This is a genomic window from Formosa agariphila KMM 3901 (assembly GCF_000723205.1).
In the GTDB taxonomy this organism is placed as follows: Bacteria; Bacteroidota; Bacteroidia; order Flavobacteriales; family Flavobacteriaceae; genus Formosa; species Formosa agariphila.
Genome location: NZ_HG315671.1, coordinates 602,550 through 717,892, shown reverse-complemented (window position 1 = coordinate 717,892; position 115,343 = coordinate 602,550). Strand labels below are relative to the sequence as shown.

Sequence of the window (115,343 nt, the reverse complement as noted above, 5' to 3'; positions counted from 1 at the left end):
GTTGTTAATAGATTGACCATCTATAGAGAACAATTGACTACCAGAAATTAAATCGGTAACGACATTATCGTTCACATTATATACCAATTCTTTACTCTCGGTTTTTCGCATATTTTGTCCGAAAATATCTTTTGTATTCTCTTTAAACATCCCCAATTGTGCCATAAAAATAACGATGGCCAAACCGTTAACAAACCCTAGCATTACGGGATGCGGAATTAAACGCACAAATTTTCCAAGCTTAAAAATTCCTGATAATATCTGAATAACTCCCATTAACACAACAGCGGCCAGCAAATAGAAGTATCCCATATTTTCTACGGGCGTATCAAACAAGAGGCCTTTAGCATGTCCCTCCTGAATCATATGCACAAAAATAACAGCAACTGCTCCGGCTGCACCAGAAATTAAACCAGGTCGCCCACCAAAAAGTGCAGAAACTATTCCTATTATAAAGGCACCAAAAAGGGCTACAATTGGACTAATTTGAGCAACAAAGGCGAAAGCCACAACCTCAGGAATCATGGCTAACGACACCGTTATACCTGCCAACACATCATCCTTGGCATTTGGCGTTATTTTTCTTATAAAATCTGTCATGTTTCTATTTTTTAAAGGCGCAAAAGTACAGTTAAAATAAGTATACGCAAGTTCTTGCAATGATAATTTCATTAAGTTTGGCGCAAAACTATTAAGAATGAAATATTTCGCTTACGCTTTCCTTACCCTTCTACTAACGAATACGTTACATGCGCAAACCCAAAATAACTTCCTGACGCATTTCGAAAAAAGTAATGGTTTAGAAACCGCTACCTACGATGAAGTTATTCAATTTTATAAAAATTTAGCCTCAACTTATCCTCAGATTTCTATAAAAACCATGGGTAAAACGGACTCAGGACAGCCCTTACATATGGTGACTTTAAACTCTGATGCCATTTTTAATTTTTCTGAAATTCGAAAAGAGAAACGCATTCTACTCGTTAATAACGGTATTCATCCTGGAGAAAGCGACGGTATAGACGCCACAATGATGCTGTATCGCGATATTGTTCAAGGCAAAGTAAACATGCCAAAACATACAGTCTTAGTTACTATTCCAGTGTTTAACATTGGCGGAAGCTTAAACCGAAATTCGACAACAAGAACCAACCAAAACGGACCCAAAGCCTATGGCTTTAGAGGAAATGCAAGGAATTATGATTTGAATCGCGATTTTATAAAAAGCGACACTAGAAACGCTAAAGCCTTTGCCGAAATTTTTCATACCGTTCAACCCGATGTGTTTATAGATAATCACGTAAGTAATGGTGCCGATTATCAGTACACCTTAACGCATTTATTTACGCAACACAACAAACTTGGTGGTCATTTAGGGAACTATTTACATACTAAAATGATGCCTGAACTGGAACAAAATTTAGCATCGAAAGATTGGGACATCACCCCGTATGTAAATGTTTTTAACCAAGTTCCAGAGGTAGGTTTTAGTCAGTTTTTAGATAACCCAAGATATTCTACCGGCTACACTACCCTTTTTAACACATTAGGAATGATGGTAGAAACACATATGCTTAAACCGTACAAACCAAGAGTCGAAGGCACCTACGAACTCATGAAAAGCATGATTGAACTCATTGAAAAAGATTACAAGATTATAAAAACCTTGAGAGCAGAAGCAAACCAAGCGTTCTTAGAAGCTGAAACTTACGATTTAAATTGGACGGTAGACACCACTAAATTTTCCACCATACAATTTAAAGGATTTGAAGGCGAATATATAAGCAGTGCGGTTACGGGATTAAAACGTTTAAAATACGACCGTTCTAAACCTTTTACTAAAGCAGTTAAGTATCAGAACTACTTTAAACCCACAACTAAAGTCTCCATCCCAAAAGCTTATATAATTCCGCAAGGTTGGTATTCGATTATTGAATTGCTGAAATTAAATCAGGTAGAGATGACGCCATTACAAGCAGACCAAACATTTACAGTTGAAACTTATCATATTACAGATTTCGACACTAAAAAAGAGGCTTACGAGGGGCACTATTTACACTCCAATACAACGGTGACTTCAACAACAGAAACCTTACAATTTAGAGCGGGCGATTATTATATCGAAACCCGTCAGCCCGCAATTCGTTATCTTTTAGAAACTCTAGAACCTCAAGCTGTAGACTCTTTCTTTAACTGGAATTTCTTCGACACCATTCTTCAACAAAAAGAAGGATTTTCGCCTTACGTTTGGGAAGATTTAGCTTTAGAACTGCTAAACAGCAATGCAGAGCTTAAACACGAATTTGAAGCCAATAAACAATCAGATAAAGCCTTTTCCGAAAACTGGTATGCTCAATTAGATTGGATACATCAGCACAGTAACTATTATGAAAAAGCACATAAACGTTACCCTATTTTTAGAGTCAATTAAAAACAGTTATTTACAAAAAACTCCATTTTAAAACCTTTTGTTACGTGAAAATACATAGAAAGAAAAAGATAATTAAATATCTGAATATACTAGACCAGCCTATAAAATTCAATCCCTTTGTGTTTAGTTGGTCATTTTTACTTTGGGCCTTCTTAGGGCTAATTGGTGGTATTACCGCAGGAATTTATTGGATTGTTTTAGAGTTCTTGACGCATCAGGTTGCCTTTTTTGAAGGTTGGCAAGTTATTCCTGTTATGGCCATTGGTGGTCTTTTAGCAGGATTAGTTATTCATTTTATTGGAGACCCAGGAGAAATTCAACTTATTGTAAACAACATTCGTTTTAATAAAGGAAAATTAAATCCAAAGAATAATCCCTCGATGATTTTATCGTCATTTTTTTGTATTGCCTCTGGCGGAAGCTTAGGTCCGGAAGCACCATTGGTGCAAGTAACCGGTTCTATAGGTACTTGGCTTGGAAAAATATTTCGACTAAAAGGAGAAGCCCTACGTTCCTTGAGTATTGCAGGAATGGCATCTGGGTTTACAGCATTATTTGGAGCACCTCTTGGTGGTAGTTTATTTGCACTAGAAATTTTACATTACAAACATGCTGTAGAGTATTACCGTGCAATTATTCCCGCACTTGTTGCTAGTAGTTTTAGTTATATCGTGTTCGCTTTAATTGTTCATCTTGGCCTCGGTCCCACTTGGAATTTGTCCGCTTACGAGTATTCTGGGATTTTCGATTTTGGTTATGCCGTATTATTTGCAATTATAGCAACAGCTATTGGTTGGGCTTTTATTTATTGTGTAAAATTCTTTAAAATAGTGTTCGAAAAACGACCAATTCCTATTTACATAAAAACATTAATTGGCGGATTACTTTTGGGTGTAATTGCCTATTACATTCCAATTACTCGCTATTTTGGTCATCACGAGATAAACGAGCTTATAACCGAGCAATTTCCTTTAAAATTACTATTCGTTATCTTAATTTTTAAAATTATTGCAATTGCCATAACTGTCACATCGGGATGGCGTGGAGGTTTTATTATTCCCTTATTTTTTGTAGGCACCACTTTAGGTTTAATTATTCATCATTTTATACCATCGGTAAGTTTAACCTTAACTATTGTAAGCTGTATGGCTGCGATAAATGCATGTGTAACACGAACTCCAATGAGTACCACAATTTTACTAACAACCCTTACTGGATTTGGACATTTAATTCCTATTTTATTTGCGAGTTTAACCGGATATTTTCTAGCACCAAAAATTCCATTTATAAGCGCACAAAAGCATCAGGATTAAGACATTAAAATAATTATAAAAAAAAGTCTCGTAGTGTAAATCATAATTAAAAATAATATACATTTGATTCAAATTTATATCGCTATGCAGCGCTTTCGATGAACAAGTATATTGTTGTCAATCAACCTGAAAAATGGAATTTTTCGATTGAGAATATTAAAGTAATATCTTCACAAGAGTACCTTACTAACCCAGAATTTTCGCTACTAAAAAAAGCTAGGATTTTTAACTTATGTAAAGATTACTCTTACCAATCTAAAGGCTATTATGTTTCGCTTTTAGCAGAGGCACGTGGACATTTACCAATCCCGACTGTTAAAAATATTGTCGATTTAAAAGCTTTAAAACTGGTACGTATTGTTTCAGACGAATTTGACGATACCATACAACAAAGTTTAAAAAACATAAAGTCACAAGAATTTACCTTGAGTATTTATTTCGGACAGAATGTGGCTCAGAAATATAAAGAGTTAAGCTTGTTGTTTTACAAACATTTTCAGGTACCATTTTTACGGGTTAAATTTAATCATACTACCAAGTGGAACATTCAGAGTATTAAAGCGATTTCGGAATCTGAAATTCCTGTGGAGCACTTAGATAGTGTTCAGGAGTTTGCGAATCAGTATTTTTCGAAAAAACGTTACGATATTCCTAAGTTAAACAAAAGTGATTTCGATTTGGCTATTTTAGTAAACCCGAAAGACCCAGCGCCACCGAGTAATGCTAAGGCCTTAAAAAAGTTTATCGATTTAGCTGAAAAAATGAATATTTATGCCGAAATCATCGAGCCTAAAGATTTGTCGCGCCTATCGTCTTTTGATGCTTTATTTATTCGTCAAAGTACCGAAGTGAATAACGAAGCCTATGCCTTTGCTCGAAAAGCTCAAAAAGAAGGAATCGCTATTATAGATTATCCAGATGCTATCTTAAAATGTTGCAATAAAGTGTATATGGCCGAAGCGCTACAGAACGCAAATATAGACACGCCAAAAACCATCATTGTACATAAAGACAACAAAAACCAAGTGTTAGAAAGTGTAGGATTACCGTGTGTATTAAAAGCACCGGACTCGACATTCTCCTTTGGGGTAAAAAAAGCTAAAACCGAAGCCGAGTATAAGACGTTAGTTTCTGAAATGCTAAAGGAATCCGACCTTATTATTGCACAAGAATTCTGTCCGTCCGATTACGATTGGCGTATTGGAATTTTAGACGACAAGCCTTTTTATGCCTGTAAGTATTATATGGCAAAAGGCCATTGGCAGATTTATAACTGGAATGCCAAAAAGAAAGACGACCAAGATGGCGATGCCGATTGCTTACCTATTGAACAAGTGCCTAAAAACGTATTAAGAATGGCAATAAAATCGGCTAAACTTATGGGTAAAGGCTTATATGGCATAGACATAAAAGTGGTAAATAACCAACCTATGGTTATAGAAATTAACGACAACCCAAATATCGATTTTGGTGTAGAAGACGCGTATTATGGCGATTTGGTTTACACCGAAATTCTTTCAGCATTAAAAAAACGTTTAGATTAAAATGAATAAAAAATATCATCTTTTTGATGTTTACGGAATTGAACTAGAATATATGCTAGTACATCAATCCGATTTAAAAATTGCTCCGATTGTTGATACGCTTTTAACTAAAAAGAAAGGCAAATTAACTTCGGATATTGTGAATGGAAAAATTGCATGGAGCAACGAATTGGTTGCGCATGTGGTAGAGCTTAAAACCAACGGACCTACAAAAGATTTAAATGGTTTAGCTTCGCTATTTCATGAAAATATTAAGGAAATTAATGCCATTTTAAAACCGTTACAAACCAAATTATTACCAACGGCGGCACATCCTTTTATGAATCCGAAAACAGACACAGAACTTTGGAAACACAGTTATAGTGAAGTTTACGAATTATACAACCGTATTTTTAATTGTAAAAATCACGGATGGAGTAATGTGCAAAGTGTACACATAAACTTGCCGTTTTTTGATGATAAAGAGTTTGAAAAATTACACGCTGCCATACGTATTGTATTGCCTTTAATTCCTGGGTTAAGCGCGAGCTCTCCTGTTTTAGAAGGCAAATTAACCGGGTTTAAAGATACCCGTTTGGAATATTACAAAACAAACCAGAAGGAGATTCCTGAAATGGCAGGTCTTGTTATTCCGGAACGAGTGTTTACCAAACTCGATTATTTTGCTACGATTTTCGAACCGATAAAAAAGGCTATAAAACCTTTTGATACACATAACATTTTAGATCACCACTTTTTAAACTCTCGTGGTGCCATTGCACGTTTCGATAGAAATGCCATTGAAATCCGTTTGGTCGACATTCAAGAATGTCCAAAAGCAGATATAGCTATTTGTGCGTTAATTATTGAAACATTGAAACTGTTAGTCAATAAAAAACTAGCACTTCTAACTGCTCAAAAACGCTGGGTAAAAGAAGATTTATTTGTAATCTTAGATGACGCCATCAAGAATGGAGAAAATACCATCATTTCAAATTTAGATTATCTGAATTTGTTTGATATTGAAGATGAAACGACCATACAAAATGTTTGGAAACATATATATGATTTAGCGAAGCCTCAAATTCACAAATCACATCATAACACTATCGAAACCATTTTAAACGAAGGTACTTTAGCAACCAGAATTGAAAAGGTTTTAACCGATGATTTCACTGAAGAACACATTATAAAAGTCTATGCAGATTTAGCAGAATGTCTTCAAAATAACAACTTGTTTTTAAAATGAAACTGCTATTAACTTGCGAGCATGGCGGTGCTTATATTCCTAATCGATTTGAATCTTATTTTATAAATGAAAAAACCACGTTGCAAACGCATCGTGGTTTTGATATTGGTGCTTTAGATGTTTTTAAATACTTGAAACCACTTGCCAGTTTTTCAAATTTCAGCGAAACAAGTCGTTTACTTATTGAACTAAACCGCTCATTGCATCATAAAGATTTGTTTTCAGAATACACTAAAACAGCGTCTAACGAAACAAAACAACGCCTTATATCTGGTTATTATCTCATTTATAGAAATGCTGTTGAAGGTTATATTAAGAAACAAATCGATAAAGGTGAAACAGTATTACATCTTTCTGTGCACAGCTTCACCCCAATATTAAATGGAATTGAACGCCAAACAGATATTGGCTTGTTATACGACAGCGCTAAATCTGAAGAGAAAGCAATTTGCAAACAATTTAGTACTGAACTTTTAAGACTAAACCCGAAATTAAAAGTGAGATATAACTATCCCTATTTAGGAACAGCAGATGGATTTACAACATATCTGCGTAAACATTTTCCTGATAATTATTTAGGTATTGAAATAGAAATCAATCAGAAATTTGCATCAAAGAATGCAATGCCTCCAGTATTAAAACATCAAATTTATGACGCGTTAAAAGCCTGTTTAACGAATTAATTAATTTGCTAGCACAAATACTAACCATCATGGTGTGAGGTATTGAAACATCTTCAGAACCTCACATCATTTACTTTAAATGTTTATTATCTGTTAAACTAAAAATAACCAATAGTCATCCTGACATATTAAATAAGCGGACGAATGTTAGCATAAGAATTCTCTAAAGCTTGTATCGCTTCAACTTCGTTTAGCCATTCTACTTTTGTAATCCCTTCGTTAAGTTGTGGCCAAAGATTTCCTTTAAAATCGGTAGACATTTCAAACCAATGAGTCACCTTAATTTTAAACTTACCATTTCGTTTAAATATATGATAGGTCGTATGTAAAGGTTTGGTTATTTTTAATCCAGTTACACCAGTTTCTTCCTCTACTTCGCGCAAAGAAGTTTCTTCTATAGTTTCTCCAGACTCGGCTTTACCTTTTGGTAAATCCCATTTGTCGTTTCTATATATAAATAGAATATTACCATCTTTATTATAGACTTTTCCGCCTCCAGCAACAACATTTGGTAATTTTTTTAAAAACTTTTTTAATAGTTTATCCTCGTTTTTATGAATTAAACGAACCTCTTTTAAAGACGTATTATTTAATTCTTTTATGACTTTACCAATATGAACCGTATCTAATAAATAGTTCTTAAAATGTGTTTCTTTCTCAACCTCTGTGGTTAAAACGATTGGCTTTTCATTGACAAAAATCTTATACATAGTAAAAAATATCCTATATTAATTGTGGTAAAAGTATCATTTTTTACAGCAAACCTATTAACTTTAAAAAAATAATTTTAATACACAAGAACTATTATTTTAATTAATGTGTAATTTTGTATCTATGATTTTTAACAAACATACTGCTCGAAAAACTGCTGAAGTTTTGTTGCAAGTAAATGCAATTAAACTTAGCCCTAGCGCCCCTTTTACTTGGGCCTCAGGATGGAAGTCTCCTATTTATTGCGATAATAGGATTATATTGTCATTTCCACCTATAAGAAATTACATACGTGAAACCATGGCTAAAGATATTGAAAAGCAATATGGCAAACCAGATGTTATAGCTGGTGTTGCTACAGGTGCTATTGGTATTGGAATGCTAGTTGCCGAATATTTGGGTCTGCCATTTATTTACGTTAGACCAGAAGCCAAAAGCCACGGTAGACAAAACCAGATTGAAGGTTTTGCTCAAAAAGGTCAGAATGTAGTGGTCGTTGAAGATTTAATTAGCACTGGAAAAAGTAGTTTAAATGCGGTTAAAGCGTTAAGAGAAGCCGGCCTAAATGTAAAAGGTATGATTGCTATTTTTTCTTATGGTTTTAATGTTGCTAACGAAAATTTCGAAAAAGAAAAGGTCACCCTGCATACTTTAAGTAATTACGAGAATTTAATAGAGCAAGCTGTAGAAACAAATTATGTTTCGCAATCTGAGGTTCAAACATTAACCGATTGGAATGCCAATCCGAGTGAATGGAACGCTATTTAATTATCTAAAAAAACATACAAACAATGAATTTAGAATCTCCAGAAGTAACCATCGATAAATCATCTCAAGACGTATTTGATTTTCTTTCTGATATTAAAAATTTTGAAAAACTAATGCCTGATAACATTAGCAAATTTGAGATTTTAAGCGACGACAAATTTCTATTTGCTTTAAAAGGAATGCCTGAAATTATTTTGAAAAAAAAGGAAGTTATTCCTCCAAACAAAATAGTTCTTGGAGCCGCTGGAGGTAAAATAGATTTTTCTTTAGTAGGACATATTAATGAAACCGTAGACGGAAAAAGTAATGTTAAACTTCAATTTGAAGGCGACTTTAATCCTATGATGGCTATGATGATAAAAGGACCAATTTCTAAGTTTATAGAAACTTTGGTAACAAAAATGCCAGCATCTGTTTAATACAGCAGAGTGATTTCTTTTAAATCGAATTCTTTAATAATTTCATCTTCTAACAGTACTTTTAAATTACCATAGTCTGTTACACCAAGAATGAAACCACCAAACATACAACCTTCAGCATCTAAAAATGTTGAAGGTTTATTTTTTTTAAACAAAGCACTTTCATATTCGGTTCTCAGTCTATCGTATTCTCCACGTTCTAACCAACCAAAGCACTCTTTTAATTCGACCATGATATGATGAAGCACTTCATCTAAATTATAAATCCTTCCTATTTTATTCACAATAGAAGACGCTTTTGGCAAACCTTTAAAATCTGATTGATTAACATTCACTCCAATTCCTAAAATACTTTCTCGTAAACCATGCTGTGTTACTATATTTTCTATAAGTACGCCACATATCTTTTTGTTATCTGACAATATGTCGTTGGGCCATTTAATTTGTACCCGAGGGAGCATTAATTTTTTAAATGCTTTATAAATTGAAATAGCAGTAGCCATACTAATATAAAATTGCATCTCTACGGGCACAAAGGCAACTTCCTTAAACACACTAAACATAAGGTTTTTAGCAGGTTCAGACTCCCACACTGTTCCCATTTGTCCGCGCCCCATAGTTTGTTGTTTAGCAACAACTACAGTATAATCTTCCAACAATTCGCAGCTACTTAATTGCTTTAAAAAAGTATTTGTGGAATCGATGGCATCAAGTTTGATTATACGCATTTATAATATTTATATAAGCAGGATGAAAAGTTCTGCAATTTTTAAAGTATAAAGATCTAAAAAATAATAACTTTGTACAAATTAAATAAAATTAATGGCGAAAGAAAACATAAATGCAGACCTGCTAATTTCTACTATAATAAGTGGAATTGAAGATGTTAAAGGAAAAGAAATAAGTATTTTAGACTTACGTGAAATTGAAAATACGGTTTGCGACTACTTTATAGTATGTGAGGGAACTTCAAACACTCAAGTGAATGCCATTGTAAACGCTGTTCAGAAAAAAGTAAGTAAAGAACTTAAAGACAAGCCTTGGCATATTGAAGGACAAGATAATGCCGAATGGGTATTAATGGACTATGTTCATGTTGTCGTTCACGTTTTTCAGAAACATATACGCGAATACTATGACATTGAGAGCCTTTGGGGCGATGCAAAAACAACTTTAATTGAAACAAACTATTAAAATTTAATGGCAAACGACAAGAAAACTCCAAATAAGAAACCTAAATTAAATCCGTATTGGATTTATGGAGCAATAATAGCAATTTTTATTGCTATCCAACTTTTTAGTAGTAATAGCTTACAAGATGCTAGTGCTACAACGCCTTCTGAGTTTATGACATATCTTAGAAATGGCGATATTGAAACTGTTGAAATTGTAAATAAAAGAAAAGCAGAAGTCTTCTTAACAGAAGAAGCTTTACAGAAGGAAACGCATAAAGGCTCTAAACCTTCTACATTACTGCCTACAGCTTCAAAACTACCTAATTATAGTTTTGAATTTGGAGACTTACAGAACTTCGAAAATCAAATAAATTCAACAATTACAGATTTAGATTTAAAAACTACTGTAAATTATAAAACCGAACAGAACCTAATGGGTGATTTCCTTATGGGGATTCTTCCTTTTATTCTTTTAATTGGAGTTTGGATTTTTATAATGCGTAGAATGTCTGGCGGCGGCGGCGGTGGCGCTGGTGGTCAAATATTTAACATTGGTAAGTCTAAAGCAAAATTATTCGACCAAAATACAGATGTTAAAACATCATTTAAAGATGTTGCTGGTTTAGAAGGTGCTAAAGAAGAAATTCAAGAAATTGTAGACTTCCTTAAAAACCCTGAAAAATATACATCTCTAGGAGGTAAAATTCCTAAAGGAGCTTTACTAGTAGGACCTCCTGGAACAGGAAAAACCTTATTAGCAAAAGCTGTTGCTGGTGAAGCAAAAGTGCCTTTCTTCTCGTTATCTGGTTCAGATTTCGTTGAAATGTTTGTTGGTGTTGGTGCGTCTCGTGTAAGAGATTTATTCAAGCAAGCGAAAGAGAAATCTCCTGCAATTATTTTTATTGATGAAATTGATGCCATTGGTCGTGCAAGAGGAAAAAACAACATGTCTGGTTCTAATGATGAAAGAGAAAACACATTAAACCAATTATTAACAGAAATGGATGGTTTTGGAACCAATACAAATGTAATTGTATTAGCAGCAACCAACAGAGCCGATGTTTTAGATAGTGCCTTAATGCGTGCTGGTCGTTTTGATAGACAAATTTTTGTTGATCTTCCAGACATTAGAGAGCGTGAAGAAATTTTTGAAGTGCATTTAAAGCCAATCAAAAAGTCTGAAAGTCTAGACACCGATTTCTTAGCAAAACAAACTCCAGGATTTTCTGGTGCAGACATTGCCAATGTATGTAACGAAGCGGCTTTAATTGCTGCAAGACAAGGTAAGAAAGCTGTAGACAAGCAAGATTTCTTAGATGCCGTAGACCGTATCGTTGGTGGTTTAGAAAAGAAAAACAAAATCATTACGCCTAGCGAAAAGAAAGCGATTGCTTATCACGAAGCTGGTCATGCTACTGTGAGTTGGATGTTAGAACATGCTGCACCACTTGTAAAAGTAACGATTGTACCACGTGGACGCTCTTTAGGTGCTGCTTGGTATTTACCAGAAGAACGCTTAATTGTTAGACCAGAACAAATGCTAGACGAAATGTGTGCTGCATTAGGAGGACGTGCTGCAGAGAAAGTTATTTTTAATAAAATCTCTACAGGAGCTTTAAGTGATTTAGAAAAAGTTACAAAACAAGCAAGAGCTATGGTAACTGTTTATGGTTTAAGCGACAAAGTAGGTAACTTAACATATTACGATTCTTCAGGACAAAACGAATATGGTTTCACAAAACCTTATAGTGAAAGAACTGCAGAACTTATCGATAAAGAAATATCTGATATTATTGAGACTCAGTACGAAAGAGCAATAAAACTCTTAGAAGACAATAAAGATAAACTTACCGAATTAGCCGATGTGCTATTAGAAAAAGAAGTTATCTTTAAAGACAATCTTGAAAAGATATTTGGAAAGCGTCCATTCGATCCTGAATTGAAGCCTTTATTAGATAAATAAGTTATTAAATTATTAAGTTTAATAACTGCAAAAATCTTAAATTAACCGTTAGGTTAATTTAAGATTTTTTATCTTTGAACAAATCCTACATAATACAGATTAATAGCGAGAGTCTTAATGAGTCTATTTAGAAAGCTTTTTGGTTCAAAATCAAATAAATCAGAAGAAGAAATACAATCTGAAGACAGGGGCAAATATATGCCTGAAGTTAAACTACCCATTGACGAAAAGTTTACTATAAACTTTAAAGATAACGGTGGTAAGTTCTTGTATTGTGAAAATTTAGATGAAATTTTCCAAACACTAGATTATATCATCGAAGAAAATAGTTGGGAAGACAAGAAGATTCTTATTATTGATAATGATTTAAAAAGGCGCTTTGCCTCTTCTAGTTTAAAAATGGCTAATCCTAATGATACGGATGCTACTTATTTTTTAACTAGTTGTGAAAACTTAATTGCAGACGATGGTTCTCTTTTAATTACCTCAAAACAAATCGCTGAAAAGAAACTTGTAGACTTACCAGATAATTTTATTGTTTTCGCTACCACAAGCCAAATTGTTGGCAGTATTGGTGAAGGATTACGCGGCATAAAATCTAACAACTCTCAAAGAATACCGACAAATATTACTACAATAAAACACTTTAAATCTGTCGAAGAAAAAAACTTTATGACATACGGTAGTAATTCAAAAAACCTATACCTACTTCTTTTAGAAGACCTCTAATATGAAAGAAATTTTTACTAGAGCTATATTTGGTTTAATATACGTCGCTTTATTAATTGTATCTCTTTACAATGAACACGCCTTAGCCGTTTTATTTTTTATTTTCGGGATAATCTCTATTGCAGAATTTAAAAAACTAATAGAATTTAAAGCCTTCTACCCTTATGCTATTTTTATAGTAATGTATTTTGGTTTTGGTTACTGGCATATGCTTTCTCCTAAACTTCAAGGTTTTAATGAAGGCACACAAATACTATTGGTTTTATCTATTTTTGTAAACTTATTTTTAATTAAAGATTTATTTTCTAGAAAAGGTATTCCTCTGTTTAAGTTTAAACGATTTCTTTTAACGAGCTTTTATCTATCAAGTTCATTTATCTTTTTTTTACTAATTGCTCGTTTTAATAACGAATATCAACCAAGTATACTATTAGGTTCATTTATTCTAGTTTGGGTAAACGACACCTTTGCTTTTTTAGTAGGAAAGAACTTTGGAAAGCAAAAATTATTTGAAAAAATTTCACCTAAGAAAACGGTCGAAGGTTTTATAGGCGGACTCTTTTTTGCTTGTGTAGCTAGTTATTTTATTGCTACCTTTACAAACACCTTAAACTTCTCGCATTGGCTTATTTTGTCTATTATTGTGAGTGTTTTTGGAACTTTAGGTGATTTAGTAGAGTCTAAATTTAAACGTCAAGTAAATGTGAAAGATAGCGGTGTAATTATGCCTGGACACGGTGGATTATTAGATCGATTAGATAGCATTATATTTGCCGCACCATTCATTTATTTGTTTTTAAGAGTTATACATTATGTTTCATAAGGAAGGTTTTAAAATTATATTAATCACGTTTGTATCTGTGATTGTTTCGTTTCTAATCGTAGATAATTTCGTATCAATATTATGGTTACGATACCTTCTATTTTTTACTCTTTTAACATTTCTGATTCTAATTTTACAATTCTTTAGAAATCCAAAACGTAACGGAATTCTTAACGAAGACCAAGTATTATCTCCTGTAGATGGTAAAGTCGTTGTAATTGAAGAGGTTTTTGAAAAAGAATATTTTAACGACAAACGTTTACAAGTAAGTGTTTTCATGTCTCCTATTAACGTACATGTTACACGTTACCCTATTGGAGGAAAAGTTGTATTCAGTAAATATCATCCTGGTAAATTTCTAGTCGCTTGGCATCCAAAAGCTAGCGAAGAAAATGAGCGTACTACAGTTGTTGTTGAAAATAACAAACAAATTAAAGTATTACACCGTCAAATTGCTGGTGCTTTAGCTAAGCGTATTGTTAATTATGCTAAAGTTGGAGATGATGCAGTTCAGGCGAGTGATTCTGGTTTTATAAAATTTGGGTCTAGAGTTGATTTATTTTTACCTTTAGGAACTAAAATTAATGTTAGCCTAAACGATAAAGTTAAAGGTGGAGAAAGTATTATAGCCGAATTGTAATGACTTCTGAAGAATTAGATATTGCCTTTAAAGACGCAGTAGAGCGTATTAATAATCTTTCTGGACCATTTCCCGCAGATTTCCTTTTACGACTGTATGCATACTATAAGAAAGCCACTAACGATTACAATAGGCCAAGTTCTGCAAAGCCTATAATTAATGCCTTTAAAACAAATGCACTGTTTCAAGTTAAAGATATCTCTCGAGATGAAGCAAAGCGCATTTATATAGATCTTGTAGACAATTATTGTTTATACAGAAAGTAGCTCCTAAGAGCTACCTTCAATATAAATATATTACAACCTTATTTTATTTTACAATTCTTAGTTTTCTAAAACAAATTCTAATGGTTTTCCAGTTGAACCATTTGGAAAGCTAATTCCTAATAATCCAGATACTGTTGGAGCAATATCGATTATTTCTGTTTTCTGCAATGTGCTTCCGTGCTTAATTCCTTTTCCAAAAAACAATAAAGGTACATGTGTGTCGTGATTTAATCCAGAACCATGTGTAGACCCTTGTGTTGGATATGAAATTACAGCTGGGCTAAATTCAAAAAGTATATCTCCAGATCGCCTCTGATTGTATCCGTTTTTTAATAAAGCAGCTACACCTGTAGTAAAATCGTTATTAGCAATAACCGAAGCTGAATATGCCACATTTATATTCTCTAAAGTTATTAAGTGATTAGCAATCTCTTGCTGAACGTCTGCTAAGTTTAAGTTAAGTCCATTAACCTTATTACGGTCTAGAAATATTTGATTGTTACTTACGTTTTCAATTAAATCTGAGGCACCGTATTTTGTTGTCATAAAACGATCTAATTCCGCCGTGAATTCATCATCACCAAAATATCCAGATGGCACATCATGAGAATGTAAATATGCAGGGACATCGACAGCTCCATGATCAGCAGTTAAAAACACGGTATATTCACCTTTACCAACATAGCTATCTAAGATTTTAAACATACGTTCTAAATCTTTATCTAATCTTAAATACGTATCCTCTACCTCTTTAGAATTTACTCCAAAATTATGTCCTACATAATCTGTAGACGAAAAACTAACAGTTAACACATCGGTAACATCATCTTTACCTAAATCTTCACCTTTTATTGCTGCTATAGCAAAATCGGCTATGATACTGTTTCCATAAGGTGTGCCTTTAATGATATCGAAATTGCCATTTTCTTTACTTAATTTCTTTAAATCGTAAGGAAAACTTGCTGTTTCTTTTCCTGTAAATCCACGCTCAAATTCGTTTTCATCTATGCCACTTTCGGTATACGTCTTTATATTATAAAGTGTATTCCAATCTTTTAAATAAGATTTAGCAGTATTTGAACTATTAAACTTTTGTACCCATTTTGGTAAATCCTCTTGATAATAAGTGCTTGATATAAATACACCTTCATCTTTTCCGTGAAACCAATATGCAGCATTGGCGGTATGACCAGCAGGTAAAATTGCACCTCTATCTTTTACAGATATACCAATTGTTTTTCCTTCCATTTGAGTAAACAATCTGTTTTCATCTGCAAAAGTTGTTGTTAACATACGGCGTGGGGACATTAGTCCTGCTTTATCCTTTGTACCTAGAGGCACTACAGCTGCATCTCCTGCGCAATATACACTTTCCTTCGTTTCTTTGTCATACCAATTATTTCCAATAACACCATGATTCATTGGCGACGTTCCGGTAAATACAGAAGCATGCCCTGGAGCTGTTTTAGTAGGTATATAATTGAAATGGTTATTTTTACAATTAAAGCCTTCGTTTATCATGCGTTTAAAACCACCTTCACCATATTTATTATAAAATCGCGTTAAATAATCGTAGCGCATTTGGTCTACTACAATACCAACCACTAACTTTGGCTTTACGTAAATTTCTGAGGTTCCATTTCCTTGGTCTTTTTGCGCAAAACCGCTTACATAAAGCATGCAGGCTACAAAAAGTAAAATTGAATTTTTCATAAAAGATTTTTTATTTCTAGAAACGCAAAAATAAGGTTTTTAAAACCGTTCTTAATTTAAATAATCATTAAATAAGTAATAGTATTTTTTTACATTAGCATTTACAAATTATTCTATGAGTTACTTAAACAGTATTGGCGCTTACGTCTTAATGATCATTGAGATTTTCAAAAAACCAACCAAATGGTCGGTGATGAAAAAACTCATTCTAAAAGATATCGATGATTTAATTATTGGGTCTTTAGGAATCGTTGCGTTTATTTCATTTTTTGTTGGAAGTGTAGTTACTATACAAACAGCATTAAACATGGATAATCCATTAGTACCGAAATCATTAATTGGTTTTGCTACCAGACAGTCGGTTATTCTAGAATTTGCACCTACTTTTATTTCAATTATTATGGCAGGTAAAGTAGGGTCTTTTATTACTTCTAGTATAGGAACCATGCGTGTTACAGAACAAATTGATGCCTTAGAAGTTATGGGAATAAATGCTTTAAATTATTTAGTTTTCCCAAAACTAATTTCATTAATGCTGTATCCTTTTGTAATCTCTATATCTATGTTTTTAGGAATATTAGGAGGATTAGCCGCTTGTGCTTTTGGTGATTTTGCTACGGTAAACGATTATATTACAGGATTACAAGACGACTTTACACCGTATCATATTGTGTATGCCTTTATTAAAACTATTGGTTTTGCATTTCTATTAGCCACCATTCCATCGTATCATGGGTATTACATGAAAGGTGGCGCTTTAGATGTTGGTAAAGCAAGCACGGTCTCTTTTGTTTGGACAAGTGTTGCTATAATTACTTTAAATTTCATACTAACTCAAATCCTATTAAGCTAATGATAGAAGTTAAAGACTTACATAAATCGTTTGGAGATTCCCACATTTTAAAAGGGATTAGTACGACATTTGAAAAAGGAAAAACAAATCTTATAATTGGACAAAGTGGCTCAGGAAAAACGGTTTTCTTGAAGTGTCTTTTAGGATTATTTGAGTACGAACAAGGGAGCATAGCTTACGAAGGTCGTATTTTTTCGAAATTATCTCATGAACAAAAACGAGATATACGTGCAGAAATAGGAATGGTATTTCAAGGAAGTGCTTTGTTTGACTCTATGACTATTGCTGAAAATGTAAGGTTTCCGTTGCAAATGTTTACCAAACAAAGTAAAAGTGAAATGGACGACCGTGTTAACTTTGTTTTAAAACGTGTTAATCTTGACAATGCACATAATAAACTCCCGTCTGAAGCCTCTGGAGGTATGCAGAAACGTGTAGCGATAGCACGTGCAATTGTAAATAAACCGAAGTATTTATTTTGTGACGAACCTAATTCTGGGTTAGACCCAAAAACGGCAATCGTAATAGATAATCTTATTCAAGAAATTACAGACGAATACAACATTACTACAGTTATAAATACGCATGATATGAACTCTGTAATGGAAATAGGAGAAAAGATTGTGTTCTTGAAAGATGGTTTAAAAGCTTGGGAAGGCTCTAATGAAACCATCTTTAAAACAGATAATGAAACGGTAACAGATTTTGTATACTCTTCAGAATTATTTAAGAAAGTAAGAAAAATGTATATTGAAGAAAACCTTTAGTTTTTTATTCGGATAACAGATAATGTATCCAGTTTCAACTTATATTTCAACCAACGCTCTAACTTCTCTTGCTCCTTTTCTATAGCAGCTTCTTTTAACGTTTTATCTTTTTTCCAACGAACCGAAAATACAGGAAGTGTATCTATTTCTTTAAAATTAGAAGATATAACAGTTGAGTAACTAAACATATCAAGGTCTTCATAATTAATATGTACCTCTTTCATAACATCCTCAAAAGGAATAGCCTTTTCTTCTAAATATTGTAACTGCCCTACTTTTTTCTCTAAATAAGCAATCTTTTGCGTTTGCGACAGTAAATCTAGTGAGTCTCTAGTTCGCAACTGCTCCATATATTTAAAATTATCTACATCGTTTCTATTCTGATTGAATACAAAATGTGAGTTTTTTAATGCTGGATAATCATTTAAACGTGCTTTTAAAAGATCTATGGTTTCTTCTGGAATATACCCTAATCCATAAGTATTAAACTGTATTATAGATCCATCCTCTTTATTAGAGTACTTATAAACTACATTCTTTTTAACAAACTCAGATTGTGGTAAACCTTCCAATTCACGATCAAGATATAATTGAGCTTCACGTTTAAAGTTACTCTCTTTTAGAACATCTATAAATGTCCAAATTGCAGGAATCATAGCCACAACAGCCAAAAGTGAAGCAATTTGAGAAATACGTTTTCTTTTCTTAGAATTCACGTATTTTATCATAGGGAATCCTAAAATCTTAAGCGCTATAAATGTCGCTAAAGCAATAAAAATAGTATTAATCATGAACAGGTAAAAAGCTCCTGATGCATAACCAATTCCCTTAGAAAAATCGTTGAAAGACACTGCTAAACCGTAACCCACCGTACATAGCGGAGGCATTAACGCCGTAGCAATTGCCACACCAAAAATAACAGATGCAATAGTTCCTTTTTTTGTTCTAGCAATAATTAAAGCCGCCCCACCAAAAAAGGCTATAAGCACATCTCTAATATCTGGTTTTGTTCTTGCTAAAAGTTCTAAAGATTCTTCTTGAAGAGGAAAAAATTTATAAAATAAGAATGCCGTTAAAACACTCAGAAAAATCATTACACCGAAGTTAATTAATGATTTTTTAAGCGTATCGATATCATTAATTGCTACGGATAATCCTATTCCTAAAATAGGTCCCATTAAAGGAGAAATTAACATGGCACCAATTACAACCGCTGTAGAGTTAGCATTCAGTCCAATAGAAGCGACAAAAATAGAACAAACCAAAATCCAAGCTGTGGCGCCTTTAAAAGGAATATCTCCTTTAATAGCATCTATAGTGGCTTGCTGATCGGTGTCTTGTCTGAAATCTAAAATCTCTGAAATAAAGTTTCTAAGATTTTCAAATAACCCTTTGGCATCCTTTTTAATAGCCTCTTTAGATTCTTCTACAGCTGCGTCTTGTGCTTGTGCCTTCTTCTTATCTACTTCTTCTTCAGAAAAATTAAACTTATTCTCGCTCATATATTAACAGTACTTGTCTCCAAAAACGTCTTTTACTTTATTACGTAATTGTTTTATATCTTGTTCTTTTTCTTTTGGGTAAATTAAAAGAACATCATCTTTATCGATTATAATATAATCATTTAACCCTTCGACTACAACAATTTTATCACCTTTAGTTCTTATCATATTCCCACTAGCATCTTCAACTAAAGTTCTAGCATTAACAACGGCATTGTTATCTGCATCTTTATCTAGTTTATCGTATAAGCTACCCCATGTTCCTAAATCGTTCCAATCGAATTCTGCTGACAAAACATAAACATTTTTAGAGCTTTCCATTATGGCATAATCTACAGATATATTTTCTGCTTTCACATAATTTTCTTCTATAAATGAACTCTCTAAGTCTGTATTATACGCAGATATTCCGTTTTCAAATAATTGGAATAATTCTGGCTGATTAGATTTAAATGCTTTTAAAACACTAGCTACACTCCACATAAAAATACCTGCATTCCAAACAAAGTTTCCTTGTTTAATAAACGATTTTGCCGTTTCATAATCTGGTTTTTCACGAAATTGTTTTACTGGTTTTACTACATTTTCAGTTTCTGTATCGTATTCAATATAACCATAACCTGTATTAGGGAAAGATGGTTCTATGCCTAATGTCATTAAAGCATCATGTTTTGCACAAAAATCAAATGCAGTTAATACATTCTTAGAAAAAGCCTCCTCGTCTTCGATCCAGTGATCACTTGGAGCAACTAACATTAAAGCATCCGGATTTTCTTTTTGAATTTTTAATGCTGCATATAATATACAAGGTCCAGTGTTTTTCATTGCTGGCTCAAGAACCACTTGTTTCTGAGAAACTTCTGGAAGTTGTTCTAAAACTAAATCATTATAATCTTCATTCGTAAGAATATAGATATTCTCTTTAGGAATGAATCTAGATAAACGCTGAAATGTTTTTTGAATTAACGTTTCTCCTGTTCCTAACATATCGTGGAATTGCTTTGGAAAACTATTCATACTAACAGGCCAAAATCTTGAACCTACTCCTCCAGCCATAATTATGGCATAATTATTTTTATTCATTCCTTTTCTTATTAAATAACTTCTATTTCTGCATTTGGACTAAACAAGTATGTTTTACCCGTGTTAATTTCTATGCATTCAAAGCGCTTTACACGCTTATTTCCTTTTTTAAATTTTCTACCGTTGTAAATTTTAAATATACTGCCTTTTGGCGCTTCAAAAATATATGTTTTATCCGACTTTTCATCAAATTGTTTTAAAGCCAAAGCTAAAACATGGTCTGTATCGCTAGTTGCCTTTGGATTTATAAAGTGTTTAGCCAATAATGGTAACAATTCATAAGGAAATATATCTGGATTTATAAAGGGTAACATTAAATGCTGAAACGTATATTTCCACTCTTTACCATGTGGTTTTATTGTTACACCATACACCTTGAAAGCTTCAAAATGAGCAATTTCATGAATTAAAGTTATTAAAAAACGATATGGGTTTAAGTTTGCATTAACAGTAATTAAATGTCTGCCATTAGGTAATTTTCTATAATCGCCATGCCTCGTTTTACGTTCCTTTTTAACGATAAACTCTAACTTGTCATTATTTAATAATTCCAAGACTTTGGGAATCGCTTTTTCTGGTATATAATGTTGAAGTATATTTTGCATTATAATGCAAATGTAAAGGAAACTAACTTAATTGCAATATTAAAATACCTTTAAGCTTTATCCGATACATAAATTAATTAATCTCTAATTAAAGGCATCGTAGAACAACGTAATAAACCTTCTTGTTTAGAAATTTCTGCATATGGTACTTCTTCTACAGTGATATTGTTTGATCGCAACCAGGTGTTTAATCTTTTAAAATTTTCTTCAGAAATCACTACATTTTCAGCTATTGAAAAGACATTACTATACATATTATACATTTCGTCTCTTGTAATATGAAAAAGGTTGTCTTCTCCAAATAAATCAACTAAATATAAATAATCGTTTACATCTCTAAAACCGTCTTTATAAATAATACCTTTGTCTTTACCAACCGGTTGAAAACAACAATCTAGGTGTAATGCATTATCTCTTGCTTCTGTTTTTGATTTAGCTAAATCAAATTCTTTTACAGTTTTATCTGGAAATAAAGATTTTATAAAATTAACGCCTTCCATATTTGTTCTGGCTGTAATATGATTTGAATAGTCAGTCCCTTTATAAGTTCCTATAAATATATAATCATTCCAAAGCATAACGTCTCCACCTTCAATATGAACAGCTTCTGGTGGTGTAATAATATCGTTTGGATTAATCTGACTCATTACTTCTTGTAACGCCTCTAACTCTCGTTCGCGATCAGGAAGAATATTAGCCTTTATAAATTTGTTATCTATTACAAACGCAATATCTCTTGCAAAAATCTGATTACAATTTTCTATAATTTTTGGACGAAAAACGGTAACATCATACTTCTTAAAAACCTTAGCAACAGCTTCAATTTCTTTAAGCATGTCTTCTTCTTTTGGGTAAGTACCAGCTTTTATATGTTCTATTGATTTTGGATCGTAAGCATCTTCTATAGCAGGAACTGGTCCATTACTAATTGCTGTTCCTAATACTACCGCACGAATGCGAGACGTTTCATTTGTTACATGTAATGACAACATAGTTCTAAAATAAAAATGTCATTTTGAACATTTATAAAACATATAATATGTTCTAGAATTATTCAAAATGACATTTGATTAATAAATCGTTAAGTCCTAACGATTCTCAACTTCAACAAAAGGTCTTTGTGTTTCTCCAATATATAATTGACGTGGACGACCTATTGGTTCTTTACGTAAACGCATTTCTCTCCATTGTGCAATCCAGCCTGGTAAACGCCCAATTGCAAACATAACTGTAAACATCTCTGTTGGGATATTCATAGCTCTGTAAATAATACCTGAGTAAAAATCTACGTTTGGATATAATTTTCTTTCAACAAAGTATGGATCTTCTAAAGCTTCTTTTTCTAAACCTTTAGCAATTGCTAAAATTGGATCTTCAACACCTAAAGCTTCTAATACTTCATCTGCCGCTTTTTTAATGATTTTAGCTCTTGGATCGAAATTTTTATAAACTCGGTGTCCGAAGCCCATTAATCTAAATGGATCATTTTTATCTTTTGCTTTCGCCATATACTTTTTAGTGTCTCCACCATCAGCTTCTATAGCTTGAAGCATTTCTAATACTGCTTGGTTAGCACCACCATGAAGAGGTCCCCATAATGCTGAAATACCTGCAGATATAGATGCGAATAAACCTGCGTGAGCGGAACCTACTATACGTACAGTAGATGTAGAACAATTTTGTTCGTGATCTGCGTGTAAAATTAACAATTTATCTAAAGCATCTACCAATACTTGATTTTGAACATATTTAGTACTTGGTTTTGAAAACATCATTTTAAGAATGTTCTCAACATATCCTAATTCGTCATCACCATAATCAAGAGGTAAACCTTGTTTTTTACGCATTGTCCAAGCAACTAAGACTGGCATTTTACCTAAAATCTTAACAACAGATTTATACATATCTTCTTCAGATTCTACATTCACAGAAGAAGGGTTAAACGCTGTTAAAGCACTTGTTAATGATGAAATGATTCCCATTGGGTGCGCAGACTTAGGGAACGCTTCTAAAATTTTCTTTATATCTTCGTCTACTGCAGACTGAGCTTTAATATCGTCATGAAACTTATCGTTTTGTGCTTTTGTAGGTAATTCCCCAAAAATTAATAGATAAGCAACTTCAAGGAAGTCTACTTTTTGAGCAAGTTCTTCTATTGAATAACCACGATATCTTAAAATTCCTTTTTCACCATCTAAAAAGGTAATGGCACTTTCACATGACCCAGTGTTTTTAAAACCTGAATCTAATGTAATCACTCCTTTTGTAGCAGTTCTTAAAGTAGTTATATCGATTGCGACTTCATTTTCGGTTCCTGTTACCAAAGGAAATTCATACTTTTCCCCATCGATTTCAATTGTGGCTTGTTTTGACATATTACTATACTTGTGTTTTGTTTTTCTTGATTCGCGCTAAAATACAAAATCTATTACTAATTATTTATAAAAATCTTATATCAATACTTAATAATTTTGTTAATATATAAATAAAAAAAAACGATTATTTCAAGAAATAATCGTTTTTATAAGATATTAAAAAAAGTATTAGAATTTAAATGCTTTCCCTTGTGGGTAATAAGCAACTTCTCCTAATTCTTCTTCGATACGTAATAACTGATTGTATTTAGCCATACGGTCACTTCTTGATGCCGAACCTGTTTTAATTTGACCACAGTTTAAAGCTACAGCTAAATCTGCAATTGTATTATCTTCGGTTTCTCCAGAACGGTGAGACATTACAGAAGTATAACCAGCATTTTTAGCCATGTTAACGGCTGCAATAGTTTCTGTTAAAGAACCAATTTGATTTACTTTAATTAAGATTGAATTTGCAATACCTTCATCAATACCACGAGATAAACGTTCTACGTTAGTTACAAATAAATCATCTCCAACTAATTGAACTCTGTCTCCTATTTTTTCAGTAAGTAATTTCCATCCTTCCCAGTCATTTTCATCCATTCCGTCTTCAATAGAGATAATTGGATATTTAGCTGATAATTCTGCTAAGTATTCTGCTTGTTCAGCACTCGTTCTAATTTTTCCAGTTGAACCTTCAAATTTAGTATAGTCATATTTACCATCTACAAAAAATTCTGCAGCAGCACAGTCTAAAGCAACCATAATTTCATCTCCAAAAGAATAACCGGCTTTTTCAACTGCTAATTTAATTGAATCTAAAGCATCTTCTGTTCCACCTTCTAAAGTTGGAGCAAAACCTCCTTCGTCACCTACGGCAGTACTTAAACCTCTGTCGTGTAATACTTTTTTAAGGTTATGGAAAATTTCAGTACCCATTTGCATGGCATGAGTAAAGTTTTTAGCCTTAACTGGCATAATCATAAACTCTTGGAAAGCGATTGGGGCATCACTGTGTGATCCTCCATTAATAATATTCATCATTGGTACTGGTAACGTATTAGCAGAAACTCCACCTACGTAACGATATAAAGGCACTCCTAATTCGAAAGCTGCGGCTTTAGCTACTGCTAAAGACACACCTAAAATAGCGTTAGCACCTAATTTAGATTTGTTAGGTGTACCATCTAAATCTATCATGATTTGATCAATTTGATTTTGATCGTATACAGACATTCCTAATAATTCTTCAGCTATAATACTATTTACATTATCTACAGCTTTAGATACTCCTTTACCCATATAAGCATCTCCACCATCTCTCAATTCCACTGCTTCATGCTCACCTGTAGATGCTCCTGAAGGAACTGCCGCTCTTCCAAATGCTCCAATTTCTGTTTCTACATCTACTTCAACTGTTGGATTTCCACGGGAATCTAAAATTTGTCTTGCATGAATCTTGATAATTCTACTCATCGTATTAGTATTTAAAAGGTTAATTTTGTTGTTATAAAACACTAAATTACAAAATTGTAAGTCTACATTTTAACAAATATTGTTATATTTATCTTATAATCTTACTACATTGTTTTCGTAACAAAAAAACCTCAAATAAAGCAAGCTTTTTCTGAGGTTTCTAGTATCTATTTTTTAATATTTTCTATAAATTGATCGAATAAATATTCAGCATCATTCGGTCCAGGACTTGCTTCTGGGTGATATTGAACAGAGAAGCAATTCTTGTTTTTCATCCTTAGTCCAGCAACTGTATCATCATTTAAATGTACATGTGTAACCTCTAAATCTGGATGCGCTTCTACCTCTTCTCTTTTCACAGCAAACCCATGATTTTGAGATGTAATTTCACCTTTACCAGTAATTAGATTTTTTACAGGATGATTAATACCTCGATGGCCATTATGCATTTTATATGTAGAAACACCATTTGCTAATGCAATAACTTGGTGTCCTAAACAAATACCAAACACTGGTAAATCTCTTTTAATAATTTCCTTAGCGACTTCTTGAGCAGACGTTAATGGCTCTGGATCTCCAGGTCCGTTAGAAAGAAAATAACCATCTGGATTCCATGCATGTAAATCTTCGAAAGTCGAGTTATAAGGAAATACTTTTATATAAGCACCACGTTTAGCTAGGTTACGTAGAATGTTTTTCTTTATACCTAAATCTAATGCTGCGATTTTAATATCTGAAAATTCATCACCTACAAAATAAGGTTCTTTTGTAGACACTTTAGAAGCTAACTCAAGACCATTCATTTCTGGAATTTCTTTAAGCTGCTTTTTTAGTCCTTCAATATTATCGACATCAGTAGATATAACAGCATTCATAGCGCCATTATCTCTAATGTAGCTAACAAGTGCTCTAGTATCTATATCTGAAACAGCTAATAAATTGTTTTCATTTAAAAAATCTTCTAAGCTAGAATTTGCTAAATCTCGAGAATAATTATAACTAAAATTTTTACAAATTAATCCTGAAATTTTTATGCCTTCAGATTCAATCTCAGATTTTTCTGTTCCATAATTACCAATATGTGCGTTTGTAGCAACCATTAGTTGGCCAAAGTAAGAAGGATCAGTAAAAATTTCCTGATACCCAGTCATACCTGTATTAAAACAAACTTCTCCAAATGCAGTACCTTCTCTATTACCAACAACTTTACCATGAAAAATAGTTCCATCGGCTAATAAAACAACTGCTTGATTTCTTTTTTGATATTTCATTTTCTAAACACGTTACAAAATTGGTGTAGTCCTATTATAGGTGGTATAATTATAGGTTTATAAAAGTGCAGGTCTTAAAGACTATCTTACAAACTAATCATACTTCAATAATGTAATCTACTTTATAAATTATTGATTACTATTTAAATAATTTCGTGCAAATATAAAAAAAAAGGCCACCTTAAATAAGGTAGCCTCTTTTTATTTATAATGCTATATAACATTTATTCTTCTTCGTTAGAAGTTTTAGTATCTACAGCAGGTGCAGCAGCTGGTTTAGAACCACCTCTTCTACTTCTACGTGTAGTTTTCTTTTCAACTTTTGCAGCATTGTAGATTTCGTTGTAATCAACTAATTCTATCATTGCCATATCAGCGTTATCTCCTAAACGATTACCAAGTTTAATGATACGTGTGTATCCTCCTGGTCTATCTCCTACTTTAGTAGCTACTTCTCTGAACAATTCAGTTACAGCTTCTTTTTGTCTTAATTTACTAAATACTATACGTCTGTTGTGTGTAGTATCTGCTTTAGACTTAGTAACTAAAGGCTCAAAAAATTGTTTTAAAGCTTTTGCTTTAGCAACAGTAGTGTTAATACGTTTGTGTTCAATTAAAGAACAAGCCATATTAGCAAGCATAGCTTTTCTATGAGCTGTTTGTCTACCTAAGTGATTTACTTTTTTTCCGTGTCTCATGACATTTGTGTTATCATCTTGCTACCAAACTCGACATCGAGGAGCAAAATATGATTAATTAATCTTTATCTAATTTGTATTTTGATAAATCCATTCCGAAGTTTAAACCTTTTACATTTACAAGCTCTTCAAGCTCTGTTAAAGATTTTTTACCAAAGTTACGGAACTTCATTAAATCATTTTTATTAAATGATACTAAGTCTCCTAAAGTATCAACTTCTGCAGCTTTTAAACAATTAAGAGCACGAACAGAAAGATCCATGTCAACTAATTTAGTTTTAAGCAACTGTCTCATATGAAGAGATTCTTCATCATAAGTTTCAGTTTGTGCAATCTCATCAGCTTCTAAAGTGATACGCTCATCAGAGAATAACATGAAGTGGTGAATTAATGTTTTTGCTGCTTCTGTTAAAGCATCTTGAGGTGTAATAGAACCATCAGATTCGATTTCGAAAACTAATTTTTCGTAATCTGTCTTTTGCTCTACACGGTAGTTCTCAATGCTATATTTAACATTTTTTATTGGTGTATAGATAGAATCTGTAAAGATTGTACCTATTGGAGCTGTAGCTTTTTTATTTTCTTCTGCTGGAACATAACCTCTACCTTTTTCAATAGAGATTTCCATATTTACAGTCACTTTTGGATCTAAATTACAGATAACTAAATCTGAATTTAAAACTTGGAATCCTGAAATATATTTTTGGAAATCACCTGCTGTAATTTGATCTTGACCAGAAATTGAAATAGAAACAGATTCGTTATCTACATCTTCTATTTGTCTTTTAAAACGAACTTGTTTTAAATTTAAAATAATTTCGGTTACATCTTCTACAACACCAGGTATAGTTGAGAATTCATGATCCACTCCCTCTATTCTAACCGATGTAATTGCAAATCCTTCTAAAGAAGAAAGTAAAACTCTTCTTAAAGCATTTCCAACTGTTAATCCATAACCTGGTTCTAAAGGTCTGAATTCGAATTTACCGTGAAAATCGGTAGAATCGATCATGATTACTTTATCGGGCTTCTGAAAATTAAATACTGCCATATGTTCTTCGTTTTAATTGTTATTTAGTTGCGCGGTTTATAAGTTTGAAGAAATTCGAACAAACCCTTTGGCTAAACACCAATATAATTTATTTATTATTTAGAATATAATTCAACGATAAACTGCTCGTTGATGTTTTCTGGAATTTGAATTCTAGCTGGTACAGAAACATAAGTTCCTTGCTTAGTTTCGTTATTCCATGTAATCCATTCGTAAACTTGACTTGAATTTGATAAAGATTTATCAATTGCTTCAAGTGATTTAGATTTTTCTCTAACGGCAACAACATCTCCTGCTTTTAAATTGTAAGAAGGAATGTTTACCAACTCACCATTTACAGTAATGTGTCTGTGAGATACTAATTGTCTAGCACCGCTTCTAGAAGGAGAAATTCCCATTCTATAAACAACGTTGTCTAATCTAGACTCACATAATTGTAATAATACTTCACCAGTAATACCTTGTGAAGCTGTTGCTTTTTTGAATAAACCTCTGAATTGACGCTCTAATATACCGTAAGTATATTTTGCTTTTTGCTTTTCCATTAATTGGATTGCATATTCAGATTTTTTTCCACGACGCTTGTTAGCTCCGTGTTGACCTGGAGGATAATTTCTTTTTTCGAAAGATTTGTCATCTCCAAAAATAGCTTCACCAAACTTACGAGCTATTTTAGTTTTAGGACCAGTATATCTTGCCATAATAAATTGATTTTAAAGAGTGATTATGAATTAAGGTCTTAATCTTATCCTTCGATAATCGTTAATCTCTTTGTTATACTTGTTAAATTATTTTTTAAAAGTGTGCAAATTTACATATAAAAAAATTAATACCAACTGTATATTAAGCTGATATTAATTTTTTTTATAAATTCTCTAAAGTAAATTAGACTCTTCTACGTTTTGGAGGACGACATCCATTATGTGGTAATGGAGTAACATCGATAATTTCTGTTACTTCAATTCCTGCATTATGAATAGAACGGATAGCAGATTCTCTACCATTTCCAGGTCCTTTAACATAAACTTTTACTTTCTTTAAACCTGCCTCTTGAGCTACAGTAACTGCATCTTCTGCTGCTAATTGTGCTGCGTAAGGCGTGTTCTTTTTAGAACCTCTAAATCCCATTTTACCAGCTGAAGACCATGAAATAACGTCTCCTTTTTTGTTGGTAAGAGAAATAATGATGTTATTAAAAGAAGCAGTAACGTGAGCTTCTCCTACAGCATCTACTATAACTTTACGTTTTTTAGTACTCTTTGTATTTGACTTTGCCATATTATTTTAGTTTCTAGTTGTTAGTTGTTAGTGATAGAATCCTAAACCTCTCGATTTCGAACAGATTCATCTAACTACTAAATACTAATGACTTTTAATTATTTAGTTGCTTTTTTCTTGTTAGCAACAGTTTTTCTTCTACCTTTTCTAGTTCTAGAGTTGTTTTTAGTGCGTTGTCCTCTTAAAGGAAGACCTGCTCTATGACGAATACCTCTGTAACATCCAATATCCATTAATCGCTTAATGCTTAATTGTGTTTCAGAACGTAACTCACCTTCAATAGTAAAAGTCGATACAGCTTCACGAATAGAACCTATTTGATCATCTGTCCAGTCTTGAACTTTAGTGTTTTCGTCAACTTTAGCTTCTGCTAAAATTTCTTTTGCTCTACTTGTACCTATTCCATAGATATAAGTTAAAGAGATAACTCCTCTTTTCTGTTTTGGTATGTCTACACCTGCAATTCTTGCCATAACTACCCTTGTCTTTGTTTGAATCTAGGATTCTTTTTGTTAATTACGTAAAGTCTACCTTTTCTACGCACGATTTTACAATCTGCACTTCTTTTTTTAACTGATGCTCTTACTTTCATCGTATTAGTATCTATAAGTTATTCTAGCCTTAGTTAAATCGTAAGGACTCATTTCTAATTTTACTTTATCACCTGGTAACAATTTAATGTAATGCATACGCATTTTACCAGATATATGAGCAGTCACAATGTGACCATTCTCTAACTCAACACGAAACATAGCATTAGATAATGCTTCTATAATTGTTCCGTCTTGTTCTATTGCTGCTTGTTTTGCCATTGTATAATAAATTAAGCTACTGCTTTTCTATTTTTACCAGTTTTCATCAAGCCATCATAGTGTCTATTCAACAAGTAAGAGTTTACTTGTTGCATCGTGTCAATTGCAACTCCCACTAATATTAATAGTGAAGTACCACCAAAAAATAAGGCCCATCCCGATTGTACGTTCATTAACTTAACAACTATGGCAGGAAATACTGCTATAAGTGCAAGGAAAATAGAACCTGGTAATGTTATTTGAGACATAATCTTATCTAAATATTCTGAAGTTTCAGACCCTGGACGAATCCCTGGAATAAATCCTCCACTACGTTTTAAATCGTCTGCCATTTTGTTCGTAGGAACTGTAATAGCAGTATAGAAATACGTGAATATGATAATTAAGAATGCAAATAATAAGTTATACCAAAATCCGAATATATCAGAAAATTGTGATTGTAACCACTGTCCTGCAGCTGAATCCTTCATCATAGAAGTTCCACCTATTAAACCTGGTACAAACATAATTGCTTGAGCAAAAATAATTGGCATTACTCCAGAAGCGTTAAGTTTTAATGGAATATATTGTCTAGACCCCATAATGTTTTTCTCATAACCTCCAGTAGCAGTACGTCTTGCATATTGAACAGCTATTTTTCTAACTGCCATAATAAGCATAATAGATGCAAAGATAATAGCAAACCACAACACTAATTCAATAAGGATTAACATTACATTATTCCCTTCTAAACGAGATGCTGCATTTTGGAAGAACGATAATGGCATACGTGCAATAATACCCACCATAATTAATAGTGAAATACCATTACCAATACCTTTATCTGTAATCTTCTCTCCTAACCACATTGCAAAGATACAACCAGTAACTAAAATGATTATTGAAGAAAAATAGAATAAACCACCTTGTCCTAATAAGAACGCACTTTGTGGAATTCCTAAACTTGGTAAACTTGCTAAATATCCTGGTGCTTGTACCAAACATATTGCAATTGTTAACCAACGTGTGATTTGATTTATTTTCTTTTGCCCACTAGCACCTTCTTTTTGTAACTTTTGCAAGTAAGGAATTGCTATTCCCATTAATTGCACTACAATAGAAGCAGAAATGTAAGGCATAATACCTAAGGCAAATATTGATGCATTAGCAAAGGCTCCTCCTGTAAATGCATTTAATAAACCTAATAATCCAGAATCTGTATTACTTTGTAAGGTTTCTAATTGTGCTGCATCGATACCAGGTAAAACTACTTGTGCACCAAATCGATAAACTAATAATAGACCAACCGTAAGGATGATTCTATTTCTTAGTTCCTCAATTTTCCAAACATTCTTTAACGTTTCTATAAATTTCATGCTCTATTACGTGATTATAAAGTTACAGCTTCTCCTCCAGCCGCTTCGATAGCAGCTTTTGCTGAAGCAGTAAATTTATGAGCAGTTACTTTTAATTTTGCTTTTAGTTCACCTCTACCTAAGATTTTAACTAGATCATTCTTTCCAGTTACACCTACAGACATTAGTGTGTCTAAATTTACTGTGTCGTTAATTTTCTTTTCATCAACCAACTGTTGTAATTTATCTAAGTTTACACCTTGATATTCTACACGGTTAATATTAGTAAAACCAAATTTAGGAACACGTCTTTGAAGTGGCATTTGACCTCCTTCAAATCCAAGCTTCTTAGAATAACCTGAACGAGATTTGGCTCCTTTGTGACCACGTGTAGCGGTACCACCTTTACCAGATCCTTGTCCACGACCTATTCTTTTTCCTTGATTTTTAACTGAACCTTCTGCAGGTTTTAATTTACTTAAATCCATTTCTCAGTTTATTATTAAGCTTCTTCAACAGAAACTAAGTGTTCTACTTTAGCAACCATACCAAGAATATTTGGTGTGTTTTCATGCTCTACGACTTGCCCAATACGTTTAAGACCAAGAGCTTCTAAAGTTCTTTTTTGTCTTTGTGTACGTTTAATTGCGCTTTTAACTTTCGTTACTTTAATCTTTCCCATTTCTATCGCTATTAACCTTTAAAAACTTTTTCTAATGAAACGCCTCTATCTTTAGCAATTGATTTTGCACTTCTTAATTGAAGTAATGCATCAAAAGTTGCTTTAACAACGTTATGAGGGTTTGATGAACCTTGAGATTTAGATAATACATCGTGTACTCCAACTGCTTCTAAAACTGTTCTCACAGCTCCACCAGCAATTACCCCTGTACCAGGAGCTGCAGGAATGATGTTTACTCTTGCTCCACCAAATTTACCTTTTTGTTCATGTGGTAACGTACGTTTGATAATAGGAATACGTACTAAATTTTTCTTTGCATCTTCTACTGCCTTAGCAATAGCACTTGCAACATCTTTAGACTTTCCTAAACCGTGACCTACAACACCTGCTTCATCACCAACCACTACGATTGCTGAGAAACCAAATGCTCTACCACCTTTAGTTACTTTTGTAACTCTCTGTACACCAACTAAACGATCTTTAAGATCTAATCCACTTGGTTTTACTAGCTCTGCGCTTTTGTATTTTTGATACATAATTTCTTAGAATTTAAGTCCTGCTTCTCTAGCTCCTTCAGCTAATGATTTTACTCTACCATGGTATAAATATCCACCTCTATCAAAAGAGATAGTGTCTACACCTGCTTTTAAAGCTTTTTCAGCTACAGATTTTCCTACTAGAGTAGCAATTTCTGCTTTAGATCCTTTTGCAGCACTAATGTCTTTATCTCTTGAAGATGCTGAACTGATAGTTTTACCAGTTACATCATCTACTACTTGAGCATAAATTTCTTTATTACTTCTAAAAACAGATAATCTTGGTCTAGTTTCTGTACCAGAAACTATTTTACGGACTCTGCTTTTAATTCTTAATCGTCTTTCGTTTTTTGTTAACGCCATAACTTATAAATTATTAAGCTGATTTACCTGCTTTTCTTCTTAATATTTCTCCTACAAACTTAATACCTTTTCCTTTGTATGGTTCAGGTCTTCTAAAATCTCTAATTTTTGCTGCTACTTGTCCAACAAGTTGCTTATCATGAGATGTTAATTTGATTATAGGGTTTTTACCTTTCTCTGATACTGTTTCAACTTTTACTTCTGGAGCAATGTCTAATACAATATTGTGAGAAAATCCTAATGCTAAATCAAGTTTGTTACCTTGATTTGTAGCTCTATATCCAACACCAACTAATTCTAATTCTTTAGTCCATCCTTTACTTACTCCTTCAATCATGTTATTGATTAAAGCTCTGTAAAGTCCGTGTTTAGATTTTTCTTCTTTTTTATCAGAAGAACGTTCAACTATAACGTTTCCATCTTCAACTTTTATTGCAATGTTAGAAAATTCTTGAGTTAACTCACCTAATTTTCCTTTTACTGTTACAATATTATCGTTAACATCAACTGTAATTCCTTCTGGAATTGCGACTGGGTTATTACCTATTCTTGACATTTCTTATAGTCTTTAAATTAGTAAACGTAACATAAAACTTCACCACCTACATTTTCTGCTTGAGCTTGTTTACCTGTCATTACTCCGTGAGAAGTAGAAACGATGGCAATTCCAAGACCATTTAAAATTCTAGGTAGTTCTGTTGAACTTGCGTACTTACGTAAACCTGGTTTACTGATTCTTTGAATCTTCTTAATTACAGGTTCTTTAGTTTCCTTGTTGTACTTTAGAGCTATTTTAATAGTTCCTTGTACAGAAGAATCATCGAATTTGTAACTTAAAATATATCCTTGGTCGAATAATATTTTTGTGATTTCTTTTTTCAAGTTAGAAGCAGGTATTTCTACCACTCTGTGGTTAGCACGCACAGCATTTCTAATTCTTGTTAGATAATCCGCTATTGGATCTGTATACATATGTATTAAATTGCGGTCTTGGTTTTCAACATTAAGTTGAACCTAAAACCAGTTAAAATTAATTTTTTACCAGCTTGCTTTTCTTACACCTGGTATAAGGCCGTTATTTGCCATTTCTCTGAATGTTACACGAGAAATACCAAATGTACGCATATAACCTTTAGGTCTTCCTGTTAGTTTACATCTATTATGCATACGTACAGGAGAAGCGTTTTTAGGTAACTTTTGTAATGCTTCGTAATCTCCAGCTTCTTTTAAAGCTTTACGTTTCTCAGCATATTTTGCTACTGTTTTTGCTCTTTTAACCTCACGGGCTTTCATTGATTCTTTAGCCATATCTTAGTTCTTTTGAAAAGGTAAACCTAGTTCAGTTAATAATGATTTTGCTTCTTTATCAGTTTCGGCAGAAGTTACAAAAGTAATATCCATTCCTGAAATTTTGTTCACTTTATCAATGTCAATTTCTGGAAAAATAATTTGTTCTGTAATTCCAAGGTTATAGTTACCTCTTCCGTCAAATCCTGTTGCTTTAATTCCGCCAAAATCTCTTACACGAGGTAAGGCTGAAGTAACTAAACGGTCTAAAAATTCGTACATTCTTTCTCCTCTTAACGTAACTTTCGCGCCAATTGGCATTCCTTTACGTAATTTGAAAGATGCAACATCTTTTTTAGATATAGTTGCTATAGCTCTTTGTCCAGAAATAGTTGTTAGTTCTTCTACTGCGTAGTCTACTAACTTCTTATCTGCAACAGCAGCTCCAACACCTTTAGATATTACTATCTTAGATAATTTTGGAACTTGCATAACATTCTTATATCCAAATTCTTCTGTAAGAGCAGCAATTACTTTGCTTTTATACTCTTCTTTAAGTCTCGGTGAATATGCCATAACTATATTACTTCATTAGATTTTTTAGAAAATCTCACTTTCTTACCATCTTCAACTTTATAACCAACACGAGTAGTTTCACCCTTTGCAGTTAATAAAGATAAGTTTGATATTTGAATTGGAGCTTCCTTTTCTACGATTCCTCCTTGAGGGCTTTGTGCACTTGGCTTAGTATGTTTCTTCACCAAGTTAACACCCTCAACAATCGCTTTGTTCTTATCTGTTAATACTTTAAGTACTTTTCCTTCAGATCCTTTATGATCTCCAGTTATTACTTTTACTGTATCTCCTGATTTTATCTTAAGCTTTGTCATCTTATAAGTCATTAAAGCACTTCAGGTGCTAATGATACAATTTTCATGAATTGTTTATCACGAAGTTCTCTTGCAACAGGTCCAAATACACGTGTACCTCTCATCTCACCCGTTGGGTTTAATAATACACAAGCATTGTCGTCGAATCTGATATAAGATCCGTCTGGACGTCTTACTTCTTTTACAGTACGTACAACAACTGCAGTAGAAACAGCACCTTTTTTAATGTTTCCATTAGGTGTTGCGTCTTTTACAGAAACAACTATCTTGTCTCCTACAGAAGCATATCTTCTTTTAGTACCACCAAGAACACGGATAGTTAAAACTTCCTTTGCTCCAGTGTTATCTGCTACTTTTAATCTTGATTCTTGTTGTAACATAATTACTTCGCTCTTTCAATTATTTCAACTAGTCTCCAACATTTAGATTTACTCATAGGTCTTGTTTCCATGATCTTTACAGTATCTCCAATGTTACAATCGTTAGTCTCGTCGTGTGCAACGTATTTTTTCGTTTTTAACACGAACTTACCATACATAGGATGTTTTACTTTTTTAACTTCAGCAACAACAATAGATTTTTGCATCTTGTTACTAGTAACAACTCCTACACGTTCTTTTCTTAAATTTCTTTTTTCCATCTTTCAGCAGAATTATTGTAATTCTCTTTTAGTTATTTCTGTCGCAATTCTTGCTACGTCACGTCTTACGTTACGTAATTGAATTGGATTTTCTAAAGGAGATATTGCATGTGCCATTTTCAGGTCTGAATAACTCTTTTTTGTCTCACCAAGTTTCTCTTGTAACTCAGCAGTAGATAATTCTTTAATTTCTGATTGTTTCATAACATCAAATAAATTATGCTTCGTAATCTCTAGCGATAACAAACTTAGTTTTTACCGGTAATTTTTGAGCTGCTAAACGTAATGCTTCTTTTGCAACGTCTAACGGTACTCCTCCTACTTCGAAAAGTAGTCTACCTGGCTTTACAACAGCTGCCCAATATTCAACGGCACCTTTACCTTTACCCATACGTACTTCAAGAGGCTTCTTTGTGATAGGCTTATCTGGAAATATTTTAATCCAAAGTTGTCCTTCTCTCTTCATGTGACGTGTAGCGGCAATACGTGCTGCTTCTATTTGACGCGATGTTAAAAAATTCGAATCAAGTGATTTTATACCAAAAGTTCCGTTTGATAATTGGTGCCCTCTTTGAGAGTTACCTTTCATACGTCCTTTTTGTTGTTTACGAAATTTTGTTCTTTTAGGCTGTAACATTTTTCCTTTACTTTAAAAAATTACTTTCTACGACGAGGTTTATTATTATTTCCTCCTCGTGGTCCACCTTTTCCTTGCTTCTTAGACAATCCAACAAGCGGAGAAAGCTCTCTTTTACCATATACTTCACCTTTCATGATCCATACTTTAACACCTAATCTACCATAAGTAGTATGTGCCTCAACTAAAGCATAATCGATATCGGCTCTAAATGTAGATAATGGAATACGACCATCTTTGTAGTGTTCTGAACGTGCCATCTCTGCCCCGTTTAAACGACCACTAATTTGGATTTTAATTCCTTCTGCATTCATACGCATTGTAGCAGCAATAGCCATCTTAATTGCACGTCTGTAAGAGATTCTGTTCTCAATTTGACGAGCGATGCTTGATCCTACTAAAAATGCATCAAGTTCTGGTCTTTTAATTTCAAATATGTTTATTTGAACTTCTTTACCAGTAATTTTCTTAAGTTCTTCTTTTAACTTGTCTACTTCTTGGCCACCTTTCCCGATAATAATACCAGGTCTTGCAGTAGTTATAGTAACGGTTACAAGTTTAAGAGTTCTCTCGATAATTACTCTTGATATACTTGCTTTAGATAGACGTGCGTGAACGTACTTTCTGATCTTATCGTCTTCGGCTAATTTGTCGCCATAATCGTTTCCTCCGTACCAGTTAGATTCCCATCCTCTGATAATTCCTAAGCGATTTCCGATTGGATTTGTTTTTTGTCCCATACCTCTATTAAGCTTGTATATTATTGTTAGCTCCAACCACGATAGTTACGTGATTAGAACGCTTTCTTATTCTGTGCGCACGACCTTGAGGAGCTGGACGTAATCTTTTTAACATAGATCCGCCATCTACTCTAATCTCTTTTACTATTAATTCAGCATCTTCAATACTTGCATCTTCATTTTTAGCTTGCCAGTTTGCAATTGCAGACAATAACAATTTCTCTAAACGATTTGAAGCTTCTTTTGAACTGAATTTCAAAATATTAAGCGCTTTTTCTACCTTTTCACCTCTTACTAAATCGGCTACTAAGCGCATTTTTCTTGGTGACGTAGGACAGTTATTAAGTTTAGCAAAAGCAACTTGCTTTTTATCTTCCTTAATAGCGTCTGCCATTTGTTTTTTACGACTTCCCATAGCTTACTACTTTTTACCTTTGTTTTTAGCACCTGCATGACCTCTAAAAGATCGTGTTGGTGAAAATTCTCCTAATTTATGCCCTACCATGTTCTCAGTTACAAATACAGGAACGAATTGACGTCCGTTATGTACTGCGATAGTTTGTCCAACGAAATCTGGAGTAATCATTGAGGCTCTAGACCATGTTTTGATTACTGTTTTCTTTCCGCCGTCAACATTTTCTTGGACTCTCTTATCAAGTTTATAATGAACGTAAGGTCCTTTTTTTAATGATCTTGCCATGTCTTATTTCTTTCTACGTTCTACAATATACTTATTACTCGCTTTTGTTTTAGAACGGGTTCTGAAACCTTTAGCAGGTATACCGTTTCTAGAACGAGGGTGACCTCCAGAAGATTTACCTTCACCACCTCCCATTGGGTGATCAACCGGGTTCATCACTACTGGTCTAGTACGAGGTCTTCTACCTAACCATCTACTTCTACCAGCTTTACCTGATACTAGTAATTGATGATCTGAGTTAGAGACAACACCTATTGTAGCCATACAGTTAACTAAAATTAATCTAGTTTCTCCTGATGGAAGTTTTACTGTTGCAAATTTACCATCTCTTGCCATTAACTGAGCAAAAGCACCAGCACTACGAGCCATAACAGCTCCTTGTCCTGGACGTAACTCTACACAAGAAATAATTGTTCCTAATGGAATTTGACTTAACGGCATTGCGTTACCAATTTCTGGTGCGATACCTTCTTGCCCAGATACAACTGTTTGACCAACTGTTAATCCGTTTTGAGCAATAATGTATGCTTTTTCACCATCTTGGTAATTTAATAAAGCAATAAAAGCTGTTCTGTTTGGATCGTATTGAATTGATTTTACTTCAGCAGGAATTCCAGCTTTAGTTCTTTTAAAATCAATGATACGATACCTTTTTTTATGACCACCACCAATATAGCGCATGGTCATTCTTCCTTGACTGTTTCTACCACCTGATCTTTTCTTCGGAGCTAATAAACTTTTCTCCGGCTTATCAGTAGAAATGGCGTCAAATCCATTTACTACTCTAAATCGCTGACCTGGTGTGATCGGTTTTAATTTTCTTACTGACATTTTTGTCTAATTACATGTTACTGTATAAATCAATCACTTCACCTTCCGCCAGTTGTACAAGTGCTTTTTTAACAGCATTTGTTTTACCATGTTGAATACCAGTTTTTGTAAACTTAGTACTTCTATCTGGACGGACATTTATTGTACGAACTTTTTCAACAGAAACGCCATAAGCAGCTTCCACTGCTTTTTTAATTTCTACCTTGTTCGCCTTTGTATTAACCATAAAGCTAAAACAGTTATTTAATTCACTGTTTGCAGTCGCTTTTTCTGTTATAATAGGTTTAATTAAGATACTCATCGCTTCCTTATTTACTTAAATTCGATTCAATTCCTTCTAAAGAACTCTCTAAAAGAACTACTTTATTTGCGTTTAAAATCTTGTAAGTGCTTAATTCTGAGTTCAATAAAACCTCAGAGCCCTTTAAATTTCGTGATGACAAATATACATTATTATTTAACGCACCCAACACAAATAACGATTTTTTATCTTGTAAGTCTAAAGCTTTCAATACACTAGTGAAATTTTTAGTCTTAGCTGAATCGAAATTTAAATCTTCAATTACTACAATTGACTCTTCAGATGCTTTAATTGTTAAGGCCGATTTACGTGCTAAACGCTTAAGGTTTTTGTTAAGTTTGAAACTGTAGTTTCTAGGTCTTGGTCCGAACATACGTCCACCACCTTTAAAAACTCCAGACTTAATACTACCTGCTCTAGCTGTACCAGTTCCTTTTTGCTTCTTAATCTTACGTGTAGATCCAGAAATCTCAGCACGCTCTTTAGCTTTGTGAGTTCCTTGTCTTTGGTTTGCTAAATATTGTTTAACATCCAAATACACAGCATGATTGTTAGGCTCTATAGCAAAAACTGAATCAGAAAGGTCTACCTTTCTTCCAGTTTCTTTTCCATTAATATCTAAAACTGCTACTTTCATTACTTCTCAATGATTACATAAGAGTTGTTATGACCAGGAACACATCCTTTAACCACAAGTAGATTCTTTTCAGCAACTACTTTTAAAACTCTTAAATTTTCAACTTTTACTCTATCAGTTCCCATTCTTCCTGCCATCTTCATACCCTTAAATACTCTTGCAGGATAAGATGCCGCTCCAATAGAACCCGGTGCTCTTAATCGGTTGTGTTGACCGTGAGTTGCTTGACCTACACCACCAAAACCGTGACGTTTAACAACCCCTTGAAAACCTTTACCTTTTGAAGTTCCAGCAATATCTACGAATTCACCTTCTACAAAGTGCTCAACAGTGATTGCATCACCTAATTTGTACTCCTCATCAAAACCTTTAAATTCAACGATTTTGCGTTTTACAGAAGTTCCTGCTTTTTTAGCGTGACCTAAGTCAGCTTTAGTAGCACTTTTTTCTGTCGCGTCATCGAAACCAAGTTGAAGGGCTTTATAACCATCAACTTCTTCAGTTCTGACTTGGGTAACGATACATGGTCCAGCTTCGATTACTGTACATGGAATGTTTTTTCCATTTTCATCGAAAATGCTGGTCATACCGATTTTTTTTCCAATTAACCCAGACATAATTATTAATTTATTTATTAGTATTATTTATAAAAAAATTCAGGGTCGAAACACGTTCAACCCTGAATGCATTTTTACCGTTTTTCCTTCGCTCGCAGCTCAGGACATGTTTATATGAAACTTTTTCGTTTCTGTAAAACTTACTGACGTAAGTGTTCTACTTAAACTTTAATCTCTACTTCTACTCCACTTGGTAATTCAAGCTTCATTAAAGCGTCGATAGTTTTAGAAGAAGAACTATAGATATCAAGTAATCTCTTGTAAGAGCTTAATTGAAATTGTTCTCTAGACTTCTTGTTAACGTGAGGAGAACGTAATACAGTGAAAATTTTCTTGTGTGTTGGTAATGGAATTGGTCCCGTTACAACTGCACCTGTACTTTTTACAGTTTTTACAATCTTATCAGCAGACTTATCTACTAAGTTATGATCGTAAGATTTTAGTTTTATTCTGATTTTTTGACTCATATTCTTAGTTTTAAGCGTCTGTACCTTTAGCTGCTTTAATGACTTCTTCAGATATGTTAGAAGGCGTTTCAGCATAGTGAGAAAATTCCATTGTAGATGTAGCACGACCTGAAGATAATGTTCTTAATGTAGTAACATAACCAAACATTTCTGATAATGGCACAGTAGCTTTTACAGTTTTTGCACCTGCTCTATCTCCCATGTCACTAACTTGACCTCTTCTTCTGTTTAAATCTCCAACAATGTCTCCCATGTTTTCTTCAGGTGTAATTACCTCAAGTTTCATGATTGGTTCCATAATTACAGCTTTGGCTGCTTTTGCTGAATTTTTAAATCCTAATTTCGCTGCTAATTCGAATGATAATTGATCCGAATCCACATCATGATAAGATCCATCTTTCAATGTCACTTTCATAGAATCTACTTCGTATCCTGCTAATGGTCCATTAACCATAGCCATTTTAAATCCTTTTTCAATAGAAGGGATAAATTCTTTAGGAACGTTACCACCTTTAATTGTAGATATAAATTGTAATCCTACAACACCTTCATCTGCTGGTTCAACCGTAAATACGATATCAGCAAATTTACCACGACCACCAGATTGTTTCTTGTAAACTTCTCTATGATCTGCAGCTTGTGTAATAGCTTCTTTGTACTCAACTTGAGGTTGACCTTGATTTACTTCAACCTTAAACTCACGTTTTAAACGGTCTACAATAATATCTAAGTGTAACTCACCCATTCCAGAAATAATAGTCTGTCCTGAAGATTCGTCTGTACGCGCTGTAAATGTTGGATCTTCTTCTGCTAATTTAGCTAAAGCCATACCCATTTTATCTACATCTGCTTTAGTCTTAGGCTCAACCGCGATACCAATTACTGGGTCCGGGAAGTCCATAGATTCTAAAACGATAGGATGTTTTTCATCAGACATAGTATCACCAGTCTTGATATCTTTAAATCCTACTGCTGCTCCAATATCTCCTGCTTCAATAAAATCGATAGCATTTTGTTTGTTAGCATGCATTTGGTAGATACGAGAAATACGTTCTTTTTTACCTGAACGGTTGTTAAGAATATAAGACCCTGCATCTAAACGTCCTGAATATGCACGGAAGAAAGCTAAACGTCCTACGAAAGGATCGGTAGCAATTTTGAAAGCTAAAGCTGCGAAAGGTTCTTTTACATCTGGCTTACGTCTTTCTTCTTTATCTGTATCAGGGTTTGTTCCAATTACACTTTCTCTATCCATTGGAGAAGGCAAATAACGACAAACTGCATCTAATAAGAATTGTACACCTTTATTTTTGAATGAAGAACCACAAACCATAGGAATAATAGCCATATCCATTACAGCAGCTCTAAGTGCAGCGTGCACTTCTTCTTCTGTAATAGAATCTTCATCTTCCATGAATTTTTCTAATAAGTTCTCATCGTAACCAGCTACTTCTTCGATTAATAAAGCACGGTATTGACGTACTTCTTCTTTCATATCTTCTGGAATGTCTACAACATCGAAAGTCGCTCCGAAGTTTTCGTCATGCCATACAATAGCTCTGTTTTTAACTAAATCTACAACACCTTTAAAATCTCCTTCTTCACCAATGTTTAAAACGATTGGCACTGCGTTAGATTTTAACATGTCTTTTACTTGCTGACAAACACCTAAAAAGTTAGATCCTTGACGGTCCATTTTATTAACGAAACCAATACGAGGCACTTTATAGTTATCTGCAAGTCTCCAGTTAGTTTCAGATTGAGGCTCTACACCATCAACTGCACTAAATAAGAATACTAAACCATCTAATACACGTAATGAACGATTTACTTCAACAGTAAAATCTACGTGACCAGGAGTGTCAATAATATTAAAATGATACCCTTGAGCTTCTGCTGTTGGTTCACCATTTTCTTTAGGAAATACCCACTCACAAGTTGTAGCGGCAGAAGTGATAGTAATACCTCTTTCTGCTTCTTGCTCCATCCAGTCCATTGTAGAAGCACCATCGTGTACTTCACCAATTTTATGAGAAACTCCTGTATAAAAAAGAATACGCTCTGTAGTTGTTGTTTTACCAGCATCAATATGAGCAGCAATTCCTATATTTCTTGTTAATCTTAAATCTCTTGCCATTTTATTTAGAATCTAAAGTGTGAGAATGCTTTATTTGCTTCTGCCATTTTATGAGTATCAACTCTTTTCTTAACAGCCGCACCTTCTTCTTTAGCTGCTGCTAAAATCTCAGATGCTAAACGTTGTGCCATAGATTTTTCATTTCTTTTACGTGAAAAGCTAATTAGCCATTTCATTGCAGTAGAAACTTTTCTGTCTGGACGAATTTGCATTGGAATTTGGAATGTTGCTCCACCTACTCTACGACTACGTACTTCTACGTGAGGCATAACGTTAGATAATGCATCTTTCCACAACTCTAAAGCTGTTTTTTCTTCGTCAGTTTTTTTCGAGTCTACAATGTCAATTGCATCGTAGAATACCTTAAAAGCTACCGATTTTTTACCATCCCACATCATCATGTTAACGAAACGAGTTACTAACTGGTCGTTAAAACGAGGATCCGGTAAAAGCGGTCTCTTTTTTGCTGCTCTTTTTCTCATGTCTTCTTCTTAAAGTTTTAATTACTTCTTAGGGCGTTTTGCACCATACTTAGATCTACGTTGCGTTCTACCTGAAACACCTGCTGTGTCTAAAGCACCACGTACAATGTGATATCTAACTCCTGGTAAATCTTTTACCCTTCCACCTCTAACCAATACTATCGAGTGCTCTTGTAGATTATGTCCTTCTCCACCGATGTATGCATTAACCTCGTTACCGTTTGTTAAACGAACCCTTGCTACCTTACGCATTGCTGAGTTAGGTTTTTTAGGTGTCGTTGTGTAAACACGAGTACACACACCACGTCTTTGCGGACAAGAATCTAAAGCAGCCGATTTACTCTTCTTGGTTATTTTGGCTCTTCCTTTTCTTACTAATTGCGAAATTGTTGGCATATATATTATATATAAGTTTTATTATCCTCTTCTAAGAGGGCTGCAAATGTAAGGATTTATTTTTATTTTTCAAACGCTAAACGATTAATTTTCAATCGGATTTAACTTTTATTTAAGCAGACATATTATTACTTTACTTTTTCCGTTAGTTTTACAATTCTAAAGCAAACCCAAATAGTGCAATACAAAATCCTATTATTCAATTTATTTCTTCTTATAACATCACATGCCTTGTGCCAAAATTTATCTTTAAATATTGAAGGACATACAGCACAGCAAACAAAAATAATTGACTCTATTGCTTATCAAAAAAATCACATCAACTACCAATCTATTACAAATGCATTAGACAGCTTGTCTAATACATTAAATCATTTAGGATATATAGAACATAACATTATAGATTCTAATAAAATTAATGATTCCACGGTTGTTTCTGTTTTCAATTTAAAAAATAAATATTCCTCCCTATATATAAGGTATACTAATATTGAGACTTTAAATTTAGAATCACTAAATATCAACTTCAATAAAGAATATATTGTTCTACTGTTTAAAAATGTACAAAACACCTTAAATCGTTTAAATTCTGAAATAGCAAATCAAGGACTTCCATTTACAGCGCTTCATCTAGAAAATTTTAAAATTGAAAATGATAGTGTAAAGGCCGATTTAAAAATCTCAAAAAAAACAAGTCCAAGACATATTGATAAAATTATTATTAAAGGTTATCAAAAATTCCCTAGAAAATTTATTAATCAATACGCTCAAATTAAAACTGGACAAGTTTTTAATATGAATGAGATAATATTAAAAACCAAAAATATAAATTCACTTCCATTCGCAAATTTAATAAGAGACCCAGAAGTTTTATTTACAAAAGACTCTACTACATTATATATATATGTAGAAAAACAGAAAAGTAACAATTTTGATGGCTATTTAGGATTTACTACAAATGAAGACACTAACAAACTTGAATTTAGTGGTTATTTAAATATGCTACTTAGAAACAACTTGAATTTTGGAGAATCTGTTAAGCTATTATATGAAAGTGATGAAAACGAACAAAAAACATTTAATTTCAACATAGACATGCCTTATTTATTTAAATCGCCCATTGGAGCAAATGTAGATTTAAATATCTTTAAAAAAGATTCAACCTTTACAACAGTCGATCAATCTTTAAAATTGTATTATCAATTTAGTACACAGCACAAACTCTATTTAGGAATTAAAGAGTCTCAATCTAATAATCTTTTAAATCAAAACTCATTAACTACTATAGAAGATTACAAATCTACTTTTTATAGCACAACATATAACTTTACAAAAACCGATGATATTAATATATTATTTCCAATAAAAACTTATGCCAATGTAAATTTAGGTTTAGGACATCGTACCTACGAAAATACAAAAGAGCAACAATTTGAAGCAAGTTTAGATTTGTATCATACTTTCTATCTAAATGAAAAGAATAGTATTTTTACAAGAATAGAAGCCGCTGCCCTACAATCTGAAACCTATTTAGAAAATGAACTGTTGCGCTACGGTGGAATCAATTCTATACGCGGTTTTGAAGAGAACAGCATCCTAGCAAATTTATATTCTGTATTAAATATAGAGTACCGATTTCAATTAAATCCAACAATATTCGTACACACAATTAGCGATTTTTCCTACTTAGAAAACAAAATTAGCAATCAAAAAGAGCGTTTAATTGGTTTAGGGGTCGGTTTTGCGGTATTAACAAAAGCAGGACTATTAAAATTGAATTATGCTAATGGTAAAACTGAAAATTCACCCTTTAATATCAGTAACGCAAAAGTTCACCTAAGTATCACTACTATTTTTTGACAATACTGTCTATTATAACAATTCAAAACGCTCATAATTCGATATTTTAATATAAAATTATTGTTTTATTAACTTATTATTATGATTTTTGGCGCAGACTAATTCAAATATAATAAACATGAAAACAAAGTTTAGTGGAATTCTAACGCTATTTCTAGCGTTTGTTGTGCAGTTTGCTTTTGCACAAGAAAAGACAATTTCAGGGACTATTTCGGATGCTTCCGGATTACCTCTCCCTGGAGTAAACATCATTATTGTAGGTACCTCTACCGGATCTCAATCAAATTTTGACGGAAACTATTCGTTAAAAGCAAGTCCTGGAGATGTATTAACCTATTCTTTTATGGGATACAAGACACAATCAGTTACAGTGGGTACTTCAAATACAATTGATTTAACACTAGCAGAGGATTTAGCTGAATTAGATGAAGTTATAGTAGTTGCATACGGGTCGCAAACAAAAAAATCTATTGTTGGTGCGGTAAGTTCTATTGATGCAGCTACAATTGAAAAACAACAAACTGTATCGGTAACATCTACGTTACAAGGTACGGTATCTGGTGTAAACATTGTACAATCTGGAGGTCAACCAGGAGACAACCCTACTATTAGAATACGTGGAGTTGGTTCTATTAACGCTTCTGCAGATCCCTTAATTATTGTTGACGGTGCTCCTTTTAATGGAAACTTAAACTCTATTAGTGGAGATCAAGTAGAAAGCATGAGTGTATTAAAGGATGCGTCTTCTACAGCTTTATACGGTTCTAGAGGGGCTAACGGGGTAATTGTAATTACTACTAAGCGTGGTAAAAAAGACATGCCTGTTCAAGTTAACTTTAGCACAAAAACTGGTATCGCTAACCAAGCCGTTGATTTTCACGAGCTTGCAACAACAGACGAATTTACAAAGTATTCTTGGGAAGCTCTAAGAAACGAGCAGTTATACAGCCAAGGTAGCACTGCAACAGATGCTGCACAATACGCTACAGACAATTTAGTTTCTGTATTGGGATATGATCCTTACGGAAATGGTGCTCCTGTTGGAACTGATGGTGAACTAGTTACTACTGATAAGTTATGGGATAACGATTGGAGTGATAATTTATTTAACAACAGCGCTGTAAGACAAGAATATGCTTTTAACATTGCTGGAGGTAGCGAAAAAACAAATTACTTTTTAGGTTTAAACTATGTAGACCAAGAAGGAGCTATTGAAACATCTAATTTTACAAGAGGTACTGTTAGAATGAATATTGATTCTGAATTAACAGACTGGTTAACAACTGGTGTTAATATGTTCTATTCGCATTCAGACCAAAACTACCCAACACAATCTGGAACATCATTTCAAAGTGCACAACAATGGTACTACAGCGTGTCGTCTTACTACCCATTATACCAAAGAGACGGTAACGGAAGTTTAATTTTAGACGGAAACGGAGATAGAATTTACGACTACGGTAACAATAGTGGTTCTCAATCTGTTAACGGAGTAAGACCAGTATTTGGTGGAGAAAACGGAGTTGGTGCTTTATACAACTACGATGTACGTTACAAAAGAGATTTAACCTCTGTTAACGGATATGCTAAAATTGATTTTACAGATTACTTAAATTTTAAAACTCAATATTACTACGAGAAATATGTTTTCGATTCTTACGAATACGTTCATAATGAATACGGTTACGCTGCTAATGTAGGTGGTAGAGTTTCTCAAGATAGAGATTTCGTTACAACTAAAAACTGGACAAACTCTTTAAATTTCAACAAATCATTTGGTAACCATAACGTAGGTGCTAACTTAATTTACGAAACTTACAAAAGAGAAAACGACGAATTAGGAGCACAAGGTGTAGGATTCCTACCTAACGTACAAGTATTAAACGGTAGTACAACTCCAGAAAATGTAAGTGGTGCTTTTACTAACGAAGGGTTAATGTCTTACTTAGCACGTGCTTCTTACAACTACAGCGAAAAATACTTTATTGAAGGATCTTACCGTAGAGATGGATCTTCTAGATTTGCAGACCACGTAAGATGGGGAGACTTCTACTCTGTTGGAGGATCTTGGATAATTTCTGAAGAAAACTTCTTAAATGATAGTAACGTAATTAGCTTCTTAAAACTTAAAGGTTCTTACGGAGAATTAGGTAACAATAACATTTTAGATTCTGCTGGTAACGCATTATACTTCCCATACTTATCTTTATATGAAACAGGTTGGAACCAATTAGATAACACCGGTGTTATTTTAGGTAGTGTAGCAGATCCAAATTTAACTTGGGAAAAAACTGCATCTGCAAACATTGGACTTGATTTCGGATTTTTTCAAGATAGAATTTCAGGTAGCTTAGAATTTTACAACAAAGCATCTAAAGACTTAATTTACAACCAACCATTAGCAATTTCTACAGGAAACGACGCTATTACAACAAACGTTGGTGCTATTAAAAACTACGGTTTCGAATTAGAGATTACAACTAGAAACATTAATTCTAAAAACTTCCAATGGAGTACTAATTTCAACATTTCTAAAAACGAAATGGAAATTACAGAGCTTACGCAAGAATCTTTTATTAACGGAACTAAACGTTGGGAAGTTGGAAAATCTACTTACGAATTTTACATACAAGAATGGGCTGGTGTAGATCCAGAAACAGGTCAAGGTACTTGGTTTAAAGATGTAATTGGAGCAGATGGAGAACCTACAGGAGAAAAAGAAGTAACTTCTGTATATGCAGAAGCATCTAGAAACTACTCAGGAAAATCTTCTTTACCAGATTTCGTAGGAGGTATGAATAACTACTTACGTTATAAAAACTGGGATTTAAACTTCTTATTTAACTTTAGTGTAGGGTCTTACATTTACGATAGCTCATATGCAAATTTAATGGGTAGTATGGAAAATGCAGGTAGAGCAGCACATGCAGATATTGCAAATAGATGGCAACAACCAGGAGACATTACAGATGTTCCTATGCTAACTACAGCTAATAACGATTTCAACTCTACGTCTACAAGATTCTTATACGAAAACAACTACTTAAGACTTAAAGCTTTAAACTTTGGTTATAACTTTGATAGCTCTATAACAGATAGATTAGGTGTAACTAACTTAAGAGTATACTTTCAAGGAGACAACTTATGGACCTTACAAAGTCACGATGGTTTAGATCCTGAACAAAGTTTCGCTGGTACAACAGATAGCCGTACATACAACCAGAGAATCATGTCATTAGGTGTTAACTTACAATTTTAAAATTTAAAAAAATGAAAAAATATATATCAAAACTTATCCTTGCGGTCTTTACAACTACAGCATTTGTAAGTTGTACTGAAGATGTGTTAACAGACCCTGCACCAACAGAATCAGTTACTGAAGAAGTTGTATTCAACTCAAGAGAAGGTGTAGAAGCTTTAATGTCTGGAATATTAAGAAATTTTAGAGGTCAGTTTACTAGTACTGATGCTGCTGGGGTTAATTCCATTTATTTTGCTAGAGTAATGAAAGGAAACGATGTTATTCAAGCAAACAACTGGTTTGGTTTCGACTACACCAACGATAACAGAGAACCTACCTACAGAAGAACTGTATTTAACTGGGAATTCCCTTACTACATTATCAACCAAGCAAACACGCTAATTAATGGTGTTGAAGCTAGTGAAGCAATCCCTGCAGAAGATAAAGCGCAATTAAGTGCACAAGGAAAAGCTATTAGAGCTTTCATGTACTTTCAATTAGCTATGGAGTATCAACATACTTATACATACGATGCTACACTTCCGGCTCCTCCTATTTATCTTGAACTTTCTCTAGAAGGTAAGCCAATGTCTACACTTCAAGAAGTATACGACTTAATAATTGACGATTTAACTTATGCGGTAGCTAACTTAGACGACTACAGATTAGGAAAATCGTATGTAAATCAAAATGTAGCAAATGCTATTTTAGCAAGAGTATACCAAGTAACTGAAAACTGGAGCGGTGCAAAAGAAGCAGCGATGTTAGCTTACGGTGGATCTCCATCATCAGTTTTAGATGCAGCTAGTTACGGAAATGGTTTTAGCGATATTACTAACGAAGAATGGATATGGGCAGCACCACAATCTACAGACCAATCTAACTACTATTGGGGAGCACCACACTCTATGGCAGATCATTACACATTATCATACGCAGCAACGCACTTTAATAATGATTTTGTAAACTTATTTTCTGCTACTGATGTAAGAAACTTATTCCAAAATGCTTACGGAGTGGCTGCAGAGGATTTTAGACATTACGTAACTTCTAAATTCGAATTTAACTTCGATTCAGATTTCGCTTATATTAGAACTCCTGAAATGATTTTAATTGAAGCTGAAGCAAATTATCATTTAGGTGATGAAGCTACAGCTCATGATTTACTTTTCGCAATTCAATCGAACAGAGATGCTAATGCTGTAAAATCTAATAATACAGGAAATGCTCTTTTTGAAGAAATATTAGTAGAAAGAAGAAAAGAATTATATGCAGAAACTGGTGTTGAGTGGTTCGATGCTAAGAGATTACAAAGAGGTATTACAAGAACAGGTAACCACCGTGTTAAAGAATCTGCTTCTTTATCAGCTAACGATGTAAGGTTCTTCCTAAAAATTCCTCAAGAAGAAATTGATGCTAATATAAATATTGACGATAATATTAACGTCGGTAGATAACTATTCGTTATTTTCTATACTTTATTAAAGAGGTTGCTTTTAAAGCAACCTCTTTTTTTTTACATTAAATTCACACAGCATTACACTCCCCTATTTCATATTAAATTTAAGACTGTACGCACCAGAATAGTATGTTCTAAACAGCATTAAAAACCAAATTTTCTATCCAAAAACGACCTAATACACCCCGTTTATGATCGATTTTAGATTAAAAAAATTAAACGATTAGCAGAAATTAGACATTTACATCACAGAAACACCTAAAAAAACAGACAATTGCGTCAATTGTACAGTACAATTACAGTCTAAAAATTATATGCGCTAAAAGGCAGCTTAGTTAATTAGCATTAAAGCAGCTTTAATACCTATTTTTTTAAAATACATGTCCGTTTTTTTTCATTTTCGTTAAAAAACGGGCTTAAACAATAATTTTAAGATTAGATTATTGTTTTATTAACAAATTATTACCATTTTGGCAGTAGACTAATTCAAATAAAATAAAATGAAAACAAAGTTTAATGGAATTCTAACGCTATTCCTAGCGTTTGTCGTGCAACTTACGTTCGCACAAGAAAAGACAATTACAGGGACCGTTTCAGACTCAAATGGTTTACCTCTTCCGGGAGTTAACATTATTGTTAAAGGTACTTCAACTGGTACTCAAACAGATTTTGATGGTAACTATTCCCTTGATGCTGCAACTGCAGAAGTTTTATCCTTCTCATTTATTGGGTATAAAACAAAAAGCATAACTGTTGGGGCATCTTCAATTATTAACATGACTCTTGAAGAAGATTTAGCTCAACTAGACGAAGTTGTTGTTACAGCGCTTGGTATTTCAAGAGAAAAAAAGCAATTAGGATATGCCAGTCAGGAAGTAGATGGTGAAGCTGTATCTACAGTAAAGTCACAAAACTTCGTAAATGCATTATCTGGTAAAGTTGCGGGTTTAAATGTTAAACCTTCAGGTACTATTGGTGGATCTACAAACGTAGTAATACGTGGTAGTAGTTCTGTTTCTGGTAACAACCAAGCATTATTCGTTATCGATGGTATTCCAATCGACAACGGTATTTCTAACACTGCAGATCAACAGAATGGTCGTGGTGGTTACGATTATGGTAACGCAGCATCAGATATTAACCCAGACGATATTGAATCTATTAACGTATTAAAAGGTGCAGCAGCATCTGCATTATATGGTTCTAGAGCATCGAATGGTGTAATTATGATTACTACTAAAAAAGGTAAAAAACAAAAAGGTATTGGTGTTACTATTAACTCTAGTCTAACAGTAGGTACGCCTGACAAAGAAACATTACCAACTTACCAAAAACAATATGGTGCTGGTTATGGACCATATTATGCTACTGCAGACGGTTACTTCAATTTAGAAGACGTTAACGGTGATGGTATTTTAGATGAAACTGTACCATTTGGAGAAGATGCTTCTTATGGAGGTGCTTTCGATCCAGATAGAATGGTTTACCAATGGAATTCTATCTACCCAGAATTAGACACGTACCAACAAGCTACACCTTGGCAGTATGCAGAAAACGATGCAAACTCTGTTTGGACTACATCTTCAACTTTAATCAACTCAGTAGATTTAACTGGTGGTGATGAAAAAGGAACATTCCGTTTAGGGTACACTAATATGATGCAAGAAGGTAATTTACCTAATTCAGAAATTAAAAGAAATAACATTTCATTTAATGGATCTTTAAACTTAACAGAAAAGCTTACTGCTTCTACAAGTTTTAACTTTACTAAAACAGATGGTAAAGGTCGTTACGGAACAGGTTACGATTCTAAAAACCCAATGCAACAGTTTAGACAATGGTTTCAAACTAACGTTGATTTAGAAGAACAAAAACAAGCTTATTTACAAACAGGACAAAACATTACTTGGAACTCTAACAGTTCTTCTGATGTATCTCCTCTTTATTCTGATAACTTTTACTGGACACGTTACGAAAACTACGAAACAGATACTCGTAACAGATTCTGGGGTAATGTAGTTTTAGATTATGAAATTACAGATTGGTTAAGCGTATTAGGACGTTTCACTTACGATACTTACTCTGAATTACAAGAAGAAAGAATTGCTGTTGGTTCTGTAGATGTATCTCAATATTCTCGTTTTAACAGAAATGTTGCAGAATATAACTACGACTTAATGTTATCTTTCAATAAAGATTTATCAGACAAAATTAACCTTTCTGGTATTGCTGGTTTTAACTTAAGACGTAATGAATTAAATAGTATTTACGCAGAGACTAACGGAGGATTAAACCTTGCAGGTCTTTATGCATTATCTAATAGTGTAAATGGTTTAGAAGCACCAGTTGAGAGAGAAGAAGTTAAAATGGTAGATGGTGAGTATATCCAAGCTAGTTTAGGTTATGATAACTTCCTATTTGTTGAAGGTACTTTTAGAACAGACCGTTCTTCATCTTTACCTATTGCAGATAACCGTTACGACTACTGGTCTGCTACTGGATCATTCATTTTTTCTGAATTAATCCAAAGCAATTGGTTAACATTTGGTAAAGTAAGAGGTAACGATACAGATCCTTATAACGTATTTAATACTTATGTAATTGGTACGCCTTTTAACGGTGGTATTGCTACAAACCCAAGTATTAAAGGTAACTTAGAATTACTTCCAGAAGAACAAACAAACTGGGAAGTTGGTTTAGAAATGCAATTTTTCCAAAAACGTTTTGGTTTCGATGTATCTTACTACGATGCACTTAACGAAAACCAAATTACAAGTGTGCCATTATCTAACTCTACAGGTTATACTTCTGCAATTCTTAACGCAGGTACTATTTCTAACAAAGGTTGGGAAGTAACTTTAAATATTAGCCCAATTCGTACAGAAGATTTTTCTTGGGACATGAATGTTAACTGGTCTAAAAACGAAAGTTTAGTAGAAGAATTAACAGATGGAATTGACAACTTAGTTTTAGCATCTTTACAAGGTGGTGTTAGTATTAACGCAACTCCTGGTGAAGCTTACGGTACTATTAGAGGTACAGATTTAGTTTACCATGAAAACGGACAACCAATAGTTGGAGCAAATGGTTACTACGAGACTACAAGTAGTAACAACAATGTAATTGGTGATGTTAACCCTGATTGGAAAGCTGGTTTATTTAACTCATTTAACTATAAAAACTTCAACTTAAGCTTCTTAATTGATATGCAAAAAGGTGGAGATTTATTCTCTTTAGATACATGGTATGGTTACGCAACAGGAATGTATGACTTTACAGCAGGTACTAACGATTTAGGAAACCCTGTTAGAAATACTTTAGATAATGGTGGTGGAGTAATTTTACCAGGTGTTCAAGCAGATGGTTCTACAAACACAGTAAGAGCAAATGCAAGCACTTATGCTAACCCATGGGGTTATGCTAGAGCGTCTAACTCTCAGCACGTTTACGATGCAGGTTATGTTAAATTAAGAGAAGCTAGTATTAGTTATAACTTCGATAACGACCAATTAGCAAGATTACCTTTTACAGGAGTTACTTTCTCTATAATTGGTAGAAACTTATGGATTATCGATAAGAATGTTCCTTTCTCTGACCCTGAAGCAGGATTAAGCTCTGGTAACGTTCAAGGATACCAATCTGGTGCATACCCTGCAATTAGAGAAATTGGTGCAAGTGTTAAATTACAGTTCTAAAAAAAGAAAAAATCATGAAAAAAATATTTATAACAGCATTGTCTTTTATAGTTCTAGCATCTTGTATGTCTGATGAGAAGTATGAAAGCTATAATAAAGATCCAAAAAACCCTACAGAGGTAGAAGCAGCGTTCTTGTTTAATTCTGCCACTAAGAGTTTATTTGACCAAATGACAAGTACAAACGTTAATGTTAACGTATTCAGATTACTTGGTCAATATTGGACAGAAACAACATATATCGATGAAGCGAATTACGATTTAAATAACAGAAACATTCCTCAGTACCACTGGTCTGAATTATATAGAGATGTACTTCTAGATTTAAAAACAGCTAAAGAATATACAGAAGCTGATGTAGATTTATCTGAAGCAGATAAAAACACGAGATTAGCTCAAATTGAAATATTAGAAGTGTATACTTGGCAACAATTAGTAGATACGTTTGGAGATATTCCTTATTCTCAAGCTTTACAGTCTGAGACTACTTTATTACCTGAATATGATGATGCTGCTACAATTTACGAAGATTTAGTTTCTCGTATTAATACTGCAATACCTAACCTTTCAGGTACTGGATTTTCAGAAGACAATATCTATTATGGTGATATTTCATCTTGGATGAAATTTGGTAACTCTTTAAAATTAAGAATTGGAATGCGTATTGTTGATGCTCCAGGAATGGCAGCATTAGCTCAAACTACAATCGAATCTGCTGTAGATTCTGGTGTATTTACATCTAACGCAGATAATGCAAATATTCAATATGCTGCAGCTACTCCAAACACAAACCCATTATGGGTAGATTTAGTACAGTCTGGACGTGCAGATTTTGTTCCTGCTAATACATTAGTAGATTACATGAATATGTTAGACGACCCAAGACGTCCTGTTTATTTTGAAGAAAACTTAGGTGAAGGTGTATACACAGGTGGTATTTACGGAGCGGCTAACAGTTTTGCTGCATACACTCATATTGGTACTGTAATTCACGAGCCTACTTTTAGAGGTGTGTTATTAGACTTTTCTGAAGTTTCTTTCTTCCTAGCTGACGCTGCACAAAGAGGATTTGCTGTGGGTGACACTGCAGAAACATTCTACATCAATGGTATTACTGCCTCTTTCGACGAATGGGGAGTTGACGGTGTAGAAGCTTATTTAGCTAAACCAGAAGTAGCTTACAACGCTGCAGATTGGAAAACGTCTATTGGAAACCAATTTTGGTTAGCAATGTACAACAGAGGTTTTGAAGGATGGACAGTATGGAGAACATATGATACTCCAGAATTCAACTTACCTGAAGATACTGGTAACCCAGTACCAACACGTTATACATACCCAATTAACGAACAAAACTTAAATGAGCCAAACTGGTCTGCTGCATCTACTGCAATAGGTGGTGACGAGCAAACAACAAAGTTATTCTGGGATGTTAACTAATCACTAGAATATCTTATCATATTATTTTGAAAGCGGTCGACTAAAATCTCAATTAGTCGGCTGCTTTTTTTTATACAAATTTCACCACCTCAATCGAGGCGGTTTTTTTATGCGCAAACTTTTATTTACCAATTCATAAATTATTGTACTTTTGACACATGGAAAAGGAGACTCAAATTTTTGGTATTCGTGCAGTTATAGAAGCTGTTCAAGCTGGTGAAAATATTGACAAGGTATTTGTTCAAAAAGGACTTAAAGGTGAACTCTCTCACGAGTTGGAAGGTGTATTGCGTAAGCAACGTCTAAACTTTTCTTATGTTCCTGTAGAAAAACTAAATAAATTAACATCTAAAAATCATCAAGGTGTTGTTGCACAAATTGCTCCTATTACATTTTGGGACATTGAAGAGTTGGTAACTAAAGTAACCGAATCTGGAAAGACTCCCCTATTCTTGCTATTAGACCAATTAAGTGATGTTAGAAACTTTGGTGCTATTATACGTACGGCAGAATGTACTGGTGTTGATGGTATTATTATTCAGAAAAAAGGAGGTGCTCCTGTAAATGGAGATACTATTAAAACAAGTGCTGGTGCGGTATTTAAAATGCCTATTTGTAAAGTAGACCATATTAAAGATGCCATGTTTTTTATGCAAGCATCGGGAATAAAAGTTATTGCGGCTACAGAAAAAACTGATGATGTATTATACGATGTGTCATTTACCGAACCCTGTGCTATAATTATGGGGTCTGAAGGAAAAGGAATTAATCCTTCTGTTTTAAAACTTGTAGATGCTAAAGCTAAACTACCTATACTAGGTGAGATTGAATCTTTAAATGTTTCTGTAGCTTGTGGTGCGTTCTTATACGAAGCTGTAAGACAACGTCGCTAATCTTCAGATTTATTTTCTTTAAATATATAACGATATGACGTTGACGAATCTTCAGTAGAAATTTCTTCAACGTCTATTTCGTCTTCCTCCATAGGTTTTTGCTCTATAAAGTTTCCATCGGCATCAAACTGTTTTAGAAAGTCATCTTCGGCTTCATTATAATCTTCGTGTTCCCAAGCATATTTTTCGGGTTTTGCTATTGTCTTCTTAAAAATTAAAGCAAAAAACAACCCCGTAATCAGCCCCGATAAATGACCTTCCCAAGATATACCGTCCTCCATAGGCATGACATACCAAATCATACTTCCGTATAAAAACACCACTAATAGCGAAAGGGCAATCAATCTAAAATGTTTAGCAAAAACGCCTTTAAAAAAGATAAAACTTACCAATACATATATCAACCCACTAGCTCCAATATGGTAAGAAGGTCTAGCAATACACCAGGTTAAAAAACCAGACATTAAAATACCATAGCCTAAAACCTTCCACGCAATGGGTCTATAGAAATAAAATAAGGCTACACTTAATACAAATAACGGAATGGTATTATGGTATAAATGCGAAATCCCAGAATGTATAAACGGACTAAAAACAACGCCTTGTAAACCTTCTAATGTACGCGGATAAATTCCATGTTTATTAAAGAAAATATTCGTTTCTATTTCAAACCAAAACACATACCACAGTATTAAAATAAAGACTAACGGATATGCAATAACGCCGTTAGAAAATTTAAAATGGTCGTGTTGTTTCATAAATTGAATTTACTTATGTTAATCAAATTGTAAACCAATATTTTTAAATTGATAAAATGTCAGTCGTGTTTTATTTAAATACCTTTAAAAAATACAGTAATTTTACAATATGAACGCACCTTTAGCAGAACGATTACGTCCAGAAACTTTAGACGATTATATCAGTCAAACACATCTTGTTGGTCCACAAGGCCCATTGCGTATACAATTAAAACAAGGCTTAATTTCCTCGATGATTTTTTGGGGACCTCCAGGAACTGGAAAAACCACTTTAGCCAATATAGTTGCCACACAATCTGGAAGGCCATTTTACACATTAAGTGCCATAAATTCTGGAGTAAAAGATATTCGTGAAGTTATAGACAAAGCAAAACAAAGCGGAGGTTTATTCACAACTAAAAATCCTATTTTATTTATTGATGAAATTCATAGGTTTAGTAAATCGCAGCAAGATTCGTTGTTGCAAGCAGTTGAAAAAGGCTGGGTCACGTTAATTGGTGCAACCACAGAAAACCCTAGTTTTGAAGTTATACCCGCATTATTATCTCGATGTCAAGTTTATATTTTAAAAGCTTTTGAAAAAACCGATTTAGAACAGCTTTTACATCGTGCAATTGCAACAGATAAGGCTTTAGCCGAAAAAAACATAAAGCTTGAAGAAACAGCCGCATTATTACGCCTTTCTGGAGGTGATGGACGAAAACTCCTAAATATTTTCGAGTTATTAGTGAATACCTTTGAAGGTGACGATATTGTGATTACAGATGATATTGTACTTGCAAAAATTCAGAATAACACTGCACGCTACGATAAAACTGGCGAACAACATTACGACATTATTTCTGCTTTTATAAAATCTATCCGCGGAAGCGATCCAAATGCTGCCGTGTATTATTTAGCACGTATGATTGAAGGTGGTGAAGATGTAAAATTTATTGCACGCCGACTTCTAATATTGGCTAGTGAAGATATCGGGAATGCCAATCCTACAGCGTTAGTAATTGCCAACAATACCTTTCAGGCCGTTTCGGCAATTGGCTATCCAGAATCGAGAATAACTTTAAGTCAATGCACGACCTATTTAGCATGTTCTCCTAAAAGTAATTCGGCCTACGAAGCTATTGGAAAAGCACAACAATTAGTACGTGCTACAGGAGATTTATCTGTGCCGTTAGGGATTAGAAATGCACCTACAAAACTTATGAAAGAATTAGGGTACGGTGAAGATTATAAATACGCACACAGTTATGCTAATAATTTTGCAGAACAAGAGTTCTTACCAGACGAAATAAAAAACACCAAGCTGTATGAGCCTGGTGCTAATGCTAGAGAGCAATCTGATCGTAACTTTTTAAAGCAACGTTGGAAAACTAAATACGGTTATTAAATTAAATGTATTTTATGTTTAAAAGTTATAGCTAAACGCTACTAAAATTTAATATTTAACACGTCTTCTTTTAGCGTGTCTCCTTCATAATAGCCGATAACCCATTTATCACCAGATTTATATACAGTAGCTTGTTTTTCTTCTACTAGAAATACATCTTCTAATTTTGTCTTTTTTAATTTATAAACCACTTTTGGAGAACTATCTACCAACTGATAACCGTTAGTAATTTCTTGGGCGTATAATACTGTAGAATCTACTGTTACTTGAGAAGAAACCGTATTAGCGGCTACTGCAGTGGTTGCTACTACAGCTTCAGTAGCTGTCATTGCTGCTGGAACTGCTGCGGGCAAAGGTGTTGCAACGTTTTCTGTAGCTAGAGCTGCTGTTCCTACATTTGCAGATGCTTCATAAGCATAATTTACAGTATTAAAAGACTCGAAAGCATCTCGTAATGCTGCTTGATAAGATTTTTTATAATCTTTCTCTTTAGAATAACCTATTTCTGTTTCGAAAACCACTAGATTCTTACAGTCTTTTAAAACAACTTTCAATTTAGTAGTAAATAAGCTCGATTCGTTAATTACGTCTGAACGTAATCCTAAACAGCCGTTTGCAATAAAATCTGCTGGCAAGTCTTCACCTTCCATAAAGGCCGTAAACCCTTTTTTATTTAGCAAGAACTTGGTCAATTCATTTAATTGATATTGATTAGCTTCCTTTAAAAATTCGAATTTATTAGGAACTACTACATACTTATAGGCGTTTAAATTTGTTTGTGCAACAGTGCTAAAACAAACACTAGCAAATAACAATAAAAATATTTTTTTCATAAGTTTTATAATTTTGTATAAAGTTAATTAAGTTTTATAAATAGTCTTTCAGTTCAATTAATTTATAAATTTGGGTAATGTGATTATGTTGTGTTAAAGGTATTTCATTAAAATAAATGGTTTGAAATCCGGCATTAATTCCGCCTAAAATATCTGCTTCCAAATTATCTCCAATCATAATACTTGTACCTACAGTTGCCTTTGCTTTTTCTAGGGCATAGTTAAAAATATCTGGATGTGGTTTTTTTACTCCGGCTTCTTCAGAATTTGTAACCGTTTTAAAATAGTGATGAATATTAGAGTTCTTTAATTTAGTTGTTTGAACCGCTTCAAATCCATTTGTAATTATATGCAGGTTATATTTAGAATGCAAGTAATTTAATACCGAAATGGTATCGTCGAACAAATAATTAAACGATGATAAATGTGTTAGATAATCGTCTGACAATTTATGAATTACGTCTTTACTTACAGGAGTTTCTAATTTATTAAAGGTATCGTTTAATCTCCCAAAACGTAATGTTTCTTTATCAACTTCACCTTCTCTAAATCCTTTCCAATATAAAAAATTAATGGGAACGTATTCTTCTAAAAAAGAATCTAAATTAGTTGGTAATTGATTGTCTTCAAAAATTTTTTGAAAGGTTAAAGAGGAATTTTTTTCGAAATCCCAAAGTGTATGATCTAAATCGAAAAACACATCTTTTATGTTATTTTTCATCTGATGCTGAATCTAAAATAATATTAAACAATTCTTTAAAATCTTTCCACTGCCCTAACCCGCTAAATGTATAATTATGAAATACAGGTATAAACTCTCCATTAACGCGTTTCACCTGATTTATAATATATTGTATGGTTTCTTTTTTATCTAATAACGATGTATACTTTAATAAAGCATAATCGTTAACATGATAAGGATTAATGCGTAGTGGAGTTTGTATTTCGTAATCTAAATCGTAGAAAAAAAACGGTGTACACGTTCCTGCTCTAAAACCAATTTCGTTTGCATACCCCATGGTATAATCTTCCTGAATTTCTAATTCCACAAGATTACGATAAGAGTCTGGTAAATTTAATTTAGAGAAAGAATTCCGCGATTCGGTTAAAGAGGTATTAATAATACCTTCCATACGCTTTTGTTCTTTTTTTAAAATAGCTTTATCCTCAATCGCAAAATAAGATACTTTTAGTCCCACTTTACAATAGTCTGCCATAGACTTAATTAAAGCCACGAAATTTTTACGATATACACTAACGCCTTTATCATATGTAGAATAATCTCCTATTAAGAAGAAGAAATGAAATCTAAATTTAGTCTGTTTCTGTTTATTTAAAATATATTTAAACGTATCATGCGGATCGCGTTTTAATCCGAATAACACCATATATCTATAATAGAATCGCTTAAATCTAAAGGCATATAAATCTTTGATTCCACCACCAAGATTCCGAATTAAGCCTTTTAATCTAAAATCGTAAGGCGAAGGCACATCTATTATAGGTTTGATTTGGTATTTCCGATTTGGAAAATCATAATCTGGATAGTTCGCTTTTAAAACTTCTAAAAACTTATACGCCCAAATATCTACAACGGGTTGTTTTAAAAATTTATATCTATAAGCTAAACTTTCATGAGCTTCATAACGTCCGTATTCGTCTTTTACATGAGGTAAATATTCTTCATATCTGCTTAACAAATAAAAAGAGGCTGCAAAAATATCGTATGCTATGGCACTTTTATCGCCATTAAAAAAGAAACATTTGGTATCTTCCCATCTATTAACATTTAAATCAGGATCTGAAAGACCTTGTTCGAATAACAAATCATGACTACGTACAAAAACCTCTTTCCCTAATGGCTGTTTAGTATACGACATTTTACAACTATCGTGAGCAATAAATTCTTCGATAGTTGTAGTAAACGATACCGGGATGCCAAGAATTCTGGTACAGAGATGTTTAAACGTAAATTTTATACGTGGCGTTATTTTATGAGTATAGACTAGAAGCACACATTAATTTTAAAGTAATAAAAGTAATGATTTTACAATTAAGAATCGGGATTAGCACACTTAATGCGCACTACATTTCGTTTTCGTCTGCAAAACTAAAATATGACTGCTCGGTAATTATAACATGATCCAACACTTTAATATCTAAACTAGATGCTGCTGTTTTTAATTTTTGAGTGATTTGTTTATCGGCTACACTGGGCTTTAACGTCCCTGAAGGATGATTATGAACCAAAATAAGTGCAGTCGCCCCTAATTCTAAAGCCATTTTTAATGTTAATCGCACATCGACTAAAGTTCCTGTTATTCCGCCTTTACTTAATTGTTGTTTTTGTAAAATGGCATTGGAATTATTTAGATAAATAATCCAAAATTCTTCGTGAGCCAATTCTCCAAGGATAGGTTGCATAATTTCGAAAACAGAAGCAGACGATGTTATTTTATTTTGTTTTACTGCCTCCTCACCGCTTCGTCTCCGTCCTAATTCCATAGCTGCAGCAATAGTAATCGCTTTAGCTTCTCCAATCCCTTTAAATGTCATGAGTTGTTTAATGGATAATTTCCCTAATGCTCTTAGATTATTATCCACACTTCCTAAAATGCGTTTGGTTAAATCTACAGCACTTTCTTCGCGATTTCCACTTCCTATTAAAATAGCAACCAACTCGGCATCGCTTAAAGCAGCTTGTCCTTTGTAAAGCAACTTCTCTCGAGGCTGATCGTCTTGCGACCAGTTTTTAATTGAAAATGGAATCTTTTTTTCAGGCATACTATAAATATAAATATTGTAAATTACAGAAACAATTAAAACTCCTGAAAATGAACACCTTATTTAATGCATCGGCTACAGAATCCATTATCAGTAGAATTCAAACACTAACAGAAAACGACATTGCTATATGGGGGAAAATGGATGCGGCCCAAATGCTTAAACATTGCCAAGGCCCATTAAATATTGCTTTAGGTCATGAAAAGCTAAACTCTAAAATAGGTTTTATACAGAAAACAATTCTTTCGTTTTATAAAACGTCTCTATATAACGATAAGCCTTGGAAAAAGAATCTACCAACAGCTAAAGAGTTTGTAATTAAATCGCCACATATATTTTTAACTGAAAAAGAAAACTTAATACTGTTAATTGAAGAATTTTCTAAAAAAACAGAGGTTCAAACTTGGCCAGATCATCCACTTTTTGGTTACTTTACACCCGAACAATGGGGTAAAATGCAGTATAAACATTTACACCATCATTTAACCCAATTTAATGTCTAACTAAATTATTTCATCATTGAGCTATCCTCCGCAAATTCATCAAGATCACGATAAAAATCACATGGTAGAAGTGATTAAACATTATCCCTTAGCTACAGTTATATCGGTAGAAAATAATCTGCCATTTATTACTCACTTACCTCTTATTTATAAGGTAGGAAAACTCATTGGACATATCGATAAAAGTAATCCGCAAGCCAGCCTTTTAAAAGGTAATAAACCTGTGACTATAATTTTTTCGGGTCCAGATTGTTATATCTCTCCTAGCCTTTTCGAAAAAGCAGAATTGCCTACTTGGAATTATATAAAAGTGCACCTGCAAGGCACCGTTTCTGAAATTAAAAATGAAAATGAAGTGAAGCAATCTATGGTAGACATGACGGAATTTTTAGAAGCACCCAAACAGGCTTACGTATTGGATTACAACAACCCAAGTATGGATAAATTTGTAAATTATGTTATGGGATTCGAAATAGATATTCTCCAATGGGAAGGCAAATTTAAACTCTCTCAAAACAAATCGGCCGAAGCTCGAGATATTGCTAAGTGGCAATTAATTTCGAAAAATGAAACTAATATTAAGCCCTTTTTAGATCAAGTGATTTAATTTGAGTGGCACCTTACTGTCTAAAAATCTATATTTATATTTTAAAACTTACATCTCTTAACATGAATATGAATGGTCTTTGTTTAAAACATGTCTTAATATTATTGTTGTTTATATCGGCACTAACCGTTAGTGCGCAAACAGATTTACTTAGCGACTTAGAACCTACTACACAAAACTTAGACTCTATTAGCACTAAAAAACTGAAGGCTATTTCTTCTGTTAATCTGGTTAGAGAAATAGATAATGTAAATAATGAGCTTAAATTAATTCAGAAAAAAACTCAAATTCCAGCGAGTATACAAAAAATTGATTCTACACATATAGCACATTATCAATTTATTCTACAGGAATCTAATACCGCAGAAGAATTTATTAAAGCCAACCCTAATCTTCAAAAAATAAATAATCTCATCACCAAATGGAATGGTTATAAAACCACTCTAACTGGTTGGCAAACTACAGTTAATAACCAACAAGTAAGAAATTCAAGGTTTATAGACGATATTACTGAAAAAGAAAAAGTGTGGGGATTAAGCTATCAATCTGCTGTAGATACTAATGCTCCTGAAGAAATTCTAACATCAATTAATACCGTTTGGGAAAAGACTAAAAACACCAAAGACAGTATTCTTAAAAACAATAACTATTACCTCGTACTTGAAACCAAATTAAACGAACAAATTAGTATTACAGAACAAGTAATGGACGATTTATTAGAATTAAAAAATTCTGATATCTACGATATATTTCATCAACGTCACGAAGCAATTTGGAATACGTCTTTTAAAGGCGCAACTAAAAAACCTAACGAAAGCGATGATGTAGAATCCATTAAAAATAACATTACAAATACGTATAGTTACTTAAAAGGAAAAACAGGGGTTATCTTATTCTATTTCATTTTTATAAGCCTAATAGCTTTATTTATAAAACGTTTAAAAAGTGGCTATTTAAAATTTTCGTTTAAAGAAAAATCGAAAACACATAGGAAAGCAAAACATATAATTCTTTACAAAAGCACGATTTGCATCATCTTTCTGGCTCTACTGGTTTCCAAATCGATGTTTTCTAACACCCCAAGGCTATTCATAGATATCACTACACTTCTTATACTTATTTGTGCTGTGCCCTTAATTAGGCCTTATATGCACAAAAAATTTAAGGACATTATCTTTTATGTCATTCTATTTTTTATTCTTAATGCTACCAAATCTTATGTTTGGTTTTCTTCTGCACTGTATAGAATATATACTTTTTTCGAAGCCTGTTTAGTCATTTTTATGCTTTATAAATATACATCGCCTTACCTGGAGACTAGAAATATGGCACTTGATAATTTTGGAAAACTCCTTGTGCGATTAACTCCTGTACTTTATGTTTTGTGTATTGTTTCTATTGTATCTAATATTTTTGGGTATACAAATTTGACAGATATCAGTTTAAAAATCAGTACACAAAGCGGAATAAGCATTACTTTTTTCTATAGCCTTTTAATGGTATTTAACGGTATCTCTTTAGGAATTATTAACCGACACTACGGTGTAAAACAATCGTACCTTCCTGCCGACCGTTGGAGTATCGAAAAAACCACGTTAAAAGTTACAAGAGTTATAATCGGAATTATTTGGACCTTATACTTTCTTAATATTTTAGACATTTTAAGCCCTATGCTTGAAGTGATACAGGATACCATTACGGAACCTTATCAATTAGGCAGTTTAACGTTTACTTTAGAAGGTATTCTTGGATTTATTTTTACTTTAATTATTACATACACTATAACAAAAATCATCTCGTTTTTAATAAATGATGGCGATGGCGTCCTTCGTCTATTAAAATTACCGAAAGGAATTCCCACCGCGATATCTTTAGTTATACGCTACTTTATCATGGCGTTTGGTGTTGTATTAGCCCTTGGAGCTTTGGGTATCGATTTAAGTAAATTTAATTTAATGGCCGGTGCATTAGGTTTGGGAATTGGTTTTGGACTACAAACCGTGATTTCAAATTTTGTGTCTGGTTTAATTTTGGTTTTTGAACGTCCTATTTTACCTGGAGATACGGTAGAAGTGAATAGTTTATTAGGAACAGTTAACCGTATTGGCGTGCGTTCTTCGAGCATTAGCACCTTTGATGGCGCAGAAGTGGTGGTACCGAACAACAATCTAATTTCTAATGATTTAATAAACTGGACCCTCTCCAATAACATTAAACGTATTGAAATTTTAATAGGAACGTCTTACGATTCCGACCCCAACCGTGTTCTTGAAATTCTTACTGAAATTGCAAATGATTATCAGTTTACATTAAAAGACCCCGCACCTAAAGCCTTGTTTAGTGAATTTGGAGATAGCTCTTTAAATTTCAGATTATTGTATTGGGTACATTATGAAATTGGATTACAATCGAAAAGTGATATCTCGATTAGTATTTACAACCGATTTAAAGCGGAAGGTATTGAAATCCCATTCCCGCAACGTGATTTAAATGTGAGAAACATCCCTGAAAATTTAAACTTTAAATCTTTTCAAAATGAATTTAAAGCACCCACTACAGAAGAACCTTTAAATAAGAATTTAGAAAAACCATTTATCGAACCCGTAAAAACAGATGTAGATTCTGATGATTCTAACAACAGCTCTTCTACCGATGAGGACACAAAATAACAGTATGCATTAAGCACAAAAAGCGAGATTTTGATGATTCAAAATCTCGCTTTTTTATGTTATATTTTTTAATACTGAATTTAATGGTACTTGTCACCCTGAACTAGTTTCAGGGTCTCACACTCTCCCATTCCATAAACTATACTTTATGTGATTCTGAAACAAGTTCAGAATGACGATTAGTTTAAATGAAACCTTATCTTCCTGATTCTTGATTCTTGATTCTTGATTCTTGATTCTAAAAGCGAAGCAATCTTTGTTCTTAAATCTATTTAATCAGAGACTTCACATCGTCAAAATCTAAGCCACCATAATTCCCCGAACTCATTAATAACAAGGACGTATTCTCAAAGTTTTGAGCGAATAAAAAGGTTTTAAAATCGTCTGGATTGGTGTAGATAATTAAATCGTCACGCTCGAAAGCTGAAGCGATTTGTGCTTCTGTAACCGTATCTAATTTTTTAATCTCTACCGCATGCGGAGAATAGAATACTACAGCAACATCGGCATCATCTAAAGTCCCCTTATACTCTTTTAAAAACTCGGCATTTAAACTACTATATGTGTGTAGTTCTAGACATGCTACTAATTTTCTATCTTCAAATTGTGCTTTTACTGCTTTAGTCGTAGCTTCTACTTTACTTGGCGAATGTGCAAAATCTTTATAAGCAACACTATTCTGTCCTTCAACTATTTTCTCTAAACGCTTACTTGCGCCTTTAAATGTAGAAATAGCTTCGTAGAAATCATCTTCATCGATTCCCATATGCTGACAAATCCATTTGGCACCACCTAAATTATTTAAATTATGTTTTCCAAATACTTCGATTGGCAACGGCCCTTCGACTGTTTCTAATAAGGTTTCTCCATCTTCAACAGTATATTCAGGCGTTTGATAAGGTAATTTTCTAATCGGATTCACAGACGCTTCAACCACACGCTTTACAGCCTCGTCTTCTTCATTGTACGTAATGCTTCCTCCACTTACTATACTATTTACAAAAATCTGGAATTGTTCTTCGTAGTTTTCATATGTTGGAAACACATTAATATGGTCCCAAGCAATACCGCTTAATAAAGCAATATTTGGTTTATATAGATGAAATTTAGGTCGTCTATCTATTGGTGAACTTAAATACTCATCACCTTCTAACACTATAAAGTCGTTGTCGTCGGTAAGTTTTACCATCACATCAAAACCATCTAATTGCGCGCCCACCATAAAATCTACATCTCTATCGTGGTAATGCATAACATGTAAAATCATAGAGGTAATGGTTGTTTTTCCATGACTTCCACCAATAACTACACGCGTTTTGTTTTTAGATTGCTCGTATAAGAACTCAGGGTAACTATATATTTTAAGTCCTAAATCTTGAGCTTTTAGCAATTCCGGATTATCGGCTTTAGCATGCATTCCTAAAACTACAGCATCTAAATCTGTCGTAATTTTTTCTGGAAACCATCCGAAAGCTTCTGGTAATAATCCTTTGGTTTGTAATCTTGATTTAGAAGGTTCGAAAATCTCATCGTCACTTCCTGTTACGCGATAACCTTTGTTATGTAAGGCCAAGGCTAAATTGTGCATTGCACTTCCGCCAATGGCTATAAAATGTACATTCATAAACTTATTTTGAAGACCGTAAATATACACGTTTTAGTACGTTTTTCAGAACGTTTATGGGGTAATATCTTCTATTTTTTGCTGAAGTTCTTCGGCTTCTAAACGCCCATATCCCTTTCTTAAAACAGCGATAGCTTTTTCTTTCTGGTCTCGATTTAAATAAAATTCGGCAAGAGCCATATAACAGGTTTTCGAACCGCCAATATCTAGAGCTTGTTTATAAAACTGTTCTGCGTGTTTAAAATCGTCTGCTTTGTTGTAGAGATAGCCTTTTGCGAGATAACCATCCACTTTAGTCAATGATTCTAATTGGTTGGCATAGGTAATGGCTTTAGACGTACTTCCGCCAAGAACGGCAGGTAATTCCATATAAATTTTGACTAATGCCCAACGGCTTTCAATATGATTTGGGTCTAATTCCGAAGCTTGGATACATTCTGATTTCGCCTCTAAAATCAACGGAATAGCCATAAGTTTATTTACCGTTAATGCTTTCATAGCTAAAGCGCCTCCATATTTATAATGGTAATTGGCCACTTCAGGATTTAAATCTACTAATACATTATACTGATTAATTGCAGAATCCCAATCTTTTGTATGGCTATAGGCATCACCTAATAATTCAATTGCTTTAGACCGGTTATCCGATATTTCTTTAGTTAATGGTTCTAATATTGAAATGACTTTAGTGTAGTTTCCTGTATCAAAATACGTCTGCGCCTCAGAGAAACGCGATTGCGAATACAGCAACTGCGGAAGCCCTAAAAGAATTATAAAAATATATACGAAACGAAATTTCATAACGCAAAAATAACGATTTATCGCTCCCTTTTATCTAATTCTCAAAACGCAAACCATTAAAAAAAGAGTAACTTTCTCATTTAAACTTAGATTGGAACTGTTTTTGATTTCAACTTAATAGTCAAACAACATACGCATCAACCAAAATCACGATATGAAATTTATAAAGCCCCTTCTTTTAAGCCTAATTTTCACAAATAGCATCTTGGCTCAGCAACCCAATTTTGAAAGTTTATGGTCTGAAGTCGAAACGTTAGAGCTTTCAGATTTACCAAAATCTGCTTTAGAAAAAGTTGAAAACATTGATAAACTAGCAATCAAACACAAGAATCAACCTCAGCATATTAAGTCGATGTTGTATAAAAGTAAATTCGCTTTGGTGCTCGAAGAAGATGCTCAACTTAGTATTATAAACAATTTTAAAGTTGAAATTTCGAAAAGCCAAGCGCCGACAAAAAATATTTTAGAGAGCATTTTGGCCAATTTATATTGGGATTACTTTAAGCAAAATCGCTATAAATTTTACAACCGGACAAAAACTGAAGAAAAAGTAGATGAAACCGATTTTAGAACTTGGGATTTAAATACCCTTTTTGAAACCATTCAGTTACATTTTCAAAATAGTATAACAAATGAAACGGTCTTAAAACAAACACCAATAGACAACTTTTCTGATATACTATTAGAACAAAAAAATTCAAAACTGTACCGACCAACACTTTACGATTTACTAAGTCATGAAGCTTTAAAATTCTATAAAAGCACCGAACGAAACATTACAAAACCTGCTTATAAATTTGAAATCAACGACTCCGAATTACTAAGTCCTGCTCATGAGTTTTCTAAATTAAAATTAGAAACAAAGAACTCAATGTCGTTAGAATTTCAGGCCTTAAAAATTTATCAGAATCTCATTCAATTTCATATAAATACTAAAAACACTGAGGCTTTAGTAACCGTAGATATTGAACGTTTGTTGTTTGTTAAGGACAAAGCCGTTTTCGAAAACACAGACGAAGCACTTATTAACACATTAAGAGTATCGCGTAATCAACACAAAACTGAGGCCGTTAGCGGACATTACGATTTAGAAATTGCTAAGATTTGGATGTCTCAAGGCGCGCACTATTCTCCAAATATAAATACCGAAAACCGTTGGAAATATAAAGACGCCTTAGCGCTTTGCAACGCAGTTATCTCAAAGTTTCCAAACACGAAAATTGCAGAAAAAAGCGAACATTTAAAGTCGGTAATATTGGTGCCAGAAGTTGGCATTACCAACGAACGTATATTGCCAATTCTGACACAATCCCGTTTTTTAATTCGCTATAAAAATGTAGATAAACTAGTCTTTAAAGCCTCTAAAGTTAGCCACAAAGACATTCTCGAATTTAACAATATATATAAAAAAACAGAAAAAGATAGTTTTGTAAAGAGTTATAAAACTGACAAAACATGGGTATCCGATTTAAAAAACGAACACGATTATCAAGAACACACTACAGAAGTCATCGTTCCTGAATTTGATAATGGTTTCTATATTATTTCAGCTATAGATTCAGCTTCAAATACTACAGCATATATTACGCTTCAGGTTTCTAATGTTGCTATTATTGAAAAACCTGACGATGCATCGAATCGCTTTCAATGTATAGATAGAAACACGGGAGCACCTTTTCCGAATGCAGAAATCGAGATACATTACACTTATAACAATAATAAAAAGAAAACAGAAACGAAGCGCACAGATTCTTCTGGGCATTTCAGTATTCCGAAAACAACTAACAGAGTATATACACGTTTCGACCTTGAAATAAAAACACCAAACGATATTGCATATTTTGATGATTTTCGTCTGGGATATAATTACGAATACAACCAGAACGAAAACAAAACAAAATACAATGCCTTTTTATTTACAGACAGAAGTATTTACAGACCAGGGCAAACCGTCTATTTTAAGGCGATTGCTATGCAAACACTAGAAAATAAAAGTGATGTTATAAAAGCAGAACCGTTAATTGTAAAATTAATTAACACCAATAACGAAAACATAAATATCATTACTCTAAACACAAATGATTTTGGTTCTATTCATGGCGAATTCATCTTACCTACACGTGGTTTAAATGGAGAATATCGATTAGAAATAAAATCGGAAAGCGAGCATATACAGTCTCGACTATTTTTTTCGGTAGAAGATTACAAGCGTCCAACGTTCGAGGCCGAATTTAATTCAATTACAGAAACCTATACCGTTAACGACTCGGTTGTAGTAACTGGGAAAGCAAATGCTTTTACAGGCAGTAAAATTACAAATGCAACAGTTGTCTACCGTGTAAAACGCATCGCCGATATGCCGTACCGATATTACAGTACACATCCTTATTTTTATAATTCACCTCAAGATATAACGCATGGAGAAACCGTGACAGATGATTCAGGAAACTTCAAAATTAATTTTAAAGCCATTCCTGACCAAAGTATCGACCAATCGTTTTTACCCGTTTTTAGATACGAAGTCACTGCCGATATCACAGATATTAATGGAGAAACCCGAAGTACATCGAAAACCATTTCTGTAGGATATCATACCTTACTTGCGAATTTGCAAATAGAACGTAAACTAGACAAGTCTAGTAAATCAAATGAAATTTATATTCAAACAACCAATTTAAATGGTGAATTTACGCCTACTCAGGGCGTTTTAAAAGTCTACAAATTACAAGCGCCAAATCAAGTATTAAGAGAGCGCCCATGGCGTGCTCCAGATTACCAAACCATAGATGAGACCACATTTAAAACGCTTTTCCCACACGATTCGTACACCAATGAAGGCGCATTTGAAAATTGGAAAAAAGGAGCTATTGTATTAGAAAAGAACATTAATACAGCCGAGGCAAAATCCGTAACCTTCGATAAAGCCAAACGTTGGGAATCGGGTCAATATATAGCGATTTTTGAGAGCAAAGATAAGTTCGGACAACTAGTAACCGACGAAGCAAGTTTTGAATTATATAGTGCCAAAGACAAAACCGTATCCGACCAAGGTTTGTTTCAAATAACCACGAACAAATCGGAGTATTCACCAGATGAAGTTGTAAAATTAACACTAGGTTCTGCTAGCGAACATTTAGTGGTTACACTAGAAGTCGAGAAGAATAAGAAACCATTTTCTCAACACATAATCACTTTAAATCAGAATAAAAAAACTATTGAAATACCTATTACATCATCAGATTTAGGCGGATTTGCAATTCATTATAGTTATGCAATTTATAACAGTTTTAAAACCGGTACGCTTATAATTAACGTGCCATACCCGAAAACAGATTTACAGATTGAAACGCTAACATTCCGTGATAAAATTCAACCTGGAAACGAAGAAACATGGCGTTTTAATATTACAGGAGCACAGGGCGATAAAGTTACAGCAGAGATTCTAGCAAGTATGTACGATGCTTCTTTAGACCAATTTAAACCTCACAACTGGAATCTTAAAAACTTAAATCCATCCCGTTATGCTTCATACAACAACTGGAAATCTTATACGTCTTTCGGGACGAATTACCACGATTTAGACTTCTACTCTTATCAACAGGATTATATAAGCCAACTATTTGATGCACTAAATTGGTTTGGGTTTCAATTTAACGAAAATGGTTGGCAGTTAAAACGAAAATTATCTAGCGCTGTTTCTGGTGTAGAAATTATGTCAAATGAAACGGAAATTGAAGAAACTGTAATGGAAGATATGGAAGTACCGTTTTCCATTCGTGGTATTGATTCAGAAAATAACGAAGGCTTAGCACCACTTTATATAATTGATGGCGTCGTTTCAGAAACTAATAATCTTAATAAAGACGACATTTTAAAGCTTGAAGTCTTAAAAGGAGCTGAAGCAACTGCTCTTTATGGAAGCAAAGGGGCCAACGGCGTCATTATCATAACGACCAAAAATGGGTCTAAATTTAACGCCGTAAAAATCAGAAAAAACCTAAAAGAAACCGCCTTCTTCTTTCCGCAACTTCAAACCAATAGTGAAGGTGATGTCAGTTTCAGTTTTACTTCACCGGAAGCGTTAACGCAATGGAAATTGCAACTTTTGGCACATACATCGACTATGCAAACGGCACAACGCACTTTAACTACTGTAACTCAAAAAGAACTGATGGTTCAGCCTAACACGCCACGTTTTTTACGTCAAGGCGATGCCATTACCATGAGTAGTAAAATTGTAAATCTATCTGACAAACAATTAGAAGGTGAAGCCGTTTTACAGCTTTTCGATGCCATAACGAACCTACCAATCGATATTAATTTAGAAAACACAAATGCAGTAAAATCTTTTACTGTAGACACCAATAACAATACACAAGTCTCTTGGACACTTAAGATTCCAGAAACTGTCGATGCTGTGCAATACAAAATAGTTGCTAAAGCAGGAACCTTTAGCGATGGCGAGCAAAATGTTTTACCCGTGTTATCGAACCGTATGTTAGTTACCGAAACTTTACCCATGTGGGTAAACGGAAATGAATCGCGCACCTTCCAACTAGATAAATTAAAACACAACACCTCTAAAACATTAAAACAACATAAACTAACTTTAGAGATTACCTCTAATCCGGCCTGGTATGCTATTCAAGCCTTACCATATATTATTGAGTATCCGTTTGATTGTAACGAGCAAATTTTTTCTCGCTTTTATGGGAATGCCTTAGCAAGTCACATCGTAAATTCTAATCCGAGAATTCAGGAGGTCTTTAATTTATGGGCTTCAAAAGATGCATTAATAAGTAATCTTGAAAAGAACGACGAATTAAAATCGATTCTTATTGAGGAAACGCCTTGGTTACGAGATGCGCAAAGTGAAACGGAACAAAAGAAACGTATCGGTTTATTATTCGATATGAATACAATGAGTGCTAAAATGCAGGCCACGCTTCAAAAACTGGAAAGTAATCAGTTAGGTTCTGGCGCTTGGCCTTGGTTTGCTGGCGGACGCGAAAACAGATACATCACACAACATATCGTGACTGGATTTGGACATTTAAAACATTTAGGTGTCGATACTAAAGATTCAAAAAACATGTTATCTAAGGCTCTTAAATTCACCGATGCCGAATTTATAGATACGTATAAAGACATTGCTAAACACAACGAAACTCCAGATTATGATGCCTATCATTTAAACAACATACAGTTGCATTATTTATATATGAGAAGTTTTTATGCTGAAGACAAACCGTCTGAAGAACTTCAAAACATTATCGATTATTATGGCTCTCAAATTAAAACATATTGGACAAAAGGTTCGCTATACAATAAAGGATTAATGGCCCTTATTGCACAGCGTTTAGGAGATGAAAAAACAGCAATTGCCATTATAAAATCGTTAAAAGAAAATAGTATTACCAATGATGAATTAGGCATGTATTGGAAGGCCAACACTGCATCATGGTATTGGTACGAATCGCCTATTGAAACCCAATCGCTATTAATTGAAGCCTTTTCGGAAATTGAAAAGGATACGAAAACCATCGATAATTTAACAAAATGGTTATTGAAAAACAAACAGACCAATCGTTGGTCTACTACAAAATCGACCACAGATGCCGTATATGCTATTTTACTAAAAGGTAGCGACTGGTTATCGGTTTCAGAATCTGTAGACATTACCGTTAGCGGACAACCCATTCCGGAAGATAAATTAAAAAACACCAAAGTTGAAGCTGGCACAGGTTACTTTAAAACCACTTGGACGGCCGAGGAGATTACACCTGAATTGGCAGAAGTTACCTTAACTAAAAAAGACAAGGGCATGGCTTGGGGAAGTATGTACTGGCAATATTTTGAAGATTTAGATGCGATTACTTCAGCAGAAACGCCGTTACAATTAACCAAAAAGTTATTTATTAAATCGAATACCGATACAGGTGAAGTATTATCTAACGTCACTTCAGAAACGACTTTAAAAGTAGGCGATTTAATCAGAGTAAGAATCACCTTAAAAACGGACCGTGATATGGAGTTTCTACATATGAAAGATATGAGAGCTTCCGGATTAGAACCTGTAGACGTAATTTCTAAATACAAATGGCAAGATGGTTTGGGCTATTACCAAAGTACAAAAGACGTGGCAACGCACTTCTTTTTCGATAATATCCAAAAAGGTGTGTATGTCTTCGAATACGATTTACGAGTAAACAACGCCGGAACAATGAGTAACGGTATTACAACCATTCAAAGTATGTATGCCCCAGAATTTAGTAGTCATAGTGAAGGGGTTCGCATTTCGGTGAAGTAGTTAAAAAGAAAGCTAAAATCATTAATTAAAGTCATGCTGAACTCGTTTCAGAATCTCACAACTAACTCCAGATAAAACTTTACAAACCAAAAAAGGAGCCTTAACAGCTCCTTTTTTTATACTCTATATTGAAAAACTTCGACTTAAACGTTCAACATTTTCCAAAGTTTATCTTTCAATTCTGTAATGCCTTGTTGTGCAACTGCTGAAATGAAAATATAATCAATTCCTAATTTCTCATCAAGTTCCATACGTAATTCCGCTTGTAATTCTGCATCTAACATATCACATTTAGAAATAGCAACTAGACGATCTTTATCTAACATTTCTGGATTGTATCGACGTAATTCATCTAACAAAATTTCATATTGCTTCGTAATATCTTCAGCATCTGCAGGAATTAAAAACAGTAAGGTCGAGTTACGCTCTATATGTCTTAAGAAATAATATCCTAATCCTTTTCCTTCTGCAGCACCTTCAATAATACCCGGAATATCGGCCATTACAAAAGTTTGAAAATCGCGATATTCAACAATACCTAAATTGGGTTTTAAAGTCGTAAACTCGTAATCTGCAATTTTTGGTTTTGCAGATGTGATTACAGACAATAGCGTTGATTTCCCAGCATTAGGGAATCCAACTAAACCAACATCGGCAAGTAATTTTAACTCTAGAGTAACATACTTTTCCTCTAAAGGCATACCTGGTTGTGCGTAACGTGGTGTTTGGTTTGTAGAACTTTTAAAGTGCCAGTTTCCACGACCACCCATTCCACCTTGACAAACAATACGTTCTTCTCCATTTTCGGTAATTTCGAAAAGGATTTCATCTGTTTCAGTGTCACGTACAACGGTTCCTAATGGAACATCTAAATACACATCTTCTCCATCGCCACCTGTACTACGACCACTACTTCCATGTTCACCATGTCCAGCACGTAAATGACGCTTAAATTTTAAATGAAAAAGGGTCCATAAATTATCATTACCTTTAAAAATAATGTGACCTCCTCGTCCACCATCTCCCCCATCGGGACCTCCTTTTGTGATATACTTTTCACGATGTAAATGCGTAGACCCTTTACCTCCGTTTCCAGATGTTAAATGGATTTTAACGTAATCTACAAAATTTCCTTCAGTCATAATTATTTGGACTTTTCAATTAAAGTCTTTAAAATGTTATAAAAATGCAATTGAAATATTTCAATTACAGTGTATCGATTACTTTGCTTAAACGAACTGTAATATCCTCGATAGAACCTACACCGTCTACTCCAAAATATTTATCTTGTTCTGAATAGTAATCTTTTAAAATCGCTGTTTTAGAATAATATTCTTTTATACGATTTGCAATTATAGACTCGTCGGCATCGTCTGAACGCCCACTTGTCTTACCACGTTCTAATAAACGCTCTATTAATATTTGGTCTTCTACTTCTAATGCAATCATAGCATTAATTTCAGAATCTTTACTCTTCATTAATTCTTCTAAAGCTGCTGCTTGTGCATTTGTTCTTGGGAAACCATCGAAAATAAATCCGTTAGCACCTGCATTTTTTTCAACTTCAGCATTCAACATATCAATCGTTACTTTATCTGGAACCAATTCGCCTTTATCCATATAAGATTTGGCTAACATTCCTAAAGCGGTTTCATTCTTTATGTTGTAACGAAATACATCGCCCGTAGAAATATGTACTAAATTGTATTTTTCTTTTAAAAAATTTGCTTGTGTTCCTTTACCTGCACCTGGAGGTCCAAATAAGACTAAATTTGTCATATGTTGAGTTGTTTTTATTTGATATACTTCTGGTAAATTCCGACCTAATCCATCGTAATCTAAACCAAAACCAACTATAAATTTATCTGGAATTTCTATACCGACATAGTGCAGTTTAAAATCCTTTTTATAGGCTGTTGGTTTATAAAATAAGGTCGCAATAGTTAGCGATTTAACGTTTTCATTTTTAAAAATACGATGAATCTCTGCTAACGTTCGCCCTGAATCTATAATATCTTCCAGGATAACTACTGAACGCCCGCTTAAATCTTGAGTTAATCCTATTAAACGCTGAATGTCTTCTGTAGATTTTACACCTTCATAAGACGCTAATTTAATAAAAGTAACCTCGCAAGGATTTGGATATTTCTTAACAAACTCGCTTACAATCATAAACGAACCATTTAAAACTCCTACAAAAACAGGAACTTCATCTGCAAAATCTACTGCTACTTGTTCGGCCATCCTAGTTATAGCATCATCTATTTGTTTTGCTGAAATAAATGGCTTAAAATATTTGTCATGAAGTTTAATCATAAAATATCCTGATTTTTGTTAATTCTTGGCAAAGATAATCAAATGCCACCTATAATCTAATTTTAGAAAAAGGTTTCATGGCATTGATTCCTTAAATTTAGAATTAATTTCATATTAAAATGTATTTTTGTACTGTCTAAAACACGAGCAAAACAGTTATATAATGAATTACTTTTCTTCAAATTTTAAATTAGGAATACTAGGTGGTGGTCAATTAGGTAAAATGTTACTTACCGAAACCCGCAAATTCGACATCTATACGAGTGTCTTAGACCCAAGCGACGAAGCCCCTTGTAAAGTAGGAAGTAACGAATTTTACATTGGTGATTTAATGGATTATGATGCGGTTTACAACTTTGGTAAACAGGTAGATGTTTTAACTATTGAAATTGAAAATGTAAACGTAAATGCACTTGAAGATTTAGAAAAAATTGGAATTAAAGTATATCCTTCTTCTAAAACCTTGCGTACCATTCAGAATAAAGCTACTCAGAAATTATTTTACGTAGATCATAATTTACCAACTGCACCATTTTCTCGCTTTGCTTACACCGTTGAAATTGAAGATGCCATTTCTAACGGCGGATTAAATTTTCCGTTTGTTTGGAAAAGCGCACAATTTGGATATGATGGTACAGGCGTAAAAATTGTACGTGAGTTAAAAGATTTAGAGAATTTACCAAATGTAGAATGTATTACAGAAAAACTGATTCCGTTTAAAAACGAATTGGCAGTTATCGTCGCGCGAAATCCATCTGGCGAAATTAAAACCTACCCTGTGGTAGAAATGGAATTTCATCCGGAAGCCAACCAAGTAGAATATGTAATTTGTCCTGCCCGAATTAGTGCTGCTGTGGCTAAAAAAGCAACCGAAGTCGCATTACAAGCTGCACAAGCTTTTAATCACGTTGGGTTATTGGCTGTAGAAATGTTTCAGACAGCAGACGACGACATTATAATTAATGAAGTGGCTCCAAGACCACATAATTCTGGTCACCAAACAATAGAGGCGAGTTTCACCTCTCAATTCGAACAACACGTTAGAGCCGTTTTAGATTTACCTTTGGGAAATACAGCTAATAAATTAAACGGTATTATGGTAAATTTGGTTGGTGCAGAAGGTTACACAGGAGACGTTGTTTATAAAAACATCGAGACTATTATGGGTATGGACGGTGTAACACCACATATTTATGGTAAAAAACAAACACGTCCGTTTAGAAAAATGGGACATGTTACCATTGTAAATGAAGATATTGTTGAAGCACGTAAAATTGCTGAGTGTGTAAAAAACAGTATTCAAGTTATTACAGAATAAAACAAGCAATAGCAATAAAAGAAAACATATATATTATGAGTAAAGTTGGCGTTATTATGGGAAGTAAAAGTGATCTTCCTGTTATGCAAGATGCAATAGATATATTAAAAGAATTTAACATTGAAGTAGAAGTCGATATTGTTTCTGCTCACCGAACCCCAGAAAAATTGTTCGATTATGCCAAAAATGCACATACTCGTGGCATACAAGTTATTATTGCTGGAGCAGGTGGAGCAGCGCATCTACCAGGAATGGTAGCCTCTTTATCGCCTTTACCAATTATTGGAGTACCCGTAAAAAGTAGTAATTCTATAGATGGTTGGGATTCTGTATTATCTATATTACAAATGCCTGGAGGTGTACCTGTAGCGACAGTTGCACTTAATGGCGCAAAAAATGCTGGAATTCTAGCGGCACAAATTATAGGGAGTTCAAATCCAACAGTTTTAGATAAAATTGTACATTACAAAGAAGGTTTAAAACAAGTTGTTCTAGAAACTGCAAAACAATTATAAAAACAAAAAAGCCTTGATTTTCATCAAGGCTTTTTTTCGCTATTAATCAATAAATTTTTTCAGAGTAACCAGCTCCTTTATGAAAAAAATCCTTGCAAAGATATAATTATTTATTAATTATAACGCACGTTAACACATTTTTTAACATTTATTCGCGAAAAACAGCCCAAAAAATGAATATCCTATTAAAATCGTTCGAAACTAAATATAATACAGCACCTTTTTCTGAAATCAAAAATGAAGATTTCTTACCTGCAATTACAACTTTAATTGAAGAAACAAAAGCAGAAATAAATACGATTACTTCTAATACTGAAGCACCTACGTTTGCGAACACGATAGAAGCTCTAGAATTTACAGGAACACAATTAGATCGTGTAACAAGTATTTTCTTTAATTTAAATTCTGCCGAAACAAACGATGCTATTCAGAAAATAGCTCAAGAGGTTTCTCCATTATTATCGGAATTTGGAAATGATATTACGTTAAATGAAGCACTTTTTAAACGTGTAAAGACTGTTTACGACCAAAAAACGTCTTTAAATTTAAATCCTGAACAAATGATGCTGCTAGACAAACAGTATAAAAGTTTTTCTAGAAACGGAGCAAATTTAGCCGAAGACAAGAAAGAAACGCTTCGTAGCTTAGATAAAGATTTAAGTAAACTTAGCTTAAGTTTTGGAGAAAACGTATTGGCAGAAACCAATGCTTTCGAAATGCACATTACCAACGAAGACGATTTAAGCGGTTTACCAGAAGGTGCCAAAGAAGCTGCTAAACAATTAGCAGAGTCTAAAGATAAAGACGGCTGGCTAATTACTTTAGATTACCCAAGCTATATTCCGTTTATGACATATGCAGACAATCGCGAGTTACGTAAAAAATTAGCTATTGCATTTGGTCAAAGAGGATTTGGTAATAACGAATTCGACAATCAAGACATTGTTTTAAATATTGTTAAAAAGCGTTTTGAGCGTGCAAATTTATTGGGTTACAAAACACACGCAAACTTTGTTTTAGAAGAACGTATGGCTAAAACGCCAGAAAACGTTATCGAATTTTTAAACGAACTATTAGATAAAGCTAAACCAGCAGCAAAAGCAGAGTTTAAAAATTTAGAAGATTTTGCAAAAGAATTAGACGGTATAGATCAATTAGAGAAATGGGATTCTGGATACTATGCAGAAAAACTAAAACAAAAGTTATTCGATTTAGACGACGAAAAACTGAAGCCTTATTTTCAATTAGAAAACGTAACTCATGGTGCTTTTAAAATTGCAGAAAAGTTATATGGTTTACATTTTGAAGAAATAGATACTATAGACAAATATCACGAAGAGGTTGCAACCTACAAAGTTACTAACGATTCTGGCGACTTAGTATCCATTTTTTATGCCGATTTCTTTCCTAGAGCAGGTAAACGTAATGGAGCGTGGATGACGTCGTACAAATCGCAATCTAATATAAACAGCACAAACGACCGTCCGCATATTTCTATAGTGTGTAACTTTACAAAGCCTACAAAAAGTAAACCTTCATTATTAACCTTTAATGAAGTTACAACTTTATTTCACGAATTCGGACATGCGTTACACGGTATGTTAGCAAACACCACCTACCCTAGTCTATCTGGAACGAGTGTGTTTTGGGATTTTGTTGAATTACCAAGTCAAGTAATGGAAAACTGGTGTTACGAAAAAGAGGCATTAGAACTATTCGCCACGCACTATAAAACAGGAGAAGTCATCCCAATGGAATTGGTGTCTAAAATTAAAGAATCGGCGACATTCAACGAAGGCATGCAAACTTTACGTCAGATTAGTTTTGGATTATTAGACATGAGCTGGCACGGACAAGATCCTTCTGCAATAAACCGTGTAAAAGATTTCGAATCTGAAGCTTTCGAAAACACAAAGTTGTATCCAGATGTTGCAGAAAATTGTATGAGTACTGCTTTTTCTCATATTTTTCAAGGCGGTTATTCTTCTGGGTATTACAGTTATAAATGGGCCGAAGTTTTAGATGCCGATGCTTTCGAATATTTTAAAGAAGCTGGAATCTTTAACAAAGAGGTAGCAACCAAATTTAAAGACAACGTCTTAACTCAAGGAGGAACAATAGACCCAATGACATTGTATAAACGCTTCAGAGGTCAGGAACCTCAGCCAGAAGCTTTATTAAGACGTGCAGGGTTAATTAAATAATTTTAAAAGTTCATAGCTCTTTTGAGCTATGAACTTATCTAAAAATGTTAAAGCCTTCTAAAAACTCACTCTCATTCTAAAATAGATTCCCTATTTTTGATGAGTTAAACCGACAAATCACTTTATGCCAGAACACAAAATTGATGCAACAAGATGGATAGACTCATACTCCGACTATCTATACAACTACACTATCTCTAGAGTAAGTGACGCTGAAATTGCTAAAGATTTGGTTCAAGACACGTTTTTCGCAGGTTTAAAATCGATGAAAAACTTTAAAGGTGAAGCCAGTGAGCGTACATGGTTAATTTCTATTTTAAAACGAAAAATTATTGACCATTACCGGAAAATAAATTCAAAAAAAGGTAAAGCTGAAGTCCGTATGTCTTACACCACAGAGAGTGAAGACGAAGGCGATTGGTTAGAAGAACGCGTTGCAGACGATTCATACAAAAACGCAGAAGACGTCTTAGAAAACATAGAACTCAGCGAAGCGATTTATAATTGTTTAGATAAATTACCGACTAAACAAGCCCAGGTTTTCAAGATGAAAACAATAGAAAATTACGACACAGATATTATTTGTAATGAATTAAATATTACTCCGTCTAATTTATGGGTTATAATACATAGAGCGCGAACATCTCTTTCAAGCTGTCTAGAAAAAAACTGGTATTAATTATGAGTAAATTATTTTTGTCTTGCGACGAAGCTTCTCACGTATGTGACAAGTTTCAATACAACGAGTCTACATTTTTGGAGCGTTTGAAGTTTAAAATGCATATTATTTTTTGTTCATTATGCAAAAAACATATGGTTAGTAACATGAAGCTTACAGAGTCTATTAAGAAATCTGACATTAAATGTTTAGATGCTAAATCGAAATCTGAAATGAAAAAATGTTTCGAAGAAGAATTAAAGAAGCAAAATACTACAGAGTAAGAAACAATTCTAATCCCAACCATACAATTGGGATACCTTCCACCCAAAACGAGGTATACACATCGCTCCTGGAGTGTTTAGAAAAGTATATCGCTAGAATTAACATTACTGCAACAATTAACTGAATTACAATAAACCTCCCATCTAATTCAGTTCTAAAATATTCCAAAAAGAAGAATACCAAAGCAAGTAAACCACCTAATTTTTTAGTGTTATTTACGCCTATTTTCTGAGGAATTGTACCCAATTTTAAACTATCGTATTTTAAATCACGAAGTTCAAAAGGCAACATTAAAGCGATTATAAAAATAAAACGCTGAAAGCACGTTAAAAATACGTCTGTATTGAATTGATAGTGCTGATTTAACAAAGGCAATAACACGGTTACTCCTGCCCACACTAAGCCAATTAAATATACTTTTAGTCCGCTAACGCTTCTTAAGTTATGATGTTTATCTACAAAAAAACGTTTCGGCAGAAATGGTATCGCATACATAAAAGTTACTATTCCAAAACCACAGAGATACAAAATGGTATTAAACTCTAATTTTAGAACGAAATAGCACATGAATAAAAAACAGAATACTGAAAAAAGCTGAATGGCACGTAACCAACTTGCCAATGCTCTACGGTGAAATTTTGCTAAACCAAAATACTTTACAAAGTTATAGCCCGTAATTGAAGCAAAAAAGATGAAATACATCACGCTCTCATCAAAAGCTAAGTCAAATTTCAATAAGGTTATCCATGCCAAAGAAAACACCGATAACGCTACATGTATACTAGCATTTAAATAAAATTTAAAAAGCTTTTCTAGAATCTCCATTACACAAAAATATATAAACTAGAATTAACACCAAGCTTTAACAAAATTCTTAGAACAAACTTATAGACAAAACGCCCAAATTCCTTACTTTTGCGCGCAAAAACAATTACAATTGTATGAATACAAATGCTTTCTCATTGCGTCATATTGGTCCTAGAGAGGCGGACCAAAGCCAAATGTTAAAAACTATTGGTGTAGATAGTTTAGATCAACTTATATACGAAACACTACCTGATGGTATCCGTTTAAAGCAACCGCTTAATTTAGATGCACCAATGACGGAGTATGAGTATTTAACTCACATTCATGAATTGTCTAAGAAAAATAAAATTTTCAAATCATATATTGGTTTAGGATATCACCCAACAATTCTTCCTGCAGTTATTCAACGTAACGTTTTAGAAAACCCAGGTTGGTATACAGCTTATACGCCGTACCAAGCTGAAATTGCACAAGGACGATTAGAAGCCTTATTGAATTTCCAAACCATGATTACCGACTTAACCGGAATGGAAATTGCAAATGCTTCGCTTTTAGATGAAAGTACCGCAGCTGCAGAAGCTATGAGTTTACTATTTGCTGTAAGAACTCGTGAGCAAAAGAAAAATGGAGTTAATAAATTCTTTGTTTCAGATGCTATTTTACCTCAAAGTTTAGCCTTATTACAAAGTCGATCAAACCCTATTGGGATTGAATTAGTTATTGGAGATGAAACCACTTTCGATTTTTCTTCAGAATTCTTTGGAGCAATTCTTCAGTATCCAGGAAAAGATGGTTTAGTAAGCGATATTAAAACATTTATTGAAAAAGCAAATGCAGCAGATATTAAAGTTGCCGTTGCAGCAGATATATTAAGTTTAGTAAAACTAGAAGCTCCAGGTAAATTTGGCGCTCATGTTGTAGTAGGTACTACGCAACGTTTCGGAATCCCGATGGGTTACGGCGGACCTCATGCTGCATATTTTGCAACTAAAGAAGCTTACAAACGTGATCTTCCAGGACGTATTATTGGGGTAACCAAAGACATGAATGGAAACCGTGCTTTACGTATGGCGCTACAAACGCGTGAGCAACACATTAAGCGAGACAAAGCCACTTCTAACATATGTACTGCTCAAGTTTTATTAGCAGTTATGGCTGGAATGTACGCAGTGTATCATGGTCCTAAAGGCTTACAGTTTATTGCTAATTCTATACACGATAAAGCATCAGCTTTGTCAGAAGCTTTAAAAGCTATCGGATTTAAACAAAAGAATGACACCTTCTTCGATACTTTAAATATTGAAGCAGATGCCGAAAAAATTAAACCTCTAGCTGAAGCTAAAGAAATCAACTTTTTCTATCCACATGTAGACGCTGTTACTATTTCTATAAATGAAACAACGTCGCTTTCAGATATAAATGATATCATTTCAGTTTTTGCTGAAGCCGAGAAAACGGAACCTATTGTATTAGATGCTATTTCTGAATCGAATAACATAAATGAAAACTTACAACGTACAACCGAATTTTTAACATCAGATGTATTTAACACGCACCATTCAGAAACTGAATTAATGCGTTATATAAAAATGTTAGAGCGTAAAGATTTATCGTTAAATCATTCTATGATTTCTTTAGGGTCTTGTACCATGAAATTAAATGCAGCTTCAGAAATGTTGCCGTTAAGTTATGCCAATTGGGGAACCATTCACCCATTTGTTCCTATCGAACAAGCTCAAGGTTATCAAACGGTTTTAAAAGCCTTAGAAGACCAATTAACAGAAATTACTGGTTTTGCAGCAACATCTTTACAACCAAACTCTGGTGCGCAGGGCGAATATGCTGGATTAATGGTAATTAAAGCATATCATGAATCTAGAGGAGACCACCATAGAAACATTTGTTTAATTCCATCTTCTGCTCACGGTACAAATCCTGCAAGTGCAGTAATGGCTGGAATGAAAGTCGTTGTTACAAAATCGACTGTAGAAGGGAATATTGATGTAGACGATTTACGCGAAAAAGCCGAATTACATAAAGATAATTTATCATGTTTAATGGTAACATACCCATCTACTCACGGTGTATATGAATCTGCTATTAAAGAAATTACTCAAATTATTCATGATAACGGCGGACAAGTTTATATGGACGGTGCAAACATGAATGCACAAGTTGGTTTAACAAATCCAGGAAACATTGGTGCAGATGTTTGTCACTTAAACTTACATAAAACATTCGCTATTCCTCATGGAGGTGGTGGACCAGGTGTAGGGCCAATTTGTGTTGCAAAACAATTGGTACGGTTCTTACCAGGAAACCCAATTATTAAAACAGGAGGAGAACAAGCTATTAGTGCTATTTCAGCAGCGCCTTTCGGGTCGTCTTTAGTCTGTTTAATCTCTTACGGATATATTAAAATGTTAGGAGCTCAAGGTTTAGTAGATTCTACTAAGGCTGCTATTTTAAATGCTAATTACATTAAGAGCCGTTTACAAGGAAGCTTTGAAACTTTATATTCTGGTGAATGCGGACGTGCAGCACACGAAATGATAGTTGACTGCAGACCATTTAAAGCTAACGGAATTGAAGTTACAGATATTGCTAAACGTTTAATTGATTACGGGTTCCACGCGCCTACAGTTTCTTTCCCTGTTGCAGGAACGTTAATGATTGAACCTACAGAAAGTGAAAGTAAACATGAAATGGACCGTTTTTGCGATGCTTTAATTTCAATTAAAAAGGAAATAGACACAGCTACAAAAGACGAACCTAATAATGTACTTAAAAATGCACCACATACTTTAGACATGTTAACTGCTAATTCATGGGATTTACCATACACTAGAGAAGAAGCAGCCTACCCAATAGATTATGTAAAAACAAATAAATTCTGGCCAACTGTACGTCGTGTAGATGACGCTTTTGGAGACCGAAATTTAATTTGTACGTGTGCCCCAATTGAAGATTACATGTAGTAAATCTCGGTTTGGACATCGTAAATAACAACTAAATAAGCATTGCCTTTATAGTAATTGTAAGTATCTTCATAAAGATAAAATACGCTATAAAGGCAATTTTTTTTTGATGAATATAAAAATCACAGGAACAGGAAGTTACATACCTTCTATTGTTCAAGAAAACGACAAATTTCTCAATCATTCGTTCCTCAATAATGATGGAACTCCCTTTGAAAATGACAATACTGTCATAATTGATAAATTTAAATCCATTACAGGGATATCTGAACGTCGTTATGTTAAAGAAGAGTTCACATCTTCAGACATCGGATTTCTTGCTGCGGAGAAAGCTATAGCCAATGCTAACATCGATCCAGAAACTATAGATTACATTGTTTTTGCTCATAATTTTGGAGACATGCCTTACGGAAGTAATCAAAGTGATATGTTACCTGGTCTAGCTGTACGCGTGAAACACAAGCTAAAAATTAAAAATCCTAAATGCGTTGCTTACGATTTACTTTTCGGATGTCCCGGTTGGATTGAAGGTGTAATACAAGCACAAGCATTTATAAAAGCTGGCATTGCTAAACGTTGTTTGGTTATCGGTTCTGAAACCTTGTCTAGAGTTGTAGATAAGCACGACAGAGATGCCATGATTTTCTCAGACGGTGCAGGCGCTTGTATCCTTGAAGAAACAAGTGAACCTGGTGGAATTTTATCTCACGTTACAGAAAGTTACACGCTCGATAACGCTTTTCATTTATCGTATGGAAAATCGTTTAATACCGATTTAGATGAAACGACCAAGTATATAAAAATGGATGGTCGAAAAATATATGAATTTGCATTAACCCATGTACCAGCAGCTATGAAAGCATGTTTAGATGCTAGTGGTTACGATATTATAGATGTAAAGAAAGTGTTTATTCATCAAGCCAATGAAAAGATGGATGACGCCATTTTAAAGCGATTCTATCGTTTATTTAAAATGAAAACACCCGAGAATATTATGCCTATGACTATCGGGAATTTAGGTAATAGTTCTGTAGCTACCGTACCTACACTTTTCGATATTGTTAGACACAATAAATTAGAAAATCATAGTCTTAACACAGGCGATGTTATTATATTTGCAAGCGTTGGTGCAGGAATGCACATTAATGCTATAGTATACAAATATTAAAAGTACCGCTTATGCGGAAATAGAATAGTATGTACGAAAGTCATTTTCCGCATAAGCGATATAAAAACACTATTGAATTCTTAGAACAACACGTCACAAAAGCGTCTAATATTTTAGACTTAGGTGTTGTAAATCCGTTTACTAAAGTCATGGAAGACCATGGATTTAAAGTAACGAATACTACAGGTGAAGATTTAGATCTTGACACTTCAGCTTTAACACAATCTAATGCCGATGTGGTCACCGCTTTCGAAATTTTCGAACACCTCTTATCACCTTTTACGGTTTTAAAAGCTATTAAAGCCGATAAGTTAGTTGCCAGTGTGCCTCTTAAATTATGGTTTGCAGAAGCGTATAGAAGTAAAACCGATATGCGAGATAGGCATTACCACGAATTTGAAGATTGGCAGTTCGATTGGTTACTAGAAAAAGCTGGCTGGGAAATAAAAGCACGTCATAAATGGACAAACCCAACGAATAAAATTGGTATCCGTCCTATTCTTAGGCGTTTTACGCCACGCTACTATATTGTTTATGCTGAACGGATTTCAAAATAAAATCTGCTTTTTATAAAAATAGCTATCGTAATCTTTGCGATATAAGATTTAAATATTGAATTTCATAGCATGAATTTTTACATTGTCATTCCCGCACATAATGAAGATGATTCTATTGGACGTACTTTAGAATCGTTAGCAAAACAAACCCTGTTGCCAAAACAATTGGTTATTGTGAATGACCACTCTACAGATAACACCCAAGCTATCGTAGAATCTTACATTGAAAAACATTCATGGATTTCTATTGTGAACGTACAATCGTCCGATAAACATTTACCAGGTTCTAAAATTATAAATGCCTTTTACAAAGGATTAGATACCCTAGATGAGAATTACGATATCATGTGTAAGTTCGATGCCGATTTAATCTTCCCTGAAAACTATTTAGAAACGATTTCTAATCATTTTAAAACCAAACCAACATTGGGTATGGTTGCTGGGTTTTGCTACATTAAAAAGGATGAAGATTGGATTTTAGAAGATTTAACCAACAAAGACCATATTCGCGGTGCACTTAAGGCTTACCGAAAACAGTGCTTTTTAGATATTGGAAAATTAAAACCTGCCATGGGTTGGGACACTATTGATGAATTATTAGCAAAGTTTAATCATTGGGAAATTCTTACCGATGAATCGTTGCACGTAAAACACCTAAAACCTACTGGCGCAAGTTATAATAAAGCTTCAAAATATATGCAAGGTGAAGCCATGTACAAAATGCGTTATGGCTTTTCTATCACAGCTATTTCTGCTTTGAAACTAGCCATGAAGAAAAAGAATCTCTCTCTTTTTAACGATTATATGTCTGGCTATTTTAAAGCTAAAAACGAAAATATAGAACCTTTAGTGACTCCAGAACAAGGCGAATTTATAAGAAAATTACGTTGGAAAGGAATGCTGAAGAAGTTTGGGTTTTAAATACAAAAATAATTAATCAATAACACTAAAATATAAAACTTGATATAGCTGATTTCAAATTAAAATCACTCAATTACAAACCAACTATACAAACATGCTACATTTCTATTTTTATAAAAAACACCCAAAATCCATAATAAAAACTAATAATATATGATTGAAAAATTAAATACATTATTTCTTAAAAAAGATAGTTTACCCAAAAAAAACGGACCATTCTTAAAGCATTTCCATTATTTTAGAGGGTTCGCAATCATTAATATAGTATTTGCTCATTTAATAAGTTATTCTCCTGCACCAAGCTCTCTAATTGACAGTAGCAGAACTGAATTATTAAATTCATTGAGAGAGATTTTATTTCATAATTCTACCATATATTTTTTGTTTGTATCTGGTTTTCTATTTTATTATTTATCATCCAATTTTCGAATAAATGCTTATTATAAAAATAAATTGAAAAATGTAATCGTACCGTACATACTAATTTCAACACTTCTATTATTAATTAAATCTTTCAGATCCTTTGACCAATTCAACATCAATGAATTTTCTATAGAATGGTTTAACAATATTATCTATGGAAAATCACAACTTCAATTTTGGTACATTCCATTTATTTCTATAGTATTTTTAATTAGCCCTTTGCTATTATTAGTACCTTATAATATAAGGATAAAGGCATTTCCTTTAATTTTGTTATTACCTCTATTAGGAACCAGAACCGGGACAAACATTACATTTTATCAATTTCTTTATTTCTTTCCAATTTATATAATCGGAATGCATACAGCAATGCGCTATGAAAAATTGGTTTTCTTTATAAAAAAGTATTTTACTTTAGTTATAATCATTTCTATTACATCTACAATTATGATTTTATTATTTATGATTTTTGATTGGGAATCAGAATATGGTATATTTAGTATAACTGAAGGCCTGTTTTATTTACAAAAAATATCTTTTACAATAATTATTTTAAAATACCTTAAATCACTTCAGTATAAAAATTTAACGGTTCTAAATGATTTTGCAACCTTTAGCTTTGGTATCTATTTCACTCACCTAATATTAAACGGGGTATTAATTAAAGTAAAATTAATTTTATTAGAATTAGTTGCTAATTATTCAGAGGTATTTCTTGCTCCTCTTATCATAACGTATTCAATTATTCTGATATTTATTAATTTAGAAGTATTAAAATTAATAAAAAAAATATTTAAGAAAAAATCACGATTCCTTGTTGGAATATAATGATTATAATCATTTAAATTAAGGATTAGACTTTGAGTAAAAAATATTCGAATTGACACACATATTTTAGATTCACACAAGATACTGAAATAAATTTATCATAGATTTTCTATTAATATTCCACCAATTCAAAGCATAAAAAAAACACCTCAACATGTATTGCCGAGGTGTTTCTAATTAATATTGAAACTCTAGATATTAGAGTAACCTATTTACTTTAAACTCGCTAAACTAGATGTAATCGTTTCAATTTTAGCTAAAGCATCTGCTTCTTTTTTACGTTCGTTAGCAATGACTTGCTCAGGTGCTCCTGCTACAAAACGTTCGTTAGATAACTTCTTTTGAACCGATTTTAAGAAACCTTCGGTGTATTTTAATTCTTCTGTTAGCTTCACAATCTCCGCTTCAACATCTATAGCGCCTTCCATAGGAATAAAATACTCGTTAGATTTTACTCGGAATGTTAAAGCGCCTTCTACTGGTTCTGTAACATAATCGATAGCCTCCAAGTTCCCTAATTTAGAGATTACAGCATCGAAAGCAGTATTCGCATTTTCATTATTAATTACAGAGAAACCAATGGCGTCTTTAAACGCAATATTTTTCTCTTTACGAACGGTTCTAATTCCTGAAATCACTTCCGAAGCAAATTCAAACTGAGTAATTAAATCTTTATTTATCGCCTTCGCTTCTGGCCATTTTGCAACGATTAACGCTTCTTCAGGAGTACGTTCAGCAATATATTGCCAAATATCTTCGGTTAAGAACGGCATAAACGGGTGAAGAATTTTTAAATTATCTTCGAAACGAGCCATTACACTATTGTACGTTGTAGCATCGATTGGTTGCTGATATGCAGGTTTAACAATCTCTAGTAACCAGCCACAGAAATCGTCGTAAATCAATTTATAAATACTCATTAAGGCATCGCTTAAACGGTATTTGCTAAAGTGGTCTTCAATTTCTACTAGTGCATCTTGGAACTTCGCTTCGTACCATTCCAGAGCAATTTTACTAGACTGTGGTTGCTCAATAGTTTCACTAACGTCCCATAAATTGGTTAAGTTAAAAGCATTCCAAATTTTATTTCCGAATCCTTTTCCTTGTTGGCAAAGGGCTTCATCGAACATTAAATCGTTTCCGGCCGCCGAACTTAAAAGCAATCCTACACGCACACCATCTGCACTATAATCTTCTATCAACTTTAAAGCGTCTGGTGAATTACCAAGAGATTTACTCATTTTACGACGTTGCTTATCGCGAACTAATCCCGTTAAGTATACGTTATTAAATGGTCTTTCGTCTTTGTATTCGTAACCCGCAATAATCATTCTAGCCACCCAGAAAAATAAAATGTCTGGCCCGGTTACTAAATCGTTTGTTGGGTAATAATACTTGATTTCTTCATTCTCTGGATTACTAATCCCGTCGAATACACTCATTGGCCATAACCAAGACGAGAACCAAGTATCTAAAGCATCGGTATCTTGTTTTAAGTCTTCAGCTTTTAAATCGGCTTTTCCCGTTTTTTCCTGTGCTAAGGTTACTGCTTTTTCAATAGTTTCAGCAACTACAAAATCTTCTTTCCCATCGCCATAGAAATATGCAGGAATTTGTTGTCCCCATAATAACTGACGTGAAATATTCCAATCACGGATATTTTCCATCCAGTGACGGTAGGTGTTTTCGAACTTCTTCGGGAATAATTTAATTACGGCATCTTCACCTAAAACCGCTTCGATAGCAGGCTTCACTAAATCTTCCATTTTTAAGAACCACTGGTCGCTTAAGCGAGGTTCGATAACCGCTTTAGTACGCTCAGACGTTCCTACTTTATTTACGTGAACTTCAGTTTTTACTAAAATCCCTAAAGCTTCTAATTCTTTAGCTACATTTTTTCTAGCTTCAAATCGATCTTGACCTTCAAATTGCAATCCGAAACTATTTAAAGTCGCATTCGCATTAAAGATATCAATCACTTCTAAATTGTGCTTATCACCTAAATTCTTATCGTTTTCGTCGTGTGCAGGCGTTACTTTTAAACATCCTGTACCGAATTCTAAATCGACATATTCATCTTCTATAATTGGCACCACACGATTAGAAATTGGCACTATCGCTTTCTTTCCTTTTAAGTGTGTAAAACGCTCATCGTTCGGGTTAATACAAATGGCTGTATCTCCAAAAATAGTTTCAGGACGTGTAGTTGCAATGGTTAAGGTATCGTCGCTACCTTCAATTTTATAATTAATATAATATAAGTTCCCTTGACGTTCTTCGTGAATAACTTCTTCGTCAGACAAGGTCGTTTGTGCTTCTGGGTCCCAGTTTACCATACGATAACCGCGGTAAATTAAACCTTTGTTATGTAAGTCGACAAACACTTTAATTACAGCTTCCGACATATCGTCGTCCATTGTAAATTTAGTTCTATCCCAATCACAAGAACATCCTAATTTTTTAAGTTGCTCAAGAATAACACCACCGTACTCTTCTGTCCATTCCCAAGCATGTGCTAAGAATTCGTCGCGAGTAAGGTCGTTTTTATCTATGCCTTGTTCCTTTAATTTAGCAACTACTTTGGCTTCGGTAGCAATAGAGGCGTGATCGGTTCCAGGCACCCAACATGCATTCTTACCTAACAAACGGGCACGGCGCACCAATACATCTTGAATGGTATTATTTAGCATGTGTCCCATATGCAACACACCGGTAACATTTGGTGGCGGAATTACAATAGTATACGGTTCTCTTTCGTCTGGTGTAGAATGAAAATAATTGTTTTTCATCCAGTAATCGTACCATTTACTTTCTACTGAATTAGCATCATATTTTGAAGGAATATCCATCGGCATAATTTTGAATCTTTGTATTGCTTAAAGCGAAAAAACACAACCTAAAATAAGTCACTAATCAGGTCGCTATTTAGAGTTAGTTTTAAACACTTTGGAATAGTTTTTGAATATAAGATGCAAAAGTACTTATTATTCTTTTGATGTGAAATTATATTGCGTGTTTATAGATTAGTAAACCTTAATATAATGTTAATGCTAGGCCAATAACTTAAATAGTCTTGCATAATGAGGAAAAAGTATTTACGTTTACAGTAAATTTAATACATACTATTATGAAACAATTTATAACTATTTTATTTATCGGATTAATTAGCTTCTCAATTCAAGCACAAGATAAAGTTGCTAAAATTGAATTTAAATCGGATACTATCGACTACGGAACGATTGAAAAAGGGGCAGATGGTGTACGTGTATTTGAATTTACAAACACAGGAGATGCACCACTTATTGTATCTAAAGTTACATCTAGTTGTGGATGTACAGTACCAAAAAAACCAGAAGGACCTATTATGCCAGGAAAAACTGGAGAGATTTCTGTAAAATACGATACGAACCGCGTCATGCCAATTAGAAAAACCATTACAGTTATGTCTAATGCAGACACACCAACGGTAGCTTTAAAAATTAAAGGTGACGTTATTGATCCAACAAAATCATAATACAAGTTTGATGTATCATACTTCAACTTAAAAAGATACAAACCCCTTGAGTTCAGACTTAAGGGGTTTTCTTTTACAAACATCTCAAAAAACACTAAATCTACATGTACATAATTTCAGTATCTTGTTAACCTATAGAATCACCACGTTTAAAAAAAATCAAATCCCTTTTCTATGATATTAAAAACCCTTAAAACGTCTTTTTTTTGCAGTCTAATTCTTTTAGTAAGCTGTAAAGAAGAAAACCCGAACACAACTGAAAAAACCATGAACGACAATGTACTAATTCAAGAATGGACAGGACCTTACGACGGTGTTCCCGCATTCGATAAAATCTCTGTTGAGGCCATAGGACCTGCTGTCGAGGAAGCTATGAAACTTAACCTTGCAGAAATAGAAGCCATAGCAAATAACACAGAAGCCCCAACTTTCGAGAATACTATTGTGGCTATGGAAAGCTCCGGAAAACCACTTAGTCGCGTATTTGCCTATTATGGTATTATGAGCGCCAATGTATCTTCGCCTGAATTTAGAGACGTTCAAGCCGAGCTAGCACCTAAACTTTCAGATTTTAGATCTAAGATTTCTCAAAACGAAAAACTCTTCAAGCGCATAAAAACGGTATACGATGCTTCTCAACAAACACCATTAGAACCACAAGCACAACGTGTAGTCGATTTAACATACAAGCAATTTGAAATGAATGGCGCTAATTTAAATGCCGAACAGAAAAAACGATATGCAGAAATCAATAAAGAGCTATCTTCACTTTACACCGACTTTGGAAATAACATTTTGCATGACGAAGAAAACTACATCACCTATTTAACAGAAGACCAATTAGGAGGTTTAGCGGATGGTTTCATCAAATCTGCTGCAAAAATTGCTGCAGATAAAGGACAAACAGGCAAATACGCTATTACAAACACACGATCGTCAATGGATCCTTTTCTAACCTATTCTACAGATCGTGAATTACGAAAACAAGTTTGGGAAAATTATTATTCTAGAGGTGATAATGGAGACGAATACGATAATAACGAGATTATTGCAAAAATTCTACAACTCCGTAAAGAACGCGTTGGTTTAATGGGTTACACTAATTATGCAGAATGGCGTTTACAAGACCGTATGGCTAAAACTCCAGAAAATGCAATGAATTTAATGCTTGCTGTTTGGCCAGCCGCTATTGCTCGAGTAGAAGAAGAAGTTGAAGATATGCAAACCGTAGCAAATGAACTTGGAGACAATATTACAATTGAGCCTTGGGATTACAGATATTACGCAGAAAAAGTTCGTAAAAAGAAATACGATTTAGATAGTGATGAAGTGAAACAATATTTGCAATTAGATAAATTAAGAGAAGCTATGTTTTTTGTGGCTGGCGAATTATTTAATTACAACTTCACTCCTGTTCCAGAAGGAACTGTTCCTGTATTTCAAGAAGACGTAAACGTTTGGGAAGTTACAGATAAAGATTCCGGAAAACATATCGGACTATGGTATTTAGACCCTTACGCCCGCCAAGGTAAACGCTCTGGAGCTTGGGCAACTACATATAGAAGCTCAACTTCGTTTAAAGGTAAAACCAATGTATTAGCCTCTAACAATTCTAATTTTGTAAAACCTGCACCAGGAGAAGCTGTTTTAGTATCTTGGGACGATGCGGTTACATTTTTCCACGAGTTTGGTCATGCACTTCACTTCTTTTCATCTGATGTTACCTACCCAACTTTAAATGGAGGTGTTAGAGATTATACCGAATTTCAATCGCAATTATTAGAACGTTGGTTATCTACAGACCAAGTCATTAACAACTATTTAGTGCACTATAAAACAGGAGAACCAATTCCAGCATCATTAATTGAAAAGATAAAAAAGGCAGCAACTTTTAATCAAGGATTTGATACTACAGAATATCTAGCATCTGCTTTAATTGATATGAAAATTCATTTAGCTGACCCATCAAATATTGATGTTGATAAATTTGAACGCGAAACTTTAGACGAGTTAGGCATGCCTAAAGAGTTACCTATGCGCCACAGAACACCACACTTTGGTCATGTATTTTCTGGCGAAGGTTATGCTACTGCTTATTACGGGTATATGTGGGCAGATGTTTTAACAAGTGATGCTTCTGAAGCATTTAAAGAAGCTGAAGGCGGTTTTTATGATAAAGATGTTGCTGAAAAATTAGTCAACTATTTATTTGCGCCACGTAACGCTATGGATCCTGCAGACGCTTACAGAAAATTTAGAGGTCGTGATGCTAAAATTGAAGCATTAATGCGAGATCGCGGTTTCCCAATTAACTAATACAAATACTTATAAACTAGTTTCAATTAAAAGCTTATTATTTAATTGAAACTAGTTTATATTTTTTCTTTCAGACATCTAGATTGATGAATAGTATTCAATAAGTTTACTTTAGAGGCGATTCTACTTGGAATTTAAATTTCATTTTATACCCATTTCTATCGATTAGAATATTTATAAACTCTCCTTCTCTACCATATAACATCTGAATTATTTCATGTAATTTATATTGGTACACCTCCTTATTATTTATATTCAATACAATATCTCCAACCAACAACCCTGCACGTTCGGCAGGAGATCCTTTACGCAATTCTACAATTGAAAATAAAGGCTTTAATTGAAAATTATAAGATGGAAATCGGATGATATCGACATTCATCTGGCGATTACCAAAATTACCTTCATATTCTTCTTCAACCATCAACTCACCGCGATGCTCAAGTTCAATACCGCTTTTATTGTATTTAAATTCTTCTTTAAATAATTTATTCTTTTTTAATATTAAACGGGCTTTTCTATAATCTACAATTAAATTAAATCGTTTTAAAACGTTACCAGACACACTTCCGTTACGCACTACTAAACGTCGCGCTAACTTAATTGACGACGAATCTGGATAAGACACATTGACTTCTTTTAATGTAAACGAATTTATTTTGAGCTTATCAATTTTTGCTCGTTTTCCATACACACTTCCATTGAGTCCGCTTCCTAGATAATCTACAAAATACTTATCTTGCTCATAGAGTCCTAAAGCTTCATTTTCAAACACCCATAGCGAGTCACTTCCGCCAGTATCTATCAATAATTTTACAGGAATTTGTTTTCCATGCAGCGTTATTTCAGCATTTAAAAAAGGCTTATTATTATAAAATTCAAGATTTACCCATTCACAAGACTTACATTTCTTGTACTTATAATTCTTAGGCTTGTGCATTTTAATATATTTCGAAGCATAGTTTATTTCGACAACAAAATCTTTAAACAAATCGAAACCAATTATACCATGAATAGGAATTCCTAATTGTGGTGTGAAATTTAAACTTGCATCGTGAATAGCATATAATTCTTGATTTAAATTTACCGCTTTACCAATCTTAAAAATATTGTTTTTAGACTTTAAAGCTTCAAACGACTTTCCTTCTCCTAGACCTCTTAACAGATAAGCTTCTGTATTATTAATTTGCAGTGTATCGCGTTCATTTAAAAAACTAAAAACAATGGGTTTTGCAACTCCTGTATCTAGAATAAAAGAGAGTGGCACACCATTTATTTCAACAGGAATAACAATTAAATTATGGATGAGTTGAAAACGTACTTTATCGTACTCCTTATGTTCTGGAAGCACAAAATTAGTTTGAGAAACCCCTAATAGGTTTCCACAAAACATAAAAATCAAAAAAAAGCTCCAATTTTTCATCTATCTGTAAAATTCACCCTCTTTAATTTACGACTTTATTTTTATAACACCATAATTAGACCTATTAAAGAAAATTCCTCAACTTTGTCGTAACAAATATTATACTATGCCAAAAATATCAAACAAAGGCCAGAACATGCCAGAATCTCCAATTCGTAAATTGGTACCTTACTCTGAAAAAGCATACAAAGCCGGAAAAAAAGTTTATCATTTAAATATTGGTCAACCTGATATAAAAACACCTCAAGTCGCTTTAGATGCGGTTAAGAATAATACTTTAACAACAATAGAATATTCGCGTTCTGAAGGTTCTGAACAATACAGAACTAAGATTGCGAATTACTATCATAAAAATAATATTGAAGTTAAACACGACGATATTATTGTAACTACTGGAGGAAGTGAAGCTTTACTTTTCACTTTTGGAAGCATCATGGATACCGATGATGAAATTATTATACCTGAACCGTTTTATGCAAATTATAACGGATTCTCTACTGCTTCTGGAGTAAATGTTGTTCCTGTAATTTCTAAAATTGAAGATAATTTTGCATTACCTCCAATCTCTGAATTCGAAAAATTAATTACGCCTAAAACGAAAGCAATTTTAATTTGTAACCCAGGAAATCCAACAGGTTATTTATACTCTAAAGAAGAAATTCTTCAGTTAGCCGAGTTGGTTAAAAAACACGATTTGTTCTTAATTGCAGACGAAGTCTATAGAGAGTTTACTTACGATGGTGTACAACATCACTCAATTATGTCTATTGATGGTTTAGAGGACTACGCAATTATGATTGATTCTGTATCTAAACGCTACAGTATGTGCGGTGCTAGAATTGGTTGTTTAGTATCGAAAAACAAAACGGTTATTAAAACCGCTTTAAAATTTGCTCAGGCACGTTTAAGTCCACCAACACTAGCTCAAATAGCTAGTGAAGCTGCTTTAGATACGCCACAGAGTTATTTCGATGAAGTTAAAAGCGAATATTTAGGACGTAGAAATACATTAATCGCTGAATTAGAAAAAATAGACGGTGTTAAAATAGGTGTTCCTAAAGGTGCTTTTTACTGTATCGTTGAGTTGCCTATCAAGAATTCTGATAAATTTGCACAATGGTTATTAGAAGAATTCGATATCGATAAAGAAACCGTAATGGTTGCTCCTGCTGCAGGTTTTTACTCGACTCCAGGTGTTGGTTTAAACCAAATTAGAATTGCTTATGTTTTAAATAAAGAAAGTTTAATTAAAGCTGTTACATTACTAAAAGAAGCTTTAAAAGTGTACAAAGACTAGTGAAAATAGAACACAATGTATCTTTAAAACCATACAATACTTTTGGAATAGATGTTGTTGCAAAACATTTTGTAACAATATCTACTCTAGAAGATTTAAAAGCGGTTTTAGAACTTGAATCGTATCCTAAAAAATTAATTTTAGGTGGCGGAAGTAATATTTTATTAATCAAAGCTGTAGATGCTTTAGTTATACTTATCCGTATAAAAGGAATTTCAATTATTTCTAAAACTGAAGATACTGTCTTAGTAAAAGCTAATGCAGGTGAAAACTGGCATGAATTTGTACTTTGGACTTTGAGTCAGGATTTTGGCGGACTTGAAAACATGTCCTTAATTCCAGGAAATGTAGGCACGTCTCCTATTCAGAATATTGGTGCTTACGGTGTAGAATTAAAAGATACGTTCGAATCTTGCGAAGCCATTAATTTAGCAACCAAATCCATAACAACTTTCAAAAAAGAAGAATGTGAGTTTGGATACAGAAATTCAATTTTCAAGCAGCACGCTAAAGGTCAGTATATCATAACATCAGTAACTTTTAAACTGACAACTAAAAACCATATACTTCATACCAATTACGGTGCGATAACTGCAGAGCTAAATGCTAGGCAAATTACATCACCTACAATTCAAGACGTATCTAACGCAATAATTGCTATTAGGCAAAGTAAACTTCCTGACCCTAAAAAGATTGGAAATAGCGGTAGCTTCTTTAAAAACCCAGTTGTAGATAAAGCCGTGTATCTTCATATTTTAAATCAGTTTCCAGATGTCCCAAGTTATCCGGTTTCCGAAACCCAAGTTAAAATCCCAGCAGGTTGGCTTATTGAAAAAGCAGGTTTTAAAGGTAAGCGCTTAGGAAATTATGGCGTTCATAAAAATCAAGCCTTAGTTTTAGTTAATTATGGAGGTGCTACGGGTACAGAAATATTGAGACTTTCAGAAATAATTCAAGCTACAATACAAAGAATTTTTAATATTAGCATCGAATCAGAAGTTAATATCTTATAATTAATAATATTTTATATAACTTTGGTTAGTTACACTAATCTATTGTGAATAAACTAACTAAAGCTAAAAATTTTGATTGCACCTATTGAACAGGAGATTGTTGGGCTATTAAAGCATGGCGATAAAAAAGCCATCACCCTACTGTATGAGAATTATGCAGACACTCTACTTGGTGTAATATCTAAATTGATTCCAGACGAAGACTTGGCGCAAGATGTACTACAGGAAAGTTTTATAAAAGTCTGGAAGAAATCTAAATCTTACGACCCTAGTAAAGCCAAGCTGTTTACATGGCTATATAGAATTTCTTATAATACGGCCATAGATAAAATACGATCCACATCTAATAAGGATAGTAAAGAAGTCCAGATTGAAATTTCTAACGTATATAATATAACAGCCAAAGGTTTAAATCAAGATGTTATGGACATCAAGAAACACCTTAAGTCGTTAGATTCAAAATATCAAATAGTACTTCATGCCCTGTTCTTTGAAGGCATGACACAACAAGAGGCTAGCGAAGAATTAGACATTCCGTTAGGCACAATAAAATCAAGATTAAAAATAGGACTTCGTGAGCTAAAAAAGATTTACGATCCTGAATAAATTACGGACATGAATGATAAAATAACTACATTTTTAAATTCTGATCTTTTAGAAAAATATCTAATAGGAGAAACAACTTCTAAGGAAACAGAATTAGTTGAAAACTACATCTCTAAATTCCCTGAGGTGGAAAACGCATACAATACATTACAGCATAATTTAGAAATTGTCTCTAAATATCATGCAGTAGAAGCACAACCTTCGGTTTTAAATAATGTACTACAGACTTTAGATCAAGAAAACCCTGTTGTACAATTAAACTCTAAGCCTAAAAAACATAAAGTTTGGTTTAGATATGCCATTGCTGCTAGTTTTGTTGCTGCATTGTTTGCGTGTGCATCATTTTTCTTCTTCACTAAAAATTTAGAGTTGAAAAAAGAAAATCAAGTTGTAGTCGATGAAATATTCGACTTACGAAGTGACATCGAAATGAACAACCAAAAGCTAGACAATGTTATGGCTCAGTTTAAGCAATTAAACAATCCTGAGACCGAAAAATACGTCATTAAAGGAAATAATAGAGCTAAAAACTTAAAAACGGTTGCTTACATTAACCCTAAAGAAAAAACATCTATGATAGATGTGGTTTCATTACCAGAATTACCAAAAGAGCAATGTTACCAAATATGGGCCGATTTAAATGGTAAAATGGTTAATCTAGGTATTTTAGATGAAACCGATAGACAATTAAAATCTATACCTTATACAGAAAATGCTCTTGGATTAAACATTACTATCGAGCCTAAAGGCGGAAATAAAAACGCTTCGTTAGAAAATTCTGTTGCAGAAATTGCTTTAAAAAGCAGAGAATAAACACGATATAACACACATAAAATAAGCCTCGCTTTTAATTAAAAGTGAGGCTTATTTTTTACTTTTTTATTAAAATATAGTACATTTGCAAAACCTTAAAATAGGTGATTTAAGTAAAAAATTAAGCTTAAACCTATTGGGTAAAAAAATACTCAGCTATGAAATTACTACTTATAACATTAGTTTTACTAGGATTAGGAGTTGCAGGAATTGCAATAAAAATTTGGGCAAAAAAAGATGGTAAATTTGCTGGTACGTGTGCGAGCCAAAATCCTATGTTAAACGAATCGGGAGAATCTTGTGGGTTTTGTGGTAAAACTCCAGACCAGTATAAAGATTGTAGCGAACCACAACACTCTTAATCCGTTACATGGTTGCACTCGACATTCTATTCTACAGCTTTGTAGCAATTGTCTTTATTCAGTTATTTTATTATTTAGTTTTTCTTAGAACATTCGCGTTTTTAAAACCAACTCAACCTCAAAAAACAGAAATTCCTGTATCTATTATTGTCTGTGCTAAAAATGAAGAAGAGAATTTAAAACAATTCTTACCTTCTGTTTTAAATCAAGACTACCCAAATTTTGAAGTCGTTTTAATAAACGATGCATCTCACGATGAAACCTTAAGTGTTTTCGAACATTTTTCGGAGCAATATAACAACATTAGAATTGTTGATGTAAAAAACACAGAAGCCTTTTGGGCCAATAAAAAATACGCCTTAACTCTAGGAATTAAAGCTGCTAAACACAATCACCTAGTATTTACAGATGCAGATTGCAGGCCAACTTCTACCACTTGGATTTCTGAAATAGCAGCACATTTCAACCATGAAAAATCTATAGTTTTAGGTTACGGTGGATATGCTAAAATTAAAAATTCATTTTTAAACATGTTAATCCGTTTTGAAACGGTTTTAACAGCTTCTCAATACTTTTCTTATGCTAAATTAGGTTTACCTTACATGGGTGTTGGTCGTAATTTAGCTTATACCAAAACTTTGTTTTTTGAAGCAAACGGGTTTATAAATCATATGAATGTGCGATCTGGAGACGACGATTTATTTGTAAACCAGATGGCGAGCAGTAAAAACACGGCATTAAGTATTTCTCCTGAAAGTTTTACAGAATCTGTTCCTAAAAAAACATTTGGAGCTTGGGTTAAACAAAAACGAAGACATGTTTCTACCGTGTCTTACTATAAAAAGAGTCACAAATTTTTATTAGGTCTCTTTTATGTTTCTCAAATTCTATTTTGGATATTAGGAATCGTTTTATTGTCGCTTTTATTTAGATGGGAAATTGTTATTGGCTTATTTACTTTACGTATTTTAATACAATGGATTGTAATGGGTAAAAGTGCAAAAAAGCTAAATGAATCTGATTTAGTGTTTATAATCCCTTTTTTAGAAATTTTCGTTATTCTAACACAATTGGCTATATTTATATCAAATAAGATATCAAAACCCCAAACTTGGAAATAGAACACGCCATAAAAAGAGCGAAACAAAACGATCAAAAAGCGTTTAACTATCTCCTTCACACCTATTGGGAAGACGTTTATGGATTTCAGCTAAAACGTATCGGAAACGAGAATGATGCAGAAGATATTACCATACAAACATTTTCTAAAGCTTTTGATAAAATTGAGACTTACAACGACGATTATGTTTTTAAAACATGGTTAATTACAATTTCTAAAAATATTCATATTGATTTACTTCGGAAGGAAAAAAGTTCGATTTCTAGACAAATTTCTAAAGAAGATGAATACGCTATAAATCAAGTTTTAGATGAATCGCCTTCTGCTGAAGACAAAATTATTACCGATCAAAATTTAGCTAAACTTCTAAGAGACATAAAACGATTAAAGCCTCATTATCAAGTAGTGATTAATCTTCGTTATTTTCAGGAGTTAACTTATAAAGAAATTTCTGTAGAACTTAGCGAACCTATCAATAACGTAAAAGTAAAATTACTCCGTGCTAAAAAACTACTTGCCGAAATTATTCAAAATGAATAAATTATAAGATGCTAAAGCCGTATTTATTCATCAAAACATCTTCATCTTTATAAAATTTCAGAAAATTTATCTAACGACTATATACTCTACTTTTTAGATTATACTTTGTATCTTTGCATTTCGAAAAGAGAAAATTTATGAATTCTGAAACTGCTTCAAACATTCTTCCGGATCGTCTTCCAAAACCAAAATGGTTACGTGTAAAATTACCAACAGGTAAAAAGTATACCGAACTAAGAAGTCTTGTAGATAAATATAGTTTAAATACCATTTGTACTTCTGGTAGTTGCCCAAATATGGGTGAATGTTGGGGTGAAGGTACTGCAACATTTATGATTTTAGGAAATGTATGTACGAGATCTTGTGGTTTTTGCGGTGTTAAAACAGGTCGACCTGAGACTGTAGATTGGGATGAACCAGAAAAAGTAGCACGATCTATTAAATTAATGAAAATTAATCATGCCGTGCTTACTAGTGTAGATCGAGACGATTTAAAAGATATGGGAAGCATAATGTGGGCAGAAACCGTGAAAGCTGTTAGACGTATGAATCCAGAAACTACTCTAGAAACTCTTATTCCAGATTTTCAAGGTGTAGAACAACATATTGATCGTATTATAGATGTAGCCCCAGAAGTTGTATCTCATAATATTGAAACAGTAAGACGTTTAACTCGTGATGTTAGAATTCAAGCCAAATACGATCGTAGTTTAGGTGTTTTAAAATACTTAAAAGCTCAAGGACAACGCAGAACAAAATCTGGTATTATGCTAGGTCTTGGTGAAAAACGTGAAGAAGTAATAGAAACATTACACGATTTAAGAGCTAATGATGTTGATGTTGTTACTATAGGTCAATACTTACAACCTAGTAAAAAACATTTGCCAGTAAAACAGTTTATTACACCGGATCAATTTGCAGAATATAGAGAAATTGGACTAGACTTAGGATTTAGACACGTAGAAAGTAGCTCTTTAGTACGTTCTTCTTACAAAGCTCAGAAACACATTAACTAATGATTAATGTTGCCATAAATGGTTTTGGGCGTATTGGACGTCGTGTTTTTAGATTATTACAGGAACATTCTCATATTAACGTTGTTGCTATTAACGATTTAGCAGATGCTTACACTTTAAGTCATTTGCTTAAATACGATAGCATACACGGAGTTTCTAATCAGATTATTACTCACGCCGGAAATACAATTGTAGTTAACGATGTTAAGATTCCATTGCTTAATGAAACACATCCAAAAACAATTGATTGGAGTCCATACAACGTAGATTTTGTAGTAGAATCCACAGGTAAATTTAAAACAAAACTGGAGCTTCAGCATCATATAAATAACGGGGCAAAACGTGTAATTCTAAGTGTGCCTGCTTTAGAAGACGATATTAAAACCATAGTGCTAGGTGTAAATGACCATTTAATTGACGGTACAGAAACCATTATTTCTAATGCATCTTGCACCACTAATAATGCCGCACCTATGATGGCAATTATTAATGATAATTTTGGTGTCGAGCAAGCTTACATTACAACTATACATTCGTACACCACAGACCAATCTTTACACGATCAGCCACACCGCGATTTACGTCGTGCTCGTGCTGCAGGTCAATCTATTGTTCCTACAACTACAGGAGCAGCAAAAGCATTAACAAAAATATTCCCAGAGCTTTCGGATGTTATAGGTGGATGCGGTATTCGAGTTCCTGTTGCCAATGGCTCGCTAACAGATATTACGTTCAATATAAAAAAAACAGCTACAATAGAAGACGTTAATCAAGCTTTTAAGACGGCTTCCGAAACACATTTTAAATCTATCTTAGAATATACAGAAGACCCTATTGTTTCAATAGACATTGTGGGAAATCCTCATTCCTGCATTTTTGATGCTCAAATGACTTCGGTTATTGGAAATATGGTTAAAATTATAGGTTGGTACGATAATGAAACAGGATATTCTAGTAGAATCATAGATTTAATATGTAAGTTGTCGGAAAAATAATTATTTTTATCGAATGCCAATTTTATTTACTTGAAAGTAACTTCTTAATATGCTTAACATCAAACATTACATTTGGGTAATCTTTTTGCTAATTACTATCGGCATAAATGCGCAGGATACTGTACATAGCGACCCAGAAACCATTCAAAATACTATAGATTTTCGTATTACCCAAGCGCAATACGATATCGATAATAACAACTACTATCCTGCAAAGAAAAAACTAGAAGAAGCTTTAAATCTTGCTCAAAGTATAGATAATAAGAAAAGTATTGGTCTTATATATTCTAAACTGGGTAAATTAGAGTTTATTATTGAGGAGCCTACAGAAGCCATAAAAACACTTACTAAAGCTATAGAAGTACAACGTTTTGCTAAGGATAATATAAACATAGCCGAAACCTACAAGACGCTTGGAAACGTTTTTATGTATCTAGAAGATTACGAACAAGCGCTTACGTATTACAAGGCCTCACTATCACTTTTTGAACAGGAAAATTTAAGTGAATTTGAAGCTGAGGTACTTTTAAACGAAGGAAAAACATACATGGCGTTAAAGCAATATAGAAAAGCAAGAGAACGCATTGATAAGTCTTTAGCATTAGCCCAACGTTTCGATTTAACAAAAATTAAAAGCAGTGCCTTAATTCATCAAGCTAAAGTTTACTATTTCTTAAACGATGACGAAAGTGCATTAAAACTAGGAAATCAGGGATTACTCCTTGCCGAAAGTAACAATTACACAGACGTTTTAAATAATGGTTATTTAATTTTAAGTGAACTAAACGAAAAATTAGGAAACTATAAATTATCGACACAGTATTTAAAAAATCACATCACGTTATCTCAATCTTTATTAGAGCAAAAACGTAAAAATTTAACCCCAGAAAAGAAAGCTAAATTTATTTTAGATAGTCAAACAGAGTTTCAAAAAGAAAAAGAAGCCGATTTAGAAAAACTTAAAATAGAAAAAGGATACAGCAAATTAGCTACCATTTTAAGTATTGCATTAATTACTATCCTTTCGCTTTTAACATTATCGCTATACAAAAACAACAACATTAGGCTGAAAACCAACAATATGTTGCACAAAAAGAATGGCGAATTAATTTTAGCAAAAGAAAAAGCTGAACTCGCTTCTAAAACAAAGGCCAACTTTTTATCTACAGTTACTCACGAACTCAGAACTCCATTATACGCCGTAACGGGGTTGACCACGATGTTGTTAGACGAAAATCCGAAACCTGATCAAATTCAACATTTAAAATCGCTTCAATTCTCTGGTGATTATTTACTAAACTTTATAAATGACATTCTTCAAATTAACAAAATTGAAGCCAATAAAGTAGATATAGAATATGAGATTTTCGACTTAAAAAAGAAGATTTCAGACGTTGTATCCGCCTTAAACAATTCGGCTCTAGATAATGGTGTTACCATACATTTTGAATACGACGAAGCTCTACCAATTAACTTTAAAGCCGACCAAATAAAATTATCACAAATCCTGATTAACCTAATAGGAAATTCTATTAAGTTTACTAATGATGGTGATATATGGGTTAGAGCGATTAAAGTAAATAACATTAAGGATATCTATACCATAAAATTTGAAATTGAAGACAACGGGATTGGTATTAGTGAAGAGAAACAAAAACATATGTTCGAAAGTTTCTCTCAAGGCTCGATTCAAATCAATAGAAAATATGGTGGTACTGGTTTAGGACTATCTATTGTTAAAGGTTTAATAGATATTTTAAACGGTAAAATTTATCTTAGAAGTGAACTAGGCAAAGGAACATGTTTCTATTTTGAGATTCCATTAAAACACACTACAGAGCAAGTCGCTCCTAAGAAAAACAAAGATTACTTTAAGAATATTACTGAATTAGAAATGAGTAATATTAAAATTTTAGTGGTAGAGGATAACAAGATTAACCAAATGATTACCAAGAAAATTTTAACCAAAATGAACCTAAATTGTGAGGTGGTAGACAATGGTGAAGAAGCGGTAGACTTGGTAAAAAACAATCATTACGATGTGGTTTTAATGGATATTCACATGCCTGGAATTAGTGGTATTGAAGCCACCAAAATAATAAGAACCTTCGATAGAGATCTTAATATTTTTGCTCTTACAGCTGTTACTATTGAAGATAAAATGCAAGAATTTGATGAAGCTGGTTTTAACGACATTATATCTAAACCGTTTAAACAAGAAGACTTCGAAAAGAAATTATACAAAGCCGTTATTGGTAATACAGACGAATTGACTTAATAAGATGTTATAAAATTTTGTATTGAGGCATTAAAATCAAGAGGATTATCTAGTTCAATTTCGATACCTAAATAGTATAATGTATCCTCCAAAAATGCAAACTGATTAAGTCGCATAAAATCTTTTTCTGTTGTAATAATAAGTGATTTCACTTTAAAGGTTTCTAATTCATCTGTAGTAAAATCGTGATGATCTTTAAAGTTTAAATGTTCAAAATCTAAACCCATATTTAATAAATAATCGACTAAAGGTTTAGGATTTGCGATTCCGGTAATTAACGTAAACTTTGGAAGTTGTACTAATGGTTTTTTATCAGATTTTGAAACCACAAATTCAGCATACTTTATAGTACTAAAAAACACCTTCTGATTTGGTTCTGGAGATATACGTGTTACGATATAGGTCTTCGCTTCAGTTTTAAGAGATGTTGGACACTTTGTTACTACAATTATATCTGCACGCTTTGCTCCGCTTTTAGGCTCTCTTAAATCACCTGTAGGGAGCACATAATCGTCGGTAAACAAATTAAAATACGTGGTAAGCATTATATTAAAACCTGCTTTTACTTTTCTATGTTGAAAAGCATCATCTAATAAAATTACATTTGGTTTCGGTTCTAATTCGCGTAGTTTAAGAATACCAGCTCCCCTATCGGCATCTACAGCAACGGTAATTTCTGAAGCATACTTAGAGTAAAACTGAAAAGGTTCATCTCCAAGAACATCTGCCGTTACCCCAGATTTCCCAACTTGAAATCCTTCACTCTTACGCTTATAACCTCTACTTAATGTAGCCAGTTTATAATCATTTTTTAAAGTCCGTATTAAATACTCAATCATAGGCGTTTTACCCGTACCACCAACACTTAAATTTCCTACACAAATTACAGGAAAATCGTACGAGGTTGATTCTAAAACACCTAAATCAAATAATTTATTTCGCAACCATGTTACACCATAATAAATGGGAACAATGGGAAAGAATATGTAACGTAATAATTTCATTGTAACGAAAGTAAATATTTTATCTTTGTTTTAAACCTAATACCAAAAATATTATGATTGTTCAAGACGTTATCAACCATCTTGAGGATTTAGCTCCTTTAAATTATGCCGAAGATTTCGATAATGTTGGACTACTTGTAGGCGATAAAAACGAAAAATTAACTGGTGTTTTAATCACTCTAGACACCTTAGAATCTGTGGTAGATGAAGCTATTGAAAACAACTGTAATCTCATTGTTAGTTTTCATCCCATTATTTTTAAAGGCTTAAAAAAACTCACAGGAAAAACCTATGTAGAACGTGTGGTTTTAAAAGCGATTAAACATAATATTGCTATTTATGCCATTCATACGGCATTAGATAATCATATACAAGGCGTAAATGCTATGATTTGCAACCAACTTGGTTTAGTTAACACATCCATTTTAATTCCGCAGAAAAGTACCATTAAAAAATTAACAACCTATGTGCCTAGACAGGAAGCAGAAGCATTACGTCAAGCTTTATTTAACGCAGGTGCTGGACAAATAGGAAATTATTCTGATTGCAGTTTTAATATTGAAGGGACCGGCTCCTTTAACGGGAATACAAATTCGAATCCTACAATTGGACACAAAGGTGAAACTCATTTTGAAGAAGAGACACAGATTTCGGTAACATTCGCCAAACATTTAGAGTCTAAAATTCTGAAATCCCTATTCAACACGCATTCTTATGAAGAAGTTGCTTACGAAATTGTCACATTAGAAAACACAAATCAACATATTGGTATTGGGATGATAGGTGAATTTGAATCTGAAATGAATGAAAAACAATTCCTAAACTATCTAAAATCGAAAATGAATACCGCTTGTGTTAGACATAGTGAATTATTAGATAAACCCATAAAAAAAGTTGCCGTTTTAGGAGGTTCGGGAAGTTTCGCTATTGCAAATGTTAAACATGCTGGAGCTGATGCTTTTATAACAGCAGACTTAAAGTATCATGACTTTTTCTCTGCAGAAAACAAACTAATTTTAGCCGATATTGGGCATTTTGAAAGTGAACAGTTTACAAAAAATGGTTTAGTAGCGCTTCTTACAAAAAAAATCACTAATTTTGCAATCGTTTTATCAAAGACCGATACAAACCCTGTTAAGTATTTTTAAAGTATGGCAAAAAGTAAAGAAGTAACTGTAGAAGAACGTTTAAGAGCTTTATACGATTTACAACTTATCGATTCTAGAATCGATGAAATTAGAAACGTTCGAGGAGAACTACCTTTAGAGGTGCGTGATTTAGAAGATGAAGTTGCTGGACTACAGACAAGACTTGAGAAATTAGACGCAAGTCTAGACGTTTTAGATGAAGAAATTAAGTCTAAAAAGAATATAATTGAAGAAGCTAATTCTTTAATTAAAAAATATAATACCCAGTTAAAAAACATTAGTAATAACAGAGAGTATAACTCGCTTACTAAAGAAGTTGAATTCCAAGAATTAGAAATTGAATTGGCTGAAAAGCACATCAATGAATTCAAGGTTCAAATCGAACAAAAGAAAGAAATCATCGCTCAGACTAAAGAACGTTCTAAAGAACGTCAAGCGCATTTAAAGCACAAAAAAGGTGAATTAGATGCTATTTTATCTGAAACAGAGAAAGAAGAATCTGCATTAATTGCAAAATCTGACGAATACAAAACATTAATCGAGGAGCGCTTAGTAAAAGCTTATACAAGAATTCGTACTAATGTTAAAAATGGTTTAGCAGTTGTAGCCGTAGAAAGAGGTGCTTCTGGAGGATCTTTCTTTACTATTCCACCACAAATTATTATGGAAATTGCGTCTCGTAAAAAAATCATTACAGATGAGCATAGTGGTAGAATCTTAGTTGATGAAGCTTTAGCAACAGAACAAAAGGAAAAAATGGAAAAGCTTTTCGCTAAGTTTTAAAACTTTCCTTTTATAAAATATATAAACCGTTTAAAATAAATTTTAAACGGTTTTTTTATGCGCAGTTCCTAAATTAGGCACGCATAAAAAAAGGAATTATCTATTAAGATAATTCCTTTCATTGTTTAATTTGCTTATTTAGTGATTGCTTTATTTTACTAAAGCAGCTTCAATTAATTTTTGAGCACCTACAGCGTTAGTAGCTTTTGCATAATCTAATGCGCTATACCCTTTATTATCTTTTACTCTAAGGTTTGCCCCTTCAGCAATTAATAATTCAAGAATTTCAGTTCTATTATATCTTGCTGCATACATTGCAGGCGTTTGTCCGTTAGATTTTTTGTTTACACTCTCACCATTGGCAATTAATTTTTTAACTATATCTAAATCTCCTTTAGCTATAGATGTGCATAATAAATTAACCGTTGGTTTATTTACTTCTACAGTTAAAATATTTGAATTTGTATTACTAATAAAATTAGAAGCTTGAACTTGAGTTGATGTAGCTCCAAATACGATTGCGATAATAAATAATAGCTTTTTCATAATTACGGTATTTTTAAAATAAATAGATAATTTTAAATATATTTTAATATACAGCAAATTTAATGAGAATATGATAATTTTAATATGCTACAATACCGTTTTAACATAACATTAACACGGTGATTTCAAGACCTGTTTTTTGTCATATTTTGCATATATCGACTATAATTTTGCCAAAAAATTAAGATAAATACGAGGTCTATATTCAGAGTATAAAATTAATTAAACAAACCTTACTATCTATTGAAAAATAATCATTTTTAATTTCAAAAAAAACGATTGAAAACGTTTGAATTGAATTAGCAATATTCCTTATTAACATTAAATATCTGACAAAATCTCATACAATTCGATGCTAAAAACACATGTCTACAAAAAAAGCTGCCTTTAAGAAGACAGCTTTTTAAAACCAAATAACAAACTAAATTTTTATCACCTATTTCTTTAAATTTGCCTCTAATATCATTTGAGCTTCTTTTGCATTTGTAGCTATTGAGTACTCAAGTGCAGTATATCCTTTATCACACTTTACTGTTAATTTGGCTCCTCTAAGAATTAAATATTTAAGAATTTCTGTTCTATTATATTTAGATGCATACATAGCTGGAGTAAGACCGTTAGATTTCTCGTTAACATCTTCTCCAAATTCGATTAATTTTTTAACAGTTTCCGTATCGCCCTTAGCAATTAAAGTACATAGCAAATTAACTAAAGGTTCTGTATTGTTTAGGTTAGAATACATGTAATCTGCATGAGAAGAATAATTACCACTCTGAACAGGTGTAGATGCTGAAACAAAAGTAATAGCGACAATAAAAAATAAAGTTTTCATAGGTAAGTTTTTTAAAATGTGATTAGAATTAAATATCCTGTTTAAAGGGGTAATGATTTTTTTATCTGACTCCTGAAATAAATAGGAATCTAGATGTAATTCGGGGACATAAAAATGTCTGTTAATGTTTTTCATAATGATTGATTTTTAATTGATGATTATACTACAAAGACTGTAAAAACTTTAAAACGTTACAGTTTAGGTGTTACTTAACAGCATATTAATCATTTGGTAACAAAACAATTGTGAACAACTACTTATCGTTTTTACGCAAACGATACCTTAAAAAAATCGTCAAAAAAGAACCATATATTATATAAAGACATTTGAAACTTTTATCTTTACTTACTAAATAAAATCTATTATGAATAAAAAAGTCATCTTAATGATACTAGACGGTTGGGGGAAATCTCCAGACCCAAAAGTATCGGCTATAGACAATGCCAACACGCCATTCATCGATTCTTTATATACTAAATATCCAAGTGCTCAATTAAGGACAGATGGAGAAAATGTAGGCTTACCAGACGGCCAAATGGGAAACAGTGAAGTTGGACATATGAATTTAGGTGCCGGACGAATTGTTTACCAAGATTTAGTTAAAATTAATTTAGCAGTTAAAGACAAAACTTTAGGTAAAGAAAAAGTGTTAGCAGATGCTTTTCAATACGCTAAAGCCAATAATAAACCTATTCACTTTTTAGGTTTATTAAGTACAGGAGGTGTGCATTCTCACATGTCACATTTATTAGGTTTATTAGATGCTGCAAACGAATTTGGCGTTCAACAATCCTTTATTCACGGGTTTACAGATGGTCGTGATGTCGACCCTAAATCTGGATTAGGTTACGTCACCCAACTAGAAGATTATATTAAAGATACTCCAGCAAAAATAGGTTCTATTACAGGACGTTATTACGCTATGGATAGAGATAAACGTTGGGAGCGCGTAAAATTAGCTTACGACGGAATGGTTAATGGTATAGGTGAACACACCACAGATGTATCTGCTGCGATTTCTAAAAATTATGAAAATGATGTTACAGACGAATTTATAAAACCAATTATAAATTCTGATGAAAATGGAACCCCTGTTGGAAACATAAAAGAAGGTGATGTTGTAATTTTCTTCAATTTCAGAACCGATAGAGGACGTGAACTTACAGAAGTATTATCGCAGTCTGATAATCACGAACAAAACATGCACAAGTTAGATTTGTACTATGTAACATTAACGAACTACGATGAAAACTTTAAGAACATTAATGTTGTTTTCAACAAAGACAATTTAAAAGACACTTTAGGTGAAGTTTTAGCTAGAAATAATAAAAAACAAATTCGTATTGCTGAAACGGAAAAATATCCACACGTAACATTTTTCTTTTCTGGTGGACAAGAAGATCCTTTTGAAGGAGAATCTCGTATTCTAAAAAACTCACCAAAAGTTGCCACTTACGATTTACAACCAGAAATGAGTGCATTCGAATTAAAAGATGCTTTAGTACCAGAATTAAAGAAAGGTGAAGTAGATTTTGTTTGTTTAAACTTCGCAAATGGCGATATGGTTGGACATACAGGTGTTATGGAAGCAGCAATTAAGGCATGTGAAGCAGTAGATGCTTGCGTTAAAGAAGTTGTAACAGCAGCATTAGAAAACGGTTACACGACTTTATTAATTGCTGATCATGGTAACTGTGAGACGATGATAAATCCAGATGGTTCTCCAAATACAGCACATACAACAAATCCTGTCCCTCTAATTCTAATAGATAACGAATTAAAAAACATTAAGGATGGTGTTTTAGGTGATATGGCGCCAACTATTTTAAAATTAATTGGCGTAGAACAACCAGAAGCCATGACAAGGCATTCACTAATTGATTAATTTTAGATAAAAACATTATATTTACTGAATGATTTTACAAGATAAACTTATTCTTGCCATAGATTTTGATGGTACTATCGTTGAAGATGCATATCCTAGAGTGGGTAAACCTAAAACTTTTGCATTCGAAACCCTAAAGCGACTTCAAAAGGACGGACATAGACTTATTTTATGGACGTACAGATGTGGTAAACCTTTAGAGGAAGCGGTTGCTTTTTGCAAAGAAAATGGAATTGAATTTTATGCTATAAACAGTAGTTTTCCTGAAGAAAAATATGATGAATCAAAAAGCAGAAAAATTAATGCCGATATTTTTATTGATGATAGAAATATAGGTGGTTTTTTAGGCTGGGGAGAAATCTATCAATTATTATCTGATCCAGATTTTAATCCAAATTCTGTAGAAAAAAAGAAAGGGTTTTTCTCCTCGATTTTTAAAAAATAATACAGACACAATAATCAAACATAATCGGGATTTATATGTATTATAAATCCCGATTTCTTTTTTTAAAAGATTCTTGTAATTGACTTGAGATAACAGCTCTTATATAAAAATGTTTAAATCACTTGTATTAACTTATATTCTCATTACACACAATCCTAAGCAACACATCGTTGTGTGCAGCTAGAAAACTATAAAAGTCGTATTCCATTACACAAATAAACTAGCAATTTTTAAGTATCTTTGCCGCTTATTTTATTGATATGATTATAGTAAAAACACGAGAAGAAATAGAATTAATGCGCGAAAGTGCTTTAATCGTATCTAAAACTTTAGGAGAGTTAGCCAAAGCTGTAAAACCAGGTGTAACAACTTTAGAATTAGATAAACTTGCAGAAACATTTATTAGAGACCACGGTGCTTACCCTGGATTTTTAGGCATGTACGATTTCCCGAACTCACTTTGTATGAGTCCGAATAACCAAGTTGTTCACGGTATACCAAATAACGAACCTTTAAAAGAAGGTGATATAATTTCTATAGATTGTGGAGCACTTAAAAACGATTTTTATGGTGATCACGCATATACATTTGCAGTAGGAGAAATTGCTCCTGAAACTCAAAAACTACTTGATGTTACTCGTGAATCTATTTACGTTGGCTTACGCGAATTAAAAGTAGGTAATCGTGTTGGAGACGTAGGTTATGCCATTCAAAATTTTTGTGAAGCACATGGTTACGGAGTTGTTAGAGAACTAGTAGGTCATGGCTTAGGTAAAAAAATGCATGAGGATCCAGAAATGCCTAACTACGGTAGACGCGGTCGTGGAAAAAAATTCGTTGAAGGTATGGTTGTTGCCATAGAACCTATGATTAACTTAGGAACACAGCGTATTAAACAGCATAGAGACGGTTGGACAATTACCACATTAGATAATAAACCAAGTGCGCACTTTGAACACGATGTTGCTATTGTAGACGGTAAAGCAGAATTACTTTCTACCTTCGCTTATGTTCACGAAGCGTTAGGTATAAAAACGAATGAGGAAGATGAGTTTAGACAAACGCCGTTTGTATTTTAATGAAAAAAGCTTTTAAGTTCGTTTTAAACACGATTCCTAGACCTTTACTTATTCGGTTAAGCTACTTGGCTCGTCCAATTATAGAAGCTGCTTTAAAAGGCACTACATATACCGATCCCATAGATGGAAAAAGTTTTAAATCGTTTTTACCTTACGGATATGGTACACAACGTAACAATGTGTTATCACCTTCTACCCTATCTCTAGAACGCCACCGACTTTTATGGTTATTTCTTAAGAATGAAACGGACTTTTTTATAGCATCAAAAAAAGTGCTACATTTTGCTCCAGAACAGGCGTTTTATAAGCGATTTAGAGCACTTAAAAATATTGAATATACTACAACAGATTTGCTATCACCCTTAGCAGATGTTAAAGCAGACATCTGCAATTTACCATTTGACGATGAAAGTTTCGATGTTATATTATGTAATCATGTTTTAGAGCATATTCCTGACGACACAAAAGCTATGCAAGAGTTGTATCGGATTTTAAAACCTGGTGGCATGGGAATTTTACAAATTCCACAAGACCTCTCTAGAGCACATACTTTTGAAGATGATTCAATAACTGATAAAAAAGAACGTGCTAAAATTTTCGGACAATATGATCACGTCCGTGTTTATGGTCGCGATTATTTTAATAAGCTTC

The 115,343-nt window shown here is 33.4% G+C and carries 112 protein-coding genes (2 of these 112 cut by a window edge); 54 read left to right on the top strand and 58 right to left on the bottom strand.

Translation table 11 applies throughout. From position 1 onward, the window contains the following. Positions 1-600: the beginning of a SulP family inorganic anion transporter gene (locus BN863_RS03115; protein WP_038533067.1), read on the bottom strand. Its footprint begins 1,296 nt before the window's first position; 600 of the gene's 1,896 nt are visible here — the first part of the coding sequence; it begins with the start codon at positions 598-600; its stop codon lies beyond the left edge, outside the window. Between the two features lie 97 nt (positions 601-697). Between BN863_RS03115 and BN863_RS03110 the strand changes: the two genes are divergently transcribed. From BN863_RS03110 to BN863_RS03090, 5 genes are all read left to right on the top strand, one after another. Further along, entirely contained in the window at positions 698-2,431 is a 1,734-nt protein-coding gene (locus tag BN863_RS03110; protein WP_038527419.1) for a M14 family metallopeptidase, read from the top strand. Positions 2,432-2,475: 44 nt separating this feature from the next. After that, positions 2,476-3,744, top strand: a complete 1,269-nt coding sequence (locus BN863_RS03105) for a chloride channel protein (RefSeq protein ID WP_038527416.1) — start codon at positions 2,476-2,478, stop codon at positions 3,742-3,744. Positions 3,745-3,842: 98 nt separating this feature from the next. Continuing rightward, entirely contained in the window at positions 3,843-5,288 is a 1,446-nt protein-coding gene (locus BN863_RS03100; RefSeq protein ID WP_038527414.1) for a RimK family protein, read from the top strand. Position 5,289: 1 nt separating this feature from the next. Then, positions 5,290-6,516: a glutamate-cysteine ligase family protein gene (locus BN863_RS03095; RefSeq protein WP_038527411.1), complete on the top strand. Its 1,227-nt coding sequence runs from the start codon at positions 5,290-5,292 to the stop codon at positions 6,514-6,516. After that, entirely contained in the window at positions 6,513-7,199 is a 687-nt protein-coding gene (locus tag BN863_RS03090) for an N-formylglutamate amidohydrolase (RefSeq protein ID WP_038527409.1), read from the top strand. The genes BN863_RS03095 and BN863_RS03090 overlap by 4 nt, the downstream gene beginning before the upstream one ends. 128 nt (positions 7,200-7,327) lie before the next feature. On the opposite strand, the gene BN863_RS03085 is transcribed toward BN863_RS03090, so the two are convergent. After that, positions 7,328-7,909, bottom strand: coding sequence for an NUDIX hydrolase (locus BN863_RS03085; RefSeq protein WP_038527406.1), 582 nt, complete (start codon positions 7,907-7,909; stop codon positions 7,328-7,330). A gap of 124 nt (positions 7,910-8,033) precedes the next feature. On the opposite strand from BN863_RS03085, the gene pyrE reads away from it, so the two are divergent. Continuing rightward, positions 8,034-8,678 (top strand): orotate phosphoribosyltransferase, encoded by a 645-nt coding sequence (pyrE, locus tag BN863_RS03080; protein ID WP_038527403.1) that lies wholly within the window; start codon positions 8,034-8,036, stop codon positions 8,676-8,678. Positions 8,679-8,701: 23 nt separating this feature from the next. Beyond that, entirely contained in the window at positions 8,702-9,097 is a 396-nt protein-coding gene (locus BN863_RS03075) for an SRPBCC family protein (protein ID WP_038527401.1), read from the top strand. Here BN863_RS03075 and BN863_RS03070 read toward each other — a convergent pair. Next, positions 9,094-9,825 (bottom strand): biotin--[acetyl-CoA-carboxylase] ligase, encoded by a 732-nt coding sequence (locus tag BN863_RS03070; RefSeq protein WP_038527398.1) that lies wholly within the window; start codon positions 9,823-9,825, stop codon positions 9,094-9,096. The genes BN863_RS03075 and BN863_RS03070 overlap by 4 nt on opposite strands. Positions 9,826-9,919: 94 nt before the next feature. Between BN863_RS03070 and rsfS the strand changes: the two genes are divergently transcribed. The 6 genes from rsfS (at position 9,920) to BN863_RS03040 (ending at position 14,693) form a co-directional block, all read left to right on the top strand. Beyond that, positions 9,920-10,291, top strand: a complete 372-nt coding sequence (gene rsfS, locus BN863_RS03065) for a ribosome silencing factor (protein WP_038527395.1) — start codon at positions 9,920-9,922, stop codon at positions 10,289-10,291. A gap of 6 nt (positions 10,292-10,297) precedes the next feature. After that, positions 10,298-12,235, top strand: a complete 1,938-nt coding sequence (gene ftsH, locus BN863_RS03060; protein WP_038527392.1) for an ATP-dependent zinc metalloprotease FtsH — start codon at positions 10,298-10,300, stop codon at positions 12,233-12,235. A 117-nt stretch (positions 12,236-12,352) separates the two neighbouring features. Further along, positions 12,353-12,964: an LUD domain-containing protein gene (locus tag BN863_RS03055; RefSeq protein ID WP_038527389.1), complete on the top strand. Its 612-nt coding sequence runs from the start codon at positions 12,353-12,355 to the stop codon at positions 12,962-12,964. A 1-nt stretch (position 12,965) separates the two neighbouring features. Beyond that, on the top strand, positions 12,966-13,787 hold the full coding sequence (locus BN863_RS03050) for a phosphatidate cytidylyltransferase (protein ID WP_038527386.1): 822 nt from the start codon (positions 12,966-12,968) through the stop codon (positions 13,785-13,787). Next, a complete protein-coding gene (locus BN863_RS03045; RefSeq protein WP_038527384.1) occupies positions 13,777-14,427 on the top strand; it encodes a phosphatidylserine decarboxylase family protein in 651 nt (216 codons plus the stop codon). Before BN863_RS03050 ends, BN863_RS03045 begins: the two co-directional genes overlap by 11 nt. Then, complete coding sequence (locus tag BN863_RS03040; RefSeq protein ID WP_038527381.1) at positions 14,427-14,693, top strand: acyl-CoA-binding protein; 267 nt, start codon at positions 14,427-14,429, stop codon at positions 14,691-14,693. The genes BN863_RS03045 and BN863_RS03040 overlap by 1 nt, the downstream gene beginning before the upstream one ends. 57 nt (positions 14,694-14,750) lie before the next feature. On the opposite strand, the gene pafA is transcribed toward BN863_RS03040, so the two are convergent. Continuing rightward, positions 14,751-16,406 (bottom strand): alkaline phosphatase PafA, encoded by a 1,656-nt coding sequence (pafA, locus tag BN863_RS03035; protein WP_038527378.1) that lies wholly within the window; start codon positions 16,404-16,406, stop codon positions 14,751-14,753. Positions 16,407-16,521: 115 nt separating this feature from the next. On the opposite strand from pafA, the gene BN863_RS03030 reads away from it, so the two are divergent. Beyond that, positions 16,522-17,259 (top strand): MlaE family ABC transporter permease, encoded by a 738-nt coding sequence (locus BN863_RS03030; RefSeq protein ID WP_038527375.1) that lies wholly within the window; start codon positions 16,522-16,524, stop codon positions 17,257-17,259. Further along, entirely contained in the window at positions 17,259-18,026 is a 768-nt protein-coding gene (locus BN863_RS03025) for an ABC transporter ATP-binding protein (protein WP_038527372.1), read from the top strand. Before BN863_RS03030 ends, BN863_RS03025 begins: the two co-directional genes overlap by 1 nt. On the opposite strand, the gene BN863_RS03020 is transcribed toward BN863_RS03025, so the two are convergent. The 39 genes from BN863_RS03020 to rpsL form a co-directional block, all read right to left on the bottom strand. After that, a complete protein-coding gene (locus BN863_RS03020) occupies positions 18,023-19,528 on the bottom strand; it encodes a DUF389 domain-containing protein (RefSeq protein WP_038527369.1) in 1,506 nt (501 codons plus the stop codon). The genes BN863_RS03025 and BN863_RS03020 overlap by 4 nt on opposite strands. 3 nt (positions 19,529-19,531) lie before the next feature. Further along, positions 19,532-20,611, bottom strand: a complete 1,080-nt coding sequence (locus BN863_RS03015; protein ID WP_038527367.1) for a mannose-1-phosphate guanylyltransferase — start codon at positions 20,609-20,611, stop codon at positions 19,532-19,534. 11 nt (positions 20,612-20,622) lie between these two features. Further along, positions 20,623-21,216: a SprT-like domain-containing protein gene (locus tag BN863_RS03010; protein WP_038527365.1), complete on the bottom strand. Its 594-nt coding sequence runs from the start codon at positions 21,214-21,216 to the stop codon at positions 20,623-20,625. Between the two features lie 77 nt (positions 21,217-21,293). Further along, positions 21,294-22,208 (bottom strand): dimethylarginine dimethylaminohydrolase family protein, encoded by a 915-nt coding sequence (locus BN863_RS03005; protein ID WP_038527362.1) that lies wholly within the window; start codon positions 22,206-22,208, stop codon positions 21,294-21,296. Between the two features lie 96 nt (positions 22,209-22,304). Then, entirely contained in the window at positions 22,305-23,591 is a 1,287-nt protein-coding gene (locus tag BN863_RS03000) for a citrate synthase (protein WP_038527359.1), read from the bottom strand. 168 nt (positions 23,592-23,759) lie between these two features. Continuing rightward, positions 23,760-25,049 carry a phosphopyruvate hydratase gene (gene eno, locus BN863_RS02995; protein ID WP_038527356.1) on the bottom strand — a complete coding sequence of 430 codons (1,290 nt, stop codon included), beginning with the start codon at positions 25,047-25,049 and terminating at the stop codon, positions 23,760-23,762. 167 nt (positions 25,050-25,216) lie between these two features. Continuing rightward, complete coding sequence (carA, locus tag BN863_RS02990; RefSeq protein ID WP_038527354.1) at positions 25,217-26,320, bottom strand: glutamine-hydrolyzing carbamoyl-phosphate synthase small subunit; 1,104 nt, start codon at positions 26,318-26,320, stop codon at positions 25,217-25,219. Positions 26,321-26,544: 224 nt separating this feature from the next. Continuing rightward, positions 26,545-27,018 (bottom strand): 50S ribosomal protein L17, encoded by a 474-nt coding sequence (rplQ, locus tag BN863_RS02985; protein ID WP_038527351.1) that lies wholly within the window; start codon positions 27,016-27,018, stop codon positions 26,545-26,547. Positions 27,019-27,076: 58 nt separating this feature from the next. Next, the gene (locus BN863_RS02980; RefSeq protein WP_038527348.1) at positions 27,077-28,069 is read right to left on the bottom strand and encodes a DNA-directed RNA polymerase subunit alpha; all 993 of its coding nucleotides are present in this window, start codon (positions 28,067-28,069) and stop codon (positions 27,077-27,079) included. A 95-nt stretch (positions 28,070-28,164) separates the two neighbouring features. Next, on the bottom strand, positions 28,165-28,770 hold the full coding sequence (rpsD, locus tag BN863_RS02975) for a 30S ribosomal protein S4 (protein ID WP_038527345.1): 606 nt from the start codon (positions 28,768-28,770) through the stop codon (positions 28,165-28,167). A 184-nt stretch (positions 28,771-28,954) separates the two neighbouring features. Then, complete coding sequence (rpsK, locus tag BN863_RS02970; protein ID WP_038527342.1) at positions 28,955-29,347, bottom strand: 30S ribosomal protein S11; 393 nt, start codon at positions 29,345-29,347, stop codon at positions 28,955-28,957. A 98-nt stretch (positions 29,348-29,445) separates the two neighbouring features. Further along, complete coding sequence (rpsM, locus tag BN863_RS02965) at positions 29,446-29,820, bottom strand: 30S ribosomal protein S13 (RefSeq protein WP_038527340.1); 375 nt, start codon at positions 29,818-29,820, stop codon at positions 29,446-29,448. 2 nt (positions 29,821-29,822) lie between these two features. After that, positions 29,823-29,939, bottom strand: a complete 117-nt coding sequence (gene ykgO, locus BN863_RS02960; protein ID WP_013305171.1) for a type B 50S ribosomal protein L36 — start codon at positions 29,937-29,939, stop codon at positions 29,823-29,825. A gap of 4 nt (positions 29,940-29,943) precedes the next feature. Continuing rightward, on the bottom strand, positions 29,944-30,159 hold the full coding sequence (gene infA / locus BN863_RS02955; protein WP_007094967.1) for a translation initiation factor IF-1: 216 nt from the start codon (positions 30,157-30,159) through the stop codon (positions 29,944-29,946). An 11-nt stretch (positions 30,160-30,170) separates the two neighbouring features. Continuing rightward, entirely contained in the window at positions 30,171-31,514 is a 1,344-nt protein-coding gene (gene secY / locus BN863_RS02950; protein WP_038527334.1) for a preprotein translocase subunit SecY, read from the bottom strand. A gap of 14 nt (positions 31,515-31,528) precedes the next feature. After that, on the bottom strand, positions 31,529-31,981 hold the full coding sequence (rplO, locus tag BN863_RS02945) for a 50S ribosomal protein L15 (RefSeq protein ID WP_038527330.1): 453 nt from the start codon (positions 31,979-31,981) through the stop codon (positions 31,529-31,531). Between the two features lie 14 nt (positions 31,982-31,995). Next, complete coding sequence (rpmD, locus tag BN863_RS02940; protein ID WP_038527327.1) at positions 31,996-32,175, bottom strand: 50S ribosomal protein L30; 180 nt, start codon at positions 32,173-32,175, stop codon at positions 31,996-31,998. A gap of 11 nt (positions 32,176-32,186) precedes the next feature. Then, positions 32,187-32,711, bottom strand: a complete 525-nt coding sequence (gene rpsE, locus BN863_RS02935) for a 30S ribosomal protein S5 (protein ID WP_038527324.1) — start codon at positions 32,709-32,711, stop codon at positions 32,187-32,189. Between the two features lie 6 nt (positions 32,712-32,717). Then, the gene (rplR, locus tag BN863_RS02930) at positions 32,718-33,074 is read right to left on the bottom strand and encodes a 50S ribosomal protein L18 (protein WP_038527321.1); all 357 of its coding nucleotides are present in this window, start codon (positions 33,072-33,074) and stop codon (positions 32,718-32,720) included. A 13-nt stretch (positions 33,075-33,087) separates the two neighbouring features. Beyond that, on the bottom strand, positions 33,088-33,630 hold the full coding sequence (gene rplF / locus BN863_RS02925) for a 50S ribosomal protein L6 (protein ID WP_038527318.1): 543 nt from the start codon (positions 33,628-33,630) through the stop codon (positions 33,088-33,090). Between the two features lie 17 nt (positions 33,631-33,647). After that, positions 33,648-34,046 (bottom strand): 30S ribosomal protein S8, encoded by a 399-nt coding sequence (gene rpsH / locus BN863_RS02920; RefSeq protein ID WP_038527316.1) that lies wholly within the window; start codon positions 34,044-34,046, stop codon positions 33,648-33,650. Positions 34,047-34,112: 66 nt separating this feature from the next. Continuing rightward, entirely contained in the window at positions 34,113-34,382 is a 270-nt protein-coding gene (rpsN, locus tag BN863_RS02915) for a 30S ribosomal protein S14 (protein WP_038527313.1), read from the bottom strand. A 3-nt stretch (positions 34,383-34,385) separates the two neighbouring features. Continuing rightward, complete coding sequence (rplE, locus tag BN863_RS02910) at positions 34,386-34,937, bottom strand: 50S ribosomal protein L5 (protein ID WP_038527310.1); 552 nt, start codon at positions 34,935-34,937, stop codon at positions 34,386-34,388. 2 nt (positions 34,938-34,939) lie between these two features. Then, positions 34,940-35,251: a 50S ribosomal protein L24 gene (gene rplX / locus BN863_RS02905; RefSeq protein ID WP_038533066.1), complete on the bottom strand. Its 312-nt coding sequence runs from the start codon at positions 35,249-35,251 to the stop codon at positions 34,940-34,942. Between the two features lie 11 nt (positions 35,252-35,262). Then, positions 35,263-35,631, bottom strand: coding sequence for a 50S ribosomal protein L14 (gene rplN, locus BN863_RS02900; protein ID WP_038527308.1), 369 nt, complete (start codon positions 35,629-35,631; stop codon positions 35,263-35,265). A gap of 2 nt (positions 35,632-35,633) precedes the next feature. Continuing rightward, positions 35,634-35,891 carry a 30S ribosomal protein S17 gene (rpsQ, locus tag BN863_RS02895; RefSeq protein ID WP_038527305.1) on the bottom strand — a complete coding sequence of 86 codons (258 nt, stop codon included), beginning with the start codon at positions 35,889-35,891 and terminating at the stop codon, positions 35,634-35,636. Between the two features lie 12 nt (positions 35,892-35,903). Then, positions 35,904-36,095, bottom strand: coding sequence for a 50S ribosomal protein L29 (gene rpmC / locus BN863_RS02890; protein ID WP_038527303.1), 192 nt, complete (start codon positions 36,093-36,095; stop codon positions 35,904-35,906). Positions 36,096-36,108: 13 nt separating this feature from the next. After that, positions 36,109-36,528 (bottom strand): 50S ribosomal protein L16, encoded by a 420-nt coding sequence (gene rplP / locus BN863_RS02885; RefSeq protein WP_038527301.1) that lies wholly within the window; start codon positions 36,526-36,528, stop codon positions 36,109-36,111. Between the two features lie 20 nt (positions 36,529-36,548). Next, entirely contained in the window at positions 36,549-37,268 is a 720-nt protein-coding gene (rpsC, locus tag BN863_RS02880) for a 30S ribosomal protein S3 (protein ID WP_038527297.1), read from the bottom strand. A 7-nt stretch (positions 37,269-37,275) separates the two neighbouring features. Beyond that, positions 37,276-37,683: a 50S ribosomal protein L22 gene (gene rplV, locus BN863_RS02875; RefSeq protein WP_038527293.1), complete on the bottom strand. Its 408-nt coding sequence runs from the start codon at positions 37,681-37,683 to the stop codon at positions 37,276-37,278. A 6-nt stretch (positions 37,684-37,689) separates the two neighbouring features. Next, positions 37,690-37,968, bottom strand: a complete 279-nt coding sequence (gene rpsS / locus BN863_RS02870; RefSeq protein WP_038527291.1) for a 30S ribosomal protein S19 — start codon at positions 37,966-37,968, stop codon at positions 37,690-37,692. Between the two features lie 3 nt (positions 37,969-37,971). Next, on the bottom strand, positions 37,972-38,799 hold the full coding sequence (gene rplB, locus BN863_RS02865; protein ID WP_038527288.1) for a 50S ribosomal protein L2: 828 nt from the start codon (positions 38,797-38,799) through the stop codon (positions 37,972-37,974). A gap of 10 nt (positions 38,800-38,809) precedes the next feature. Next, positions 38,810-39,100 carry a 50S ribosomal protein L23 gene (gene rplW, locus BN863_RS02860; RefSeq protein WP_038527285.1) on the bottom strand — a complete coding sequence of 97 codons (291 nt, stop codon included), beginning with the start codon at positions 39,098-39,100 and terminating at the stop codon, positions 38,810-38,812. A gap of 7 nt (positions 39,101-39,107) precedes the next feature. Further along, positions 39,108-39,737 (bottom strand): 50S ribosomal protein L4, encoded by a 630-nt coding sequence (gene rplD / locus BN863_RS02855; protein ID WP_038527282.1) that lies wholly within the window; start codon positions 39,735-39,737, stop codon positions 39,108-39,110. Continuing rightward, positions 39,737-40,354 carry a 50S ribosomal protein L3 gene (gene rplC / locus BN863_RS02850; protein WP_038527279.1) on the bottom strand — a complete coding sequence of 206 codons (618 nt, stop codon included), beginning with the start codon at positions 40,352-40,354 and terminating at the stop codon, positions 39,737-39,739. Before rplC ends, rplD begins: the two co-directional genes overlap by 1 nt. Before the next feature lie 161 nt (positions 40,355-40,515). Continuing rightward, positions 40,516-40,821, bottom strand: a complete 306-nt coding sequence (gene rpsJ / locus BN863_RS02845; RefSeq protein WP_007650482.1) for a 30S ribosomal protein S10 — start codon at positions 40,819-40,821, stop codon at positions 40,516-40,518. Positions 40,822-40,831: 10 nt separating this feature from the next. After that, positions 40,832-42,958 (bottom strand): elongation factor G, encoded by a 2,127-nt coding sequence (gene fusA, locus BN863_RS02840; RefSeq protein ID WP_038527274.1) that lies wholly within the window; start codon positions 42,956-42,958, stop codon positions 40,832-40,834. Positions 42,959-42,963: 5 nt separating this feature from the next. Continuing rightward, a complete protein-coding gene (rpsG, locus tag BN863_RS02835; protein ID WP_038527271.1) occupies positions 42,964-43,440 on the bottom strand; it encodes a 30S ribosomal protein S7 in 477 nt (158 codons plus the stop codon). A 21-nt stretch (positions 43,441-43,461) separates the two neighbouring features. After that, positions 43,462-43,836, bottom strand: coding sequence for a 30S ribosomal protein S12 (gene rpsL, locus BN863_RS02830; RefSeq protein WP_019386263.1), 375 nt, complete (start codon positions 43,834-43,836; stop codon positions 43,462-43,464). A gap of 231 nt (positions 43,837-44,067) precedes the next feature. Between rpsL and BN863_RS02825 the strand changes: the two genes are divergently transcribed. The 6 genes from BN863_RS02825 to rlmB all read left to right on the top strand — a co-directional run bounded on the left by BN863_RS02825 (position 44,068) and on the right by rlmB (position 56,423). Further along, positions 44,068-45,696, top strand: coding sequence for a BamA/TamA family outer membrane protein (locus tag BN863_RS02825; protein ID WP_038527262.1), 1,629 nt, complete (start codon positions 44,068-44,070; stop codon positions 45,694-45,696). A gap of 118 nt (positions 45,697-45,814) precedes the next feature. Next, complete coding sequence (locus BN863_RS02820) at positions 45,815-48,955, top strand: SusC/RagA family TonB-linked outer membrane protein (protein WP_038527259.1); 3,141 nt, start codon at positions 45,815-45,817, stop codon at positions 48,953-48,955. A gap of 11 nt (positions 48,956-48,966) precedes the next feature. Next, on the top strand, positions 48,967-50,394 hold the full coding sequence (locus BN863_RS02815; RefSeq protein ID WP_038527257.1) for a RagB/SusD family nutrient uptake outer membrane protein: 1,428 nt from the start codon (positions 48,967-48,969) through the stop codon (positions 50,392-50,394). 502 nt (positions 50,395-50,896) lie between these two features. Then, the gene (locus BN863_RS02810; protein ID WP_038527255.1) at positions 50,897-54,091 is read left to right on the top strand and encodes a SusC/RagA family TonB-linked outer membrane protein; all 3,195 of its coding nucleotides are present in this window, start codon (positions 50,897-50,899) and stop codon (positions 54,089-54,091) included. Between the two features lie 14 nt (positions 54,092-54,105). Then, complete coding sequence (locus BN863_RS02805) at positions 54,106-55,530, top strand: SusD/RagB family nutrient-binding outer membrane lipoprotein (protein ID WP_038527252.1); 1,425 nt, start codon at positions 54,106-54,108, stop codon at positions 55,528-55,530. A gap of 158 nt (positions 55,531-55,688) precedes the next feature. Continuing rightward, the gene (gene rlmB, locus BN863_RS02800; protein WP_038527249.1) at positions 55,689-56,423 is read left to right on the top strand and encodes a 23S rRNA (guanosine(2251)-2'-O)-methyltransferase RlmB; all 735 of its coding nucleotides are present in this window, start codon (positions 55,689-55,691) and stop codon (positions 56,421-56,423) included. Here rlmB and BN863_RS02795 read toward each other — a convergent pair. Continuing rightward, positions 56,420-57,181 (bottom strand): rhomboid family intramembrane serine protease, encoded by a 762-nt coding sequence (locus tag BN863_RS02795; protein ID WP_038527246.1) that lies wholly within the window; start codon positions 57,179-57,181, stop codon positions 56,420-56,422. The genes rlmB and BN863_RS02795 overlap by 4 nt on opposite strands. 109 nt (positions 57,182-57,290) lie before the next feature. On the opposite strand from BN863_RS02795, the gene BN863_RS02790 reads away from it, so the two are divergent. Further along, entirely contained in the window at positions 57,291-58,568 is a 1,278-nt protein-coding gene (locus tag BN863_RS02790; RefSeq protein WP_038527243.1) for a replication-associated recombination protein A, read from the top strand. A gap of 41 nt (positions 58,569-58,609) precedes the next feature. On the opposite strand, the gene BN863_RS02785 is transcribed toward BN863_RS02790, so the two are convergent. The 4 genes from BN863_RS02785 to radC form a co-directional block, all read right to left on the bottom strand. After that, positions 58,610-59,401 carry a hypothetical protein gene (locus BN863_RS02785; protein WP_038527240.1) on the bottom strand — a complete coding sequence of 264 codons (792 nt, stop codon included), beginning with the start codon at positions 59,399-59,401 and terminating at the stop codon, positions 58,610-58,612. A gap of 34 nt (positions 59,402-59,435) precedes the next feature. Then, the gene (locus BN863_RS02780; RefSeq protein ID WP_038527238.1) at positions 59,436-60,122 is read right to left on the bottom strand and encodes a YjjG family noncanonical pyrimidine nucleotidase; all 687 of its coding nucleotides are present in this window, start codon (positions 60,120-60,122) and stop codon (positions 59,436-59,438) included. Further along, positions 60,112-61,416: a polysaccharide deacetylase family protein gene (locus tag BN863_RS02775; RefSeq protein WP_038527235.1), complete on the bottom strand. Its 1,305-nt coding sequence runs from the start codon at positions 61,414-61,416 to the stop codon at positions 60,112-60,114. The genes BN863_RS02780 and BN863_RS02775 overlap by 11 nt, the downstream gene beginning before the upstream one ends. A 70-nt stretch (positions 61,417-61,486) precedes the next feature. Continuing rightward, complete coding sequence (gene radC, locus BN863_RS02770) at positions 61,487-62,185, bottom strand: RadC family protein (RefSeq protein ID WP_038527233.1); 699 nt, start codon at positions 62,183-62,185, stop codon at positions 61,487-61,489. 50 nt (positions 62,186-62,235) lie between these two features. Here radC and BN863_RS02765 point away from each other — a divergent pair, with 50 nt between their 5' ends. From BN863_RS02765 to BN863_RS02755, 3 genes are all read left to right on the top strand, one after another. After that, entirely contained in the window at positions 62,236-62,688 is a 453-nt protein-coding gene (locus BN863_RS02765) for a DUF1569 domain-containing protein (protein WP_038533063.1), read from the top strand. A gap of 16 nt (positions 62,689-62,704) precedes the next feature. Continuing rightward, complete coding sequence (locus BN863_RS02760; RefSeq protein ID WP_038527230.1) at positions 62,705-63,295, top strand: FMN-binding negative transcriptional regulator; 591 nt, start codon at positions 62,705-62,707, stop codon at positions 63,293-63,295. A gap of 62 nt (positions 63,296-63,357) precedes the next feature. Beyond that, positions 63,358-65,964 carry a mechanosensitive ion channel family protein gene (locus tag BN863_RS02755; RefSeq protein ID WP_038527227.1) on the top strand — a complete coding sequence of 869 codons (2,607 nt, stop codon included), beginning with the start codon at positions 63,358-63,360 and terminating at the stop codon, positions 65,962-65,964. 268 nt (positions 65,965-66,232) lie between these two features. On the opposite strand, the gene BN863_RS02750 is transcribed toward BN863_RS02755, so the two are convergent. After that, positions 66,233-67,588, bottom strand: a complete 1,356-nt coding sequence (locus BN863_RS02750) for a UDP-N-acetylmuramate--L-alanine ligase (protein WP_038527224.1) — start codon at positions 67,586-67,588, stop codon at positions 66,233-66,235. 54 nt (positions 67,589-67,642) lie between these two features. Continuing rightward, complete coding sequence (locus BN863_RS02745) at positions 67,643-68,389, bottom strand: tetratricopeptide repeat protein (RefSeq protein WP_051774454.1); 747 nt, start codon at positions 68,387-68,389, stop codon at positions 67,643-67,645. Positions 68,390-68,543: 154 nt separating this feature from the next. On the opposite strand from BN863_RS02745, the gene BN863_RS02740 reads away from it, so the two are divergent. Beyond that, positions 68,544-74,699 carry an alpha-2-macroglobulin family protein gene (locus BN863_RS02740; RefSeq protein ID WP_038527221.1) on the top strand — a complete coding sequence of 2,052 codons (6,156 nt, stop codon included), beginning with the start codon at positions 68,544-68,546 and terminating at the stop codon, positions 74,697-74,699. Positions 74,700-74,842: 143 nt separating this feature from the next. On the opposite strand, the gene obgE is transcribed toward BN863_RS02740, so the two are convergent. Continuing rightward, complete coding sequence (gene obgE, locus BN863_RS02735; RefSeq protein WP_038527218.1) at positions 74,843-75,841, bottom strand: GTPase ObgE; 999 nt, start codon at positions 75,839-75,841, stop codon at positions 74,843-74,845. A gap of 64 nt (positions 75,842-75,905) precedes the next feature. After that, positions 75,906-77,015 (bottom strand): adenylate kinase, encoded by a 1,110-nt coding sequence (locus tag BN863_RS18200; RefSeq protein ID WP_084817450.1) that lies wholly within the window; start codon positions 77,013-77,015, stop codon positions 75,906-75,908. A gap of 163 nt (positions 77,016-77,178) precedes the next feature. On the opposite strand from BN863_RS18200, the gene BN863_RS02725 reads away from it, so the two are divergent. The 5 genes from BN863_RS02725 to BN863_RS02705 all read left to right on the top strand — a co-directional run bounded on the left by BN863_RS02725 (position 77,179) and on the right by BN863_RS02705 (position 81,994). Then, a complete protein-coding gene (locus tag BN863_RS02725; protein ID WP_038527215.1) occupies positions 77,179-78,333 on the top strand; it encodes a 5-(carboxyamino)imidazole ribonucleotide synthase in 1,155 nt (384 codons plus the stop codon). 35 nt (positions 78,334-78,368) lie between these two features. Then, the gene (purE, locus tag BN863_RS02720; protein WP_038533057.1) at positions 78,369-78,848 is read left to right on the top strand and encodes a 5-(carboxyamino)imidazole ribonucleotide mutase; all 480 of its coding nucleotides are present in this window, start codon (positions 78,369-78,371) and stop codon (positions 78,846-78,848) included. 173 nt (positions 78,849-79,021) lie between these two features. After that, positions 79,022-81,052: a M3 family metallopeptidase gene (locus tag BN863_RS02715; protein ID WP_038527212.1), complete on the top strand. Its 2,031-nt coding sequence runs from the start codon at positions 79,022-79,024 to the stop codon at positions 81,050-81,052. 124 nt (positions 81,053-81,176) lie between these two features. After that, positions 81,177-81,731, top strand: coding sequence for a sigma-70 family RNA polymerase sigma factor (locus BN863_RS02710; protein ID WP_038527210.1), 555 nt, complete (start codon positions 81,177-81,179; stop codon positions 81,729-81,731). Between the two features lie 2 nt (positions 81,732-81,733). Further along, entirely contained in the window at positions 81,734-81,994 is a 261-nt protein-coding gene (locus tag BN863_RS02705) for a hypothetical protein (protein WP_038527207.1), read from the top strand. On the opposite strand, the gene BN863_RS02700 is transcribed toward BN863_RS02705, so the two are convergent. After that, positions 81,984-82,820 carry a UbiA prenyltransferase family protein gene (locus BN863_RS02700; protein WP_038527204.1) on the bottom strand — a complete coding sequence of 279 codons (837 nt, stop codon included), beginning with the start codon at positions 82,818-82,820 and terminating at the stop codon, positions 81,984-81,986. The genes BN863_RS02705 and BN863_RS02700 overlap by 11 nt on opposite strands. A 116-nt stretch (positions 82,821-82,936) precedes the next feature. Here BN863_RS02700 and gcvP point away from each other — a divergent pair, with 116 nt between their 5' ends. The 5 genes from gcvP (at position 82,937) to BN863_RS02675 (ending at position 89,677) form a co-directional block, all read left to right on the top strand. Beyond that, positions 82,937-85,780, top strand: coding sequence for an aminomethyl-transferring glycine dehydrogenase (gene gcvP / locus BN863_RS02695; protein ID WP_038527201.1), 2,844 nt, complete (start codon positions 82,937-82,939; stop codon positions 85,778-85,780). A 109-nt stretch (positions 85,781-85,889) separates the two neighbouring features. Continuing rightward, the gene (locus BN863_RS02690; protein WP_038527198.1) at positions 85,890-86,948 is read left to right on the top strand and encodes a 3-oxoacyl-ACP synthase III family protein; all 1,059 of its coding nucleotides are present in this window, start codon (positions 85,890-85,892) and stop codon (positions 86,946-86,948) included. A 29-nt stretch (positions 86,949-86,977) separates the two neighbouring features. After that, positions 86,978-87,505, top strand: a complete 528-nt coding sequence (locus tag BN863_RS02685) for a methyltransferase domain-containing protein (RefSeq protein ID WP_038527195.1) — start codon at positions 86,978-86,980, stop codon at positions 87,503-87,505. A 69-nt stretch (positions 87,506-87,574) separates the two neighbouring features. Next, positions 87,575-88,426 (top strand): glycosyltransferase family 2 protein, encoded by an 852-nt coding sequence (locus BN863_RS02680; protein WP_038527193.1) that lies wholly within the window; start codon positions 87,575-87,577, stop codon positions 88,424-88,426. Positions 88,427-88,579: 153 nt separating this feature from the next. Beyond that, the gene (locus BN863_RS02675) at positions 88,580-89,677 is read left to right on the top strand and encodes an acyltransferase family protein (RefSeq protein ID WP_038527190.1); all 1,098 of its coding nucleotides are present in this window, start codon (positions 88,580-88,582) and stop codon (positions 89,675-89,677) included. A gap of 212 nt (positions 89,678-89,889) precedes the next feature. On the opposite strand, the gene BN863_RS02670 is transcribed toward BN863_RS02675, so the two are convergent. After that, positions 89,890-92,526, bottom strand: a complete 2,637-nt coding sequence (locus tag BN863_RS02670) for a valine--tRNA ligase (RefSeq protein WP_038527187.1) — start codon at positions 92,524-92,526, stop codon at positions 89,890-89,892. A gap of 278 nt (positions 92,527-92,804) precedes the next feature. On the opposite strand from BN863_RS02670, the gene BN863_RS02665 reads away from it, so the two are divergent. Together BN863_RS02665 and BN863_RS02660 are read left to right on the top strand one after the other, a co-directional pair. Then, the gene (locus tag BN863_RS02665; RefSeq protein ID WP_038527184.1) at positions 92,805-93,191 is read left to right on the top strand and encodes a DUF1573 domain-containing protein; all 387 of its coding nucleotides are present in this window, start codon (positions 92,805-92,807) and stop codon (positions 93,189-93,191) included. 174 nt (positions 93,192-93,365) lie between these two features. Then, positions 93,366-95,507, top strand: coding sequence for a M3 family metallopeptidase (locus BN863_RS02660; protein WP_038527182.1), 2,142 nt, complete (start codon positions 93,366-93,368; stop codon positions 95,505-95,507). 106 nt (positions 95,508-95,613) lie between these two features. Here the strand turns inward: BN863_RS02660 and BN863_RS02655 are convergent, their stop codons facing one another. Then, positions 95,614-96,930: an aspartyl protease family protein gene (locus BN863_RS02655; RefSeq protein ID WP_038527179.1), complete on the bottom strand. Its 1,317-nt coding sequence runs from the start codon at positions 96,928-96,930 to the stop codon at positions 95,614-95,616. A 106-nt stretch (positions 96,931-97,036) separates the two neighbouring features. Here BN863_RS02655 and BN863_RS02650 point away from each other — a divergent pair, with 106 nt between their 5' ends. From BN863_RS02650 to BN863_RS02605, 10 genes are all read left to right on the top strand, one after another. Beyond that, the gene (locus BN863_RS02650; protein WP_038527176.1) at positions 97,037-98,227 is read left to right on the top strand and encodes a pyridoxal phosphate-dependent aminotransferase; all 1,191 of its coding nucleotides are present in this window, start codon (positions 97,037-97,039) and stop codon (positions 98,225-98,227) included. Beyond that, a complete protein-coding gene (murB, locus tag BN863_RS02645) occupies positions 98,227-99,240 on the top strand; it encodes a UDP-N-acetylmuramate dehydrogenase (RefSeq protein WP_038527172.1) in 1,014 nt (337 codons plus the stop codon). Before BN863_RS02650 ends, murB begins: the two co-directional genes overlap by 1 nt. A 72-nt stretch (positions 99,241-99,312) precedes the next feature. After that, entirely contained in the window at positions 99,313-99,846 is a 534-nt protein-coding gene (locus BN863_RS02640; protein WP_038527170.1) for an RNA polymerase sigma factor, read from the top strand. A 9-nt stretch (positions 99,847-99,855) separates the two neighbouring features. After that, positions 99,856-100,659, top strand: a complete 804-nt coding sequence (locus BN863_RS02635) for an anti-sigma factor (protein ID WP_038527167.1) — start codon at positions 99,856-99,858, stop codon at positions 100,657-100,659. 158 nt (positions 100,660-100,817) lie between these two features. Continuing rightward, positions 100,818-101,021, top strand: coding sequence for a hypothetical protein (locus BN863_RS02630; RefSeq protein ID WP_038527164.1), 204 nt, complete (start codon positions 100,818-100,820; stop codon positions 101,019-101,021). Between the two features lie 8 nt (positions 101,022-101,029). Further along, positions 101,030-102,142 (top strand): glycosyltransferase, encoded by a 1,113-nt coding sequence (locus BN863_RS02625; RefSeq protein ID WP_038527162.1) that lies wholly within the window; start codon positions 101,030-101,032, stop codon positions 102,140-102,142. Further along, positions 102,133-102,681 carry an RNA polymerase sigma factor gene (locus BN863_RS02620; protein WP_038527159.1) on the top strand — a complete coding sequence of 183 codons (549 nt, stop codon included), beginning with the start codon at positions 102,133-102,135 and terminating at the stop codon, positions 102,679-102,681. Before BN863_RS02625 ends, BN863_RS02620 begins: the two co-directional genes overlap by 10 nt. Before the next feature lie 137 nt (positions 102,682-102,818). Beyond that, complete coding sequence (gene lipA / locus BN863_RS02615; protein ID WP_038527157.1) at positions 102,819-103,697, top strand: lipoyl synthase; 879 nt, start codon at positions 102,819-102,821, stop codon at positions 103,695-103,697. After that, positions 103,697-104,692, top strand: coding sequence for a type I glyceraldehyde-3-phosphate dehydrogenase (gene gap, locus BN863_RS02610; protein ID WP_038527154.1), 996 nt, complete (start codon positions 103,697-103,699; stop codon positions 104,690-104,692). Before lipA ends, gap begins: the two co-directional genes overlap by 1 nt. A gap of 49 nt (positions 104,693-104,741) precedes the next feature. Next, positions 104,742-106,970, top strand: coding sequence for an ATP-binding protein (locus BN863_RS02605; protein ID WP_038527153.1), 2,229 nt, complete (start codon positions 104,742-104,744; stop codon positions 106,968-106,970). On the opposite strand, the gene lpxK is transcribed toward BN863_RS02605, so the two are convergent. After that, positions 106,967-107,974: a tetraacyldisaccharide 4'-kinase gene (gene lpxK / locus BN863_RS02600; RefSeq protein ID WP_038527150.1), complete on the bottom strand. Its 1,008-nt coding sequence runs from the start codon at positions 107,972-107,974 to the stop codon at positions 106,967-106,969. The two genes, BN863_RS02605 and lpxK, sit on opposite strands and share 4 nt — an antisense overlap. Before the next feature lie 53 nt (positions 107,975-108,027). Here lpxK and BN863_RS02595 point away from each other — a divergent pair, with 53 nt between their 5' ends. Together BN863_RS02595 and BN863_RS02590 are read left to right on the top strand one after the other, a co-directional pair. Then, positions 108,028-109,122 carry a Nif3-like dinuclear metal center hexameric protein gene (locus BN863_RS02595; RefSeq protein ID WP_038527148.1) on the top strand — a complete coding sequence of 365 codons (1,095 nt, stop codon included), beginning with the start codon at positions 108,028-108,030 and terminating at the stop codon, positions 109,120-109,122. A gap of 3 nt (positions 109,123-109,125) precedes the next feature. After that, positions 109,126-109,905 (top strand): zinc ribbon domain-containing protein, encoded by a 780-nt coding sequence (locus BN863_RS02590; RefSeq protein ID WP_038527145.1) that lies wholly within the window; start codon positions 109,126-109,128, stop codon positions 109,903-109,905. A gap of 150 nt (positions 109,906-110,055) precedes the next feature. Here the strand turns inward: BN863_RS02590 and BN863_RS02585 are convergent, their stop codons facing one another. Both BN863_RS02585 and BN863_RS02580 read right to left on the bottom strand, forming a co-directional pair. Beyond that, on the bottom strand, positions 110,056-110,451 hold the full coding sequence (locus tag BN863_RS02585) for an ankyrin repeat domain-containing protein (protein WP_038527142.1): 396 nt from the start codon (positions 110,449-110,451) through the stop codon (positions 110,056-110,058). A gap of 436 nt (positions 110,452-110,887) precedes the next feature. Then, positions 110,888-111,283, bottom strand: a complete 396-nt coding sequence (locus BN863_RS02580) for an ankyrin repeat domain-containing protein (RefSeq protein ID WP_038533055.1) — start codon at positions 111,281-111,283, stop codon at positions 110,888-110,890. Positions 111,284-111,647: 364 nt separating this feature from the next. Here BN863_RS02580 and gpmI point away from each other — a divergent pair, with 364 nt between their 5' ends. The 4 genes from gpmI to BN863_RS02560 all read left to right on the top strand — a co-directional run. After that, positions 111,648-113,168 carry a 2,3-bisphosphoglycerate-independent phosphoglycerate mutase gene (gpmI, locus tag BN863_RS02575; RefSeq protein WP_038527139.1) on the top strand — a complete coding sequence of 507 codons (1,521 nt, stop codon included), beginning with the start codon at positions 111,648-111,650 and terminating at the stop codon, positions 113,166-113,168. 28 nt (positions 113,169-113,196) lie between these two features. Beyond that, positions 113,197-113,613: a BT0820 family HAD-type phosphatase gene (locus tag BN863_RS02570; protein ID WP_038527136.1), complete on the top strand. Its 417-nt coding sequence runs from the start codon at positions 113,197-113,199 to the stop codon at positions 113,611-113,613. Between the two features lie 260 nt (positions 113,614-113,873). Next, positions 113,874-114,692, top strand: coding sequence for a type I methionyl aminopeptidase (gene map, locus BN863_RS02565; protein ID WP_038527133.1), 819 nt, complete (start codon positions 113,874-113,876; stop codon positions 114,690-114,692). After that, positions 114,692-115,343 carry the 5' portion of a class I SAM-dependent methyltransferase gene (locus tag BN863_RS02560; RefSeq protein ID WP_038527130.1) on the top strand. It continues 113 nt past the right edge of the window, so only the first 652 of its 765 coding nucleotides appear in the window; the start codon lies at positions 114,692-114,694; the stop codon falls past the right edge of the window. Before map ends, BN863_RS02560 begins: the two co-directional genes overlap by 1 nt.

Excerpts from the sequence above, each read along its gene's own strand:
- BN863_RS03110 (WP_038527419.1), top strand. The coding sequence starts at position 698 with ATGAAATATTTCGCTTACGCTTTCCTTACCCTTCTACTAACGAATACG.
- BN863_RS03100 (WP_038527414.1), top strand. The coding sequence starts at position 3,843 with ATGAACAAGTATATTGTTGTCAATCAACCTGAAAAATGGAATTTTTCG.
- BN863_RS03095 (WP_038527411.1), top strand. The coding sequence starts at position 5,290 with ATGAATAAAAAATATCATCTTTTTGATGTTTACGGAATTGAACTAGAA.
- BN863_RS03090 (WP_038527409.1), top strand. The coding sequence starts at position 6,513 with ATGAAACTGCTATTAACTTGCGAGCATGGCGGTGCTTATATTCCTAAT.
- BN863_RS03085 (WP_038527406.1), bottom strand. The coding sequence starts at position 7,909 with ATGTATAAGATTTTTGTCAATGAAAAGCCAATCGTTTTAACCACAGAG.
- pyrE (WP_038527403.1), top strand. The coding sequence starts at position 8,034 with ATGATTTTTAACAAACATACTGCTCGAAAAACTGCTGAAGTTTTGTTG.
- BN863_RS03075 (WP_038527401.1), top strand. The coding sequence starts at position 8,702 with ATGAATTTAGAATCTCCAGAAGTAACCATCGATAAATCATCTCAAGAC.
- BN863_RS03070 (WP_038527398.1), bottom strand. The coding sequence starts at position 9,825 with ATGCGTATAATCAAACTTGATGCCATCGATTCCACAAATACTTTTTTA.
- rsfS (WP_038527395.1), top strand. The coding sequence starts at position 9,920 with ATGGCGAAAGAAAACATAAATGCAGACCTGCTAATTTCTACTATAATA.
- ftsH (WP_038527392.1), top strand. The coding sequence starts at position 10,298 with ATGGCAAACGACAAGAAAACTCCAAATAAGAAACCTAAATTAAATCCG.
- BN863_RS03055 (WP_038527389.1), top strand. The coding sequence starts at position 12,353 with ATGAGTCTATTTAGAAAGCTTTTTGGTTCAAAATCAAATAAATCAGAA.
- BN863_RS03050 (WP_038527386.1), top strand. The coding sequence starts at position 12,966 with ATGAAAGAAATTTTTACTAGAGCTATATTTGGTTTAATATACGTCGCT.
- BN863_RS03045 (WP_038527384.1), top strand. The coding sequence starts at position 13,777 with ATGTTTCATAAGGAAGGTTTTAAAATTATATTAATCACGTTTGTATCT.
- BN863_RS03040 (WP_038527381.1), top strand. The coding sequence starts at position 14,427 with ATGACTTCTGAAGAATTAGATATTGCCTTTAAAGACGCAGTAGAGCGT.
- pafA (WP_038527378.1), bottom strand. The coding sequence starts at position 16,406 with ATGAAAAATTCAATTTTACTTTTTGTAGCCTGCATGCTTTATGTAAGC.
- BN863_RS03030 (WP_038527375.1), top strand. The coding sequence starts at position 16,522 with ATGAGTTACTTAAACAGTATTGGCGCTTACGTCTTAATGATCATTGAG.
- BN863_RS03025 (WP_038527372.1), top strand. The coding sequence starts at position 17,259 with ATGATAGAAGTTAAAGACTTACATAAATCGTTTGGAGATTCCCACATT.
- BN863_RS03020 (WP_038527369.1), bottom strand. The coding sequence starts at position 19,528 with ATGAGCGAGAATAAGTTTAATTTTTCTGAAGAAGAAGTAGATAAGAAG.
- BN863_RS03015 (WP_038527367.1), bottom strand. The coding sequence starts at position 20,611 with ATGAATAAAAATAATTATGCCATAATTATGGCTGGAGGAGTAGGTTCA.
- BN863_RS03010 (WP_038527365.1), bottom strand. The coding sequence starts at position 21,216 with ATGCAAAATATACTTCAACATTATATACCAGAAAAAGCGATTCCCAAA.
- BN863_RS03005 (WP_038527362.1), bottom strand. The coding sequence starts at position 22,208 with ATGTTGTCATTACATGTAACAAATGAAACGTCTCGCATTCGTGCGGTA.
- BN863_RS03000 (WP_038527359.1), bottom strand. The coding sequence starts at position 23,591 with ATGTCAAAACAAGCCACAATTGAAATCGATGGGGAAAAGTATGAATTT.
- eno (WP_038527356.1), bottom strand. The coding sequence starts at position 25,049 with ATGAGTAGAATTATCAAGATTCATGCAAGACAAATTTTAGATTCCCGT.
- carA (WP_038527354.1), bottom strand. The coding sequence starts at position 26,320 with ATGAAATATCAAAAAAGAAATCAAGCAGTTGTTTTATTAGCCGATGGA.
- rplQ (WP_038527351.1), bottom strand. The coding sequence starts at position 27,018 with ATGAGACACGGAAAAAAAGTAAATCACTTAGGTAGACAAACAGCTCAT.
- BN863_RS02980 (WP_038527348.1), bottom strand. The coding sequence starts at position 28,069 with ATGGCAGTATTTAATTTTCAGAAGCCCGATAAAGTAATCATGATCGAT.
- rpsD (WP_038527345.1), bottom strand. The coding sequence starts at position 28,770 with ATGGCAAGATATACTGGTCCTAAAACTAAAATAGCTCGTAAGTTTGGT.
- rpsK (WP_038527342.1), bottom strand. The coding sequence starts at position 29,347 with ATGGCAAAGTCAAATACAAAGAGTACTAAAAAACGTAAAGTTATAGTA.
- rpsM (WP_038527340.1), bottom strand. The coding sequence starts at position 29,820 with ATGGCAAGAATTGCAGGTGTAGACATACCAAAACAGAAAAGAGGAGTT.
- ykgO (WP_013305171.1), bottom strand. The coding sequence starts at position 29,939 with ATGAAAGTAAGAGCATCAGTTAAAAAAAGAAGTGCAGATTGTAAAATC.
- infA (WP_007094967.1), bottom strand. The coding sequence starts at position 30,159 with ATGGCAAAACAAGCAGCAATAGAACAAGACGGAACAATTATAGAAGCA.
- secY (WP_038527334.1), bottom strand. The coding sequence starts at position 31,514 with ATGAAATTTATAGAAACGTTAAAGAATGTTTGGAAAATTGAGGAACTA.
- rplO (WP_038527330.1), bottom strand. The coding sequence starts at position 31,981 with ATGGATTTAAGTAAATTAAAACCTGCAGAAGGTTCAGTTAAAAATCAA.
- rpmD (WP_038527327.1), bottom strand. The coding sequence starts at position 32,175 with ATGGGAAAGATTAAAGTAACGAAAGTTAAAAGCGCAATTAAACGTACA.
- rpsE (WP_038527324.1), bottom strand. The coding sequence starts at position 32,711 with ATGTATCAAAAATACAAAAGCGCAGAGCTAGTAAAACCAAGTGGATTA.
- rplR (WP_038527321.1), bottom strand. The coding sequence starts at position 33,074 with ATGGCGTTAACAAAAAACGAAAGACGATTAAGAATTAAAAGCAGAGTC.
- rplF (WP_038527318.1), bottom strand. The coding sequence starts at position 33,630 with ATGTCAAGAATAGGTAATAACCCAGTCGCAATTCCAGAAGGAATTACA.
- rpsH (WP_038527316.1), bottom strand. The coding sequence starts at position 34,046 with ATGTATACAGATCCAATAGCGGATTATCTAACAAGAATTAGAAATGCT.
- rpsN (WP_038527313.1), bottom strand. The coding sequence starts at position 34,382 with ATGGCTAAAGAATCAATGAAAGCCCGTGAGGTTAAAAGAGCAAAAACA.
- rplE (WP_038527310.1), bottom strand. The coding sequence starts at position 34,937 with ATGGCATATTCACCGAGACTTAAAGAAGAGTATAAAAGCAAAGTAATT.
- rplX (WP_038533066.1), bottom strand. The coding sequence starts at position 35,251 with ATGACAAAGCTTAAGATAAAATCAGGAGATACAGTAAAAGTAATAACT.
- rplN (WP_038527308.1), bottom strand. The coding sequence starts at position 35,631 with ATGTTACAACAAGAATCAAGATTAAAAGTAGCAGATAACACTGGAGCA.
- rpsQ (WP_038527305.1), bottom strand. The coding sequence starts at position 35,891 with ATGGAAAAAAGAAATTTAAGAAAAGAACGTGTAGGAGTTGTTACTAGT.
- rpmC (WP_038527303.1), bottom strand. The coding sequence starts at position 36,095 with ATGAAACAATCAGAAATTAAAGAATTATCTACTGCTGAGTTACAAGAG.
- rplP (WP_038527301.1), bottom strand. The coding sequence starts at position 36,528 with ATGTTACAGCCTAAAAGAACAAAATTTCGTAAACAACAAAAAGGACGT.
- rpsC (WP_038527297.1), bottom strand. The coding sequence starts at position 37,268 with ATGGGACAAAAAACAAATCCAATCGGAAATCGCTTAGGAATTATCAGA.
- rplV (WP_038527293.1), bottom strand. The coding sequence starts at position 37,683 with ATGGGAAGTCGTAAAAAACAAATGGCAGACGCTATTAAGGAAGATAAA.
- rpsS (WP_038527291.1), bottom strand. The coding sequence starts at position 37,968 with ATGGCAAGATCATTAAAAAAAGGACCTTACGTTCATTATAAACTTGAT.
- rplB (WP_038527288.1), bottom strand. The coding sequence starts at position 38,799 with ATGTCAGTAAGAAAATTAAAACCGATCACACCAGGTCAGCGATTTAGA.
- rplW (WP_038527285.1), bottom strand. The coding sequence starts at position 39,100 with ATGAGTATCTTAATTAAACCTATTATAACAGAAAAAGCGACTGCAAAC.
- rplD (WP_038527282.1), bottom strand. The coding sequence starts at position 39,737 with ATGAAAGTAGCAGTTTTAGATATTAATGGAAAAGAAACTGGAAGAAAG.
- rplC (WP_038527279.1), bottom strand. The coding sequence starts at position 40,354 with ATGTCTGGGTTAATTGGAAAAAAAATCGGTATGACCAGCATTTTCGAT.
- rpsJ (WP_007650482.1), bottom strand. The coding sequence starts at position 40,821 with ATGAGTCAAAAAATCAGAATAAAACTAAAATCTTACGATCATAACTTA.
- fusA (WP_038527274.1), bottom strand. The coding sequence starts at position 42,958 with ATGGCAAGAGATTTAAGATTAACAAGAAATATAGGAATTGCTGCTCAT.
- rpsG (WP_038527271.1), bottom strand. The coding sequence starts at position 43,440 with ATGAGAAAAAGAGCAGCAAAAAAGAGACCGCTTTTACCGGATCCTCGT.
- rpsL (WP_019386263.1), bottom strand. The coding sequence starts at position 43,836 with ATGCCAACAATTTCGCAATTAGTAAGAAAAGGAAGAGCCAAAATAACC.
- BN863_RS02820 (WP_038527259.1), top strand. The coding sequence starts at position 45,815 with ATGAAAACAAAGTTTAGTGGAATTCTAACGCTATTTCTAGCGTTTGTT.
- BN863_RS02815 (WP_038527257.1), top strand. The coding sequence starts at position 48,967 with ATGAAAAAATATATATCAAAACTTATCCTTGCGGTCTTTACAACTACA.
- BN863_RS02810 (WP_038527255.1), top strand. The coding sequence starts at position 50,897 with ATGAAAACAAAGTTTAATGGAATTCTAACGCTATTCCTAGCGTTTGTC.
- BN863_RS02805 (WP_038527252.1), top strand. The coding sequence starts at position 54,106 with ATGAAAAAAATATTTATAACAGCATTGTCTTTTATAGTTCTAGCATCT.
- rlmB (WP_038527249.1), top strand. The coding sequence starts at position 55,689 with ATGGAAAAGGAGACTCAAATTTTTGGTATTCGTGCAGTTATAGAAGCT.
- BN863_RS02795 (WP_038527246.1), bottom strand. The coding sequence starts at position 57,181 with ATGAAACAACACGACCATTTTAAATTTTCTAACGGCGTTATTGCATAT.
- BN863_RS02790 (WP_038527243.1), top strand. The coding sequence starts at position 57,291 with ATGAACGCACCTTTAGCAGAACGATTACGTCCAGAAACTTTAGACGAT.
- BN863_RS02785 (WP_038527240.1), bottom strand. The coding sequence starts at position 59,401 with ATGAAAAAAATATTTTTATTGTTATTTGCTAGTGTTTGTTTTAGCACT.
- BN863_RS02780 (WP_038527238.1), bottom strand. The coding sequence starts at position 60,122 with ATGAAAAATAACATAAAAGATGTGTTTTTCGATTTAGATCATACACTT.
- radC (WP_038527233.1), bottom strand. The coding sequence starts at position 62,185 with ATGCCTGAAAAAAAGATTCCATTTTCAATTAAAAACTGGTCGCAAGAC.
- BN863_RS02765 (WP_038533063.1), top strand. The coding sequence starts at position 62,236 with ATGAACACCTTATTTAATGCATCGGCTACAGAATCCATTATCAGTAGA.
- BN863_RS02755 (WP_038527227.1), top strand. The coding sequence starts at position 63,358 with ATGAATATGAATGGTCTTTGTTTAAAACATGTCTTAATATTATTGTTG.
- BN863_RS02750 (WP_038527224.1), bottom strand. The coding sequence starts at position 67,588 with ATGAATGTACATTTTATAGCCATTGGCGGAAGTGCAATGCACAATTTA.
- BN863_RS02745 (WP_051774454.1), bottom strand. The coding sequence starts at position 68,389 with ATGAAATTTCGTTTCGTATATATTTTTATAATTCTTTTAGGGCTTCCG.
- BN863_RS02740 (WP_038527221.1), top strand. The coding sequence starts at position 68,544 with ATGAAATTTATAAAGCCCCTTCTTTTAAGCCTAATTTTCACAAATAGC.
- obgE (WP_038527218.1), bottom strand. The coding sequence starts at position 75,841 with ATGACTGAAGGAAATTTTGTAGATTACGTTAAAATCCATTTAACATCT.
- BN863_RS18200 (WP_084817450.1), bottom strand. The coding sequence starts at position 77,015 with ATGATTAAACTTCATGACAAATATTTTAAGCCATTTATTTCAGCAAAA.
- BN863_RS02725 (WP_038527215.1), top strand. The coding sequence starts at position 77,179 with ATGAATTACTTTTCTTCAAATTTTAAATTAGGAATACTAGGTGGTGGT.
- purE (WP_038533057.1), top strand. The coding sequence starts at position 78,369 with ATGAGTAAAGTTGGCGTTATTATGGGAAGTAAAAGTGATCTTCCTGTT.
- BN863_RS02715 (WP_038527212.1), top strand. The coding sequence starts at position 79,022 with ATGAATATCCTATTAAAATCGTTCGAAACTAAATATAATACAGCACCT.
- BN863_RS02710 (WP_038527210.1), top strand. The coding sequence starts at position 81,177 with ATGCCAGAACACAAAATTGATGCAACAAGATGGATAGACTCATACTCC.
- BN863_RS02705 (WP_038527207.1), top strand. The coding sequence starts at position 81,734 with ATGAGTAAATTATTTTTGTCTTGCGACGAAGCTTCTCACGTATGTGAC.
- BN863_RS02700 (WP_038527204.1), bottom strand. The coding sequence starts at position 82,820 with ATGGAGATTCTAGAAAAGCTTTTTAAATTTTATTTAAATGCTAGTATA.
- gcvP (WP_038527201.1), top strand. The coding sequence starts at position 82,937 with ATGAATACAAATGCTTTCTCATTGCGTCATATTGGTCCTAGAGAGGCG.
- BN863_RS02690 (WP_038527198.1), top strand. The coding sequence starts at position 85,890 with ATGAATATAAAAATCACAGGAACAGGAAGTTACATACCTTCTATTGTT.
- BN863_RS02685 (WP_038527195.1), top strand. The coding sequence starts at position 86,978 with ATGTACGAAAGTCATTTTCCGCATAAGCGATATAAAAACACTATTGAA.
- BN863_RS02680 (WP_038527193.1), top strand. The coding sequence starts at position 87,575 with ATGAATTTTTACATTGTCATTCCCGCACATAATGAAGATGATTCTATT.
- BN863_RS02675 (WP_038527190.1), top strand. The coding sequence starts at position 88,580 with ATGATTGAAAAATTAAATACATTATTTCTTAAAAAAGATAGTTTACCC.
- BN863_RS02670 (WP_038527187.1), bottom strand. The coding sequence starts at position 92,526 with ATGGATATTCCTTCAAAATATGATGCTAATTCAGTAGAAAGTAAATGG.
- BN863_RS02665 (WP_038527184.1), top strand. The coding sequence starts at position 92,805 with ATGAAACAATTTATAACTATTTTATTTATCGGATTAATTAGCTTCTCA.
- BN863_RS02660 (WP_038527182.1), top strand. The coding sequence starts at position 93,366 with ATGATATTAAAAACCCTTAAAACGTCTTTTTTTTGCAGTCTAATTCTT.
- BN863_RS02655 (WP_038527179.1), bottom strand. The coding sequence starts at position 96,930 with ATGAAAAATTGGAGCTTTTTTTTGATTTTTATGTTTTGTGGAAACCTA.
- BN863_RS02650 (WP_038527176.1), top strand. The coding sequence starts at position 97,037 with ATGCCAAAAATATCAAACAAAGGCCAGAACATGCCAGAATCTCCAATT.
- BN863_RS02635 (WP_038527167.1), top strand. The coding sequence starts at position 99,856 with ATGAATGATAAAATAACTACATTTTTAAATTCTGATCTTTTAGAAAAA.
- BN863_RS02630 (WP_038527164.1), top strand. The coding sequence starts at position 100,818 with ATGAAATTACTACTTATAACATTAGTTTTACTAGGATTAGGAGTTGCA.
- BN863_RS02625 (WP_038527162.1), top strand. The coding sequence starts at position 101,030 with ATGGTTGCACTCGACATTCTATTCTACAGCTTTGTAGCAATTGTCTTT.
- lipA (WP_038527157.1), top strand. The coding sequence starts at position 102,819 with ATGAATTCTGAAACTGCTTCAAACATTCTTCCGGATCGTCTTCCAAAA.
- gap (WP_038527154.1), top strand. The coding sequence starts at position 103,697 with ATGATTAATGTTGCCATAAATGGTTTTGGGCGTATTGGACGTCGTGTT.
- BN863_RS02605 (WP_038527153.1), top strand. The coding sequence starts at position 104,742 with ATGCTTAACATCAAACATTACATTTGGGTAATCTTTTTGCTAATTACT.
- lpxK (WP_038527150.1), bottom strand. The coding sequence starts at position 107,974 with ATGAAATTATTACGTTACATATTCTTTCCCATTGTTCCCATTTATTAT.
- BN863_RS02595 (WP_038527148.1), top strand. The coding sequence starts at position 108,028 with ATGATTGTTCAAGACGTTATCAACCATCTTGAGGATTTAGCTCCTTTA.
- BN863_RS02590 (WP_038527145.1), top strand. The coding sequence starts at position 109,126 with ATGGCAAAAAGTAAAGAAGTAACTGTAGAAGAACGTTTAAGAGCTTTA.
- BN863_RS02585 (WP_038527142.1), bottom strand. The coding sequence starts at position 110,451 with ATGAAAAAGCTATTATTTATTATCGCAATCGTATTTGGAGCTACATCA.
- BN863_RS02580 (WP_038533055.1), bottom strand. The coding sequence starts at position 111,283 with ATGAAAACTTTATTTTTTATTGTCGCTATTACTTTTGTTTCAGCATCT.
- gpmI (WP_038527139.1), top strand. The coding sequence starts at position 111,648 with ATGAATAAAAAAGTCATCTTAATGATACTAGACGGTTGGGGGAAATCT.
- BN863_RS02570 (WP_038527136.1), top strand. The coding sequence starts at position 113,197 with ATGATTTTACAAGATAAACTTATTCTTGCCATAGATTTTGATGGTACT.
- map (WP_038527133.1), top strand. The coding sequence starts at position 113,874 with ATGATTATAGTAAAAACACGAGAAGAAATAGAATTAATGCGCGAAAGT.